General features: G+C 66.4%; 114 protein-coding genes, 2 tRNA genes and 1 pseudogene (2 of these 117 cut by a window edge). 40 read left to right on the plus strand and 77 right to left on the minus strand.

Features of this window, described 5'->3' with window-relative positions:
* Together RQI43_RS01530 and atzF are read left to right on the plus strand one after the other, a co-directional pair.
* Positions 1–61 carry the 3' portion of a 5-oxoprolinase/urea amidolyase family protein gene (locus RQI43_RS01530; RefSeq protein ID WP_056433469.1) on the plus strand. The gene continues 3578 nt to the left of window position 1, outside the view, so only the last 61 of its 3639 coding nucleotides appear in the window; the start codon falls outside the window, past its left edge; its stop codon occupies positions 59–61.
* A gap of 22 nt (positions 62–83) precedes the next feature.
* Entirely contained in the window at positions 84–1883 is a 1800-nt protein-coding gene (gene atzF / locus RQI43_RS01535; RefSeq protein WP_311274101.1) for an allophanate hydrolase, read from the plus strand.
* A 236-nt stretch (positions 1884–2119) separates the two neighbouring features.
* Here atzF and RQI43_RS01540 read toward each other — a convergent pair whose 3' ends face one another.
* Entirely contained in the window at positions 2120–3193 is a 1074-nt protein-coding gene (locus RQI43_RS01540) for a GNAT family N-acetyltransferase (RefSeq protein WP_056433476.1), read from the minus strand.
* 539 nt (positions 3194–3732) lie between these two features.
* Between RQI43_RS01540 and RQI43_RS01545 the strand changes: the two genes are divergently transcribed.
* Complete coding sequence (locus RQI43_RS01545; protein WP_056433479.1) at positions 3733–4275, plus strand: sigma-70 family RNA polymerase sigma factor; 543 nt, start codon at positions 3733–3735, stop codon at positions 4273–4275.
* 232 nt (positions 4276–4507) lie between these two features.
* On the opposite strand, the gene RQI43_RS01550 is transcribed toward RQI43_RS01545, so the two are convergent.
* Positions 4508–4583, minus strand: a tRNA-Ala gene (locus RQI43_RS01550).
* 111 nt (positions 4584–4694) lie between these two features.
* Here RQI43_RS01550 and RQI43_RS01555 point away from each other — a divergent pair.
* On the plus strand, positions 4695–4997 hold the full coding sequence (locus RQI43_RS01555) for a YggT family protein (protein WP_056433481.1): 303 nt from the start codon (positions 4695–4697) through the stop codon (positions 4995–4997).
* Positions 4998–5048: 51 nt separating this feature from the next.
* Positions 5049–6095 (plus strand): MaoC family dehydratase, encoded by a 1047-nt coding sequence (locus tag RQI43_RS01560; RefSeq protein ID WP_056433484.1) that lies wholly within the window; start codon positions 5049–5051, stop codon positions 6093–6095.
* Positions 6096–6103: 8 nt separating this feature from the next.
* Here RQI43_RS01560 and RQI43_RS01565 read toward each other — a convergent pair whose 3' ends face one another.
* Positions 6104–6907, minus strand: a complete 804-nt coding sequence (locus RQI43_RS01565) for a TSUP family transporter (RefSeq protein ID WP_056452796.1) — start codon at positions 6905–6907, stop codon at positions 6104–6106.
* A gap of 61 nt (positions 6908–6968) precedes the next feature.
* Positions 6969–7544 carry a L,D-transpeptidase gene (locus tag RQI43_RS01570; RefSeq protein WP_056433490.1) on the minus strand — a complete coding sequence of 192 codons (576 nt, stop codon included), beginning with the start codon at positions 7542–7544 and terminating at the stop codon, positions 6969–6971.
* A 1029-nt stretch (positions 7545–8573) separates the two neighbouring features.
* Between RQI43_RS01570 and RQI43_RS01575 the strand changes: the two genes are divergently transcribed.
* Positions 8574–9758, plus strand: a complete 1185-nt coding sequence (locus RQI43_RS01575; protein WP_156467932.1) for an efflux RND transporter periplasmic adaptor subunit — start codon at positions 8574–8576, stop codon at positions 9756–9758.
* A gap of 3 nt (positions 9759–9761) precedes the next feature.
* Complete coding sequence (locus RQI43_RS01580) at positions 9762–12923, plus strand: multidrug efflux RND transporter permease subunit (RefSeq protein WP_056433500.1); 3162 nt, start codon at positions 9762–9764, stop codon at positions 12921–12923.
* Between the two features lie 150 nt (positions 12924–13073).
* Here RQI43_RS01580 and RQI43_RS01585 read toward each other — a convergent pair whose 3' ends face one another.
* Entirely contained in the window at positions 13074–14756 is a 1683-nt protein-coding gene (locus RQI43_RS01585) for an acyl-CoA dehydrogenase family protein (RefSeq protein WP_056433503.1), read from the minus strand.
* A 190-nt stretch (positions 14757–14946) separates the two neighbouring features.
* Entirely contained in the window at positions 14947–15846 is a 900-nt protein-coding gene (locus RQI43_RS01590) for a DMT family transporter (protein ID WP_311273982.1), read from the minus strand.
* 167 nt (positions 15847–16013) lie between these two features.
* Here RQI43_RS01590 and RQI43_RS01595 point away from each other — a divergent pair, with 167 nt between their 5' ends.
* On the plus strand, positions 16014–16898 hold the full coding sequence (locus RQI43_RS01595; protein ID WP_056433509.1) for a YihY/virulence factor BrkB family protein: 885 nt from the start codon (positions 16014–16016) through the stop codon (positions 16896–16898).
* Between the two features lie 123 nt (positions 16899–17021).
* Positions 17022–17849: a transglutaminase family protein gene (locus RQI43_RS01600; protein ID WP_311273983.1), complete on the plus strand. Its 828-nt coding sequence runs from the start codon at positions 17022–17024 to the stop codon at positions 17847–17849.
* A 149-nt stretch (positions 17850–17998) separates the two neighbouring features.
* On the opposite strand, the gene RQI43_RS01605 is transcribed toward RQI43_RS01600, so the two are convergent.
* Positions 17999–19780: a glucan ABC transporter ATP-binding protein/ permease gene (locus RQI43_RS01605; RefSeq protein ID WP_311273984.1), complete on the minus strand. Its 1782-nt coding sequence runs from the start codon at positions 19778–19780 to the stop codon at positions 17999–18001.
* Between the two features lie 278 nt (positions 19781–20058).
* Here RQI43_RS01605 and RQI43_RS01610 point away from each other — a divergent pair, with 278 nt between their 5' ends.
* Both RQI43_RS01610 and RQI43_RS01615 read left to right on the plus strand, forming a co-directional pair.
* Entirely contained in the window at positions 20059–20832 is a 774-nt protein-coding gene (locus RQI43_RS01610; RefSeq protein WP_018043049.1) for a motility protein A, read from the plus strand.
* Between the two features lie 20 nt (positions 20833–20852).
* On the plus strand, positions 20853–21683 hold the full coding sequence (locus tag RQI43_RS01615) for a flagellar motor protein MotB (RefSeq protein ID WP_311273985.1): 831 nt from the start codon (positions 20853–20855) through the stop codon (positions 21681–21683).
* A gap of 9 nt (positions 21684–21692) precedes the next feature.
* Here RQI43_RS01615 and RQI43_RS01620 read toward each other — a convergent pair whose 3' ends face one another.
* Both RQI43_RS01620 and RQI43_RS01625 read right to left on the minus strand, forming a co-directional pair.
* On the minus strand, positions 21693–22190 hold the full coding sequence (locus RQI43_RS01620) for a CAP domain-containing protein (RefSeq protein ID WP_311273986.1): 498 nt from the start codon (positions 22188–22190) through the stop codon (positions 21693–21695).
* Positions 22191–22226: 36 nt separating this feature from the next.
* On the minus strand, positions 22227–24926 hold the full coding sequence (locus RQI43_RS01625) for a DUF3772 domain-containing protein (RefSeq protein WP_405030533.1): 2700 nt from the start codon (positions 24924–24926) through the stop codon (positions 22227–22229).
* Between the two features lie 617 nt (positions 24927–25543).
* On the opposite strand from RQI43_RS01625, the gene RQI43_RS01630 reads away from it, so the two are divergent.
* Positions 25544–26092 carry an HNH endonuclease gene (locus tag RQI43_RS01630; RefSeq protein ID WP_018043045.1) on the plus strand — a complete coding sequence of 183 codons (549 nt, stop codon included), beginning with the start codon at positions 25544–25546 and terminating at the stop codon, positions 26090–26092.
* A gap of 6 nt (positions 26093–26098) precedes the next feature.
* Here the strand turns inward: RQI43_RS01630 and RQI43_RS01635 are convergent, their stop codons facing one another.
* The 4 genes from RQI43_RS01635 to RQI43_RS01650 all read right to left on the minus strand — a co-directional run bounded on the left by RQI43_RS01635 (position 26099) and on the right by RQI43_RS01650 (position 29538).
* The gene (locus RQI43_RS01635; RefSeq protein WP_207411402.1) at positions 26099–26392 is read right to left on the minus strand and encodes a hypothetical protein; all 294 of its coding nucleotides are present in this window, start codon (positions 26390–26392) and stop codon (positions 26099–26101) included.
* An 85-nt stretch (positions 26393–26477) separates the two neighbouring features.
* Positions 26478–27389 carry an outer membrane beta-barrel protein gene (locus tag RQI43_RS01640; protein WP_311273987.1) on the minus strand — a complete coding sequence of 304 codons (912 nt, stop codon included), beginning with the start codon at positions 27387–27389 and terminating at the stop codon, positions 26478–26480.
* Between the two features lie 215 nt (positions 27390–27604).
* A complete protein-coding gene (locus RQI43_RS01645) occupies positions 27605–28456 on the minus strand; it encodes an outer membrane beta-barrel protein (RefSeq protein WP_311273988.1) in 852 nt (283 codons plus the stop codon).
* Positions 28457–28686: 230 nt separating this feature from the next.
* Positions 28687–29538 (minus strand): porin family protein, encoded by an 852-nt coding sequence (locus RQI43_RS01650; protein WP_311274103.1) that lies wholly within the window; start codon positions 29536–29538, stop codon positions 28687–28689.
* 229 nt (positions 29539–29767) lie between these two features.
* On the opposite strand from RQI43_RS01650, the gene RQI43_RS01655 reads away from it, so the two are divergent.
* On the plus strand, positions 29768–30091 hold the full coding sequence (locus tag RQI43_RS01655) for an MmcQ/YjbR family DNA-binding protein (RefSeq protein WP_056433528.1): 324 nt from the start codon (positions 29768–29770) through the stop codon (positions 30089–30091).
* Here RQI43_RS01655 and glmM read toward each other — a convergent pair.
* From glmM to RQI43_RS01690, 7 genes are all read right to left on the minus strand, one after another.
* Positions 30088–31428 carry a phosphoglucosamine mutase gene (gene glmM / locus RQI43_RS01660; RefSeq protein WP_056433774.1) on the minus strand — a complete coding sequence of 447 codons (1341 nt, stop codon included), beginning with the start codon at positions 31426–31428 and terminating at the stop codon, positions 30088–30090. The two genes, RQI43_RS01655 and glmM, sit on opposite strands and share 4 nt — an antisense overlap.
* A 117-nt stretch (positions 31429–31545) precedes the next feature.
* Positions 31546–31698 carry a hypothetical protein gene (locus RQI43_RS01665; protein WP_156467929.1) on the minus strand — a complete coding sequence of 51 codons (153 nt, stop codon included), beginning with the start codon at positions 31696–31698 and terminating at the stop codon, positions 31546–31548.
* A 209-nt stretch (positions 31699–31907) separates the two neighbouring features.
* Positions 31908–33827 carry an ATP-dependent zinc metalloprotease FtsH gene (gene ftsH / locus RQI43_RS01670; protein ID WP_027174054.1) on the minus strand — a complete coding sequence of 640 codons (1920 nt, stop codon included), beginning with the start codon at positions 33825–33827 and terminating at the stop codon, positions 31908–31910.
* A gap of 145 nt (positions 33828–33972) precedes the next feature.
* Positions 33973–34980, minus strand: coding sequence for a tRNA lysidine(34) synthetase TilS (gene tilS / locus RQI43_RS01675; RefSeq protein WP_056452793.1), 1008 nt, complete (start codon positions 34978–34980; stop codon positions 33973–33975).
* A complete protein-coding gene (gene ybgF / locus RQI43_RS01680; RefSeq protein WP_056433543.1) occupies positions 34977–35945 on the minus strand; it encodes a tol-pal system protein YbgF in 969 nt (322 codons plus the stop codon). Before ybgF ends, tilS begins: the two co-directional genes overlap by 4 nt.
* A gap of 117 nt (positions 35946–36062) precedes the next feature.
* A complete protein-coding gene (gene pal, locus RQI43_RS01685) occupies positions 36063–36563 on the minus strand; it encodes a peptidoglycan-associated lipoprotein Pal (protein WP_018043035.1) in 501 nt (166 codons plus the stop codon).
* A 325-nt stretch (positions 36564–36888) separates the two neighbouring features.
* A complete protein-coding gene (locus RQI43_RS01690; protein WP_244477961.1) occupies positions 36889–37254 on the minus strand; it encodes an Hpt domain-containing protein in 366 nt (121 codons plus the stop codon).
* A 126-nt stretch (positions 37255–37380) separates the two neighbouring features.
* On the opposite strand from RQI43_RS01690, the pseudogene RQI43_RS01695 reads away from it, so the two are divergent.
* Positions 37381–37788: pseudogene (locus RQI43_RS01695) on the plus strand (response regulator).
* Between the two features lie 5 nt (positions 37789–37793).
* Here RQI43_RS01695 and RQI43_RS01700 read toward each other — a convergent pair.
* The 4 genes from RQI43_RS01700 to RQI43_RS01715 form a co-directional block, all read right to left on the minus strand.
* Positions 37794–38840, minus strand: coding sequence for a diguanylate cyclase domain-containing protein (locus RQI43_RS01700; RefSeq protein ID WP_311273989.1), 1047 nt, complete (start codon positions 38838–38840; stop codon positions 37794–37796).
* 143 nt (positions 38841–38983) lie between these two features.
* Entirely contained in the window at positions 38984–39907 is a 924-nt protein-coding gene (hemC, locus tag RQI43_RS01705; protein ID WP_056433552.1) for a hydroxymethylbilane synthase, read from the minus strand.
* Positions 39908–40258: 351 nt separating this feature from the next.
* Entirely contained in the window at positions 40259–40558 is a 300-nt protein-coding gene (locus RQI43_RS01710; RefSeq protein ID WP_056433555.1) for an antibiotic biosynthesis monooxygenase, read from the minus strand.
* Between the two features lie 38 nt (positions 40559–40596).
* Complete coding sequence (locus tag RQI43_RS01715; RefSeq protein WP_056433558.1) at positions 40597–41463, minus strand: Kdo hydroxylase family protein; 867 nt, start codon at positions 41461–41463, stop codon at positions 40597–40599.
* A 351-nt stretch (positions 41464–41814) separates the two neighbouring features.
* Between RQI43_RS01715 and RQI43_RS01720 the strand changes: the two genes are divergently transcribed.
* Positions 41815–42258 carry a hypothetical protein gene (locus RQI43_RS01720; protein ID WP_056433561.1) on the plus strand — a complete coding sequence of 148 codons (444 nt, stop codon included), beginning with the start codon at positions 41815–41817 and terminating at the stop codon, positions 42256–42258.
* Between the two features lie 115 nt (positions 42259–42373).
* Positions 42374–42652, plus strand: coding sequence for a hypothetical protein (locus tag RQI43_RS01725; RefSeq protein WP_056433780.1), 279 nt, complete (start codon positions 42374–42376; stop codon positions 42650–42652).
* Positions 42653–42708: 56 nt separating this feature from the next.
* Here the strand turns inward: RQI43_RS01725 and RQI43_RS01730 are convergent, their stop codons facing one another.
* Positions 42709–43182 (minus strand): Hsp20 family protein, encoded by a 474-nt coding sequence (locus RQI43_RS01730; protein ID WP_056433564.1) that lies wholly within the window; start codon positions 43180–43182, stop codon positions 42709–42711.
* A gap of 180 nt (positions 43183–43362) precedes the next feature.
* Between RQI43_RS01730 and RQI43_RS01735 the strand changes: the two genes are divergently transcribed.
* Complete coding sequence (locus RQI43_RS01735; protein ID WP_056433567.1) at positions 43363–44370, plus strand: alpha/beta fold hydrolase; 1008 nt, start codon at positions 43363–43365, stop codon at positions 44368–44370.
* A gap of 20 nt (positions 44371–44390) precedes the next feature.
* Here RQI43_RS01735 and hisN read toward each other — a convergent pair whose 3' ends face one another.
* The 4 genes from hisN to RQI43_RS01755 all read right to left on the minus strand — a co-directional run bounded on the left by hisN (position 44391) and on the right by RQI43_RS01755 (position 48508).
* On the minus strand, positions 44391–45179 hold the full coding sequence (gene hisN, locus RQI43_RS01740; RefSeq protein ID WP_056433570.1) for a histidinol-phosphatase: 789 nt from the start codon (positions 45177–45179) through the stop codon (positions 44391–44393).
* A gap of 148 nt (positions 45180–45327) precedes the next feature.
* Positions 45328–47250, minus strand: a complete 1923-nt coding sequence (locus RQI43_RS01745) for an AI-2E family transporter (RefSeq protein WP_311274104.1) — start codon at positions 47248–47250, stop codon at positions 45328–45330.
* 248 nt (positions 47251–47498) lie between these two features.
* Positions 47499–48266, minus strand: a complete 768-nt coding sequence (locus RQI43_RS01750; RefSeq protein ID WP_311273990.1) for a 5-oxoprolinase subunit PxpA — start codon at positions 48264–48266, stop codon at positions 47499–47501.
* Positions 48263–48508 (minus strand): helix-turn-helix domain-containing protein, encoded by a 246-nt coding sequence (locus RQI43_RS01755; protein ID WP_207411386.1) that lies wholly within the window; start codon positions 48506–48508, stop codon positions 48263–48265. Before RQI43_RS01755 ends, RQI43_RS01750 begins: the two co-directional genes overlap by 4 nt.
* 971 nt (positions 48509–49479) lie before the next feature.
* Here RQI43_RS01755 and RQI43_RS01760 point away from each other — a divergent pair.
* Complete coding sequence (locus RQI43_RS01760) at positions 49480–51093, plus strand: TROVE domain-containing protein (RefSeq protein WP_311273991.1); 1614 nt, start codon at positions 49480–49482, stop codon at positions 51091–51093.
* Positions 51094–51159: 66 nt separating this feature from the next.
* On the opposite strand, the gene pncB is transcribed toward RQI43_RS01760, so the two are convergent.
* Complete coding sequence (gene pncB / locus RQI43_RS01765; protein WP_311273992.1) at positions 51160–52452, minus strand: nicotinate phosphoribosyltransferase; 1293 nt, start codon at positions 52450–52452, stop codon at positions 51160–51162.
* A gap of 776 nt (positions 52453–53228) precedes the next feature.
* Positions 53229–53732 (minus strand): pyridoxamine 5'-phosphate oxidase family protein, encoded by a 504-nt coding sequence (locus RQI43_RS01770; protein ID WP_056433585.1) that lies wholly within the window; start codon positions 53730–53732, stop codon positions 53229–53231.
* Positions 53733–53862: 130 nt separating this feature from the next.
* On the opposite strand from RQI43_RS01770, the gene RQI43_RS01775 reads away from it, so the two are divergent.
* From RQI43_RS01775 to mobA, 3 genes are all read left to right on the plus strand, one after another.
* Entirely contained in the window at positions 53863–54183 is a 321-nt protein-coding gene (locus RQI43_RS01775) for a hypothetical protein (RefSeq protein WP_311273993.1), read from the plus strand.
* A 124-nt stretch (positions 54184–54307) separates the two neighbouring features.
* A complete protein-coding gene (locus tag RQI43_RS01780) occupies positions 54308–55444 on the plus strand; it encodes an Mrp/NBP35 family ATP-binding protein (RefSeq protein WP_311273994.1) in 1137 nt (378 codons plus the stop codon).
* A gap of 6 nt (positions 55445–55450) precedes the next feature.
* On the plus strand, positions 55451–56065 hold the full coding sequence (gene mobA, locus RQI43_RS01785; protein ID WP_311273995.1) for a molybdenum cofactor guanylyltransferase MobA: 615 nt from the start codon (positions 55451–55453) through the stop codon (positions 56063–56065).
* A gap of 3 nt (positions 56066–56068) precedes the next feature.
* Here mobA and RQI43_RS01790 read toward each other — a convergent pair whose 3' ends face one another.
* From RQI43_RS01790 to RQI43_RS01820, 7 genes are all read right to left on the minus strand, one after another.
* A complete protein-coding gene (locus RQI43_RS01790) occupies positions 56069–57157 on the minus strand; it encodes a GSU2403 family nucleotidyltransferase fold protein (RefSeq protein WP_311273996.1) in 1089 nt (362 codons plus the stop codon).
* 126 nt (positions 57158–57283) lie between these two features.
* The gene (locus tag RQI43_RS01795) at positions 57284–57742 is read right to left on the minus strand and encodes a peptidylprolyl isomerase (RefSeq protein WP_018043013.1); all 459 of its coding nucleotides are present in this window, start codon (positions 57740–57742) and stop codon (positions 57284–57286) included.
* Positions 57743–57746: 4 nt separating this feature from the next.
* A complete protein-coding gene (locus RQI43_RS01800; RefSeq protein WP_311273997.1) occupies positions 57747–58247 on the minus strand; it encodes a hypothetical protein in 501 nt (166 codons plus the stop codon).
* Entirely contained in the window at positions 58244–58810 is a 567-nt protein-coding gene (locus tag RQI43_RS01805) for a peptidylprolyl isomerase (protein WP_311273998.1), read from the minus strand. The genes RQI43_RS01800 and RQI43_RS01805 overlap by 4 nt, the downstream gene beginning before the upstream one ends.
* Positions 58811–58854: 44 nt before the next feature.
* On the minus strand, positions 58855–59355 hold the full coding sequence (gene coaD, locus RQI43_RS01810) for a pantetheine-phosphate adenylyltransferase (RefSeq protein ID WP_311273999.1): 501 nt from the start codon (positions 59353–59355) through the stop codon (positions 58855–58857).
* 446 nt (positions 59356–59801) lie between these two features.
* Positions 59802–62558, minus strand: a complete 2757-nt coding sequence (gyrA, locus tag RQI43_RS01815) for a DNA gyrase subunit A (RefSeq protein WP_056433600.1) — start codon at positions 62556–62558, stop codon at positions 59802–59804.
* Positions 62559–62918: 360 nt separating this feature from the next.
* Positions 62919–63293: a YciI family protein gene (locus tag RQI43_RS01820; protein ID WP_056433603.1), complete on the minus strand. Its 375-nt coding sequence runs from the start codon at positions 63291–63293 to the stop codon at positions 62919–62921.
* A gap of 127 nt (positions 63294–63420) precedes the next feature.
* Here RQI43_RS01820 and RQI43_RS01825 point away from each other — a divergent pair, with 127 nt between their 5' ends.
* Positions 63421–64113 (plus strand): HAD-IA family hydrolase, encoded by a 693-nt coding sequence (locus RQI43_RS01825; RefSeq protein ID WP_311274000.1) that lies wholly within the window; start codon positions 63421–63423, stop codon positions 64111–64113.
* A gap of 323 nt (positions 64114–64436) precedes the next feature.
* On the opposite strand, the gene ssb is transcribed toward RQI43_RS01825, so the two are convergent.
* Positions 64437–65003: a single-stranded DNA-binding protein gene (gene ssb, locus RQI43_RS01830; RefSeq protein ID WP_056433608.1), complete on the minus strand. Its 567-nt coding sequence runs from the start codon at positions 65001–65003 to the stop codon at positions 64437–64439.
* A gap of 180 nt (positions 65004–65183) precedes the next feature.
* On the minus strand, positions 65184–66200 hold the full coding sequence (locus RQI43_RS01835; protein ID WP_056433610.1) for an NADP-dependent oxidoreductase: 1017 nt from the start codon (positions 66198–66200) through the stop codon (positions 65184–65186).
* A gap of 177 nt (positions 66201–66377) precedes the next feature.
* Between RQI43_RS01835 and RQI43_RS01840 the strand changes: the two genes are divergently transcribed.
* Positions 66378–66782 carry a DUF4174 domain-containing protein gene (locus RQI43_RS01840; RefSeq protein ID WP_311274001.1) on the plus strand — a complete coding sequence of 135 codons (405 nt, stop codon included), beginning with the start codon at positions 66378–66380 and terminating at the stop codon, positions 66780–66782.
* Positions 66783–66866: 84 nt separating this feature from the next.
* Here the strand turns inward: RQI43_RS01840 and RQI43_RS01845 are convergent, their stop codons facing one another.
* Positions 66867–67388 (minus strand): hypothetical protein, encoded by a 522-nt coding sequence (locus RQI43_RS01845; RefSeq protein WP_056433616.1) that lies wholly within the window; start codon positions 67386–67388, stop codon positions 66867–66869.
* 281 nt (positions 67389–67669) lie between these two features.
* On the opposite strand from RQI43_RS01845, the gene RQI43_RS01850 reads away from it, so the two are divergent.
* On the plus strand, positions 67670–68398 hold the full coding sequence (locus RQI43_RS01850; RefSeq protein WP_311274105.1) for a phosphodiester glycosidase family protein: 729 nt from the start codon (positions 67670–67672) through the stop codon (positions 68396–68398).
* Between the two features lie 10 nt (positions 68399–68408).
* Here RQI43_RS01850 and RQI43_RS01855 read toward each other — a convergent pair whose 3' ends face one another.
* The 4 genes from RQI43_RS01855 to RQI43_RS01870 form a co-directional block, all read right to left on the minus strand.
* Positions 68409–68765: a hypothetical protein gene (locus RQI43_RS01855; RefSeq protein WP_056433621.1), complete on the minus strand. Its 357-nt coding sequence runs from the start codon at positions 68763–68765 to the stop codon at positions 68409–68411.
* 20 nt (positions 68766–68785) lie between these two features.
* On the minus strand, positions 68786–69904 hold the full coding sequence (locus RQI43_RS01860; protein ID WP_311274002.1) for an NADH:flavin oxidoreductase/NADH oxidase: 1119 nt from the start codon (positions 69902–69904) through the stop codon (positions 68786–68788).
* Between the two features lie 590 nt (positions 69905–70494).
* Entirely contained in the window at positions 70495–72438 is a 1944-nt protein-coding gene (locus RQI43_RS01865) for a propionyl-CoA synthetase (RefSeq protein ID WP_311274003.1), read from the minus strand.
* Between the two features lie 166 nt (positions 72439–72604).
* Positions 72605–72787, minus strand: a complete 183-nt coding sequence (locus RQI43_RS01870; protein ID WP_056433631.1) for a YdcH family protein — start codon at positions 72785–72787, stop codon at positions 72605–72607.
* Positions 72788–73008: 221 nt separating this feature from the next.
* Here RQI43_RS01870 and RQI43_RS01875 point away from each other — a divergent pair, with 221 nt between their 5' ends.
* The 5 genes from RQI43_RS01875 to RQI43_RS01895 all read left to right on the plus strand — a co-directional run bounded on the left by RQI43_RS01875 (position 73009) and on the right by RQI43_RS01895 (position 76803).
* Positions 73009–73227: a YdcH family protein gene (locus RQI43_RS01875; RefSeq protein WP_056433634.1), complete on the plus strand. Its 219-nt coding sequence runs from the start codon at positions 73009–73011 to the stop codon at positions 73225–73227.
* Positions 73228–73513: 286 nt separating this feature from the next.
* The gene (purE, locus tag RQI43_RS01880) at positions 73514–74011 is read left to right on the plus strand and encodes a 5-(carboxyamino)imidazole ribonucleotide mutase (RefSeq protein ID WP_311274004.1); all 498 of its coding nucleotides are present in this window, start codon (positions 73514–73516) and stop codon (positions 74009–74011) included.
* Positions 74008–75111, plus strand: a complete 1104-nt coding sequence (locus tag RQI43_RS01885) for a 5-(carboxyamino)imidazole ribonucleotide synthase (protein ID WP_405030534.1) — start codon at positions 74008–74010, stop codon at positions 75109–75111. The genes purE and RQI43_RS01885 overlap by 4 nt, the downstream gene beginning before the upstream one ends.
* A gap of 299 nt (positions 75112–75410) precedes the next feature.
* Positions 75411–76283: a tetratricopeptide repeat protein gene (locus RQI43_RS01890; RefSeq protein WP_056433639.1), complete on the plus strand. Its 873-nt coding sequence runs from the start codon at positions 75411–75413 to the stop codon at positions 76281–76283.
* Positions 76284–76293: 10 nt separating this feature from the next.
* On the plus strand, positions 76294–76803 hold the full coding sequence (locus RQI43_RS01895) for a lysozyme inhibitor LprI family protein (protein ID WP_207411370.1): 510 nt from the start codon (positions 76294–76296) through the stop codon (positions 76801–76803).
* A 123-nt stretch (positions 76804–76926) separates the two neighbouring features.
* Here the strand turns inward: RQI43_RS01895 and RQI43_RS01900 are convergent, their stop codons facing one another.
* The 4 genes from RQI43_RS01900 to RQI43_RS01915 all read right to left on the minus strand — a co-directional run bounded on the left by RQI43_RS01900 (position 76927) and on the right by RQI43_RS01915 (position 80661).
* Positions 76927–77382 (minus strand): GNAT family N-acetyltransferase, encoded by a 456-nt coding sequence (locus RQI43_RS01900; RefSeq protein WP_311274107.1) that lies wholly within the window; start codon positions 77380–77382, stop codon positions 76927–76929.
* Positions 77383–77387: 5 nt separating this feature from the next.
* Positions 77388–78383, minus strand: a complete 996-nt coding sequence (gene glpX / locus RQI43_RS01905; protein WP_056433649.1) for a class II fructose-bisphosphatase — start codon at positions 78381–78383, stop codon at positions 77388–77390.
* A gap of 46 nt (positions 78384–78429) precedes the next feature.
* Positions 78430–79752, minus strand: a complete 1323-nt coding sequence (locus RQI43_RS01910; protein ID WP_311274005.1) for a homoserine dehydrogenase — start codon at positions 79750–79752, stop codon at positions 78430–78432.
* Positions 79753–79911: 159 nt separating this feature from the next.
* Positions 79912–80661, minus strand: coding sequence for a ceramidase domain-containing protein (locus RQI43_RS01915; RefSeq protein ID WP_311274006.1), 750 nt, complete (start codon positions 80659–80661; stop codon positions 79912–79914).
* Positions 80662–80747: 86 nt separating this feature from the next.
* Between RQI43_RS01915 and xth the strand changes: the two genes are divergently transcribed.
* The 4 genes from xth (at position 80748) to RQI43_RS01935 (ending at position 84295) form a co-directional block, all read left to right on the plus strand.
* Positions 80748–81542, plus strand: a complete 795-nt coding sequence (xth, locus tag RQI43_RS01920; protein ID WP_311274007.1) for an exodeoxyribonuclease III — start codon at positions 80748–80750, stop codon at positions 81540–81542.
* 161 nt (positions 81543–81703) lie between these two features.
* Positions 81704–82951: a DUF3419 family protein gene (locus RQI43_RS01925; RefSeq protein WP_311274008.1), complete on the plus strand. Its 1248-nt coding sequence runs from the start codon at positions 81704–81706 to the stop codon at positions 82949–82951.
* Positions 82948–83604: a class I SAM-dependent methyltransferase gene (locus tag RQI43_RS01930; protein WP_311274009.1), complete on the plus strand. Its 657-nt coding sequence runs from the start codon at positions 82948–82950 to the stop codon at positions 83602–83604. Before RQI43_RS01925 ends, RQI43_RS01930 begins: the two co-directional genes overlap by 4 nt.
* 67 nt (positions 83605–83671) lie before the next feature.
* Entirely contained in the window at positions 83672–84295 is a 624-nt protein-coding gene (locus RQI43_RS01935) for a glutathione S-transferase family protein (RefSeq protein ID WP_056433674.1), read from the plus strand.
* Positions 84296–84436: 141 nt separating this feature from the next.
* Here the strand turns inward: RQI43_RS01935 and RQI43_RS01940 are convergent, their stop codons facing one another.
* From RQI43_RS01940 to RQI43_RS01975, 8 genes are all read right to left on the minus strand, one after another.
* A complete protein-coding gene (locus RQI43_RS01940) occupies positions 84437–85336 on the minus strand; it encodes a tetratricopeptide repeat protein (RefSeq protein ID WP_056433677.1) in 900 nt (299 codons plus the stop codon).
* Positions 85323–87053, minus strand: coding sequence for a dihydroxy-acid dehydratase (ilvD, locus tag RQI43_RS01945; protein WP_056433680.1), 1731 nt, complete (start codon positions 87051–87053; stop codon positions 85323–85325). Before ilvD ends, RQI43_RS01940 begins: the two co-directional genes overlap by 14 nt.
* Before the next feature lie 590 nt (positions 87054–87643).
* Complete coding sequence (eutC, locus tag RQI43_RS01950; RefSeq protein WP_311274010.1) at positions 87644–88453, minus strand: ethanolamine ammonia-lyase subunit EutC; 810 nt, start codon at positions 88451–88453, stop codon at positions 87644–87646.
* Positions 88450–89850: an ethanolamine ammonia-lyase subunit EutB gene (locus tag RQI43_RS01955; protein WP_311274011.1), complete on the minus strand. Its 1401-nt coding sequence runs from the start codon at positions 89848–89850 to the stop codon at positions 88450–88452. The genes eutC and RQI43_RS01955 overlap by 4 nt, the downstream gene beginning before the upstream one ends.
* Positions 89851–89903: 53 nt before the next feature.
* The gene (locus RQI43_RS01960) at positions 89904–90647 is read right to left on the minus strand and encodes a hypothetical protein (protein ID WP_311274012.1); all 744 of its coding nucleotides are present in this window, start codon (positions 90645–90647) and stop codon (positions 89904–89906) included.
* 242 nt (positions 90648–90889) lie between these two features.
* Positions 90890–91750, minus strand: a complete 861-nt coding sequence (locus RQI43_RS01965) for a transglutaminase family protein (RefSeq protein WP_056433694.1) — start codon at positions 91748–91750, stop codon at positions 90890–90892.
* A 194-nt stretch (positions 91751–91944) separates the two neighbouring features.
* Positions 91945–93705, minus strand: a complete 1761-nt coding sequence (gene poxB, locus RQI43_RS01970; RefSeq protein ID WP_311274013.1) for a ubiquinone-dependent pyruvate dehydrogenase — start codon at positions 93703–93705, stop codon at positions 91945–91947.
* An 80-nt stretch (positions 93706–93785) separates the two neighbouring features.
* Entirely contained in the window at positions 93786–94385 is a 600-nt protein-coding gene (locus tag RQI43_RS01975) for a cysteine hydrolase family protein (protein WP_311274014.1), read from the minus strand.
* Positions 94386–94668: 283 nt separating this feature from the next.
* On the opposite strand from RQI43_RS01975, the gene RQI43_RS01980 reads away from it, so the two are divergent.
* Positions 94669–94965: a GCG_CRPN prefix-to-repeats domain-containing protein gene (locus RQI43_RS01980; RefSeq protein WP_311274015.1), complete on the plus strand. Its 297-nt coding sequence runs from the start codon at positions 94669–94671 to the stop codon at positions 94963–94965.
* Positions 94966–95082: 117 nt separating this feature from the next.
* On the opposite strand, the gene RQI43_RS01985 is transcribed toward RQI43_RS01980, so the two are convergent.
* On the minus strand, positions 95083–95358 hold the full coding sequence (locus RQI43_RS01985) for a hypothetical protein (RefSeq protein ID WP_082470521.1): 276 nt from the start codon (positions 95356–95358) through the stop codon (positions 95083–95085).
* Between the two features lie 381 nt (positions 95359–95739).
* Between RQI43_RS01985 and RQI43_RS01990 the strand changes: the two genes are divergently transcribed.
* Positions 95740–95865 carry a hypothetical protein gene (locus RQI43_RS01990; RefSeq protein WP_280136576.1) on the plus strand — a complete coding sequence of 42 codons (126 nt, stop codon included), beginning with the start codon at positions 95740–95742 and terminating at the stop codon, positions 95863–95865.
* Positions 95866–96214: 349 nt separating this feature from the next.
* Here RQI43_RS01990 and RQI43_RS01995 read toward each other — a convergent pair.
* Positions 96215–96291: transfer RNA gene (locus RQI43_RS01995), tRNA-Arg, on the minus strand.
* Positions 96292–96522: 231 nt separating this feature from the next.
* On the opposite strand from RQI43_RS01995, the gene RQI43_RS02000 reads away from it, so the two are divergent.
* The 3 genes from RQI43_RS02000 to RQI43_RS02010 all read left to right on the plus strand — a co-directional run bounded on the left by RQI43_RS02000 (position 96523) and on the right by RQI43_RS02010 (position 99541).
* Complete coding sequence (locus RQI43_RS02000; protein WP_311274016.1) at positions 96523–98193, plus strand: hypothetical protein; 1671 nt, start codon at positions 96523–96525, stop codon at positions 98191–98193.
* Between the two features lie 236 nt (positions 98194–98429).
* Positions 98430–98696 (plus strand): hypothetical protein, encoded by a 267-nt coding sequence (locus RQI43_RS02005; RefSeq protein ID WP_311274017.1) that lies wholly within the window; start codon positions 98430–98432, stop codon positions 98694–98696.
* A 242-nt stretch (positions 98697–98938) separates the two neighbouring features.
* Positions 98939–99541 (plus strand): metallophosphoesterase, encoded by a 603-nt coding sequence (locus RQI43_RS02010; RefSeq protein WP_311274018.1) that lies wholly within the window; start codon positions 98939–98941, stop codon positions 99539–99541.
* Between the two features lie 34 nt (positions 99542–99575).
* On the opposite strand, the gene RQI43_RS02015 is transcribed toward RQI43_RS02010, so the two are convergent.
* The 13 genes from RQI43_RS02015 to RQI43_RS02075 all read right to left on the minus strand — a co-directional run bounded on the left by RQI43_RS02015 (position 99576) and on the right by RQI43_RS02075 (position 105243).
* The gene (locus tag RQI43_RS02015; RefSeq protein WP_311274019.1) at positions 99576–99830 is read right to left on the minus strand and encodes a hypothetical protein; all 255 of its coding nucleotides are present in this window, start codon (positions 99828–99830) and stop codon (positions 99576–99578) included.
* An 11-nt stretch (positions 99831–99841) separates the two neighbouring features.
* Positions 99842–100123, minus strand: a complete 282-nt coding sequence (locus RQI43_RS02020) for a hypothetical protein (RefSeq protein WP_311274020.1) — start codon at positions 100121–100123, stop codon at positions 99842–99844.
* 49 nt (positions 100124–100172) lie between these two features.
* A complete protein-coding gene (locus tag RQI43_RS02025) occupies positions 100173–100568 on the minus strand; it encodes a hypothetical protein (protein ID WP_311274021.1) in 396 nt (131 codons plus the stop codon).
* A gap of 97 nt (positions 100569–100665) precedes the next feature.
* A complete protein-coding gene (locus RQI43_RS02030; protein ID WP_311274022.1) occupies positions 100666–101238 on the minus strand; it encodes a hypothetical protein in 573 nt (190 codons plus the stop codon).
* 172 nt (positions 101239–101410) lie between these two features.
* Positions 101411–101833 carry a hypothetical protein gene (locus tag RQI43_RS02035; protein ID WP_311274023.1) on the minus strand — a complete coding sequence of 141 codons (423 nt, stop codon included), beginning with the start codon at positions 101831–101833 and terminating at the stop codon, positions 101411–101413.
* Positions 101833–102483: a hypothetical protein gene (locus RQI43_RS02040; protein ID WP_311274024.1), complete on the minus strand. Its 651-nt coding sequence runs from the start codon at positions 102481–102483 to the stop codon at positions 101833–101835. The genes RQI43_RS02035 and RQI43_RS02040 overlap by 1 nt, the downstream gene beginning before the upstream one ends.
* Positions 102461–102643 carry a hypothetical protein gene (locus RQI43_RS02045; RefSeq protein ID WP_311274025.1) on the minus strand — a complete coding sequence of 61 codons (183 nt, stop codon included), beginning with the start codon at positions 102641–102643 and terminating at the stop codon, positions 102461–102463. Before RQI43_RS02045 ends, RQI43_RS02040 begins: the two co-directional genes overlap by 23 nt.
* 70 nt (positions 102644–102713) lie before the next feature.
* On the minus strand, positions 102714–102953 hold the full coding sequence (locus RQI43_RS02050; protein ID WP_311274026.1) for a hypothetical protein: 240 nt from the start codon (positions 102951–102953) through the stop codon (positions 102714–102716).
* Positions 102953–103312, minus strand: a complete 360-nt coding sequence (locus RQI43_RS02055) for a hypothetical protein (RefSeq protein WP_311274027.1) — start codon at positions 103310–103312, stop codon at positions 102953–102955. The genes RQI43_RS02050 and RQI43_RS02055 overlap by 1 nt, the downstream gene beginning before the upstream one ends.
* Positions 103312–103878: a hypothetical protein gene (locus RQI43_RS02060; RefSeq protein ID WP_311274028.1), complete on the minus strand. Its 567-nt coding sequence runs from the start codon at positions 103876–103878 to the stop codon at positions 103312–103314. The genes RQI43_RS02055 and RQI43_RS02060 overlap by 1 nt, the downstream gene beginning before the upstream one ends.
* Before the next feature lie 74 nt (positions 103879–103952).
* The gene (locus RQI43_RS02065; protein ID WP_311274029.1) at positions 103953–104129 is read right to left on the minus strand and encodes a hypothetical protein; all 177 of its coding nucleotides are present in this window, start codon (positions 104127–104129) and stop codon (positions 103953–103955) included.
* 27 nt (positions 104130–104156) lie between these two features.
* Positions 104157–104513 carry a hypothetical protein gene (locus tag RQI43_RS02070; RefSeq protein WP_311274030.1) on the minus strand — a complete coding sequence of 119 codons (357 nt, stop codon included), beginning with the start codon at positions 104511–104513 and terminating at the stop codon, positions 104157–104159.
* Between the two features lie 502 nt (positions 104514–105015).
* Complete coding sequence (locus tag RQI43_RS02075) at positions 105016–105243, minus strand: hypothetical protein (protein ID WP_311274031.1); 228 nt, start codon at positions 105241–105243, stop codon at positions 105016–105018.
* Between the two features lie 273 nt (positions 105244–105516).
* Between RQI43_RS02075 and RQI43_RS02080 the strand changes: the two genes are divergently transcribed.
* Both RQI43_RS02080 and RQI43_RS02085 read left to right on the plus strand, forming a co-directional pair.
* The gene (locus RQI43_RS02080; RefSeq protein ID WP_311274032.1) at positions 105517–106017 is read left to right on the plus strand and encodes a hypothetical protein; all 501 of its coding nucleotides are present in this window, start codon (positions 105517–105519) and stop codon (positions 106015–106017) included.
* A 75-nt stretch (positions 106018–106092) separates the two neighbouring features.
* On the plus strand, positions 106093–106725 hold the full coding sequence (locus RQI43_RS02085) for a hypothetical protein (RefSeq protein ID WP_311274033.1): 633 nt from the start codon (positions 106093–106095) through the stop codon (positions 106723–106725).
* Positions 106726–106899: 174 nt separating this feature from the next.
* On the opposite strand, the gene RQI43_RS02090 is transcribed toward RQI43_RS02085, so the two are convergent.
* The 5 genes from RQI43_RS02090 to RQI43_RS02110 form a co-directional block, all read right to left on the minus strand.
* The gene (locus RQI43_RS02090) at positions 106900–107232 is read right to left on the minus strand and encodes a response regulator receiver protein (protein ID WP_311274034.1); all 333 of its coding nucleotides are present in this window, start codon (positions 107230–107232) and stop codon (positions 106900–106902) included.
* A gap of 227 nt (positions 107233–107459) precedes the next feature.
* Positions 107460–107849 carry a hypothetical protein gene (locus RQI43_RS02095; protein ID WP_311274035.1) on the minus strand — a complete coding sequence of 130 codons (390 nt, stop codon included), beginning with the start codon at positions 107847–107849 and terminating at the stop codon, positions 107460–107462.
* A 100-nt stretch (positions 107850–107949) separates the two neighbouring features.
* Positions 107950–108252: a hypothetical protein gene (locus RQI43_RS02100; protein WP_311274036.1), complete on the minus strand. Its 303-nt coding sequence runs from the start codon at positions 108250–108252 to the stop codon at positions 107950–107952.
* A gap of 244 nt (positions 108253–108496) precedes the next feature.
* Entirely contained in the window at positions 108497–108946 is a 450-nt protein-coding gene (locus tag RQI43_RS02105; RefSeq protein WP_311274037.1) for a hypothetical protein, read from the minus strand.
* A gap of 2 nt (positions 108947–108948) precedes the next feature.
* Positions 108949–109636: the end of a hypothetical protein gene (locus RQI43_RS02110; protein ID WP_311274038.1), read on the minus strand. It continues 1064 nt past the right edge of the window; the window shows 688 of its 1752 coding nt (coding positions 1065–1752); the start codon falls outside the window, past its right edge — the gene reads right to left on this strand; the stop codon is at positions 108949–108951.

The following is a 109636-nucleotide window of genomic DNA, read 5'->3' on the forward strand; positions in this document are numbered from 1 at the left end:
GGTGAAGCCGGGCCGCACCCTGCGCGGCGGCGATCTCGTCGCCATCCTCGAAGAGATCTGAGCAGGTGAGAGAGCCGACCGACATGCTGCCGACCATCCTCGACCTGTCGACCCTGCGCGACCTCTACGCGTCGGGCCGTGCCACCCCCGTGACTGTCGCCGAAGCCGTCGCCGAAAGGATGGAGGCATCGACGGACCCCGCCATCTTCATCACCGCCCTCGACCGGGAGGCATTGGTGAGCGCGGCGCGGGACCTGATGGCGCGCCACCCCGAGCCGAACTCCCTGCCGCTTTGGGGCGTGCCCTTCGCGGTGAAGGACAATATCGACGTCGCCGGCCTGCCGACGACGGCGGCCTGCCCGGCCTTCGCCTACACGGCGGAGGCGGATGCCGAGGTGGTGGCGCGCCTGAAGGCGGCGGGTGCGCTCTGCACGGGCAAGACCAATCTCGACCAGTTCGCCACCGGCCTCAACGGCACCCGCTCGCCCTACGGCGCACCGCGCAGCGTATTCAGCGCCGCCCATGTCTCGGGTGGGTCGAGTTCCGGCTCGGCCGTCGCCGTGGCGGCGGGGCTCGCGAGCTTTTCGCTGGGCACCGACACGGCCGGTTCCGGCCGCGTGCCGGCGATGTTCAACAACCTCGTGGGGATCAAGCCGACGCCGGGCCTGTTCAGCACGACGGGCCTCGTCCCCGCCTGCCGCAGCCTCGACTGTATCAGCATCTTCGCGGCCACCGTGGGCGACGGTCTCGCGATCCGCCGCATCGCGGAAGGGTTCGACGCCGCCGATCCGTTCTCGCGGCGGGCGGTGCCGCATCCCCTCCCCGCCCAGGGCCTGCGCTTCGGCGTGCCGACCCCGGCCGAGCGCGAGTTCTACGGCGATGCCGAGCGCGAGGCGCTCTACGACGCGGCCATCGCCCGCCTCGAAGCGCTGGGCGCCTTGGCGGTGCCGTTCGATTACGCGCCGTTCCGCGAGATCGCGACCCTGCTCTATAACGGGCCGTGGGTGGCCGAGCGCCTGGCCGCCATCGCCGGGTTCTTCGCCGGAAATGCCGACGCCCTCGACCCGAGCGTGAGGAGCATCGTCGAGTCCGCCAAGGGCTACAGCGCCGTCGACGCGTTCGAAGGCCGCTACGCGTTCGAGGCCCTGCGGCGGAGCACCGAGGCGACCTGGGCGGCGGTCGACATCCTGCTCCTCCCGACTTCCCCCACCACCTACACGGTGGAGGAGATGCTGGCCGACCCGATCCGCCTCAACAGCCATTTCGGGCATTACACCAACTTCGCCAATCTCCTCGGCCTCGCCGCGATCGCGGTGCCGGGGGGATTCGGTGCCGATGGATTGCCAGGCGGCGTGACGCTGGTCGGCCCCGGCTTCAGCGACGAGGCTTTGGGCCCCTGGGCCGACGCGCTCCATCGCGCGGCGGCGAGCGGAATGGGAATCGCGCGCGACGCGGTTCTGCCCGAGGCGAGCCGGGTCTCGGCCACTGAGACAGACGAGATCGCCATCGCGGTGGTGGGCGCCCATCTCACGGGCCTGCCCCTCAACCACCAGCTCACCGATCTCGGCGGCAGGAAGGTGCGGGCGGCGCGGACCTCGGGCGCGTACCGCCTCTACGCCCTGCCCGGCACCCACCCGGCCAAGCCCGGTCTGGTCCACGAGCCGGGCTTGGCCGGCGGCGGGTTGGAGGTCGAGATCTGGGCCCTGCCGCCGGCCGGTTTCGGCCGCTTCACCGCCGCGATCCCCGCCCCCCTCGGCATCGGCAAGCTCACCCTGGAGGACGGCTCGGACGTCTCCGGGTTCCTGTGCGAGGCCCATGCGGTGGCGGGCGCCGAGGACATCACAATCCATGGCGGCTGGCGCGCCTACCTCGCCTCCCGCTGAGGCAGGGCAATCGCAGATGCCGATTCACGCGTCCAAAATCCAATCGTAGCACCCCGTCATCCCGGGGCCGCGCAGCGGAGCCCGGGATCCAGAAACACAGGTGCTGCAGGACTTTACACCGTTGGCGGCTCTGGATTGCACGCCTCTGGCGCGGCCCTCCGGGTCCGGGCTCGCCTCTGGCGACCCGGAATGACGGCGTGGTGCCATGTTCAGTCGCCCTGCGCTGACGCGTCCCGTCAGGACGCCGGCGGCGAGACGGTCTCCGGCGAAGCGGGCATGCCCCCCGCCGGCGACCACAGCCTTTCGCAAAAGAAGCGCTCGCGCAGGAGCATCACCAGGGCCGCGCGCTTGTGCGGGAAATCGAAGGTCTTGATCCGCGCGAAGCCCGACCGCTCCAGGTTGCGCAATTGCTGGATATGGTCCGCCTTGGGCTCGCCGACGATCCGCTCCGTGCGCGGGTCGTCGAGGAAGAGCGCGTGCATCAGCGAGGGCAGCCAGGCCGAGATGTAGGCCTTGCCGCGAAACCGGCTCTCGCCGATCAGGACATGCCAGCCGCGATCGTAATCCTGCACGTCGTAGAACGGGGCGAGGCGGTTCTCCTTGGCCCAGTAGATCTCGAAATAGCCAAAGGGTTCGCCGCCGATCGTACCAATCAGCGGGATCATGTGCGGATCGGCGATGAGGCCGGCGAGATAGGCCTCGTGCTTGTCGCGCGCGCCGGCCTCGCCCCAGGCGGCATCGACCACCGGATCGTTGAACCAGCGATGCAGGGTATCGACGTCGTCGATCGTGGCGGCTCGGAACGCCACGGCCTGTCCGAGCCAGGGGATGAAGCGGGAATAGATCACGCCCTTGGGCTTCGGCGACCGTTGCGGATGGCGCTTGCCGTCACTCATGATCTGACGGGCGGGAAAATCGCGCGTCGCGAGGTTGGCGAGCCAGGGTTCGGGGCGCTGCCACAGCATCGTCGGATCGACGGAAAGCGCGTCGCCTTCCCGGACGACGAGGCCACGTTCCGCCATGGAGGCGACGAGACCCGCGAAGCTGGCACCGTCGAGGCCGATCCGTTCGGCATCCGGATGTGTCGCCGAGACCATCTCGAATGCCGCCGTGATGTTCGTCAGGACCTCGCTCGGGTCGGGTCTCACGGGCTCCTCCAGGGACAGATGCGGGCTGCTCCCCTGCTGAAGGCGCAGGCGTAGACCGACCCGGCCCTCCGCCACGACGCTGAGCCGGTCGCCGTCCAGGTAGACCTCGACGGTACGGCCCGTCGCCTCGCCGCATCGAAAAGGAACTGTTGTCGAAAGCATCGCGTCTCGTCGTTGGCTGGTACCGGCATCCGCGACCGGGATGCCCTCTGGGACAGGACGCTCCGGCACTCCGGAAATTTAGGGGCAACCGGGAAACTCGTGGCGCCCACAGCAGCATGACGAGCCGAGCACTCCGCTGCCGCCACGCCTTTCGATCCTGGGCAGCCGGGTCCTGCTCGCGCAAAAACTGTATCTTTTCTTAACGCAACCGTTCACAATCCGAAGATGTGTTCGTTCATGCAGCAGGTGGCCTGTGGCCATGCGACAGAACATTTTGGCCAAATTTCATGTAGCTTCATAGCATAAACCCTTCGAGGAAAGCCTGAATATCGTCTGACCGATTCGATGTAACTGGCGATTCTACATTTAGAATATTTCTAATTCAAACATCTCCCTATAAAATCACTCTTGTATGTCTGTGGAATTTATCTCTTTAGCCTCCATATCCGAGTTGGATCGTGGAAATGACCCGGCGACGTGCGCGGCTGGGCAGTTTCGCGCGTTTTCGTACTGACCTACGCATCCGAAGAAGGTCGTCCATGTCACAGACTCATTCGCCTGGAAGGCGGAGCGACATCGCAGCTCCGCTGCTCGCCGCTCTCATCGCCGAACAGTCGGGCCTCGTGGCCTACGCGACGCAGATCCTGCGTGATCGCTCGGCGGCGGAGGACGTGGTGCAGGAGGTGGTGCTCAAGCTCTGCGAGGAGCCGGCCGCCGATCTGCGTCCTGGCCGCCGCGTCGAGGCTCCGATGCATTACCTGCGGCGGATGGTTCGGAACGCCGCCATCGATTGGGCGCGGCGCACGATCCGCGAGCGCTGCCGCTTCGTGCCGGATGAGCAGGCCGAGGCCATTCCCGCTCCTTGCACCTGTCCTCAGGACCGCCTCGAGCAATGCCAGGCGCTGAAGGCAGCACTGGCCGCGCTGGAAACGACCTCGGAGCGAACCCGCCGGGTGTTTCTCGCCCATCGGATCGACGGCATTCCGCAGACCGTCCTGGCCCGCGAGAACGGCGTCTCGCCGACGCTGGTGAATTTCATGATCCGTGACGGCACGGCCCTGTGCCGGTCGGCCGCGGCCTAGGCATTTCGCGCTCAGGACGCGTCGCGCTCATGTGCCCGTCATGGACGCCGCGCGGCCTTCCTGCGCAGGAGGCCGTCAGCGGGTAACATGTTGCGCTGTCGAGGTGGCCACAAGCGACGAAACACCGTCGGAGCCCAGCACGCTGCCAAGCTGGCTGATCCTGTCTCCCGGCGCCGGAAAAGCTACGCGTTCACGACAAGATCGTTGATTCACCAGGGACTTGAAAGAAACCTGGTGGAGCTGAGCGGGATCGAACCGCTGACCTCCGCAGTGCGATTGCGGCGCTCTCCCATCTGAGCTACAGCCCCGTTCCGAGGTGGCCGCTTTGTAAGCGCGCCTGCCTCGGGCTGTCAATTCAGGAAATCCCGCCGTTGACCCGCGCCGGTGAGGCGGGGCGAACGAGGACATCAGAACCGCGCATGTACGCTCTTCTCTGGCTCTTCGACACCGTCGTCCAGCTCTTCATCTACGTGCTGATCGCCAGCGCCGTGCTGAGCTGGCTCGTGGCCTTCAACGTGGTCAACGTGCGCAACCCGATCGTGTCGCAGATCGGTGAGGTGCTCTACCGGCTGACCGAGCCGGTTCTTCGCCCGATCCGCAGCGTCCTGCCCAATCTCGGTGGGATCGACCTGTCGCCGATCGTCCTGGTGCTGCTGCTTCTCTTCATCAGCCGCCTCCTGCACGAGGTCATTCCGCCCCAGACCGTGGTCTATGGCGGCTGAGGCCGCACTGGACAAAGGGCCAAGAAAATCACGTCGAGGGACGACCAAGAGATGAAGACCAATCCCGGCCGCTTCTTCGAGGATTATCGCCTCGGTGAGACCATCCGCCATGCCACGCCGCGCACGGTGACGAGCGGCGACGTCGCGCTCTACACCTCCCTCTACGGCCCGCGCTTCGCCGTTCAGTCCTCCGATGCCTTCGCCAAGGCCATCGGCTACCCGCAGAGCCCGCTGGACGACCTGCTCACCTTCCACGTGGTCTTCGGCAAGACGGTCCCGGACATCTCCCTGAATGCGCTCGCCAATCTCGGCTATGCCGAGGGCGGTTTCCGCCGGCCGGTCTATCCGGGCGAGACCCTGTCCACGGTCTCCGAAGTGATCGGCCTCAAGGAGAGCTCGAACCGCCAGACTGGCGTGGTCTACGTGCGCTCCACCGGGTCCGACGCCAACGGCGAGACGGTTCTGAGCTATTGCCGCTGGGTGCTGGTGAAGAAGCGCGACCCGGAAGCGAAGATCGAGCAGGAACATGTCCCGACCTTCGCCAAGGTGGTCGACCCGGCCGACCTGGCCGGCGCCCTGCCCCCGCTGAACGTCGGCGCCTACGATCTCGACCTCGCCGGCAGCCCGCACCGGTTCGGCGACTACGTGGTCGGCGAGAAGATCGACCATGTGGACGGGATGACCGTCGAGGAGGCCGAGCACCAGATCGCCACGCGCCTCTACCAGAATACCGCCAAGGTGCATTTCGACGGCTTCGCCGCGAAGGACACACGGTTCGGTCGGCGCCTGATCTATGGCGGTGTCGTCATTTCTCTCGCCCGTGCGCTCAGCTTCAACGGTCTCGGCAACGCCTTCGCGCTCGCCGGCATCAATGCCGGGCGCCACGTGGCGCCGCTCTTTGCCGGTGACACGGTCTATGCCTGGAGCGAAGTGCTCGAAGCCGCCGAGCTTCCCGGCCGCACGGATATCGGCGCTCTTCGCCTGCGCACGGTCGCCACCAAGAACCAGCCCTGCGGCAACCATCCGGACAAGGTCGGTGACGGATACGACCCGGCCGTGATCCTAGACCTGGATTACTGGGCCTTCATGCCGCGCTGACGCCGGGCTTAGTTCCCGGCGAACAGGCCCATCACGGCCTGTCGCAGCGGGTTCTCGGGGTTCGAGAGCAACCGGATCGCCATCGCGCAGGCGATGGTGACGAGAAGCGGCCGGATCAGCTTCGCGCCGAGGCGGATCGCCAGGATCGAGCCGATCTGGGCCCCGATGAAAGCCCCGAAGGCCATGGCGATGCCGATGGTCCAGACCACGTGGCCCGAGGCTGCGAACAGGGCGAGGCTTCCGAGGTTGCTGGCGGCATTGGCGAGCTTGGTATGGGCGGTCGCACGCACCACGCCGAGCCCGAGCAGCGTCACGAACCCGATCATGTAGAAGGCCCCGGCGCCGGGGCCGAACACGCCGTCGTAGAAGCCGACGGCGGGAGCCCAGGTGAGCGCGAACAGGCCGGGGCGCATCCGTGCCGCCGCGTCCTCGCTGCTCATCCGCCGCGCGAAAGCGAAATAGAACGCGATCCCGATCAGCAGGACAGGTACGGCCGCGTCGAGGACGGGGCGCGGCAATAGGCTGACGCAGAGCGCACCACCGATCGAGGCGAGACCGGCGCTGAGGGCGATCTTCCAGGCCGCCGGCCAATGGATGTGACCGCGGCGCGCGAAGGCGATGGTCGATGAGATCGCGCCGGCGCTGCCCTGGAGCTTGTTGGTGGCGATGGCGCTCACCGGATCGAGCCCGGACAGGAGCAGTGCCGGCACCGTGATGAGGCCGCCCCCGCCCGCGATGGCATCGACGCAGCCAGCCGCCACGGCCACGGCGAACAGGCCCGCGACGAGGCTGATGTCGACACCGAAGATCATTCCGCTCTCTCCTCCGTTCGGTCGCGACCGACCGGATGCCGGCGGGAGGCGGATGGGGGCTTCAGTTGCGCACGATCACCTTCGTGCCGACCTTCACCCGGTCGTAGAGGTCGACCACATCCTTGTTGGTCATGCGGATGCAGCCCGACGAAACGGCGGCACCCATGGTTTCCGGCTCGTTGGAGCCGTGGATACGGTAGAGCGAGGAGCCGAGATACATCGCCCGCGCGCCGAGGGGGTTGTCCTGGCCGCCGGCCATGTAGCGCGGCAGGTCGGGCCGCCGCGCCAGCATCTGCGCCGGCGGACGCCAAGCCGGCCATTCCTTCTTCATCGTCACCGACTTCTCGCCCGACCAGGAGAAGCCCTGGCGCCCGACGCCGACGCCGTAGCGGACAGCCGCTCCGCCGCCGAGCACATAGTAGAGCCGGCGCTGGCTCGTGGAGACGACCACGGTTCCGGGTTTCTCTGAGCCCTTCCACGCGACTGTCTCGCGCGGGATCGCCTGTTCCTTGAAGATATTGAGGAAATCCGCGATCGGACCGCTGTCGAACGGGTTGCCGGCGCTGGCACCGACGCTTGTGGCAAGGCCCATGCCCAACGCGAGAGCCGAGGCGGCGAGGAGAGAGCGAATGCCCATTTTAATCGTCTCCGGCCGGATCTGGACAAGCCGGTGCGCAGGCACCCCGTCTCCCATTCCGGCGAGGTCCAGGCTCTGCGAGCCGGACGTCAGATGATTGGACCGGCAGACTTGGCCGGATGGTTAAGGGCGGTCAACCCGCTGCGATGTGAACGGAATATACTGTGGGATTGGCGCAACGGCGGTGATCCCCGCTCTCGGCTACCAGCTTGACAGAATGTCGCAGGTTATTGCGCTGCGGGAACTTTCGCACCACCCTCAGTTTCGTGACTTCAGAGACGACCAGATCTGCCGTTGCCTCCGTCGAGGCAGGATGCCTCGCTTCGAACGCCCCGCAAGCGCATGCGGTCGTTCGTCCCCGCACGGCTCTGTCGACCCTGCTCGTGTTGGTTTCCCTCCTTGTGATGGTTCTGCCGAGCTTCCCGCAGGAGCTGTGGGGCGCCGGTGTCGGTGCGCCCGTCAGCAGCCGGGGGCACGACGGTCTCGCGAGCCAGGGTGAGGTTCCGTCGACCGGTTCCGCCGCGCGTCTGGAGGTCGACGACGCGATGACCCCGCCCTCGCTTTCGGGATCTCGCGTGCTCGGTGCAGCCTCGGCACCGACGTTGCGTGGTCGTTCGGCCTTGTCTCTCGGGATCAGCGCGGACGCACCACTCCACCGCCCCCCCAGGATCGCCACCTGAGAGCTTGGCCGCGGCGTTTTAACCAAACCGCGTCGAAGGCTCTCCTTTTTCCGGCTTGCGTCGCGTGATCGCCAAGATTGTGAACGATTGCTGAAGCCGTGATGTGTGTGGTTGGCCCCGGTCCGGCCGCCACACGCCCAATGACGCCATGGCCGCCCTGCGTGGCCCAGCGATTGCCAAGGTGCTGAAGTCGCTTCGCGGATCTTCGCCCAGGACTTGAGTGTCAGTGCCGCCAATCCCCTGCCGGATTGCGGTCGACCGCGTATCGCATAGGAGCTAAATCATCGTGACGACCACTTCTCACCGCGTCCGACGTGTCTGGCCGGCCTCTCTGGCTGCTGCCTCCGTCATGGTCGCCCTGTCTGCCTGCAACCAGAAGCAACAGGCCGCGGCGCCGGTGCCGACCCAGCCGCCGGAAGTCAGTGTCGTCACCGTCCGCGAACAGCCTATTCCCTATGTGCGCGATCTTCCGGGGCGCGTTGCGCCCCTGCGCATCGCCGAAGTGCGCTCCCGCGTGTCCGGCCTCGTGGTCAAGCGCACGTTCGAGCAGGGCAGCTTGGTCAAGGAAGGCGACATTCTCTACAAGATCGACCCGGCTCCGTTCGAGGCCGAGCTCGCCAGTGCCGAGGCGGCCCTCGCCCGCACCGAGGCCGCCCAGGTCCTGGCCGGCCAGCAAGCCGACCGTCTCGAGCAGCTGCTTTCGCGCCAGACCGCCAGCCAGGCGCAGTACGACAGCGCCTATGCCAGCCTGAAACAGGCCCAGGCGGAGGTGGCCGGCGCCAAGGCCACGCGCGATAGGGCCAAGCTGAACCTCAACTACACCGACGTGCGCGCCCCGATCTCCGGCCGCATCGGTCGTGCGCTTCTCACCGAGGGTACGCTGGTCGAACAGGGCGCGACCGCGATCCTCGCCACGATCCAGCAGCTCGATCCGATCTACGTGGACATCACCCAGTCGGTCGGTGAGCTGAACAAGCTGCGCCGCGATCTGGCCAGCGGTGAGCTTTCGCGCCTTTCCAAGGACACCGCCAACGCGCATCTCATCATGGATGACGGCTCACTCTACGGGTCGGCCGGCAAGGTCCTGTTCTCGGACGTCACCGCCGATCCGAGCACAGGACAGGTCACCCTGCGCGTGCTGTTCCCCAACCCGCATGATGAGCTGTTTCCGGGCATGTATGTCCGCGCCCGCATCAAGCAGGGCATCGACGCTGATGCCATCGCGGTGCCGCAACAGGCGATCCAGCGCACCAATGACGGTAAGGCCGAGGTCTGGATCGTCGGCAAAGACGACAAGGTCATGCTCCAGCCGGTGGAGGTTGGCCCGGTCGTCGATTCGAACTGGATCATCCGCGACGGCCTGAAGACCGGGGATCGCGTCGTGGTCGAGGGAGTCCAGAAGATCTCGGTCGGGTCGGCTGTGAAGACCGTCGAGCTCAAGGTCGCCTCCGCTCACGCCGAACTGAAACCGATCGATACCGACCTCGATGACCGGGCACCCAGCCCGCAGCCCGCCTCGGCGCAGGTGCGCTGAGCCATGGCCCGTTTCTTCATCGATCGCCCGATCTTCGCTTGGGTCGTCGCGCTATTCATCTGCCTGGGCGGAATTCTGTCGATCCCCAGCCTGCCGGTCGCCCAGTATCCGGTCATCGCGCCGCCTTCTATCGCGCTGTCGACGGCCTATCCCGGCGCGTCGGTCGAGAACCTCTATACCGGCACCACCCGCCTCATCGAGGATGAGCTCAACGGTGCGGCCAACATCCTGAGCTTCGAATCCGCCAGCGACGCGTTCGGTGTCGTCGAGATCACGGCCCAGTTCCAGCCGGGCACCGATTCGAGCCTCGCCGGCGTCGAAGTGCAGAACCGCCTCAAGCGCGTCGAAGCCCGTCTCCCGGCCGAAGTGCGCCAGCAGGGGACGCTAGTCGAGGAGGCCTCCGCCGCCACCCTCAACATCATCACGCTGATCTCGCCCGATAAATCGATGGACGAGATCGCGCTCGGCGACTTCCTCATCCGCAACGTCATCAACGAGATTCGTCGTATCCCCGGCGTGGGCCGCGCGACGCTCTATTCGACCGAGCGCAGCCTTCGCATCTGGATCGATTCCGACAAGCTGCGCGGCCTGTCGCTGAACGCGTCCGACGTCTCGAAGGCGATCACCAACCAGAACGTCCAGATCGCATCGGGCGCCGTCGGCGCCATGCCGAGCCCGGCCTCGAACACCGTCAACTTCCCCATTATCGTGAAGGGGCAGATGACGGCGCCGGAAGAGTTCGGAGCCATCGTGCTGCGCGCCAACCCGGACGGCTCGAACGTGCGCCTGCGCGACATCGCCCGGATCGAGCTCGGCGGCGAGGACTACAAGTTCACCACCCGCCTGAACGGCGGTGAGGCGGCAGGCATCTCGGTGACCCTGGCGCCCGACGGCAACGCCCTTGAGACCGCCTCCGCCATTCGCGCGAAGATGGAAGAGCTGTCGCAGTTCTTCCCCTCCAACGTGCAGTGGGACATCCCCTACGACATTACGCCCGCCGTCGAAGCCTCGATCAAGAAGGTGCTGATGACGCTGGTGGAGGCCGTCATCCTGGTCTTCGTAGTGATGTTCCTCTTCCTCCAGAACATCCGCTACACCCTGATCCCCACCATCGTCGTGCCGATCGCCCTCATGGGCACCTGCACGGTGATGCTGCTCGCCGGGTTCTCGGTGAACGTGCTCACCATGTTCGGCATGGTGCTGGCCATCGGCATCCTCGTCGACGACGCCATCGTGGTCGTCGAGAATGTCGAGCGCATCATGAACGAGGAAGGGCTGTCTCCGAAGGAGGCGACCCGCAAGGCGATGAGCCAGATCACCGGCGCCATCATCGGCATCACCCTGGTGCTCATCGCGGTCTTCATCCCGATGGCGTTCTTCCCGGGCTCGGTGGGCATCATCTATCGTCAGTTCTCCATCGCGATGGTGACGTCCATCGGCTTCTCGGCGCTGCTCGCGCTGACGCTGACGCCCGCTCTCTGCGCCACCCTCCTCAAGCCCATCGAGAAGGGACACGGCCATTCCAAGGGCGGCGTGTTCGGCTGGTTCAACCGGGTCGTCGACCGGGAGACCGCGCGCTACGGGCGCGGCGTCGCGGGGATGATCAAGCGGTCCGGCCGGGTGATGATGGTCTATCTCGCCCTCGTCATCGGCCTCGGCTTCGCCTTCGTGCGGATGCCGGAAGGCTTCCTGCCGGTGGAGGACCAGGGCTTCTTCACCGTGGATATCCAGACACCGCCCGGCTCGTCGTTCAACCGCACGCTGAAAGCCGTGAAGGCGGTGGAAGAGCATCTCCTTGCGCAGCCCGGCGTCGCCACGGTGACGATCGTCAACGGCTTCTCGTTCTCCGGCCAGGGCCAGGTGACCAGCCAGGCCTTCGTGACCTTGAAGCCATGGGGTGAGCGCGACGCCGCGAACTCGGCGGCTGCCCTCGTGGAGGGCACCAACAAGGCGCTGTCCAGCTACAAGGACGCGGTGATTCAGGCTCTGGAGCCGCCGCCCATCGACAATCTCGGCAACGCCTCGGGCTTCAGCTTCCGCCTGCAGGACCGTGCGCAGAAAGGCTATTCGGCCTTGATGGCGGCCCAGGAGCAGTTGCTCTCCCTCGCCAAGAAAAGCCCGATCCTGCAGAAGGTCTATGTCGAGGGCCTGCCGCCTGCGCCTCAGGCGGAACTCGTCATCGACCGTGAGAAGGCGGCGGCACTGGGTGTCGATTTCGAGGAGATCAACAACACGATCCAGGTCAATCTCGGTTCGGTCTACACCAACGACTTCCCGAACCGGGGCAAGATGCAGCGCGTCATCGTGCAGGCGGAGGACAGCCAGCGCCTGAAGGCAGCCGATTTGCTGAATTACGGCGTCAAGAACAGCCAGGGCACGATGGTGCCGATGTCGTCCTTCGCCGACCTCAAATGGAGCGTCGGCCCAGCCCAGATCATCGGCTTCAACGGCTATCAGTCGGTGCGCATCACCGGTGAACCGGCACCTGGCTATACGTCCGGCGACACCATCGCCGAGATGGAGCGCCTGATGCAGCAATTGCCGAAGGGCTTCGGCTATGTCTGGACCGGTCAGTCGCTGCAGGAGAAACAGGCGGGAAGCCAGGCGACCCTGCTCCTCGCCCTGTCGATCCTGATCGTGTTCCTGTGCCTCGCGGCGCTTTACGAGAGCTGGTCGATCCCGTTCTCGGTGCTGCTGGTCATCCCGCTCGGCGTCATCGGCTCGGTGGCGGCCGTCTACCTCCGCGGGCTGCCCAACGACGTGTATTTCAAGATCGGCCTCATCACGATCATCGGTCTCTCGGCCAAGAACGCGATCCTGATCGTGGAATTCGCCAAGGATCTCTGGAAGCCGGGTAAATCGCTGGTCGATGCGACCATCGAGGCATCGACGCTCCGCTTCCGACCGATCGTCATGACCTCGCTGGCCTTCATCTTCGGCGTGGTGCCCCTGGCCATCGCCTCGGGCGCAGCGTCGAAGAGCCAGCAGGCCATCGGTACCGGCGTGCTCGGCGGCATGATCTCCGCCACGATCCTGGCGGTTCTGTTCGTGCCGGTCTTCTTCGTCTTCATCATGCGCCTGTTCAAGACGAAACCGGTGGAGCACGAGCCGAAGGCGGCCGAGGCGGGCTCCATGCCATCGAGCCATCACGCACCGGCGGAATAGAAGCAGTTCCTCTTCCTCACCTGTGGGGAAGAGGAACCTTCAAACGAAAAAGGCCTGGAACCGGGGAGAACCCGGTTCCAGGCCTTTTTCGTTTGGATAACCCGCCGCGACCGGGCTGAACGCCCGGCCGCCGTTTTATGGCGAGGAGGCTCAGGCGGTTTCGAGAAGCCGGCGGGCGATGACCTGGGCCTGGATCTCGGCGGCGCCCTCGAAGATCGAGAGGATGCGCGCGTCGCAGAGGACGCGGCTGACTGCGTATTCCAGCGCGAAGCCGTTGCCGCCATGGATCTGCAGGGCGTTGTCGGCCGCCGCCCAGGCGACGCGGGCGCCGAGCAGCTTGGCCATGCCGGCCTCGAGATCGCAGCGCTTGCCCTCGTCCTTCTCGCGGGCGGAGAAGTAGGTGAGCTGGCGGGCGATGTTGATCTCCACCGCCATCATGGCGATCTTGTCGGCGACGCGGGGGAAGTTGATCAGCGCCTTGCCGAACTGCACCCGGTCCTCGGCGTAGCGGAGACCGAGGTCGAGGGCGTTCTGCGCCACGCCGATGGCGCGAGCTGCCGTCTGGATGCGGGCGGATTCGAAGGTCTGCATGAGCTGGGTGAAGCCCTTGCCCTCGACTTCGCCGAGAAGGTTGGCCGCCGGCACTTCGAAATTGTCGAAGGCGAGCTCGTATTCCTTCATGCCGCGATAGCCGAGGACGTGGATCTCGCCGCCGGACAGGCCGGCCACCGGGAAGGGATCCTCATCGGTGCCGCGGGGCTTCTCGGCGACGAGGAGCGACAGGCCCCTGTGACCCTTCTCTTCGGGCTTGGTGCGCACGAGACAGGTCATGATGTCGGCGCGGACCGGGTGCGTGATCCAAGTCTTGTTGCCCGAGATCTTCCAGACGTCGCCGTCCTTCACCGCCTTGGTGCGGAGGGACGCGAGGTCGGAGCCGGTATTCGGCTCGGTGAACACGGCGGTGGGGAGGGTATCGCCCGACGCGATGCCGGGCAGGAAGCGGTGCTTCTGCTCCTCGGTGCCGCCGCACAGGATGAGCTCGGCGGCGATCTCCGAGCGGGTACCGAGCGAGCCGACGCCGATATAGGCGCGGGACAGTTCCTCGGAGACGACGCACATGGAGATCTTGGGCAGGCCCATGCCGCCGTATTCCTCTGGGATCGTCAGGCCGAAGACGCCGAGCTCGGCCATCTTGGTGACGATCTCCATCGGGATGTAGGCGTTCTGGCTGTGCCACTCATGGGCGTGCGGCACGACCTCGGCGAGGCCGAAGCGGCGCATCTCGGAGCGGATCGCCTCCATGTCCTCGTCGAGGCCGGACTTGCCGATGGTGGCCGAGCCACCGTTGTCGCGGATGCGAGCGACCAATGCGGCGCGGTTGGCCGCCGTGTTGCCCTCCGCGATCATGGCCTCGACGGCGTCCGTCCGGAACTTCGCGATCTCGCGGGCGGAGAGACCGAGCGAGCCGGTGACGCGCACGATCTCGCCCTGGCTCATGGGAATGCCAGAGAACATCTGGTCGAGATATTCGCCGATGCCGATCTTCACGAGGAGCGCCTCGGTCTCCCCGAATTCTCCGGCCTCGGTCAGGCGCGCTGCGTAGGCGCCGAGTTCGCGAACACCTTCGGCATAGGTGGCGAGCCAGGCGAGGCCGTGGGCGGCATGCTGCTCGGCCTCAAGCTTCTCAGGCGAGATCTTCCCATCGGCGGAGAGAACCTTCGCGCGAACGCGGCGGGTCGCCTCGGCGACGAGGGCCTTGGCAGCTTCGCCGGCGCCCTGGGCGAGGGTCAGGAGATCCTGCGGTTCGGTGGAGACGGCCGGGGAAGCGGACATGGTTCGAATCTCTCAAATCAGAATGAGGGTTGGCGCTCATTATAGGCAGGTTTGCCAAGTCTGTAGAGGCGTCTCGCCGCAGCGCGGCACTATCCCGCCTGAATTCATTATTTCTTGCCGCGGAAAGCCTGGTTTTGCTCGACAAAACCAGGAGAGCTGAATTTTATTGAGAGATGAATCAAAGAAAAACTCATCTTCGGCTGGCGACCGCGACCCCAATCGTAGCCACGGCCATGCCGGCCATCTGGATCGGGGCCAGTGTCTCGCCGAACAGGAGATAGGCCATCGCCGCCGAGACCGGGGGGACCAGGAAGAGCAAGGAGGCGACGCCGGCCACCTCGCCGCGCCGGATCAGGGCGAGAAGAAGCAGGATGCCCGCCACCGAATTTATGAGGATCGACCAGGCCAGTCCGCCCCAGAGCGGCAGGGACGCGTCGAAACGGCCGGTGCCGAACAGAAGCGCCGCCGGCACGGCGAGGAGCGTCGCCCCGACGAACTGGATCGCCGCATTCGGCAGCAATTCGGCCTGTCCCGCACGACTCTTCTGCCACAGCGTGCCGATCGTCATCGCCACCATGGCACCGAGGCAGGCGAGAAGTGGAAGTGCCGGGATGCCGGATGCGTCCGCAGTACCGATTTTCGGGGCGAGGACGAGAAGTGCCCCGGCAAAGCCCGTGGCGATCCCGATCCAGCGCCGCGGGCTGACGATTTCACCGAGAAATGGACGCGCCATCGCCGCCGTCAGCAGGGGCTGGAGACTGCCGACCAGGGCAGCGATGCCCGATGGCAGGCCGCGCTCCACCGACCAGAATACGCCGATGACGTAGATGCCCTGCATCAGCACGCCGGCAACCAGGGCATCGCGCCATCCTGCCCGGCTGCGCGGCCATCTCGCGCCGAGGCCGATGGTGATGGCGGTCAGGACGATGGCGACGCCGACGAGTCGGATGGCGACGAAGGTGAAGGCCTCCGCATGGGGCGCCACGAAACGCGCGGCGACGAAGCCCGATGCCCAGATCAGGACGAAGACCGACGAGACCACCGAAGCGGGCACGGTACGGGTTGAGGAAGCCGGTGCATCGACTGACATGACGGTGGCGCAGGCAACACACCGAACCGCCGAACACAAGTCGCATTGGTGGCGGGCGGCATTGCATCGATCGGACGATCGCCCTGGACGTTGCGCCATCGCCCGGCCTCGCGTTTAGACAGACGGGTCGACGAGTCCCCCCAGTCACGAGAAGCGCCCCACCCGCCGTGAGCCGTCTCCGCAACAGTGCCAACATCGCCAGCCTCGCCGCCCAGCGCTTCGTTGCCCATGACGGCTGGGCGATCGCGAGCCATATCGCTCTCTCGATCCTGACGTCGCTGTTTCCCTTCCTGATCCTGCTCGCCGCCTTGGCCGGTCTGCTTGGGACCAAGTCGCTGGCCGACGAGGCGGGCGACCTGATTTTCGAGGCTTGGCCGCGCGAGGTGGCGAAACCCATCGCGAGTGAGGTTCACCGTGTGCTCACCGAGCAACGTGGCGGCGTGCTCACCATCGGCGCGCTGCTCGCCCTCTACTTCTCGTCCTCCGGAGTGGAGAGCCTCAGGGTGGGGCTCAATCGCGCCTACGGCCTGCGCGAGATCCGGCCCTGGTGGCTGACCCGCCTCGAATCCATCGGTTACGTCGTCTGCGGGGCCTTCGCCATGCTCGCCTTCGCGCTGCTCGTCGTCCTGGGGCCGTTGATCTGGCGTCGTATCATCAACGTGGCGCCTGGACTCGAACCACTGAGCCTCACCGTGGCTATCGGGCGGATCGCGATCACGGCCTTCCTGCTTGCCACGGTTCTGGTCATTGCCCATAAATTCGTGGCGGCTGGCCGTCGCGCCATCCTGTCGGTCTTGCCCGGCGTTGCCGTGACGCTGGTCCTCTGGTTTCTTGCCGGACTCGGGTTCGGCTTCTACCTCGATCGGTTCTCGGCCGCCTACGCCTCGACCTATGGCGGCTTGGCCACCGCGATGGTGTTCCTGGTCTTCCTCTACTGGCTAGCTGCGATGTTCCTCTTCGGCGGTGAAATCAATGGCACCGTCATTGCAGCACGGCGGCAGCGGCTGCAGGCCCGGATGTTGGCCAAGCAGGCCGAGGCGCGCCGGCAATGAAGCGGAGTGTCGCGACCTGCATGCTGACATCCACCTGTGACCTTCGCGGCCTATGCCGAACGGTCTCGCGCGGGCATGAGGGCGGCAGGGCTGGCGCGACGGTCGGTCGGAGGTTCAACGGTAATGCGCATCAGGTTCGGCTGCGAGATGGGCTACGATTTCGCCTATCCTACTCCGATGATCGCTCGATTGACGGCGCATCCGAGCCGGTTCGCTGGAGCGATGGAGCCGGACAGCCTGGCCATCGGCCCGGAGACGCCGCACGAAGTGTTCATCGACGATTTCGGTAACCGGTGCTGCCGCCTCGTGGCACCGGCGGGGGCGGTGACCCTTTCGGTGGAGGGATGGCTCGACGATGACGGCGATCTCGATCCGGTCGTGCCGCAAGCGATCCAGCATCCCATCGAGGACTTGCCCCTGGAGGCCCTGCCCTTCCTGGTGGCGAGCCGTTACTGCGAATCCGATTTGCTCTCGAACGAAGCGTGGCGCCTGTTCGGCGATGTCCCGCCCGGCTGGACCCGCGCCCAGGCGGTCTGCGATTGGGTCCACGGCCATATCAGCTTCGGCTACGGCTATTCGAATGTGGATCGTACTGCCGCCGATGCCCTTGCCGTCGGGCGAGGAGTCTGTCGCGACTACGCTCACCTGTTCGTGGCGTTCTGCCGTGGCCTGAACATGCCGACGCGTTATTGCACCGGCTATCTCAGTTTCATCGGCGAACCCGAGCCGCATGCGCCCGGGGATTTCGCCGCCTGGACCGAAGTCTATCTCGGCGGTGCCTGGCATGTCTTCGACCCGCGCAACAACGCCCCGCGCCGTGGTCGTATCCTGGTCGCTCGCGGTCGAGATGCGGCGGACGTCCCGCTGACCCATACGTTCGGAACGAATGTCCTGACGAAGTTCAAGGTGTGGGCCGAGGAGGACATGGGCGACGCCCACCCCCGCAGATAGGAGGGTGTCGATGAACCTTCCTCCCGTCCGCGGAAGAAGGGCATACACGCAGTTGGCTCGATGAGGGTCGCGCAACCTCCTGCGAGATCACCCCCGTCTCCGCCTGATCGGTAGTGACCCTCCCCGACGAGGGGGGAGGGTTTTCTCCGTCAGGCCGCCAGGGCGAGTGTGGGCTCGGAGGCGTCGGCACCGGCCATGAACTGCGCCCGGGCGAGGTCGGCGAAGCGGCCGTTCTCCGCGACGAGTTCCTCGAAGGTGCCCGATTCGACGATCCGACCCTCGTGGAAGACGAGGATGCGGTCGGCGTTGCGGATCGTCGCCAGACGGTGGGCGATGACGAAGGTGGTCCGGCCCTCCATCACTGCTTCGAGCGCACCCTGCAGCTTCCGCTCGGTGGTCGCGTCCAAGGCGGACGTGGCCTCGTCGAGGATCAGCACGGGCGGATTCTTAAGCAGCGCCCTGGCGATCGACAGACGCTGGCGCTCGCCGCCGGAAAGCGAGCGGCCACGCTCGCCGATGATCGTGTCGAGACCGTCGAACTGGCGATCCATGAACTCCGTCGCCTGGGCACGGTCGAGGGCGTCGAGCATCTCCGCATCGGTGGCGTCGGGACGGCCGACCTGGAGATTCTCACGGATCGAGCGGGCGAACAGCATCGGCTCCTGGAACACCACGCCGATGTTGTGACGCAGGGAGGCGAGGCCGATATCGCGGATGTCGGTACCGTCGATGCGGATCGCGCCGGTATCCGGGTCGAACGCACGGTGCAGCAGGCCCAGTGTGGTCGACTTGCCTGAGCCTGTGGTGCCGACGAGGGCGATGGTCTGCCCGGCCTGCGCTGTGAAGGAGACGCTCTCCACGGCCTTGCGACGTGGGGTGTAGGAGAAGCCGACCTGATCGAAGGAGACCTCGCCCTCGAAACGGGCCACCTGCATGGCGCCGGGACGATCGTGGACGGCCGGGGTCGTGTCCAGAATCTCGAAATACTCGGCGATCTTGGGCATCTGCTGGAACAGACCGTTGATGCAGGTGGCGACCTGATCGAGGCGGGCGACGAGCATGGTGGCAAGGCTCATGAAGGCCACCACTTCGCCGATCGAGGCCATGCCGTGCTGATGTAGGGCGATACCCGTGATGAAGATGGCCGTCATGGTCAGGGTGGCGGCAGCGCGGGTCGCGACATTGGCGAGCGCCCACCACGACAGGACCGGGATCTGGGCCGCGAGCAGGTTGCGAATGATGCCATGCATGGCCTCCTTCTCCGCCTTGGCGCGGGTGAAGGACTGGATCACGGCGACGTTGCCGAGGGCGTCGGAGGCATGGGCGGCAAGGCCCGACTGGTAGGCCTCGACTCGGCCCTGCAGCATCTCGGTGCGGCGCATGACGAAGGTGGTGAGCACGGTGAACATCGTCACCAGCACGACCAGGATCGAGCCGAGCTGCCAGTTCACGAACAGGGTCATCGGCAGGAGGACGGCGAGGGACACGACGGCGACGAAATGATCGCGGAAGAAGCCGAGCCACAGCCAGAACATGCCGTTCGATCCTTCCAGCATCGCCTTCAGGACGCGGCCGGAATGGTTCGAGGAATGAAAGGCCAGCGGCAGTTCGAGCACATGCTCGAAGTAATTCGCCATGGAAGCGAGACGATTGCGATGGGCCAGCCGGTCCGCATGCAGTGCGATGGTGACGCCGGCCGCGATGGTGAACAGGCCGAAGGCGACCCATGCGCCGATGAGCGGCGCCAGTGTCGAGAAGGCGTTACCGTCGCTCTTCAGATGCGTCAGCTGATCGATGATGCGCCCCATGAGCAGCGGCTCGGCGAAAGCCGCGACGGCGAGGGCCACATTGGCGACAGCGAGGAGGGCTGCCAGGCGCCGATCGGCGCCCAGTAGGCCCATGACGCGCGCATAGAGACGAACCAACGGCATGACGACGTGTGCTCCGATGCCAATCACGGCGCGGTCCCTTTTGCCGGAACCTTCGCCCTCAACCCTTCGCCTTCGGCCCGGCCCCCATTCATCGGAGGTCACAAGCCATTCGGCGTGCTCGGCTTATCGCAATGCCACCCTGAACGGCGAATGACAGGAATGCGCCGGGAGAACCGTTATCCTTTACGGTTCGTTTAGCGCGCCTGCCTAAGGCTGAAGACGTCGCTTTCCGCTCGGATCCTGTTCCGTGCTGCTGGGCAAGCCGACCAGGGTTCACCATGGATCTCGCAACCGGTATCGGGCTTCTCGGCGGCTTCGGTGTCGTCTTCACCCTGATCATGATCGATGGCGGGAACTTCGCCGCCTTTTTCGACAAGCACGCGGTCATCGTCATCTTCGGCGGTTCCACCGCGGCGACGATGATCCGCTTCCCGTTCGCGACCATGATGCACGGCCTGCCGATGGGCATGCGCTACGCCTTCACCATGCGGGCGATCAGACCGCGCGAACTCATCGAGGAAATCACCAAGATCGCCGACGTCGTGCGTAAATCCGGCCCGATGGCCCTGGAGAACATGGAGATCTCCGATCCCTTCCTGGCTCAGGGCGCCCGCTACATCGCCGACGGCTACGACCGCGAGTTCATCCGCGACACGATGGAGCGCGACCGCGACAACTTCCTCATGCATCTCGATGAGGGCTCGAAGATCTACCGCGCCTTCGGGGATTGTGCCCCCGCCTGGGGCATGATCGGCACCATTCTCGGCATGGTGACGATGTTCGCCAACATGTCGGACCCCTCGAAGCTGGGCCCTGCCATGGCGACCGCGCTGCTCGCCACCCTCTATGGCGCGCTGATCTCCAACATGATCGCGCTTCCGCTCGCCGACAAGCTACACGTGAAGCTGGAGGAGGAGGACGTCTCCCGCTCCCTCATCATCGACGGCATCCTGCTTATCCGCGACTCGAAGAGTTCGTCCCTCGTGCGCGAGATGCTGGTCGCCTACCTGCCGCACAACCACCGCGACGACCTCGCGGCGGAAGCGGCCTGACGGGAAGAGGGTAACCGGCCGTGGCCAGGAAGAAGCGCGGAGGCCATGGCGGTCACGGTTGGTTCGTGACTTTCGCCGATCTCATGGCGCTGCTCATGAGCTTCTTCGTGATGATCGCGGCCTATTCCACTCAAGACCAGAAGAAGATGCAGGCTGTAGCCGGCTCCATGCGCGATGCCTTCGGTGTCAACAGGGAATCGCGTTTCTCCGGAATCATCGAAGTGAACGGCCTTCCGACGCCGGGCCATATCAAGAACCGCAGCGATATCGCGCCCGAACAGGCCACCGATCGGCCAAAGCCGCCGGATATCGAATCGGCTGCCCCGGAAGGGATCCAGGATAGCGGCTATCCGGAAGCGTTCGGCCTTGCCGCCGCCAGTCTGCGCCAGGCGATGCAGGACATGCCCGAAATCTCGGAGCTTTCGAAGAATATCATCGTCAATCCGACGCAGAAGGGCGTCGATCTCTCGCTGGTGGATCAGGACGGCAGCACGATGTTCCCGCACGGGTCGAGCCGCCCGAACGATCGGACGAGGCGCCTTCTGGAGAAGCTAGCCCCCGTCATTCGGAAGCTGCCCAACCGCATCACTGTCACAGGCTATACCGCCACGGACAGGCCCGGTACACGCCCCCCTGCCCCGCCCTGGGAGCTCTCGGCAGGTCGCGCCATCAGCGTGCGTGAAATCCTCGCCAGCGCCGGCGTGCCCGACGATCGCTTCGCTTCGGTCTCCGGCAAGGCGGATACCGAGCCGCTGTTCCCGGACAATCCGTACCTGTCATCGAACCGGCGCGTGACGGTGACGCTCATGGGCGAGCAAGCACCGACGCCGCGTTCGATGAAGCTGCCCTGAGGGCGCGACTCACTCGGCGACCAGCAGCGCCCAATAGACCTTGTACTTTGAATTCGGAGCATAGGCCGTAGCGATGCCCATGCGTGTCGCCCGAGGGGCCAGCATGACGGCGTTATGGGCCGGGCTGTCGCGCCATCCCGAGAAGGCCTCCGCCAGGGTGTGATAGCCGGCCGAGAGATTCGCCTGCGCGCCCGCATAGCCGAGGCGCTGAACCGCGACCTTCACCGTCTGGGCCTGGCTCGGCTTGTCGGCGGCCGCCATCGCGGCTGCCTCGGCTTCGGCCAGACGCTGCAGGTCCGGGTCGATCCGTAAGTGTGCACCGCCGCTCCGCGCACGATACGCCGAGATCATATCGCGCGCGGTCGCCGCATCGACCGATGCGCCGGAGGTGGTCATTGGCCAGTACAGGCTCGGGAGCGCGCCGGTGGTCGGTGCTTCCTTGGCGCAACCGGACAGCACGAGGCTGCCCACAAGCGCGAGGCCGAACACCCGGAATCCCATCGTCATCGTTCAAGCCTCGCGTTCGTCGTCGATCGTGTCGGTCTACGACACCTCCGCAGGGCTCCTACGCCGGTTCGGTTCACGGGGCGTTGCCGAGCGCATCGGCTCGGCTTCCTCGTTCGCGGAAGGGCTGACCTGCCGGTCATCGACCTCCTCCGCCTGAGCCGGCCGATCCTGGCTCCGGTTCTGTGCGAACACGCCGGCGATCTGCCCGAGTGCGGTCTGGACCGGCTCCAGGCCCTGGACGGTGACGACGCTCGATCCGGGGCCGAGAGCCGGGATGAACCCTGCGCCGGACAAGGCTTGAAACACGGAAAAGTTCAGGTCGCTCGTGACCTTCAGGCCCATGCTGACATCGACGATCATCGCGATCAGTTCGAATTCGAGGAAAGGATCGCCGATCTTGCGGAACACCACCCGTGGTGCCGGCTCCTTCAGCACATCCGGATGAGCGGCGGCGCAGGCCACCAGCATTTCGGCGGCACGGACCGGATCCTGGTTGCGCAGGACGTTGACCGTGATGGTGACGCGGCCGGTGCGATCGCCGCGAACGCGGTTCTTCACGATACCCGAAATCAGGTTCGAGTTCGGCACGATCACCGCCGAACGGTCGAAGGTCTGGATCTCGGTGGAGCGCACCGAGATGCGCTTCACGATGCCCTCGCTGTCGCCGATGAGCACCTGATCGCCGACGCGGATCGGTCGCTCCCACAGCAGCAGCAGGCCCGAGACGAAGTTGTTGACGATGGATTGGAGGCCGAAACCGATACCGACGGAGAGCGCACCGGCGACGATAGTCAGCTTCTCGAGGCTGAGTCCGAGATAGGAGAAGGCGAGCGCGAGGGCGATCAGGAAGCCGCAATAACCGGTGATGGTGGAGATGGAGTTGCGCAGGCCCGCATCGAGATCGGTGGCCGGGAGGTAGGTCTGTTCCAGCCAGCGCTGGACTGCGCGCGTGATGACCACGCCGATGACGAGAAGTCCCACCGCATACGCGATGGTGGAGAGCGAGATCGTTACGTCTCCGACCTTGAAGCCGAAGAAGGCGCTGCGCACGGAGGTGAAGACGTCGGTGGAATCGAGGCCCCAGGGCGCGAGCGCCAGCAAGGCGGCCACCAGGATCAGAACGACTCGGGCGAGACCGGTCGACAGAACGGCGATCTGGTTGATCGAGCGCTTGCGTAGCCCGGTATTGGCCTGAAGCGCTGTGGCGAAGCGGGTCTCGTCCTTCAGCGTACCGCCGATGAACGTGTCGGCACTCGTGATAAGCAGGTAAAGCAGCGCGATCAGGCACGCCGTCCAGACCAGCTGGTCGATGAGGAAGGCGGCGAAGGCGACATAGCCGACGAGGGGCGCGATGCCGATGACGATGACGGCAGCCCATCCGAGGAGGCGCGCCGGACCGCCGATCGTCGTGGTGGATTCCGGCGCGACGTAGGGACCGAAGCAGGCCTCCTCCTTATCCGCCGTGTCGGCGAAGCGGTGCAACCCGATGGCGAGGATCAGGATGGTGGCGAGGGCGCCGATGCCACGGGTGGCGATGGAGATCGATAGTGCGGCGTAGATGCCGGAATTGAGCGCCTCGATGGATTTGACCACCGTGATTACCGTGGCGATGCCGACGGCGAGCCGCGTCAACCGCGACGCGGTCGAATCGCTGAGCGGAGCAGGACGCCAGGACGGTTTTTCCGGCGACAGCAGTGCGTCGCAAAGCGCCTCTACGAAGGCGATGAAAGCGAGCCCGCCGAGGATGGCGCCGGCCACCGGCATCAGCCGCTGCGGCAGCAGGTCCGTGGAATCCAGGGCGTAATAGACGGCGTAGCTTCCCACCACCGCCGGTACGGTGCCGAGGAGGAAGACGCGCCAGGCCGCCATCAGCTTCATGCGCTGCGTCGGGTCGACGACGCTCTGGCTGCGCCGCCCGAGACGCGGGGCAATGTTTCGGCGTCCGAAATACAGCGCCACGGAGATGCCAAGCGCGACCCCGAGCAGAAGAAGATTCCAGATCGATCCGTTGCGGCCGAACAGGCCAGCGATATCACTGACGGCGGCCTGCAGAGCCCGGATGTCGCGCGGGACATCGTCGGCGATACGCATCCAGAGGTCGGGATTCACCAGTGCCGACGAGCGTTCGAACAGGCCGCGGGTGAAGGCTGCCCTGCGCTTGTTCGTGATCTGGTCGATGATCTGGTCGCTCTGCACGAGAAGCGATTTCGCCAGCCGCTGCGTCTCGTCGATCTCGGCGACCGCATGCTCGCGCTCGCCCCGCTCCTTGGCGACGTCCTCGCCCTCCTCGCCTTCCTTCGGCTTCGGGCCGAGCTGCGTCAGGCGCTCGCGGGCCGCTTCGAGACGCGGCGTGGTGGCATCGATGATCTGACGGATCCGGTCGGCGATGGCGTCGAGGCCTTCGCGTGCCTTGAGCAGGTTCGCGGAATCGACGTTGCGGCCGGCGAGCAGCTTTTCACGCTCATCGAGATTGGCCTTCGCCTCGTCGAGCCGGTCGCGGACATTCTGGATCGCTTCAGAGACTGCCTGTTTCGGCACGGGCGGCTTCGCAGCCGGCGCGGGGGCCGCCGCAGCGGGTGGGACGGTAGCGGGCGCCGGCTTTGCCGGCTCCGTCTGCGCGGGGGCGACGGGCGCCGCCTGCGCCAGAACCGGAATGGGAGTCAGGAAGGAGGCACCCATCCACGCGGCAAGGAGCGCTGCATGTCGCATTCTGCCCTTCATGAATCCCAGTTCCATGTCGTTCCTTTCGTCGGCTTGGGCCGACCGCCCCTCTGGCGTCGGCACGCAGACCCCGGTGCGCGGGCCAATCGCTTCCAGGCCCATCTCCGGCAAGAGCCGTGGCCATGATGGGAGCATCAGCGAAGGCACAACACGCGCCGTAGGTGGCAGCGGGTCAAAAATCAGATTGTCGGATGGCCGATCAATGGGGCGAAAGGGTGCCGCAGACACATCATTCGCCGAGGCAGCCCGAAAGATTGTGGGCCGCGACGTCGCGGATCGACCGGGCAACCTTCACAAGCGTGTCATGCTGATATTAGACTAACGCGCAATGGACAGAGCCTTTTCGTATCGACGCGAGGAGGTGGCGTTGGCCGTCCATGTCGATGTGCCTCGCCACAAACCGGGCGTTCCCGCCCGATGCGACCGCTTTTGGCTAAGCCCAGGCCGGTCCGCCCTCCCCGATCATCTGTTCTCTTCGCATCCTGTGCGGGTCCGGCGACCGAGATGTGTTCGCCGGATGCCAAAGTCGAAGACCGAACTGCCGGGACCACCGATCTTTCATCATCCGGGGACGATGCCGCGCCGTAACGTGCTGCGTCGTCCCTTCGTCGATCCGTCAAGAGAGTAGCGCCATGCTGGATCTCCAAACGCTCGTCCTCAATGCGGATTACCGGCCGCTTTCGTATAATCCGCTGTCCTTATGGTCCTGGAAGGACGCTTTCACCGCCCTCTTCCTCGACAGGGTCACATTGGTGGCCAGCTACGATGTCGAGGCCCGGTCACCGAGCCGCGCCTTGAGGGTCCCCAGCGTCGTTGCCCTCAAGAACTACGTGACCCTGGCGCGCAGTCCGGCCTTCACCCGCTACAACATCTACCTGCGCGACACCTTCTCCTGTCAGTATTGCGGACTTCGGATGCCCTCGGGCGGGCTGACCTTCGACCACGTCATCCCGCGTTCGCGCGGCGGATTATCGAGCTGGGAGAACGTCGTCGCCGCCTGCTCACCCTGCAACCTGCGCAAGGCGAACCGTACTCCGGCGGAAGCCGAGATGCCGCTTCTGCATGAACCCCACCGGCCGACGCGGCACGAGCTCCATCGCCGCCAACCGGAATTCGACCACCGCGAGTACCATCACACCTGGCTGGATTACCTGTATTGGGACAGCGAACTCGAAAGCTGACGTTGGTCAGTCCTGCGAGAAGCGTGGCGGCGGTTCGTTATAGACCGGTGCGTTGGGGTTGTGCGGGGGAACAAGACCCAGGACGACTGGCGGGCCGTAAATGGTTCTCACCAAGCGCGGCGCCGGCAGGTAGCGAGGATCACGATAGGAAATCTGCGGCGGCAACATCGCGCCGTGCCGCTGAACATACGGACCTTGGTACACAGCATCGACGGCAATGTGGCGGCCTCCTGCCTCGGCTCCTGAAATGGATACGAGGCTGAGTATCGCGGCACCGACGGAGAGGTTGGTTCGGTTCATCGTGCGGAGTCCGTTTCAAAATGCTGGCGGACTTTGCAGCGGATGATGCGATGAAGCCCTTAACGCACCAGATTTTGTTTGAGTCTCAGAACTTCACGGCCGCACCGCCGCGGACGGTGTTCAGATTAACTTTGTGGCCATCAAAGTCGTTAAAGAGAACATATTGATATTCCCCACGCAGAATAATGTTCTGCGTCAACGCGTATTCCAAGCCTACGCCCAGTGCGATGCCGCCAACGACCTTTGTTTTACTGCTTCCGTAGGTGATGGGCGCTGCCAGAGTTGATCGACCGGGGTTTTGGGCATTGAAGCTGCCATAACCACTGTGGCTGACGACGGCGGCTTGCCTAGGATCGCTGAGGCCGAGATTGGCACGATACGTGGTTTGGTCGTATTCTGCGGCCTGAACCTTTACTTGATCTGCGATTTGTGCGCGGCCGATGGCCAGTCCGCCCGTTACGAACGGGAGAAAGGCGCCCATTGTGTAACCGGCACGGGCCCGGATCGTGCCGAAATCTTCAATTCGCGTCGAGGACGTGCCTTCGAGGCCGACGGAGCGAAAAAAGCCATCTGTTCCAACCATGAAACGAGAAATGTAATTGTTGCTCGCGCCGGTTCTGCCGAAGCTTGTATAATCCACCTCAATGCCGATGACGGTCTCGTCGAACTGGTAATTCCATCCCGCAAAAGCTCCATAGCTGGCGCCTTCCGTCCGGGTTGAATGCGTTTGGAGCAATCCAGAGGCATGCATCTCGTTCTCGAAGTAAGTCTGGCTGAGCGCGCTTGCGACAATGGGTTGAAACGCATTGTTGAAGCCCAGCGCGGCCGAGCTGTATCCCGCATGCCCGCCGAAATATCCGCCGTTCCAATCGATCTCGGTTGAGGCAGGCTCGTAATCGGAACCACGCAGCACGCCATAGTCCAGATCGGCGGCCCGGGCGGTCGGCAGCCATCCGAGTGTGATGCCGGTCAGGAGAGCAAGGGTGACGGTACGCATCGAGGTCGTCCTCAGGGCTGCAGCCCGACTGTTCTTTCCGAACATAGTATCATTATTGATTGCGTAACCTTAATACTCCGTTGCGTTCGCGCCACATGAGTTACGGCGAGGCCTATGGTCATGGTCGCAGGACGAAAAAGCCCGCGCGGCACGGGCCGGGCGGGCTTTGAGCGTAGGAAGGCGGGCGAAGGTCCTGCCGTGTATCGGGCTATGCCTTATTCGTAGGGATTGCCGCCGCCGTAACCGCCGGTCCCAAAAGCAGCAGCGCCGCCGGCGAAGCTGTAGCGCAGGCCGATGCGAACCTCGTTGGCCGAGATGTCCTTGAGGCGGGTCCCGAAGCCGAAATCGTCGAGGCCGGTCTTGGCGCGGCCGAGATTGACGTAACGGTAGTTCGCATCGATCGCGAAGCCCGCACCGATCTCGTAGGACACGCCGCCTGTCAGTGCCCAGGCCAATGACGTGACCGAACCGTTGCGACGCGCGGCAGCGGGGCGTGGCCCGACCACCGGGCTTCCGTCACAGAGCACGGGAACGGTACAGGTGGTTTGGGTATAGGCGTTACGGAAATCCTTCTGTGCGATACCGATGCCACCGCCGATATAGGGGGTGAGCCCCCACCAGGTGCCGAGATCCGCATAGACGTTCACGAGAGCCGTCAGCACGTCGAGCTTGCCGGCCTCGACGTTGTATCCGTTCGCGAAGTTCGAGCCGGACGAGTAAGTCGTGAAACGGCTGGGAAGGCGCTGGTCGATGGTGGCGTCCATGCGCAGCCAGTTGTTGAAGCGGTAGCCGATGCCGCCACCATAGCCTGGCTGATGACTGAGGCGCAGTCGTACGAGCGGTGGCGTGCCCGGTTCGACCAGCGTCGCATCCTTGGGATGATCGTAGTAGCTCTCGGTGAAATCGGCACGGAGGTACCATCCGCTGCCGATCTGGACCGGGGCGGGTGCCGGCGGAGGTGGTGGCGGCGGAAGAAGGTCCGCTGCAACGGCTGGCACGGCGCCGATTGCCAGTCCGGCGAGGATCGCAGCGAGGGCTGCGGAGCGGTATGGACGAGGCGGAATCATCAGGATCCTCACGGACGCATCGGCCGGAAAGCGCATGTTACGGATGCATGCCGGCGAGGGGGGTGACTGACCAAGATGATGAATTTAAAAGGTTATGATCGCCTTAACCCTAACGGGTCCTGAGCTGGAAAAGACAACGCGCTCCGGCGTTAACCCAGCTGTCGTGCTTGCACAAAAGAAGACGGCGCGGATACCGATCCGCGCCGTCTTTGTAGTGTTCTTGGAAAAAATCAGTATTTACGGACGATCGGTTCTGGCAGCGGCTGATATTCGACCGCTGGTGCAACGGCGCCCCCAAGAATCCAGCGCATGCCGACCTTCACGTCATGCGAGGCAATGTCCTTGAGGTGATAATCCGTCTTGCAGAAGGGCGGTGCCTCGCAGGTGATCGTGCCGGTTTGCGCCGAACCCATGTTGAGATAGCGATAGGCGAGTTCGAGCTTGAGGTTCGGCGTAATGGAATAGCCGAGACCGGCATGGGCCGCCCAAGCGAAGCTGAGCTTCTGCTTTTCCGGGCCCGAGCCAAAGCCGCCCTGATAGAGGCCTTGGCCGTTGTCGGTCACGCCGCCGAACATGTGGTGTGCAAAGCCGACACCTGCGCCGACGAAGGGAGTGACGCCGTAATATGTGCCGAGATCGACGTAGCCGTTGGCCATGCCGACCACCGAGGAGAACTTGCCGGACGTGCGATTGATCCCGCCGCTCGGCCTCTCGGCCGCGTAGAAGATCCATTTCGCTTCCGACCGGTACTCGCCGGTGAAATCGAAGCGGAGCCAGGAATTGGCTTGGTATCCGATACCCGCGCCCACGAAGGCCTGGTTGCCCAGATAATCCTTCAACACGTTGTAATTGTATTGAATCGGAGGGGTCGTCACGTCCTTGGCGACGGTGTGACCTTCCCCGAGAATTCCAGCACCGGCGTCGCCGCGAAGGTACCATGCGCCGCCGATTTCGATCGGCGGGGGGAGCGGCTCGGGAGGCAGGCTCGTAAGCAGGTCGGCGGCCTGCGCGAGGCATGGCGCTCCCACGCTCGCAAGGAGCGTGATCGAGCGCGCCAAGGCAGAAAGCTTGGAGCGGCGCATAATGGATCCTTCAACTCGATCGTTCGGCGGAGGTGTGGGAGCACCAGCCTGGATGACGAGCCCATCATCTGCCGGATGAGTTAAATCGCGCTTAACGTTAAACGTTAGCCTTTCTGAGTTCTTAGAGGGCCGCAAATTTACTGTCGCTCGTAGAAGCTGTCGAGATATCGCGGCACTTGCATTCGCGTGCCGCCTCGGTGGTTTTCGCGAGTAACGAGGCGGAGAGATCATGCGGCCTGAAGATGTACGCGCACTCGCTCTGATGCTGCCGGGGGTGGAGGAAGGCGCCCATATGGGCCAACCCGATTTCCGCATCGGCGGGCGGATCTTCGCAACCCTCTGGGTCGACGAAGAACGCGTTGTGCTGAAGTTCCCCGCCGAGCATCAGGCTTTTGTGGTCGAGGCCGAGCCGGACCTGTTCGATCCTGTCCCCGGCGCTTGGGGACGGCGTGGCTGGACCAGCCTGTCCCTGGATGGGGCCGATGAGGAGACGCTCAGAAGCGCTCTCCTGACGGCATGGCGCTGCCTCGCGCCGGAGGCGTTGCGCGATTAGGCCGCGGCTTTCGCGACGGCATCGACGATGTCGTCCACGACTTCCGTGACGAGGCTTCGATCGTCGCCCTCAGCCATGACGCGAATGACCGGCTCGGTACCCGACGGACGTATGACGACGCGGCCGGTCTCGCCGAGACGCTCGCGGCCATGGGCGATGGCTGTCACGACCGCATCCTGCTGCAGCGGCGTACCAGAGCGGTAGCGCACGTTTTTGAGGATCTGCGGCAGCGGGTCGAAGCAATGGCAGACCTCGCTCACCGGCCGCTCCTGACGCTTGACCACGCTGAGAAGCTGCAGTGCCGCCACCAGACCGTCTCCGGTAGTGGCGTAATCCGACATGATGATGTGACCCGACTGCTCGCCGCCGAGATTGTAGCCATGCTCGCGCATGTGCTCGAGGACGTAGCGATCGCCGACCGCCGTGCGGGCGAGACCAAGGCCGATCCCCCCGAGGAACCGCTCGAGACCGAGATTGGACATGATCGTCGCGACGATGCCGGGCTGTGTCAGGCGGTCGTCGTCCTTCCAGGACCGTGCCACGACAGCCATCAGTTGGTCTCCATCCACCGACTGGCCCTTCTCATCGACGATGAGAACACGGTCTGCGTCGCCGTCGAGGGCGATGCCGATATCCGCCCGCAATTCCCGAACCTTGGCGGCAAGGGCGGCGGGAGCCGTGGATCCGACATCGTGGTTGATGTTGAAGCCATCGGGATCGACGCCGATGGCGATCACTTCCGCTCCGAGTTCCCAAAGGGTCTCCGGCGCAACGCGGTAGGCCGCGCCATTGGCGCAATCGACCACGACCCGTAGGCCGTCGAGGGTGACGTTGCGCGGCAGCGTACGCTTAGCAAATTCGATGTAGCGAGCATGCACGCTTTCGATCCGCTTGGCGCGGCCGAGGTCGCGTGAGCCGGCGAGCTTCTTATGCAACTCCCCGTCGATCAAGGCTTCGATGGCGCGCTCGACATCGTCGTTCAGCTTGAATCCATCGGGACCGAAGAGCTTGATGCCGTTATCCTCGAACGGATTGTGCGACGCGGAGATCATAACCCCTAGATCGGCACGCATCGAGGGGGTGAGCATGGCCACGGCCGGCGTCGGCATGGGGCCGAGCAGCATCACGTCCATGCCCACCGAGGTGAACCCGGCAACGAGAGCCGTCTCGATCATGTAGCCCGACAGGCGGGTGTCCTTGCCGATCACGACCCTGTGGCGGTGATCGCCCCGCTGGAAGACCAATCCTGCCGCTTGCCCCACCTTGAGGGCCAGTTCAGGGGTGATCACCCCGTTGGCACGGCCTCTGATGCCGTCTGTGCCGAAATACTTACGCACGTTCTTCAATCCCGATCGTCACAGCCCACCATAGCGGGTCTCACCTCGCTGAATGGTATCGAAGCATGGCAAACGAATGGTGGCCGGGCGGGAGCCTAGCTCATTCCTCGTCGCGCGTCAGAAGGCCTGTGAAACAGCAATGATCAGCGAGACGAGGACAGCACCCTCGATCTGCTTGCCAACGCTGAAATAGTAAAGCTCGACACACTGCCCGGTCGCCATGTTCACCTGCCAGAACCCGTCCGAACGCTCGTCAAGAGCAGGCTGCACGTCTCGAACGAATAGGCCAGCGGATCGAAAGCCAGGTCGAGTTTAACAATCTTGTCCCTCACCTCCTCGTTGCTCGTCACGCCGGCAAGCGCCTCGCCGTACGGTCGATCTATCCGCGGTGCCGCCCGATTCGGCTTTCGGAAATCAAAAGAAAAGCGGCGAGGTCTCCCTCGCCGCTTTGATATCTCTGAAGAACGGACACCCTGGCATCACGCCTGGGGCTGAGGCTCCAGCCCGCCTTCGTTGTCCCGCGGCCGGCCGCGACCGGCGGACGGGACGGAAGAACCACGGATCGGAGTCGGTCCATCACCGGCATCACGGATGGGCGGCTTGCCTGCGATCAGGTTCTTGATCTCGTCACCCGAGAGGGTTTCGTATTCGAGAAGCCCCTGGGCCAGTGCTTCGAGATCGTCCTTATGCTCGCCGAGGATGCGGCGGGCTTCCTCGAGGCCGGTTTCCACAAGGCGGCGAACCTCTGCGTCGATCTTCTGGGCGGTAGCCTCGGAAACCGTCTGCTGACGGCCCATGGACATGCCGAGGAAGACCTCGTCGTTGTTCTCGCCATAGGCCACGGTGCCGAGCTCAGGCGAGAAGCCCCAGCGGGTCACCATCATACGAGCGAGACGTGTCGCCTGCTCGATGTCTGACTGGGCGCCGGAGGTAACCTTGTCGGCGCCGAACGTCATTTCTTCGGCGATGCGACCTCCCATCATGATGGCGAGACGCGAGGTCATCTGCTCAAAGCTCATAGACAGCTTGTCGCGCTCCGGAAGCTGCATGACCATGCCCAGGGCCCGGCCACGCGGAATGATAGTCGCCTTATGGACGGGATCAGTGGCAGGCACGTTGAAGGCGACAATGGCGTGGCCACCCTCGTGATAGGCGGTGAGCCTCTTCTCGTCCTCGGTCATGACCAAGGTGCGCCGCTCCGCACCCATCATCACCTTGTCCTTGGCGTCCTCGAACTCGTGCATCGTGACGATGCGCTTGCCACGACGTGCGGCGAGCAGGGCCGATTCGTTGACGAGGTTCATCAGGTCGGCGCCGGAGAAACCAGGGGTCCCACGTGCGATGACCTTGAGATCGACATCCGGAGCCAAAGGCACCTTGCGAACGTGAACGCGAAGGATGCGCTCGCGGCCGACGACGTCGGGGTTCGGCACCATGATCTGGCGGTCGAAGCGGCCCGGACGCAGCAGGGCGGGGTCGAGCACGTCGGGACGGTTCGTGGCCGCAATGATGATCACGCCCTCGTTGGCCTCGAACCCGTCCATCTCCACGAGGAGTTGGTTCAATGTCTGCTCACGCTCGTCGTTGCCGCCGCCGAGACCCGCGCCGCGGTGGCGACCGACAGCGTCGATCTCATCGATGAAGATGATGCAGGGCGCATTCTTCTTGGCCTGCTCGAACATGTCACGGACGCGGCTGGCACCGACGCCGACGAACATCTCGACGAAGTCCGAACCCGAGATCGTGAAAAACGGCACATTGGCTTCGCCCGCCACCGCACGGGCAATGAGGGTCTTACCCGTGCCGGGAGGGCCGACGAGGAGCACCCCGCGTGGAATGCGACCGCCGAGACGCTGGAACTTCTGCGGATCACGCAGGAACTCGACGATCTCCTGCAGGTCTTCCTTGGCTTCCTCCACGCCGGCGACGTCGTCGAAGCTCACGCGGCCAGAGGCCTCGGTGAGAAGCTTGGCCTTCGACTTTCCGAAGCCCATGGCGCGCCCGGCACCCGACTGCATCTGGCGGCTCAGGAAAATCCAGGCACCGATGAAAACCAGGATGGGCAGCCAGCTCACGAGAAGCTGGATGAACCAGGGCGTGTTGTCCGAGGGGGGACGTGCGGTGATCTGCACACCCTTGCTCTGCAGCTTCGACACCAAGTTCGGGTCGTTGGGTGCATAGGAGGTGAAGTTGCCACCGCCGACATAGGTACCACTCACATCCTGCCCGGAGATCACCACCGTCTGGATCTTGCCGGAATCGGCATCATTCAGAAGCTGGCTATAGGCGATCTCACTGCCGCCGCCGCGATGTCCCGGATTTTGGAACAGGGTGACGAGGGCAAGCACGAGCAGGAAGATGACGACCCACAAGGCAAAGTTGCGGAAGTTCGGGTTCATCGATCAATCCCTGGGGGCGTCCGGTCCCGCGCTTGGTGGGCGGATCACGCGGATGCATGTCGGCAATGTAGGCAGTGCCGCCTCCCTTGCCAAGTAAATCGGGCCTGCCTGCGGCAAGCCGGTCGGCGGAAAGGTGAGCGCGTCCCTAAGATGGGGACCGTCGCGCCGGTGCCGGAGAGAAGGAGAGGACGCCCTCGGCCCCAAGTTCGACGAGGATGCCCCGAAGCGTGCGTCGCATGGCGGTGCCTGCGGTGAGGGCCGGCCGAAGCTCTTCGAAGACGAGCCGCTCCATGCGTTCCAGGCGCCCTACCCCTCCCCCTCCGGCCTCGTTCAATGCGAGGTCGACGACGCGAATAAGGATCGCATCCGGAAGAGCGGCCAGTAGGCGGCCATCCAGGACAACGGCATCGGCGGTAAGGCGGAGCCTGATAAAGGTGGACTGCGCTGCATCGCGTAACGCGTCCTCGTCGCGAGACATGCGGGCCGCCAGACGGCAGAGCCGTTCGGCGTTGAGACCTTCCGCTGCGAGGTCGGGCATCAGTCGGCGTAAACGTGCACGTGCGAAGCGCTCATCCACATTCGAAGGATCGCTCGCGTATGCCAGCCCATGAGCCGAGCAGTAGGCGATGAGGTCCGCCTTTGGAATATGGAGGAAGGGTCTTGCTAGGCGAAGGCCTGGTGCAAGCTCCCGGTCGCGCCGCATACCCGCGAGACCAGCCGGACCGCTTCCGGCGAGGAGCCGCATCAGCACGGTCTCTGCCTGATCGTCAGCCGTATGGCCCGTCAGTATTGTGTCCGCGCCGATCCCAGTCGCGCATTCCGCCAGGAGGGCGTAGCGCGCCTGGCGTGCGGCGGCTTGAATACCCCGGCTAGGCTTGTCGCCGTCCCAGCTCAGGATGTGGTGCCTCAAACCAAGCGCCCGCGCAGTGATCCCGACGTTCCGGGCCTCGACGCCTCCCTCCGCACGAAGACGATGATCCACCGTCGCGACTTGGATCGGATGCGCCGCCCCGGACCGGGCGGCCGCATGCATCAATGCAGTAGAGTCCGGTCCGCCGGAAACTGCGATGAGCAGGTTGCGAGTTTCGAGATAGGGCTTCAGCGCCGTGACAAGCGTCGCGTCGATCCCGTCACCCGCTGGGGTGGCATTCAAGCGGCGCAGCGGGCGCGTTTCTGCTCGCGAACCACGCTCTGGCGGACACCCTGCGCTGCGGACGGGAACTTCCGCTCCAGCTCGGCGAGAGTGGCGCAGGCCTGTTCCCGTGCGCCGAGTGCATTCAGAGATATTCCAAGCTTCAGCATCGCATCCGGCGCCTGGGGCGAGCGCGCGTAATCCGTGGAGACCTTCAGAAACTGCTCGGCCGCCTCGCGGTTGCGGTTGCGCTGAAGGTAGCTCTCACCGAGCCAGTACGTCGCCGACGGCACCTGCGCGTCGCGCGGATGCGATTGAATGAACTGGCGTAGGCTCATCTCCGCCTGTTCGTAATGGCGTCCGGTGATGTAGCCGTAAGCCGTCTCGTAATCCGCCCGTGCATCGCCTGTCGTGGTGGCGGCCACGCTGGTCATCGGGCGCGACGGGCTCGCGAGAGCGCCCGTCGTAGGAACGCGCGACGGGGGCGTGAGGTCGACGGGGCCACCTAGGCCGGGAGGCGACAGGCCAGGCTCTTCGTCATCGGCATCGACCACGGTGGGCGGCACACTCGGTCCCCGAGACGGTGGTGCGGTCGCGATGGCAGCCGACGGCATAGTCGTGCCGAGCGGCATCGGCCCGCCGGGACGACCCGGATTCTGATCCGGGTTGAAGGCATCGCTGCGCTTTTGCGTCTTGGCTTGACCGGGATTGGTACCTGACGGGGATGCGGCGGGCTTTCCAGCGCCACCCTTGCCTTCTTGCAGGCGATATTCGACGTCCTCTTGGAACTTGCGAAGCTGTTCCTTGAGCTGGCGATTCTCATATTGCAGCGTCTCGATCTGACCAGCCATCTGACGGGACTGGTTCTCGATGCGGTTCAGACGGACGACAAATTCCGACGCATCCTGGGCCGTCGCCGAACCGCCGACGGTCAAGGGAGACAGGAACGTGAGAAACGTGGACGCGATGAGCAGGCGGCGGAGCATGGGAATCGGCACCTGTGGTCGGATCGGACGAGGATGCATCGGCAGCGCCCCGCCGATAGCAGATGTGCCTGGACGCAGCAAAAGTGGGCTGCGCCCGTAATGGCTAACCTTACGTTCTCAGGAGCCGGCGCCCCGATCGAGGACGGTCACGGCGCGGCGGTTCTGTGACCAGCAGGAGATATCGTTGCACACGGCGACCGGGCGCTCTTTACCATAGGAAACCGTCCGCATCCGTCCGGCGGCGAGGCCGCGCGAGGACAAGTAGTCCTTGACGGATTGGGCGCGGCGCTCGCCGAGCGAGAAGTTGTACTCGCGGGTGCCGCGTTCGTCGGCATGGCCTTCGACCAGGAAGGTGTAGCGGGGATAGCGCTGCAGCCACTGGGCCTGTTTGTCGAGGGTGGCGGTGGCGGTCGGCGTCAAATCGGTCGAATCCGATTCGAAGAAGACGCGGTCGCCGATATTGACGACGAAGTCCTGCGCGCTGCCCGGCGTATTGGCGCCTCCTGCGAAGCCCGAAGCGTCGGCAAGATCCTTGTCGTTTGTGCAGGCAGCGACACTGAGCGCGGCGCAAAGGGCCGCCGCGAGCGGAAACACGCGAAAGCGCGCGGTCATCGACATGGTCGTGGTCTCCTCGGGCGGGGTGTCCGGTTCCGGAGCGTCCCAGCGGGGTCGTTTGGTGGTAGGACCTATGTAGGTCGAGCGGGTTAAGCGAAGGTTCCGTCAACCTTGACGGGGTGTTTCAAAGACTGAAATCCAGTCGCGGCGTGTGACGCTGAGCACCTCAATTCAACGAAACGACCTCGTGACCGGCGCGATACCCTGTGTCGCACCTGAAATGCGGCAGCTGCGCGACGAAAAAGCTGCTTGCTCCTCTCCTCCGACGGGTGTGTCTTCGGCGCAACGGAGCATTGCGGTGAGGTGTTCGGAAGACGCGAAAGTGCTGTCACCCGTATGCGCCCAAGACGGCGAGCGCGTCGAGCGCGCGCTTGGCGGCGACCCGGCCTTCCTGCAGCGGGACGTCGATATCACCGCCATTGAGGCAAGCTTGAGCGATCGCCGAACAGCACCGCGAGAGGTCGACGAAGCCGAGAGCCCCACTCGATGCCAGGAGTGCATGGGCGTCCTGCCCGATGGCGATCCGATCGTCGTTCCCTGCTCGAAACCGGATTCGGATCTCGACGATGAGCAGGGACAGAAGCTGCATCAAGTGGTCGCGTCCAAGCAGGACTTCGAGTTCGGCGAGCGTAGCTTCATTGCAGACCGCCCACCTCCCCTTCTCCGCCGTTGGCTCCAACGCTGCCTCGCGCATCGTCACACGGTCTCCAAACGACCCTCCGTCCACGTTGCGAGCGACACCCGAGTCGACGCGACCGTTGATGGAAGCTTAACCATTAATGCAGCCATTTGTTGGTGTAGGATAGGGTCGATGGCCGGAATGAGTGGCACACCGAAAGTTCTGATCGTCGAGGATAATTTCCTTCTGCTGGATATGTTGACGATCCAGTGCGAGCGCGCTGGTCTCGCAGTCGTCGCCGCGTCAAGCGGAGAAGACGCCTTGACGCTTCTCAGGATTCATGGCGTCGATATCGACTGGTAGCTGACCGATATCAATCTCGCGGGGATGATAGACGGATGGACGGTGGCTCTTGCCTTCCGCGAGGTTCGCCCCGACCGCCCGGTGATCTATGCATCGACGAATGCTTATTTTGACCGCAGGCCCCTTCGGGGAAGCCTTTCGGTCCGCAAGCCGTTCCAGATCCGCGAAATCGTTGCGCTTGCCCGAATGATGGCGGCTGAGCGAGGCTTGCCGCCAAGATCCGTTTCTCACCACGGATCAGCGTGAAGCGGTCACAAGTGTTCTGCCGGAGGGGCTAGCCGGAACGTCCCCCGTCCTTCCGCCTTGGCCGCATACAGCGCCATGTCGGCCTCGGCGAAGATGTCTTCCGATTTGTGGCGTGCCATCATGGCGATGCCGATCGACACTCCGATCGTGAAGGTCCCCTGCCCCCAAGCGATGGGCGGCGCCATGGCAGCGATGATACGCTCCGCCAAGACGGCGAGGTCGGGAGGATCGATGGTGGCGTCCACCACGATGCCGAACTCGTCCCCCCCGATACGAGCCACGAACTCGGTGTGACGGCACGTCTCCATAAGACGTCGCCCGACCTCCGTAAGACAAGCATCACCGGCCATATGGCCATATGTGTCGTTGACTTGTTTGAAGCCGTCGAGGTCGAGGAGCAACAAAGCTCCCATTCTGCCCATAGCTGTGAGCCGAGTGTAGAAAACGGTGCGGTTCGGCAGGCCCGTCAGCGTGTCGAACTCTGCGAGATAACGGGTCCGGTCTGCGAGGATCTTCTCCTCGGTGATGTCCTGCTTCATGCCGAAGATACGGACCGGGATTCCGCTGTCGCATTCCACCGTTGCGGTCAGGCGGATCCAGCGGCGGTTGCCTGCGACGGTCATAATTTCGGCGTCGAGGGTAAAGCCGCCGCGTTCGGCGATGGCCTGGCTACGGAGCGCGTCGAGGCGGATGCGCGACGCCGGGCTGTAGCATGCCAGGGTCGTCTCGCGGTCCACCGGCGAGCCCACCGGTAGATCGAACATCCTGTAAACGGCATCGGTCCAGGTCAGTGCCTCATCTTCGAGGCGGCATTCCCAGACTCCGATCTTGGCTACGGCGGAGGCGCGTTCGAAGATTTTCCGGCTATGGGCGAGGGACACTGCCTGTGCGTCGATGAAACGGGCTTGTTCCTCGACACGCGCCTGCAGGCTCGCGATCAGCGCTGCATCGCCATTTTGCTCGATCGTGAACTCTCCGAGACCAGCGGGATCCCCGTCGAGACGGATCAGCACGGTTGAGCAGGGCGATAGGGCGGTGCGGACCTCATGCATCGGTATTCTCAGGCCGAGAAGTGTATGAGACTGTACACAGACAGTACCGGACGAGCGATTAACCGTTCCTCTTCCGTCCGCAAGGCGCGAAGATGCCGCGCCCGACCGGATACCAAGCTCCCGCGACCGATGCGTGCGCCAAGCTATTGCAGATGCTTGGCGTAGGTGTCGCCAGCGGCACGTTTCAGCTCGGCGCCGGCGTCCTGTCCGATTCCGGCCGCATCGGATACCGCGCCAGAGCGGTGGACCGCCCAATGAGCACTGCCGTCGGGCAGGAACAACAGGCCGTTCAGGGTCAGCACCCCGCCGTCGATCCGTGCCAGGGCCGCGATGGGCGTGCGGCACGACCCGTCAAGCTCCGCAAGGAGGCCACGCTCAGCATCGAGTTCAGCCGTGGCCGTCGGGGACCGGAGGGGGGCAAGCAGAGCTCGAACATCGGAATCCACCTCCCGGCATTCGATGCCGAGGGCGCCCTGGGCCACGGCGGGGAGCATCTCCTCCACGGACAGGACGCTTCGTGCCATGTCGGCCATGCCGAGGCGTTCGAGACCGCAGAGGGCCAGAAGCGTCGCCTCGCATGTGCCCTCCTGGAGCTTGCGCATTCTTGTGTTGGCGTTGCCGCGCATGGGGACGATGCGCAGGTCCGGCCGGCGCATGAGAACCTGGGCGGCCCGGCGCAGGGAAGAAGTGCCCACGCGCGCTCCTGGTGCGAGGCCGGCAAAGCCCTCCGCTTGCGCCGAGAGGAATGCATCGCGTGGATCGTCCCGTTCCAGGATGCAAGCGATGACCAGCCCCTCGGGTAGCCAGGTTTCGACATCCTTCATGGAATGCACGGCCACGTCGACCACGTCGGCGAAGAGGGCCTGTTCAAGCTCCTTCGTGAAGAGTCCCTTGCCGCCGATTTCGGACAGGGGGCGGTCGAGGATGCGGTCGGCGACCGTGTTCACCACCACCAGCTCCGTTTCCAGCCCCGGATTTGCGGCCACGATCTTGTCGCGGACCATTCCCGTCTGCGCGAGAGCCATGGGGCTGCCGCGGGTGCCGATGCGGAGGGGGCGCTGAATCATGGGCGATGGACGCCTGTGCAAGGACGCTTCGGATAAGACCGCCTCTGTCGAGGACGGTATCCTTCAGTAAGCAGTCGGCGATCGGCTGTCACGGTGGCGGAGGCTTTGCGCGAGCCGCGCGCCAGGGAGTGAAAGAAATCTATTAACCCACCCCGATCATCGGATCCTGATGATAGGAAGCCGATCGTATTTCGACCTCCAACGAAATGAGAGATGGCTTCGAGCAAGCTCGAACGTTCGCGCGATACGCATTTTCCTTAGGATGATGCGGGACTGCTGCCGGACAGCAGCTTGCTCCTCCTGCCCGTTCCCCTTGGGGCATGATGCCGCCGGTCATGACGGGTCTGGACGTCAGAACGCCTGCAAGGTCAGTTCCGTATGCTCGACGCTCGGCGGTCCCTCGAAGAAAGGGGATACCATGGCGCGGTAATCCTTCCAGGCCTGCGAGCCCGTGAAGAGTTCTGTATGGTCCGCGAGGGTCTCCCACTCGATCAGCAGTCGATAGCGTTGCGGCTTCTCAACGGAACGACGAACAGCGAAGCTCCTGCATCCCTTGGCGACCTTGAAGATTTCGGATGCCTTGGCGATGTTCGCCTCGAAATCAGCTTCCATGCCGGCTTTGATTTCGATCTGTGCGATTTCGAGGATCATGGCGTGGCCCTAAACTCGGTTTCTGTATCGGTGAAATCTCAACGCAGTTTGCGGCCGAGTTTCTTGGCAAGGATCCGCTGTGGGCTGAGTTCCGGATCCGCTTGGCTCGTGACGGGCAGGTAGGCCGTCTGTTCCAGCATGTAGCGGCCGCCCATGGCGCCGTGCATGACGAGGTCCGAGAACGTCACCCAGGTCTGGCCCGGTGCAAATTGCACATCAGCCTGGGGACCTTTCTGCTGGTACTCCATGTCCTGCTTGAGCGCGTCATGGAGATGAAGCATCAGGTGGTCGTATTCGGAGCGGCGCGCCTTGGTGATACGCAGCGTGGCCAACAGCCGCGCGGATAGCGGCGAGTAGCCCGGCAAGCGCGGCAAGAATTTTTCAGCCATCGAGCCGAAATCTTCGCCTACCCGCCACAGGCGCGGTTGGCCGTTGGGGTTGATGTTGCGGAAAATACGCAGGATGCGCTTCTCGCCGATCGGATTCGACGGAAAGGCATCCACATGCAGACGGGTGTCGTCGCGGCGCCAACTGAGCTTGCGTTGATCCACCTCGAACGGACGGTAGGAGGTGCCAGCCAGCGTGACTTTGCCGGTATAGGCCGGCAGATGGCGGTCGATGAGCCCCTGGGCGAAGGCCTTGTAGCGGATGAGAAGCTGACGCAGCGCTTCCTGTTCCTCCGGCGTCCCGGCGGCACCTCTCAGGGCGGCCTCCTTGCCGCGGATGTTCACATTCTTGGCCTTGCCGTCAGCGAAGGGTCGTTCGACGAAGCGCTTCTCGAAATCGCTGAACGGGAAGTCCTCGTCGTGGAAGACCAGGACCGACCCGTTCTCCAAGGCTTCGACGAGGGAGGGAGCGCCGGGCGCTGACCCGTCGCGGGCGACGGAAAGGATCGGGCTGATCATTGGGGAAGCGTCCTCGAAAGCCGCGTGTGTCGCGCGGTTTAGCCGAAGCCCGGGCTTTCCGCCAAGGGTTGGCCGTCAAAGGTAAGACGGAAGGGCCAGTCACTACGGAATGAGTACGAGTCGGTCCCTTCACGGGCGATGACGCGCGCTGGAACAACGACGCTACCGAGAGTGACGTGCGGCGGATTAGTAGTGGATGAAGTCTTCACCCGGTTGTCATCGGCCCTGTACCGGCTCAACCATGCTCAATCGACCGATGGCGTCCGTCGCAACCTTGGCGCATGCCCGATCGTTCTCTCGGTGGCGGGCAGGTCCTAAGGTCCGCCCGCGACGGCAACGAGGAAGCCGACGATGGCGACGTTGAAGGAATTCGAGGAGGCCCTGCGAGAGCAGGGTATGAACATGGCGCTGGCCCTGCTGCAGCGCCTGCGCGAGCGCGATCGAGCGACCCGGACGATCAAGCCGGCGAGACGCCTCACGGGGCAGAAGATGACACCGGAACTGGCTCGGGCCATCCTCGACCTTCACGCTTCCACGGGAATGACCCAGCAGGAGATCGCCTTCAAGGTCGGCGTGAACCAGGGACGGGTCAACGAGGTCATCAAGCGCGGCAAGTGGCTGAACGAGGATCCGCAGGCTCCCGAAGCCGTAGCCCGCGACAAGGCAAAGGCTAGGATGCGCGGCGAGCCGAAAACGCAGCGAACCGCGCCGAAGCCTACGGTCCGTAAGGACCGGCCGATAGCCGCTCGTCCTAGGCAGAGCCCACAGGGACAACTCGCCTTCGGAGACCTGTGAAGCCCCTGTGAAACTTGGCTGATCGGCTTCGAGTTACCCTGGTCGGACGGCGCTTTTGCGTCGTCGAACGCGGGGGCATTGGATTGTGGCGAGGGTCTTCAATTTCATCTGCGGCATGTGTGCCGCGATCGGCGTCGCTTCGCCGGCTATCGCGCAACGGGCATCCACACTCGATATGACGTGCCCAGAGGCCCGATCCGTCGTGTCGCGCAACCGCGGCATCGTTCTTGGGACGGGTGGAGCGACCTATGACCGTTTCGTGCGTGACCGGGGTGCTTGCGAAGTGACCGAGATCACAATCCCCGCCTATGCGCCCACGCGCGACACGCCGGATTGCTTCATTGGCTATCGATGCAGGGAGCCCGGCCGAGGAGACCGGTTCGACGGGTTCTGACACGCAAGAGCGCCCCGACCAGGGGATCGGGGCGCTCTCCATCAGAAGACGATCGATTAGGCCGCTTCTTGCACCTGACCCTCGATCACGGGTGCCTTGGCGGCAGCCGACGTGGCGATCTGGATCTGGCGAGGCTTCTTGGCCTCCGGAATCTCGCGGACGAGATCGATATGGAGCAACCCGTTCTCCAGGGCCGCGCCCGTCACCTGCACGTAATCGGCAAGCTGAAACCGACGCTCGAAGCCACGGGCGGCGATGCCCTGATGCAGAACCTCGACCTTTCGGCTGGCATCCGGCTTGCGCTCACCCTTGAGCGAGAGAGCGTTTTCCTTCACCTCGATGGTAAGGTCTGCTTCGGTGAAGCCTGCTACCGCGACCGTGATGCGGTAAGCGTTCTCGCCTGTGCGCTCGATGTTGTAGGGTGGGTAGGTCGGGACCGCGTCGGCGCTCACGAACTGATCGAGGGCCGAGAACAAACGGTCGAAGCCGACAGTAGAACGATAGAGGGGAGCAAGATCGAACTGGCGCATGACATATTCTCCGTAGGAAGCAACATGTAACGTTATCGTCCGCCCAAAGGGCCGGACTATTGCGCCGCCGTATCGGCCGGCGCTCCTCCAATATCGGAGGCGTGGCGATAGGCTTCAAGAGTTTGGATAACCCCGTTGCATGGAAATTTTGATGCTGCTCCTCTTGTTCGGACCCCGCCCATGCTGAGCCTTGCTTCCACCCCCGGAAATCCAGTTCCCCCGGGGGGAACACTGGTCTCTGTTCAGACGGATGACGGAGTACGGCTGAGGGCGGTTCACTGGCGCCCCACAACGCGCCTCGCCAAAGGGACGGTGTGCCTGCTTCAGGGCCGGGCCGAGTTCATCGAAAAGTACTACGAAACCATCACGGATCTGCGCCGGCGCGGCTTCGCGGTCGTAGCCTTCGATTGGCGTGGTCAGGGTGAATCGCAGCGGCAAGTCACCGATGCGCATTGTGGCCACGTCGCACGGTTCGACGATTATCGCCACGATCTCAAAGCGATAGAGGAAGCGATCCTACGGCCGTTGATGCCGCATCCGCATATGGGCCTCGCCCATTCAATGGGGGGCGCCGTGGCTTTGACCGGTGCGATGGACGGATGGCTCCCCTTCGCCCGACTAGTCACCGTGGCACCGATGTTGTCGATCCGGATGATCCGTTTCCCGGCGGCGTCCTTCTTTCTCGCCCGTCTGCTGCATGCGCTGGGGCTCGGGCGCAGTTATATCCCGTTCGGCAAACCGACCTCGATGGCGACGAAACCGTTTGCGGGAAACCGACTCTCGGGTGATCCCGCCCGCTATGAACGCAATGCCCAGGCGGCCCGGGCGGTGGGCACTGGCGCCGTGGGCGACCCGAGCGTGGCCTGGATCGTCGGTGCGTTCAGGGCGATGGAGAAACTCGCCGATCCGCGAAAGGCCGCCTCGATCCGCATCCCGATCCTCGTGATCGGCGCTGGCGCCGACCCTGTTTGCGATACCGCCATCACGGAACGGTTCGTTGGCCGCCTTTCCTCCGGGTTTCTCCTCGTCCTGCCCGATGCCCGGCATGAGATCCTCTCGGAGCGTGACGCGATCCGGGATGATTTCTGGGCGGCTTTCGATGCCTTCGTACCGGGGACGGTGGTCACGCCGTCGCGAGTGGAGCACGCCGATACGGGGCGGTCAGCCGCTGCCGCGATGCTGCCCTAGAACCCGCGCGGTTCAGGACTTCACGGGTTGAGGTGGCGCAGGGCCGCGGCGTGTAGCCGGACGTCCCCGGCGGCGACGATGCGGCCGCCCTTCGCGGCCGAACTTCCATCCCAGGCGGTGATGACGCCGCCGGCACCCTCGATGATCGGGATCAGCGCGACGATGTCGTGCGGCTTCAAGCCGGCCTCCACCACGAGGTCGATCTGCCCCGCCGCGAGCATGCAATAGGCGTAGCAATCGGTGCCGTAGCGCGACATCCGCACCGCGCCCTCGATGCTTTGGAAGCGATCCTGCTCGTCGCCCGGCGCGAACAGGCGCGGGTCCGTGGTGGCGAGCAGCGCATCGGCGAGGCGCTCGCAGCGGCGGGTCATGAGCTTGCGCGGGCCGCGAATGCCGTGGAACGTGGCACTGGCTCCATCGCCCACGAATCGCTCGCCGAGATAGGGCTGGTTCATCAGCCCGCGCACCGGCACGCCGTCATGGAGCAGGCCGATTAGCGTTCCCCAGGTGGGGAGCCCCGTGATGAAGGCGCGAGTGCCGTCGATCGGGTCGAGGACCCAGACGCATTCGGCATCCGCATGGTCGGAGCCGAACTCCTCGCCGACGATGCCGTGGGTGGGGAAGGTGCTCCTGATCCGGCCGCGCAGGATGGTCTCCGCCGCCCGATCGGCTTCGGTGACCGGATCGAAGGCGCCGGTGCCCCTGCCCTTGTCGTCCATGCCGAACGAAGCGCGGAAGAAGGGCAGGATGGCCTGACCCGACTCGGTGGCGAGATCTTCCATGAACCGTGCGAGATCGACGACGCTCATCGACGGGCCTCCTGTCCGAACCGTGTCCGCCACGGAAGCGACGATGGGCCGGCCGCGTCAAGCCCGATAGGCCCCGAACGACCGCCATGACCCCGGTGGTTCGACCGCCATCGCCCGGCCTTTCGACCGCAACGGAGTGCCTCTTCCGTCAGGTCGCCAGGGCGGCCGTGACGGGGGCCGATGGCGGTGGCTCGGGCGCGGACGAGCCCGCCTTGTCGGCCCCCACAATCGTGCCGGCCTGGGCGAGGACGGCCTGCAATGTGGAATCGAGGGACGAGACGTGCACGTCGCCGCCGATCGCCGCGCGCTGACCTTCGTCGTTGAGGATCTCGTGATCCGCCTGCCACAGGCCGACGACGATGGGCAGGTCCGGCATGCGCCGCTTCAGCCGCCCGACGAGGCGGCGCAGATGCGTCGGCTCCCCGCTGATGGCGAGCGACACGATGCAGATCATCCGGGCCGGGCCGGGATCGAAACTGTCGATCTGGGCTCGCGCCACATCGGAGAAGGGCACGATTCGCGTGCCGATGCCGCGCTTGCTCAGGAGTTGGGCCAGGATCGAGCAGGCCGATTCGTCGACGAAGCTGCGCCCCGTCACGCATAGGACCGCACCGTCCTGCTTCCAGGCCTCGGGGATGTCGTCGGGAATGGCGAAGTCGTCGTCGGGCACCTCGGTCTCCCGTCGGTCGAGCCCGGCGATGAGGACCGCGACCGTGTCCCGGATATCGTTCTTCTGCTCCGGGGTGAGCACGCCGCGGGCCGCGTCGCGGGCAGCGAGCTCGAGGCCTTTCAGCACCACGTCGTCGTAGTAGGAGGAGAGTGAGCACTCCTTCAGGATGAGCTCGGCATGCTCCTCGGCCTCTTCCGGGTCGTCGGCGAGGATGCGTTGGTAGAAATTCTCCACCGGGGTCAGGGCAGGCCGGTCGCCGAACAGCACGTCGAGGAATTCGAGCTTGTCCACATGGCGGCCGAGAACGACGAGGCAGACGGTGAGCGGCGTCGACAGCAGCAGGCCGACGGGTCCCCACAGCCATGTCCAGAACAGGGCCGAGACGAGCACCGCGAAGGGCGACATGCCGGTGGACTGGCCATAAAGCATCGGCTCGATGACATGACCCGTCAGCGGTTCGAGGATGAGGAACAGCGCCAGGGTGGCGATGACCATCGACCAGCCGGGATCGACCGCCGCCGCCAGCGCCAGGGGGAACAGGGCCGCCAGGGCCGCGCCGATATAGGGGACGAACCGCATCAACGCCGAGAAGATGCCCCAGAGGGCCGGGTTGGGCACGCCGATGATATAGAGACAGATCCCGATCACCACGCCGAAGGCGGCGTTGAGCGCGAGCTGCACCAGGAAGTAGCGGCTGAGACGCCGCGCGGCATCGTCCATCGCCACGGTGGTCCGGTGGAGATCGCTCGACCCGACGAGACGGATCATGCGGTCGCGCAGGTCTTCGCGCTGCATCAGCAGGAACAGCAGCACGATGAAGACGATGCCGATGGTGGCCAGCGGATGCAGGATCGGCGACAGAATAGTGTTGGCCAGCGCCAGCGGGTCCGGTGCCCGCTCCTTCATCTCGACGAGGACCGGTTTCTCGGGCGGCGGAGCGTTGGGCTTCCCGGCCTCGGGCTTCGGAGTCTCGGGCTTCGCGCTCTCCTCGCCGCCCTGATGCATGGTCCGGCCGATATTGGCGACGTAATCGGCCATCCGCCCGGCCGGGCTGTCACGCAGGCCCTCGACCTTCTGCTCGATGGTCGCGCGGTAGCGGGGCACATCCTTGGCCAGATCCGCCAGCTGGACGCCGATGAGGGTGGCCAAAGCCGCCGCCACCCCGAGGGCCATGACGACGGAGGTCGCCACCGACAGGAATCGTCCGAAGCGTAGGCGCCGCAACAGGTAGACGATGGGGCCCAGCACGAAGGAGAGCAGGACCGCGATGGCGATGGGAATGAGGACGTCGCGGCCGATATAGAGGCCGGAGACGATCAGCGCGGTGACGATGAGGGGCGAAACCAGCGAGGGCGGGAGCGATTCGGCCGCCGCGATGCGCGTCGCCCGGGGCGGCAGCATCGGATCCCGCAGTGGCGTCGCACGGGAGATGCCGGTTTTGCCACTCGTGGAACTCTTGGTATCCGCGGACCCCGCCTTCGGCGCCTGCGGCGATGCGGCTTCAGCCGGGGTGGGTGTCGCCATGTCGGTTCCGTCTCAACGCTACGCACACGATGTCGCGGCAATCTCGCCAGCGTAATCGCCATGAGGAACGGAGTATCGGCGGGAAACGATCCCTGCTTCCTGGAAGCTTTGCATTCATTCCGGCATCAGGCGGCGTTGAACGCGGCCAGTGCGAAGCCCGCTTCTCCGAGGGCGAGCCTGACCGCGCGCGCCGTCTCGACCGCTCGTGGCGTATCGCCGTGGACGCAGATCGTGTCGATGGACACCGCGATCCGGCGGCCGGACAGGGTGATCACCGCGCCCTCCTCCACCATGCGGCGGACCCGCGCCGCCGCCTCGGCCGCATCGTGGATCACGGCCCCAGCAAGTGAGCGCGCGCAGAGTTGCCCATCGTCGGCATAGGCCCGGTCGGCATAGATCTCCCGCACCACGGCGAGACCGGCATCGAGAGCCGCGCGCTCGGCCGCGAGGCCCGGCATCACCACCAGAGGCAGAGTCCGGTCGACGGCGAGGACCGCCCGCGCCAGAGCCTTCGCCACATCCGAGTCGGAGTTCGACAGGTTGGCGAGGGCTCCGTGCGCCTTCACATGGGTGACGCGATGATGGCCGAGGGCCGCACAGGCCTGGAGCGCGCCGATCTGGTAGGCCACCCCGGCTTCGATCTCCCCCGCGCTCTCGGCGATGACCCGACGGCCGAAGCCGCGCAGATCCTGAAATCCCGGATGGGCGCCGATAGACACGCCGCGCGCCTTGGCCGCCGAGGCGGTGGCGACCATGATCGCGGGATCGCCGCCATGGAAGCCGCAGGCGACGTTGGCCGAGGTGACGAGATCGAGGAGCGCCGCGTCGTCGCCGAGCGTGTAGGGGCCGTAGCCCTCGCCGAGATCGGCGTTGAGGTCGATGCGGCGGCTCATGCGGCCCGTGCCGGCCGCGCCCGCAACATCACCCCGAACCCTTCGTCCTCGTCGCCTATGAAACGGACGCCCTCCCCTTCGAGGGCGTTGCGGATGGCGTCGAGCGTCCGGTTGCGCGGGGCGACTTGGTCGCTCTCGATCATGTTGAGAGTGACGATGGAGAGGGAGGCCCGCGCCGCGAGCGTCCCTTGCGTCCATTTCAGCAGCCCGCGTCCGGCGCGGATCTGAGCGGATGTGATCATGCGAAGGAGATGGACCGAACTGTAAGATTTTTCAAGTTTCGGCTTGACTGGACCGGAGCGCAACTCTAATCACCCCGCCATCGGCCTACCGGGCCGGTGATCGAGGGTTATCGCACCATTTCCGACGTCCGCGGTCGCGAGCCGTGGGGGCCTCGAGGCCCAGTCGTCCTCGATCGTTCATGACCGGCAGACCAGATTGCCTCACCGGCGCGGGCCGGCGGGGGCTCGGTTATCACCTCTCATGTGAAACCGCCCGAGCCCCATTCGACATGTCCGCGTCCCTCGCCATTCGGTCCCTGCCACGGACGGAGCAACGCATGAAGAAAGTCGACCTAAGCGTCGCCGCGTTCGCCTGTCACGGGGGCGAAAGCCGGCGACCGACCCGTCTTTGATCCGGCGCTCCGCGCGGGCCGCTGACGAACGGTTATCTTTGGGATGAAGGGCTTTCGAGCCCTGGGGTTCGACCCCCCGACGGCCTCGCGGCCGATCCGTTCGCCTCGACCATGTCCGCGCGGCCATAGGCCGGGTTCACCGACAATCCCTCATCGTCGACGTTTCCGTCGCCTTCGCGCGGTGCGGGCCTCCTGGCTCGCGTCCGAGCGTCCGCGCCGGAACCCGAGCGGTCCGTGCGGGCCGACAGGGGACGGTTATCGGTAGAGCGCCGCGGGGCTCGCCTCGCTGAGGTTGCGGATTCGAATTCCGCCGGGGCCGTCGCGGTCCCGAAGCTCATGACGCCGTCCCTCGAACACATGCCCGCATGGCCGACCCGGATCGGCGAGCGGATCACCCCATCGGCCGCGCGGGCCGACGCGGCAGGATTATCGACGTCTTGTGTCGCGGGTTCGACTCCCGCCGGGCAGCGATGCCCGTAGCTCAGACGGTAGAGCAAAGACCCCTCCTGCCACTGACCCATGCCCGCGCGGCCCCAACGAACCACCGGGCACGAGGCCCCGTGGAGGAAGGAGCGAGCGATGATGTCCTATGCCAAGCTGTTCTCGCTCCGGCGCAATCCGCAGTCGGAGCCCATTCCCCGTACCGTGCCGAACTCGGCCGGCGGACACGCCTTCCCGGTGAGCGACTGGACGCGGCTCGACCGTTTCCTGGTGCTCGGCTCCGAGGGCGGCTCGTACTATGCCGGCCCCGTCGCCCTGACGCGCGACAATGCCCGGGCCGTGCTGCGGTGCCTCGCGGAAGACGGCCCGCGCGTGGTCGCCGCCATCGTGGCGGTGAGCGAGGCCGGACGGGCTCCGAAGCAGGATCCGGCGATCTTCGCCCTGGCGCTCGCCGCCTCGGCGGAGGGCGAGCATGCCCTCGCCACCCGCCGGGCCGCCCTGGCCGCCCTTCCTCGGGTCTGCCGCACGGGTACGCACCTGTTCCAGTTCGCGTCCGCCGTCGAGGCGATGCGCGGCTGGGGCCGTGGCCTGCGCCGCGCGGTGGCCGATTGGTACGTCGCCCGCCCCGTGGAGGCCCTTGCCTACCAGGCGGTGAAGTATCGTTCGCGCAACGGCTGGTCGCACCGCGATCTGCTGCGGCTGGCTCATCCGGAGACGGGTGAGCCGGATCGCGCCGCCCTGTTCGACTGGATCTGCCGCGGCACCCTGGCCGAGGCGGCACCGGCGCTCGTCCACGCCTTCGCCTCGGTGCAGGCGCCGGGCGTCAACGGGGCTTCGGCCGCGGCGATGATCCGCACGCACGGCCTGCCGTGGGAGGCGTTGCCGACCGAGCTGATGACGAGCCGTGCGGTGAACGAGGCGCTGATCGAGCGCATGCCGGTGGGAGCCCTCGTGCGTCAGCTCGGGCGGCTCACGGCTTCGGGCGTGCTCGCCCCCTTCTCGGAGGGGACCGAGCATGTCCGGGCGGTACTGTCGGACCGGACGCGCATCCTCGATGCGCGCCTCCATCCGATGGCGCTGCTCATGGCGCTCAAGACCTACGCGTCGGGGCGCGGTGAGCGCGGCCGGCTCTCCTGGGAGCCGGTGGCCGCCATCGTCGAGGCGCTGAACGCCGCGTTCTACACGGCGTTCGCGTCGGTGACGCCCACCGGCAAGCGTATCGTCCTGGCCCTCGATGTGTCGGGGTCCATGGCGACGGGAGGCGTGGCCGGGTCTTCGCTCACCCCGCGTGAGGCGGCCGCCGCGATGGCGCTCGTCACCGCGGCGACCGAGGAGCACTGGCAGGTCGTCGGCTTCACGGCCGGTGCCGGCCGGCGCCGGAACGAGGGCACGGCGCTGACCGCGCTGCCGATCGGGCCGTCGATGCGGCTCGACGCGGCGGTGGCGGCCACGGCCGACTTGCCCTTCGGTGGGACGGATTGCTCGCTGCCCATGCGCTGGGCCCTCGAGCGGAACGTCAAGGCCGACGCCTTCGTGGTCTACACCGACTCGGAGACGTGGGCGGGGCCGGTCCACCCGGTGGAGGCCCTGCGCGCGTACCGGCGGAAGACCGGGATCGACGCCAAGCTCGTGGTCGTGGGGCTCGTCTCCAACGGCTTCAGCATCGCCGACCCGGAGGATGCCGGCATGCTCGACGTGGTCGGCTTCGACGCCGCCGCGCCGGCGCTGATCGCGGACTTCCTCCGCGCCTGACAGGGGAGACGGACGGCACGCCGCCCGTCTCCCGCATGCCTGGATGAGGGCCCCTCTCGGCAAACCTCACACGATGACCGGCATCTCCGCCATCTCGCCGATGCCGAAGATGCGCTTGTAGCGGGCGACCTCGTCGGCGGGGCCGATGGCCTTGGACGGGTTGTCGGAGATCTTCACGGTCGGCCGGCCGTTGGCGGCGATGACCTTGCAGACGATGGAGATCGGATCGAGCCCGTGATCGGGCACCAGCCCGCGGAAATCGTTGGTGAGCAGGGTGCCCCAGCCGTAGCCGATGCGCATCCGCCCGTGGAAATGCGCGTGGATCGCCTCGATCGTCTCGATATCCAGCCCATCCGAGAAGATCGCGAGCTTGGAGGCCGGATCGCAGCCGCGCGACGCCCACCAGGCGATGGCCTCCTCGCCGCCCTCGATCGGGTCCTTCGAATCGATGCGGATCCCGGTCCAGGCCGTCATCCATTCGGGCGCATGGGCCAGGAAACCGGTGGTGCCGTAGGTGTCCGGCAGCATCACCAGGAGGTTGCCGGCGTAATCCTGCTGCCAGTCGCGCAGCACGTCGTAGGGCGCTTGGGCCAGGGCCTCGTCGTCCTCGGCGAGGGCCGAGTAGACCATCGGCAGTTCATGGGCGTTGGTGCCCACCGCCTCGACCTCGCGGCGCATGGCGATGAGGCAGTTCGACGTGCCGAGGAAGGCCTCGCCCAGGCCCTCGCGCATCGCCTCGACGCACCAATCCTGCCACAGGAATCCGTGGCGGCGGCGGGTGCCGAAATCGGCGATGGAGAGGCCCGGCAGGCGCTTCAGCCGCTCGATCTTCTCCCAGACCCTCGTCATCGCCCGCGCGTAGAGGATCTGCAGCTCGAACTTGCCGAGCCCGCGCAGAACCCCGCGCGAGCGCAGCTCGTTGAGGATGGCGAGCGCCGGCACTTCCCACATCGTGGTTTCGATCCAGGGACCGTGGAAGGTGAGAACGTATTGTCCGTCGCGCGCCTCGAGTTCGTAGTCCGGCAGGCGGAAGCCTTCGAGCCAATCCATATAGTCGGCTGAGAACATCTGGCGGTTGCCGTAGAAGGTGTTGCCGCGCAGCCAGGTCGATTCCCCCCGGCTCAGGCGAACGGTGCGGGCGTGATCGAGCTGCTCGCGCAATTCCCCCACATCGACGAAATCGGCGATGCGGACGGAGCGGCTGCGGTTCTGGATGCCGAAGGTCACGTCGGCGTCGCGATGGCGGCGAAAGATCGTCTGCGCCATCAGGAGCTTGTAGAAATCGGTATCGAGCAGCGACCGGATGATCGGGTCGATCTTGAAATTGTGGTTGTAAACCCGCGTCGCGAGATCGAGCATGGTCGGGAGGGATCCAGCGCGGGACCCGGGCGCCCGCTCGCCGGCGAAGAGCGCACGGGCCTCGGGCGCGAGTCAATCGGACGGGCGGTGAATGGCGGGGGTCGATCTCATGTCGAAGCGGTATGGCATGACGTTCACTGGCCCATCTCCGTCTTTCCGGGGCCGCGCAGCGGAGCCCGGAATCCAGAGCCGCGCCCTGGGGTGACATGGCAAAGCCTCGGGTTCCGGATGGTATGCCTGGGGCCTAGCCCTTCGGGTCCGGGCTCGCCTTCGGCGGCCCGGCATGACGGCGTGAGAGAAACGCCGCAGGCCAATCGTTAACTGATCCTACGGTTGGCTCGAGCTTAGATCGGTTCCCCTGCCCGGCTTGGCCAAGTCTAGCCTGGGACTCACGCCGACCGCTTTTTCGTGTCCCCGGAGGGCGAGGTAAGCTGCAGGCTCCCTCTTCTTACGAGCAGGGAGATTGCAGATGGCGTCACATCGTCATTCCGGATCGCTGCCGACAAGCCCTGACCCGAGGGCGCGCCAGCGGCGCGCGATTCAGATCCACTGGCGGTGCAAAGTCGTGCACCGATTGTGTTTCTGGATCCCGGGCTCCGCTGCGCGGCCCCGGGATGACGGGGGCGATAAATGGGTTTTCGTCGAGCAAATCGATGTCTGCCACCGACCTGCCTTCCATGAGAAGGCGCCGGTGGCGACTGCTCGATGCCTCCTCACGCAGAAGGGCGGCCACCCAGCTTCGGATGACCGCCCCACTGTCCGTCCCGTCAAAAAAATCAGGCGAGATCGACCTTCTTGGTTTCGGTCTTGGGCGATTCGCCGGTGAGGGCGGCCTTCACGTAGCCGTAGATGTGCAGGGCCGTGGCGTTGGGGCTGTCCCAATACTCGCCCTTCTCCGGGTGGATGCGGATGAGCGCGACTTCCGGGTCGTCCTTGCCGTTAGGGAACCAGGTCTTCATGCTCTCGCTCCACTTCTCGTCGACGAGGGCCTGATCGGTGACGATCTCGGCCTTGCCGGCGATGGAGACGTAGGTCTGGCTCGACGGGTCAGAATAGGCGAGATTGACCTGGTTGTCCTTGCTGATCTCAGCGGTCTTCGGCGAGTGCAGCTTGGTGAAGAACCAGATGTCGCCGTTCTCGTCGGTATCCTGGCTCCACATCGGGCGGCTGTAGAGCTTCCCGTCCTGATCCGCCGTGGTCATCATCGCGACCTTGATGTCCTTGACGAGTTCGAACAGCTTCTTCGCGCCCTCGTGGTCGCGGTGGTTGCCTTGATGCATGAAACGGGTCTCCTGAAGATCTGTCGTCCGTCTCAGGGCACGGATGTCCCGGTCGCGGGCCGGCCCTGAAGGCTGCACTCACAACGGGCCAGGGCTCGCTTGGTTCAGCACCGTTCGGAGAAGAGGAAGAATGTCTTTGCCCGTCCCGATCCAGGGAATCCCAGGCCTGTTCCTCCTCAACCTGCTCCTGGGTGCGGCCTGCGCCCTTCCCCTCCTCACCGCGCCCGTCGCGGCGCAAGTCCGCTTCGGTCCCGGCGTGCGGATCGGCGGCCACGATTTCTCGAACCGGCGCTACGGCAGCGTCCATATCCAGCGGGTGAAGCGTCTCCCCGGCCCGCCCGGATGCCGCCATCTCCGCAATGGGATGTATCGGCGCGGCGACGGGTCGGTGGTCAGGGGCCCGATGGAGCGGTGCAACCTCATGGCCATCCCGCCCGAGCGCCGGCGCTGAAGCCGCCCGCTCCGTGCATATCGGAGGGTAGAGACCGCAACGGGTCTGGCGTTCTGATTGCCGTCGGTTACATGCAAGGTAACGTTCGGGCCGCCCGCCCATTAGTCTTGCCTGGAGAAACATCTTGGCCATCACTCGCGACGACGTGCTCAAGGCGCTGTCCGCCGTCACCGTCGATGCCGGCGGGACCACGCTGCCCGCATCGGGCCGCCTGTCCCAGGTCGTGGTCGACCCCACCAACCGGGTCATGTTCTCGATCCTGATCGACCCCAGCGAGGCTGAGCGTTTCGAGCCAATCCGGCGCAAGGCCGAGGGCACCGTCCTGGCCATGGCGGGCGTCTCCGGCGTCTTCGCGAGCCTGACCTCGGAGCGCGGCCCGAACCAGCCCGCCCCTCCGACCCAGGCCGCGGCACCGCAACCGCCTCAGCCGGGACGACCCGCCCCTCCCCGCACCGGCCCTGCGCTGCCGGGCGTGCGCCACATCGTGGCGGTCGCCTCCGGCAAGGGCGGCGTCGGTAAGTCCACCACCGCCTGCAACCTCGCCCTCGCTCTTTCAGCGCAGGGGCTGAAGGTCGGGCTGCTCGATGCCGATATCTACGGCCCCTCGGTGCCCAAGCTGTTCGGCCTGTCCGGCAAGCCGAAAGTGATCGAGGAGCGTCTGCTCGCGCCCATGGACGGCTACGGCATCAAGGTGATGTCCATCGGCTTCCTCATCGAGCCCGAGACGGCGATGATCTGGCGCGGCCCGATGGTGCAGTCGGCCATCACCCAGATGCTGCGCGAGGTCGCCTGGGGCGAGCTCGACATCCTCGTGGTCGACATGCCGCCGGGCACCGGCGACGCCCAGCTCACCATGGCCCAGGCGACGCCGCTCTCCGGGGCCGTCATCGTCTCGACGCCGCAGGATCTCGCGCTGATCGACGCGCGGCGCGGGGTGACGATGTTCCGCAAGGTCTCGGTGCCGATCCTCGGCGTCATCGAGAACATGGCGACCTTCATCTGCCCGAATTGCGGCCATGCCTCGCACATCTTCGGCCATGGCGGCGCCCGCGACGAGGCCGCGCGGCTCGACGTGCCGTTCCTCGGCGAGGTCCCGCTCGACATGACCATCCGGGAGACCTCCGATTCCGGCCGTCCCGTGGTGGCGGTGGACCCGGACGGGCCGCACGCGAAGGTCTATCGCGGCATCGCCGCGCAGCTCTGGGCCAACCTCACCGGCGGGCCGGCCCCCCGCGCCGCGCCGCGCATCGTCATCGAGTAGCCCGGCGTGGAGCCCGTGCTCGGCGTGATCCTGGCCGGCGGTCTGTCCCGCCGGATGGGCGGCGGCGACAAGCCGCTGAGAATTCTGGCGGGCCGCAGCCTGCTCGACCGGGTGGTTGAGCGGTTCGCGCCGCAATGCGGTCTCGGCATCGTCCTCAACGCCAATGGCGACCCGGCCCGGTTCCCGGAATTCCCCGGCCCGATCGTGCCGGACGGGGTGCCAGACCATCCGGGGCCGCTCGCGGGAATCCTCGCCGCCCTCGACTACGCGGCCGCGCGCCACCCCTCTGCTACCCATGTCGCCAGCGTCACGGGCGACGCGCCGTTCCTGCCCCTCGACCTGGTGGACCGCCTCCGGACCGGACTGTCCGGCTCCCCCATCGCCATGGCCTCATCGGCCGGGCGGGAGCATTTCACCGTGGCGCTCTGGGCCGTGTCCCTGCGCGAGGACCTTCGGACGGCCCTGGTGGAACGCGGCGAGCGGCGCGTCGGCGCGTTCCTCCGCCACCACGGGGCCGTGGCGGTGGACTGGCCGGCGGAACCGCTCGACCCATTCCTGAACATCAACACGCCGGAGGATCTGGCGCTGGCGGAAACGCTGCTTCGTCAGGCCGATCGGTGATCGCTACGCAGGAGATGCGGGAAACCCGACCTGCGTCGGCTCGTAGCCCAGTATTCCGCCATGCGCGCAGACGGCTTGCGTGATGGCGATGCGCCCGGTCTCGTCGAGGCGAGCGACGCCTGTTTCTAGGTGACGGCGCCAGGAGGGACCTCGGCTCCACGCCTCGACCCAGGAGGCTGCCAGAGCAACGGGCTGGTTCCTGGCCAGGGCCGCGATCAGGAAGCCTGCCTGAGTTAGGTCCTTCGCCTGTTTCTCACGCTCGGTCCGCTCGTTCGCCACGATGAGTTTGTGAACGGCGTAGCGCTCTGGAGCTGGCACCGTGACGGAGATCCCGCCGGCATGGAGCAGCGTCGAGCGAACAGGGTCTCTGATGAGGAAATCGAGACAGCGAAGCGGCTGGGCGCTGACACCGCCGAGGGCCGGCACCGGGACGAGCGCGCCGGTCAGATCGTCCGAGCCGCGGTTCGAGACGAGAAACTCCACCCGAAACCCATCGGCGTTCGCGAAAGCGCTCGTGCGGTCCGGCAGCGACAGGTTCGGCACCGGACGGAAGCTCGCATCTACGGCCTGAAGTTCCTCGTGAACGGGAGGCATGCTCTCTCCGATCGCGACCGAGATGCCGTAATCCTGTGCGAGATCGATGTCGCCGGTCCTGAGCGCTCTCATCGGGCGCTCTCCGACGAGGCCCGGATAGGTTTGGAACGCCACCGTGCCGACCAGGACCCCACGCAGCCGAAAGAAGCCTGCCTGCGCCAGACGTTCGACGACCCGGCCCGTCAGGGCGTCCGCGGTCGGAAACCCGGCGCTCCGCAACATGCGAACCGCGTCGATACGGGTGCGGTAATCGACCCGCTGGCGGTCATGGGCCTCGACCCGCCGCGTGGTCTCGGAATCCGCCACCGTGCCGACATAGCGGTTGGACTTCGTGCCGGTGGCGGCATCGTAGCCCTGATAGTACCAGTATTCGCGCGCCTTGATGGTGCGCCTGATGAACTTGCCGTTCTCGGGAAAGTCGCGGTCGAACTCCGCATCGGCGCAGCGCTGATTGAGATCGGCGAAGACCGTCTGCGCGGCGGCATCGATGGACGGCATGGCTCGTACCCGCGTTACAGGAAAATCGCCGTTTTCATGTAACGCGGGGAGCTGGGCCCCACAAACGAGAAAGGGCGTCCGCGCGGGTCACGCGCGGACGCCCTTTTCATCGACGGATCGACCGGCTCAGGCGGTGCCGACCGTGGCCTTGACGATCTTGTCCGGCGAGCGGGGCGGCTCGCCCTTGTTGAGGCTGTCCACCACGTCCATGCCTTCGGTCACCTTGCCCCAGACGGTGTATTGCTTGTCGAGGAAGCGGGCATCGCCGAAGCAGAGGAAGAACTGCGAATTGGCCGAATGCGGGAAGTTGGTGCGGGCCATGGAGCAGGTGCCGCGCACATGCGGCTCGTCGTTGAACTCGGCCTTCAGGTCCGGCAGGTCGGAACCGCCCGAGCCGGTGCCCGTCGGGTCGCCGGTCTGGGCCATGAACCCGTCGATGACGCGGTGGAACGGCACGCCGTCGTAGAATCCCTGTCCCGCCAGCGTCTTGAGACGCTCGACATGGTTGGGGGCGAGATCCGGGCGCAGCCCGATGACGACGCGGCCCTTGGTGGTTTCGAGGATGAGGGTTTCGGTATCGGCCATGGGGTCAGACTCCTTGTCCCTGGGGACCTTGGTAGATGAACCGCAGGGCGATCGGGCGCCCCGCGATGGCGGCGCCGAGCGCCGGCGTGATCGCGACCGGCGTGCAGCGCCGGATCGCGTCGAGGGTCGAGCGGGTCAGGATATCCCTGCCGCGCTGATCGGCATTCTGCATCGAGAAGGTGATGCGAGGCTCGCCGATGACGGACCCGTCGCGGCGGAGCGCGAAACGGGCGGTGATCTCGGTACGCGGGAAGCCGGCGAGGCCCTGCGGTATCTCCCAGCAGGCGGCCAGCCTCGGATAGAGATCCTTCAGCGTGTCGGCCGGATTCACGGCGATGCCACCCTCCGGCACCTGCACGGTGGAGCGCAGAGACTCGGGCAGCGCCAGGGGCAGGCCGGACGCTGCCAGGGCGGCTCCTGCAAAAGCCGCCGCGAACGGGATGGCGACCGCCGACGCGGCGACGGCGAGGCGCGTCGGGCGCCTCACTGTCGCGCCTCCGCTCATTTCGCGCCTTGGGCCATCTGCATCTTCACGATCTTGTCGGGGTTCTGGACCGCGCCGCCCGGAGCGCCCGCGGCGGCCTTCTTGATCTTGTCGACGACATCCATGCCGGAGGAGACGAGCCCGATCACGGTGTACTGGCCGTTCAGGAACGGCGCATCGCCGAGGCAGATGAAGAACTGCGAGTTCGCCGAGTTCGGATCCGACGAGCGGGCCATGCCGAGCGTGCCGCGCCGGAACGGCGATTGCGAGAATTCGGCCGGGATGTTCGGCAGGGACGAACCGCCCGTGCCGTTGCCCTTCGGGTCGCCGGTCTGGGCCATGAACCCGTCCATGACGCGATGGAACTTCAGCCCGTCATAGAAGCCCTTCTTGATGAGGGTCTTGAGCTGGGCCACGTGCTGCGGCGCGAGATCGGGACGCAGCTCGATGGTGACGCGGCCATCCTTGGTGTCGAGATAGACCGTGTTGTCGTCGGCGGCCCGTGCCACGGGCGCGAACCCGATCATGGCGGCGAGGGCCAGGGACAGGAAGGCGGTCCGCCGATGGAGGGTCCGATGAGTCATGAGGGGGCGGTCTCCGGTCCGTTGAAAGAGGTGGATGGAAGGGATCAGGCTTGCGTGAAGCGCGCGGCGAGCCGTTCCGCCACGAGGGGAGGAACGAAGGGCGAGACATCGCCGCCCATGGCCGCGATCTGGCGAACCAAGGTGGCGGTGATCGGCCGGACGCCGGTTGAGGCGGGCAGGAACACGGTCTGCACCTCCGGCGCCATGGCACCGTTCATGCCGGCGAGCTGCATCTCGTAGTCGAGATCCGTGCCGTCGCGCAGGCCGCGGATGAAGATGCTGGCGCCCGAGCGCCGTGCGGCCGACACCGCCAGATCGTCGAAAGTCACGATGTCGAGGCTGGCGCCTTCGGCCTCCGCCAGGGGGGCGCAGGTCGCCTGCAGCAGATCCGCGCGTTCCTCGGGCGAGAACATGGGGGCCTTGCCCGGATGCACGCCGATGGCGATCACCAGGTGCTGCACGAGCCGGCATGCCTGACGGATGACGTCGAGGTGTCCGTTCGTGACCGGATCGAAAGAGCCAGCGTAGAGCGCGGTGCGGATCATCACCGGTGGGCGTAGAGCATTTCGCCTCGAAACGGAACCGCCCGCGACCAGCCCGGCCCGAAAGCGAATCCTCCCCGTAATGGACCGGCGCACGAAAAAGGGCGGATGCCCCGATGGAGCGCCCGCCCGAAGTTTCGGTCTTCGAAGTCTGGTCGACGACGTCCGGCTTATGGATTCGCCAAGCGAAGTGCCGGAACGTCAGAGCCTTTTCGCAACTCCACGCTGCGCCGAACGTCTCGTTCGGTCCGGCGCGGATCGTGGAGCGATATCTCTCTGAGGCTGAACTTATCGATGCATCGCGGCGCCGGATATGACTTGGCTGCAACACCGAAGATCAGTGACCGAAACGAGAATGCCGGCCAAGTCTTGCGACTCGACCGGCATTCCCCGCGACAATGTTCAGACTGGTCTCGAACGATTCCAGACCGGCCTGAACAGGGCCGTCTTCAGGTGGCGTCGCCTGCGGGATCGATTGCCGTCACCTCTCCGGCATCGTCCTCACCTTCGCCTTCACCTTCGATATGCTCGACGGAGACCACGCGCTCGGTCTTCTCGGTGTTGAACACCGTGACACCCTGCGAGGCGCGGCCGACGATGCGGATATCGTCCACCGGCACACGGATGAGTTGTCCGGCATTGGTCACCAGCATGATCTGGTCGGAGGGCTGGACCGGGAAGGAGGCGACGAGGTTGCCGTTGCGCGGGTTGACCCGCATGGCGGTGATGCCTTTGCCGCCGCGACCCGAGATTCGATACTCGAAGGACGAGCTGCGCTTGCCGAAGCCGCGCTCGGAGAGGGTGAGCACGAATTGCTGAGCGGCGCCCATTTCGGCGTAGCGCTCCTGGGAGAGAAGCGGTGCATCGGTGGCGATGTCCTCGGAATCGGCATCGCCGCCCTCGGTGTCGCCGATCACGGCCCGCTGCATCTTCAGGAAGGCGCCCCGCTCCTCGGGCGTCGCATCGAAGCTGTTGAGGATCGTCATCGAGATGACGCGGTCGTCCTGCGCCAGGCTGATGCCGCGCACGCCGGTGGAATCGCGGCCCTTGAAGACGCGGACATCCTCCACCGGGAAGCGGATGCACTGGCCGGCTTGCGTGGTGAGCAGGACGTTCTGGTCGGCGCGGCAGATCTCCACGTGGACGATGTGGTCGCCCTCATCGAGCTTCATGGCGATCTTGCCGGCGCGGTTCACCTGCACGAAGTCCGAGAGCTTGTTGCGCCTCACGCCGCCGCTGGCGGTGGCGAACATGACGTCGAGCGTCTCCCAGGAGGCTTCGTCCTCGGGCAGCGGCATGATCGTGGTGATGCGCTCCGTGCCCGCATCCATGGCGAGGATGTTAACCAGCGCCTTGCCGCGCGCGTTGGGGGCGGCCATCGGCAGGCGCCAGACCTTCTCCTTGTAGACCTGCCCCTGGTTCGAGAAGAACAGGACCGGCGTATGGGTGCTGGCGACGAACAGGCGGGTGACGAAATCCTCGTCTCGGGTGGACATGCCCGAGCGGCCCTTGCCGCCCCTGCGCTGGGCCCGGTAGGTCGAGAGCGGCACGCGCTTGACGTAGCCGGCATGGGACACGGTGACGACCATGTCCTCGCGCTGGATCAGGTCCTCGTCCTCGACGTTCGAATCCCAGTCGAGGATCATGGTCTTGCGCGGCGTGGCGTAGGCCTCGCGCACTTCGCGCAGCTCGTCCTTGACGATGGTCATGATGCGCAGGCGCGAGCGCAGGATGTCGAGGTAGTCGGCGATCTCGTCGGCGAGCTTCTGGAGCTCGTCGCCGATCTCGTCGCGGCCGAGAGCGGTGAGGCGCTGCAGGCGCAGGTCGAGGATGGCGCGGGCCTGGATCTCCGACAGGCGGTAATTGCCGTTCTCGTCCACGCGGTGGCGCGGGTCGTCCACCAGGGCGATGAGCGGCGCGATGTCGAGGGCCGGCCAATGGCGGCCCATCAGCGCCTCGCGGGCGGTGTTCGGATCGGGCGAGGTGCGGATGAGGCGGATGACCTCGTCGATATTGGCCACCGCGATGGCGAGGCCGCACAGGACGTGGGCGCGCTCGCGGGCTTTGCCGAGCAGGAACTTGGTCCTACGGGAGACGACTTCTTCGCGGAAGTCGACGAAGGCCGTGAGCAGGTCCTTCAGGTTCATCAGTTCGGGGCGGCCGCCGTTCAGCGCCACCATGTTGCAGCCGAACGAGGATTGCAGCGGTGTGAAGCGGTAGAGCTGGTTCAGCACCACGTCGGCCATCGAATCGCGCTTGATCTCGATGACGATGCGCATGCCGTCGCGGTCGGATTCGTCGCGCAGGTCGGAGATGCCCTCGACCCGCTTCTCCTTCACCAGCTCGGCGATCTTCTCCATGAGAGTCGCCTTGTTCACCTGATACGGGATCTCGGTGAAGATCAGCGCCTCGCGCTCCTTGCGAAGCTCTTCCACATGGGACTTCGCCCGCATGATGACCGAGCCGCGGCCCGTGGCGTAGGCCTGCCGCACGCCGGCGCGGCCGAGGATCGAGCCGCCGGTGGGGAAGTCGGGGCCGGGGACGTATTCGGTCAGCTGCTCGATCGTCAGGCCCGGCTCGTCGATGAGGGCGATGCAGGCGTCGATGAGCTCGCCGAGATTGTGCGGCGGGATGTTGGTGGCCATGCCCACCGCGATGCCGCCCGCTCCGTTGACGAGGAGGTTGGGGAAGCGCGCGGGCAGAACCTTCGGCTCCTCGCGCGACTCGTCGTAGTTCGGCTGGAAGTCGACGGTGTTCTTGTCGATATCGGCGAGCAACGCGTTGGCGGGCTTGGCCAGACGCGACTCGGTGTAGCGCATGGCCGCCGGCGGATCGCCGTCCACGGAGCCGAAATTGCCCTGGCCGTCGATGAGCATGAGCCGCATCGAGAAGTCCTGGGCCATGCGGACCAAGGCGTCGTAGATCGATTGGTCGCCATGCGGATGGTAGAGACCGATCACGTCGCCGACGATGCGGGCCGACTTGACGTATTTCCGCTCGGGCAGGTGCCCGCTCTCATAGGCCGAGTAGAGGATGCGCCGGTGCACCGGCTTCAGGCCGTCCCGCGCATCGGGCAAAGCCCGGCTCACGATCACGCTCATGGCGTAATCGAGATAGGAGCGGCGCATCTCGTCGGTGATGGAAACGGGCTTGATGTCCGAGGCGGGCGGCGTCGCGCCGGCGCCGGTATCGTCTTTCTCTGCCAAGGTCTTCGATCTCTGCCTGTGACGGTCCCGGCGGGCCGGGTCCGCGTGGAGCGACGGGCGCTACGGAAAGTGGGGGGCGGGGCGTTCCGCGTGGCCTCGAAAAGGCCGGCCGCGTCACGTCCTGGCTCGGACGTCCTTCATACGCCATCCGGTGCCGCTGCGCCACCGCCGGACATGTCGCGACGACATCGACAAACCCCATGCGTCGCAAGCGCTTGCCACGCCGATTTCAGCGCATGAGCGCCGGTTGTTTCCCGGCCTCTTCCCCGAATGGGTTGAGGCGCGGCCGAACCCGATCCGGGGCCCAGGTCGGAGTGTCGCGAGACGGCCTGCAATGGTGGGGTCGGAGCCTCGTGCTCCTCACCCCGCCGCAGCGCCCGCGAAATCGGACATCTCGTAGAGCGGCCGGATCTCGATCTCGCTCGGGCCGGGCATCGGGTTGGGACAGCGCTTCACCCAGTCGAGCGCTTCCTCCATGTCCTTCACCTGCCAGAGCCAGAAGCCGGCGACCAGTTCCCCGGTCGCGGCGAAGGGGCCGTCGCTGACGGTGCGGGAGGCACCATCGAAGGCGACCCGCTTGCCCTTGGCGGAGGGGTGCAGGCCCTCGCCGGCGAGGAGGATGCCCGCCTTGGCGAGTTCCATGTTGAACTCGCCCATGGCGGTGAGCAGGTCGAGGGAGGGCATGATCCCCGCCTCGCTGTCTGTGGTCGCCTTGACCAGAACCATGACGCGCATCGATTCGCCTCCCCTGCTCGATCGTGCCCATGGAAGCACGAAGGCACGGTTCGTGTGAACTCACAGACCGCTGGGCCGGTTACCCGACGCCATCGATCCCGCCGCATCCATCGACAGGGGCAAAGTCATGCTCGTTCGCCCGAAAGCCGTCGCTTTCGATATCATCGGCACCGTGTTCAGCATGGAGCCGATGCGGCCCGCCCTGGTGGCGATGGGCTTGCCGCCCCTCGCCCTGGACTTCCTCTACACCGCCGGCCTGCGGGACATGTTCGCCCTGGCGGCGACAGGCACCTTTGCGCCGTTCCAGTCCGTGCTGTCGGGGTGCCTGGACGAGGTGCTCGCCATGCATGGCCTCTCCGCCTCGCCGGAGGACAAGACGGCTTTGCTCGGCATGATGAAGGCCCTTCCGCCGCACGAGGACGCCAAGGCGGCATTCGAGGTTCTGGCCGATGCCGGCATCCGGGTCTTCGCACTGAGCAACGGCGCAGCCGCGACCACGAGGGGATTGCTCGCTGCGGCCGGCATGGAGGGGCTCGTCGAGCGGGTTTTCTCCATCGAAGAGGTGAAGCTCTCGAAGCCGCGCCCCGAGGTCTACCGCCATGCCGCGCGGGCCGCCGCCCTCGCCCCGAGCGAGATGGCGATGATCGCGACCCACCCTTGGGACCTCCACGGCGCCAGGATCGCCGGCCTCATGACTGGCTATGTCGCTCGTGGCGTGCCGTACTCACCGGACCTCGAGGCACCGGATCTGACCGGGGAAACCCTGCTGGAGGTCGCATCGGCGATGGTGCGGCTCGGGCCGTCGCAACCCGACGCCTGATGCCTGTTCGCTATCGGGGCGCCCGTCCGTCCGCTCCAGTGAGCGTCTTTTGAATTTATCGAGCTGCTCGACGTCTGTTCCCCGGTTCACGAGCGGTCGATATGAGGCGCGACAGCACTCCCTCTCCTGGAAGGAGAGGGCTGGGGTGAGGTGTGGTCCATCTCCGGAAAGGTCACACACCTCACCCTGTCCCTCTCCTTCCAAGAGAGGGGACCCGCGCTGCCCGCGAGATATGTGACTATCTTCGCCGTGAGCGGGCCGGGTGGAGGCCGATACGCCTAGCTTCCCGTCCGTCGGATGCCGTTGACGGGAACGGCAGATCCCTAGAACGGGATATCGTCGTCGAGGTCGTAATTGGGCTTCGAGGTGCTCGCCGCCGGCCGACGCTCGCCGCCCGAGGAACGGCCGCCGCCGTATTCCCCGCCGCGATCGCCACCCCGGTCTCCCCCGCGATCCCCGCCACGGCCGCCGCCGTAATCGCCGCCACGGCTGATCTGGCCGCCGCCCTCGTCGTCGGCGCCCATTTCTCCGCCGCCGCTACGACCGTCGAGGAGCGTGAGTTCACCGCGGAAGCGCTGGAGCACCACCTCGGTGGTGTATTTCTCGACGCCGGACTGGTCCGCCCATTTCCGGGTCTGGAGCTGGCCCTCGATATAGACCTTCGAGCCCTTGCGCAGGTACTGCTCGGCCACGCGGGCGAGGTTCTCGTTGTAGATCACCACCGAGTGCCACTCGGTCTTCTCCTTGCGCTCGCCCGAGGCCTTGTCCTTCCAGGATTCGGACGTGGCGATGCGCAGGTTGACCACGGGATCGCCGGAGGCGAGGCGCCGGGTCTCGGGGTCGCGCCCGAGATTGCCCACCAAAATCACCTTGTTGACGCTGCCGGCCATGCCGCTCTCCTCTCGATCGATCTCACTGACGGAAGGGCCTCACGCGCCGTCCGTCCCGTTCGCCCTTCATGAACGTCGGACAGGCGGCCCGCAATCGGGAGGGCGAATTTGTCCCCACCGATCACAGGTCGATGTTCTATCTTTGTTCGTTTTGGCGCGCAAGGATCGCGCACCTGCTGGTCACGCGATCCGCACCAGCATCTTGCCAAAATTCCGGCCTTTCAGCAGTCCGATGAAGGCCTCCGGCGCCGCCTCCAGTCCTTCGACGATGTCTTCCCGATGCTGGATGCGCCCTTCTCTCAGCCAGGTTCCGACCTCACTCAGGAACTCCTCCTCCTGGTCGGCGAAATCCCACACGATGAAGCCGCGCAGGGTCAGGCGCTTGGTCAGGATGGCGCGCATGATGACGGGGCTGCGGTCCGGCCCCGAAGGCAATTCGGTGAGGTTGTAGCCCGAGACGAGGCCGCAGACCGGGATGCGGGCGAAGTCGTTGAGGAGCGGCAGCACGGCGTCGAACACCGCGCCGCCGACATTCTCGAAATACACGTCGATCCCGTCGGGACAAGCGGCGGCAAGCGCGCCGGGCAGGTCGTCGGTGCGGTGATCGACCGCCGCGTCGAAGCCGAGCACGTCGGTGAGGTAGGCGCATTTCTCAGGACCGCCCGCGATGCCGACGGCGCGCGCGCCCTTCAGCTTGGCGATCTGGCCGACGAGGGAGCCTACCGGCCCGGCAGCGGCGGCGACCACGACGGTCTCGCCCGCCTTCGGCTGCCCGATGGTGAGGAGGCCGGTATAGGCGGTCATGCCCGGCATCCCGAGGACGCCGAGCGCCGTGCTGACCGGCGCCGCTTCTGGATCGAGCTTGCGCAGCCCCTGTCCCTTGGTTACCGCGAAATCCTGCCAGCCCCCGAAGGCGGTCACCACGTCGCCCTCGTGGAAATCCGGATGCCGCGAAACCACCACCTCCGATACGGTGGCCCCGACCATGGGCGCGCCGATGGCGACAGGCTCGGCATAGGATTTCGCCGCGCTCATCCGTCCGCGCATGTAGGGATCGAGGGAGAGGAGGCGGTTGCGGAGCAGCACTTCCCCCTCCCCCGGCGTCGGTGTGCGGCTCTCCTCGAGCCGGAAATGCGCGGCGGTCGGCTCTCCGTGCGGACGGGAGGCGAGGACGATGCTGCGGTTCACGGCGACCATGATCTGACGCTCCGGTTGTGATGACGAATCCGCTGAACGGGCGTGCGGGAATCGAGGGACAACCCGACAAGGCCGATCTGGCTCGGGGTGTTCCCGTCGCAGGGCCGGGGCACCGCCCGCGCCGAGCGGCGTTGACGCCCATGGGCACATGCCCGTCACCCCGATCGGTATACCCGGATGGCCAGCCCGCTTCTCCTCGCCAGTATCGCTGCCATGTCCGGCCTTGCGTCGCAGGCACTCGCCGAAGATCCCCTCGCCGCCCATCGCTGGACATCACGCGTTCTGGTCATCGTCGCTCCGGACGGTGAAGACCCGCGGATCGAGGCGCAGAGACGCGAGGCGCGGGCGCGACGGGCGGATTACGCGGAGCGCGACCTCGTCGTGGTGGAGGCGATCGGGACAGGCGCCGAGGCCAAAAGCATCCGCAACCGCTTCGGGATCGGGGACCGGGACTTCCGTGTCGTGCTGGTGGGCAAGGACGGCGATGCGAAGCTCGTCGAAGCCGCCCCGATCCCGGCTCCCCGCCTGTTTTCCACTATCGATGCCATGCCGATGCGCAAGGACGAGCGAGGCCGGCGATAGCGTATGGGTTGGCCGAGGGGGCAACGAAAAAGGGACCGCCGAGGCGGTCCCTTTCCCATTGAAGTCTTCTCGAACGAGACCGGCTCAGTAGCAGCGCTCGACCAGGACCCGGCGAGGTCCGTACGGAGTCCAGCGGGTACGCGGGACGGTGTAGCATTCGCCACCGTAACCGCCGTATCCGCCATAAGCGGCCGGGGCGTAACCATACCCGTAGGCCGGGTATCCGCCATAGCCACCGTAGCCGCCATAGAGTCCGCCAGCGGCGAGGCCGAGGCCCACACCGAGGCCGAGACCGCCGAGGCCGTAGCCGTAGCCACGGCCGTAACCACCGCGCCAGCCGTAGCCGCGATGCCCACCCCAGCCGCCGCGATAGCCGAAGCCCGCGCTCCGGAAGCCGCCGCGATAGCCGCCGAAGCCGCCGTGACCGAAGCCCCCGCGGCCGAAGCCGCCATGGGCGAATCCACCGCGGCCGAAGCCGCCATGGCCAAACCCGCCACCATGGCCGAATCCGCCGCCATGGCCGCCCCAGCCGCGGGCTTCCGCCGTCGCCGGGATCATCGCCAGAGCGCCGACCATCGCGGTCGCTGCCAGAACAATGCGTTTCATCGTCTTGTCTCCAAAGACAGGTTCTTGTCCCCAGTGGTTGCAGAACGCCCCGGCTCCGCAAAGGGTTCATGGCGCATTTTGTCCCGCACCGGCCGTGCCGATCACAGCTCGGTGAGACGGGCGACCGTCACGCCTTGAAAACGCCTCCGGTTTCGGGCGAGGACACCCCGCGCCACGCCGTCCGCATGGGACGGCGGACGGTTCGTTCGCCCCGGGATTCACCGATGACGTCAACGCGACCCAACCTTGCCCGTGCTGTTGCCCGAGCCTTTGCCGGGGCCATGCTCCTCGCGGGCGTGGCCGGACTCGCTCCCCTACCTGCGCGGGCCGCGCCCGCCACAGCCTCTCCGTGTAAGGCGGTGCAGTCGGAGGGCGAGACCTTCACGATCTGTACGGTGGATCTGCGCCGCGAGCGGGTCCGGGTGTTCTGGCTCGGCGCCGACGGCCTGCCCTATTCGTCGCTGTCGACGCTGGGCGAGAAGATCGGGCCGAAGCTCAGCTTCGCCATGAATGGCGGCATGTACGACAAGGGCCAGGCGCCGGTCGGCCTCTATGTGGAGGAGGGCCGCGAGATGAAGGGCGTCTCCACCGCCAACGGGCCGGGCAACTTTCACCTCAAGCCCAATGGCATCTTCTACGTGAAGGGCGAGCGCGCGGGCGTCGCCGACACGGCGCGCTACCTGCGCCAGAAGATCAAGCCGGATTTCGCCACTCAATCGGGGCCGATGCTGGTGATCGACGGCAAGATCCATCCGAAGATCTCCACCGACGGGCCGAGCCAGAAGATCCGCAACGGCGTCGGCGTCCGCGACGACGGCCGCACCGCCATCTTCGCCATTTCCGAGCGCCCCGTGACCTTCGGTTCCTTCGCCCGCCTGTTCAAGGACACGCTCGGCTGCGCCAACGCGCTGTTCCTCGACGGCAGCGTGTCCAGCCTCTACGCGCCGGGCATCAACCGGTCGGACATCAGCCGGCCGCTGGGGCCGCTGGTGGGGGCGGTGGCGAAATAGGGTGGCCGAATCAGGCCAGCCGCGTCCGCTTGCCGAAGGCGACCCTGAGCCGCGCCTTGGCGAGTTCGGCGATCTCCGTCATCGATTCGATCCGCACCATCGGCATCTCCGCGCCGATGAGGCTCGTCGGCTCGAAGCTGAAGAGCAGGTGGCGCACGCCGATCTCCAAGGCCGTCACCCCGTCGGACTGGGTGAGGTCTTCGCCGAAAATCTCGATGAGCGGCCCGTCGGGGTCGCCCTTCTCGATCTGGATGATGAAGTAGCCGGCCGGCTCCTCCTCGTCATCCGCGCCGGAGATCAGGCTGATGCCGTTCTCCTCGTCGTAGCGGACGCGCTGCACCGTGATCGTCGTGATGTCGTCGTCCATGGTCTTTGCCTGAAATCGGGTCAGCGTTGCCCGAACTGGGTGTCGCGGAACAGGGTCTTGAACTGACGCGGCTGGCAGCGCCAGTACTGCTTGGGCGCACTCACCTGGGCGCCGAGCTCGGCCGCCGCATGCCACGGCCAGCGCGGATCGTACAGCATGGCGCGGGCGAGCGAGACCGCATCGGCCTTGCCCTCGGCCAGGATCGATTCCGCATGGGCCGCCTCGGTGATGAGGCCGACCGCGATCGTGGTGAGCCCGGTCTCGGCCTTCACCCGCTCGGCGAAGGGAACCTGATAGCCGGGCGAGAGCGGGATCTCCTGGCGCGTCGAGAGGCCGCCGGTGGAGACGTGGATCGCCGCCGAACCGCGCCGCTTCAGCGCATGGGCCAGTTCCACGGTCTCGTCGAGAGACCAGCCGCCCTCGACCCAATCGGTGGCCGAGACCCGCATCCAGACCGGCTTACCGGCCGGCACGACCTCGCGCACCGCCTCGAAACATTCCAGCGGAAAGCGCATGCGGTTCGCGAGGCTGCCGCCATAGGCATCCGTACGGCTGTTGGAGAGCGGCGAGAGGAACTGGTGCAGCAGGTAGCCATGGGCGCCGTGGAGTTCGAACCCGTCGATCCCGATGCGCAGGGCGCGCTTCGCCGTCTCCACGAACCCGTCGCGGATGCGCTTCAGGCCCTCCGCGTCGAGGGCGTGGGGCGGCACCTCACCCTCACCATGGGCGATGGCTGACGGCGCCTCCGTGCGCCAGCCGTCCGGCATCTCCGGCTCGATCTGCGAGCCGCCGTCCCAGGGGGCGCGGCTCGAGGCCTTGCGACCGGCATGGTTGATCTGGATCGCGATGGGGATCGGCGCACGGAGCCGCACCGCATCGAGCACCCGGCCCAGCGCCAGCTCGGTCTCGTCCGAGTAGAGGCCGAGATCGGTGGGCGAGATGCGCGCCTCCGGCGAGATCGCGGTGGCTTCCAGCGTCAGTAGGCCCGCGCCCGACATGGCGAGCTGCCCCAGATGCATCAGGTGCCAATCGCCCGCTTGGCCCGCATGGGCCGAATACTGGCACATGGGGGCGACGATGATGCGGTTGGGCAGCGTCAGGCCATCGAGAGACAGAGGCTCGAACAGGCGTGCGGTCATGTGCGGGCTCCGGTTTTGGCTGAAAGCCTAGATGGAGCACCTGTCTCCCCCGCGCCAGGGATGGACGGGCCACATCTGCGTTTCCCGAACGCCCAAAGCGTCTCCGTCTGCGATACTCCCACATCTCGCGGGCCGCTCGGGTCCCCTCTCCTTCCAGGCAGGGTGATCGCATATGACACCACACCGTCATTCCGCGTCGCCACAGGCGAGCCCGGACCCGGAGGGCCGCGCCAGAGGCGTGCAATCCAGAGCCGCTGACAGTGTAAAGTCCTGCACTACTTGTGTTTCTGGATCCCGGGCTCCGCTACGCGGACCCGGGATGACGGGGGGGTGCCAGCGGGTTTCTGACAAGCAAATTGGCATATGCGATCGCCCTGCCTTCTAGGAGAGTGAGCCCGTCGCGCCTCACGTCACCATCTCTTTGAGAGAGGAACAGCCATCGAGCAGATGGGTGAATCCAAAAGCTGTCAGCGCAGGGCGTGCAGCTTCAGCGGCTCCCCTCGTCGCTGGGAGCCTGACGCTGCGCTTCTTCTTCGACTGGCGCCGGAACGGGTTCCGCTGAAGCTTCATCAGTCCAGCCAAGGGAACGCTCAGCTCCCGATCCCCCTCCCCTTCAAGCTCTCGCCGATCTCGTCCAGAACGGCGGCGTCGTCGATGGTGGGTGGGGTGGTCCAGGCTTCGCCGTCGGCGATTTTCTTCATGGTGCCACGCAGGATCTTGCCCGAGCGGGTCTTGGGTAGCCGTGCCACGGTGAGGGCCAGCTTGAACGCCGCTACGGGGCCGATGCGCTCGCGGATGGAAGCGACGAGTTCGCGCTCGATCTCGGCGGTGTCGCGGGAGACGCCGGATTTCAGCACGACGAAGCCGCAGGGCTGTTCGCCTTTCAGCGCGTCGCGGATGCCGATGACGGCGCATTCGGCGACATCGGGATGGGCGGCCAGAACCGCCTCCATCCCGCCGGTGGAGAGCCGGTGCCCGGCGACGTTGATGATGTCGTCGGTGCGCCCGAGCACGGTGACGTAACCGTCCGCGTCGACGATCCCGGCATCCGAGGTGTCGTACCAGCCGGGATAGGTGGTGAGGTAGCTCTGGCGGAAGCGATCGTCCGAGCCCCACAGGGTCGGCAGGCAGCCGGGCGGCAGGGGAAGCCGCAGGGCGATCGTGCCCATCGTGTCGGGCGGCAGCGGCTTGCCGGCTTCGTCGAGGACGGCGAGATCGTAGCCCGGCATCGGCACGCAGGCGCTGCCATGCTTCACCGGCAGCATGCCGATCCCCACCGGATTGCCGGCGATGGCCCAGCCGGTCTCGGTCTGCCACCAATGGTCGATCACCGGCCGGTCGAGGGCCCGCTCGGCCCAGGCGACCGAATCCGGGTCGGCCCGCTCGCCGGCGAGGAACAGGGAGCGGAAGCCGGACAGGTCGTAGGAGGCGACGAGTTCGGCGCGCGGGTCGTCCTTCTTGATCGCTCGTAGGGCCGTCGGTGCCGTGAACAGGCAGGCGACGCCGTATTCCGCCGCGACCCGCCAGAGCGCCCCCGCATCGGGTGTCCCCACCGGCTTGCCTTCGTAGAGGACGGTGGTGCAGCCATGCAGCAGCGGCGCGTAGACGATGTAGGAATGGCCCACCACCCAGCCGATATCGGAGGCGCAGAAATACACCTCGCCGGGCTTCACATCGTAGAGGTTGGGCATCGACCAGGAGAGCGCCACGCAATACCCGCCGGTATCCCGCACCACGCCTTTGGGTTTGCCCGTCGTGCCCGAGGTATAGAGGATGTAGAGCGGGTCGGTCGCCGCGACGGGGACGCAATCGGCGCTGATCCCGGCCGCCTTCGCGCGGGAGACCGTCTCGGCCCAGTCGCGGTCGCGTCCCTCCACCAATCCCGCCTCCGCCTGAGGACGCTGCAGGATGAGACAGGCCGCGGGCTTGTGCGGCGAGGCCGCGATGGCCGCGTCCAGCAGCGGCTTGTAGGGCACGACCCGGCTCGGTTCGATCCCGCAGGAGGCGGCCAGCACCACCTTCGGGGCGGCGTCGGCGATGCGGATCGCGAGTTCGTTGGCGGCGAAACCGCCGAACACCACGGAATGGACCGCGCCGAGACGTGCGCAGGCCAGCATCCCGAACACGGCTTCGGGAATCATCGGCATGTAGATGACGACCCGGTCGCCCTTCTCCACGCCGAGCAGCGAGAGGATGCCGGCGAGGGTCGCCACTTCGTCGCGCAGGGCCGCGTAGCTGATCGTCCGCTTCGTTCCGGTGACGGGGGAATCGTACAGGATCGCCGCCTGCTCGCCCCGTCCCTTGGCCACATGGCGGTCGACGGCGTTGTGGCAGGCATTCAGCGTCGCGTCGGGAAACCAGCGTCCATAGGCACCGGCCTCCGGGTCGAAGGCGCGGGAGGGGGCGGTCTCCCAGTCGAGCGCATCGGCGGCCTTCAGCCAGAAACCTTCGGGATCGGCGAGGGAGGCGGCATGGACCGGGCCGTACGCGTCTGGTGCTTCAGCCGATTCGGGAGGTGTCGCGGCAGCGTCCATGGCGGTTCGTCCCTGGATGGCCGGTCGAAGGATGCCGGCTTGATCGGGGATTGTAGCTCAAGCCGCGCCCAAGGCGACACGGCCGACACCACCACAAACCAAAGCCGCCGCGCTGTGGAGCGCGGCGGCGTCGTTCTGGAAATTACGAAATGGCTTGGAACGGGCGTTAATGCACCGAGTCGGTCGCGGCACGAAGCCGGTTGATCTCGTCCTTGAGGTGAAGTTTGCGTCGCTTCAATTCTGCGATCCGTAGATCGTTCTCAGACGGGCTTTGAATCGCGGAATGAAGTTCCCGCTCGAGGGCTTCGTGCTTGAGGGCGAGTTGGCTCAAATGCGTCTGCAGCGACATGAGTCGTTTCTCCTGTCTCGTTCCGACTCAGGTAGATTGGCATAGTATGAGCCGGCTGTCGAAACCGGATTCGGGTGTTGGGCAACATTAGTTAATCGTGCCCGGCGAAGCCCGCTGCGATGGAAGAAGCATCTTCCAGAGCGAATTGCGGCCACCGCCTTGCCGCAGGGGCGTGTGTGCCGCATGGTTTCAACAAGGGGCGTGTCGGGGCTGCAGGTGCGATGGCGGGTGAGTTCGAGGATGACGGGACGGCGGAGTTCGTCGAAGAGCTGGCGCGGCTCCGCCAGGAGCACCGCGACCTCGACGGGGCCATCGACGCCTTGGAACTGAGCGTCGCCGGCGACCAGTTGCAGATCCAACGCCTGAAGCGGCGTAAACTCGGCCTGCGGGACCGGATCTCCTATCTGGAAGACCAGATCACGCCCGACATCATCGCCTAGAGCTGCGCCCGACCACGTCGGGTCGGGCACATCTTCAGGCCTTCTGTTCTGCCGCGCTCTTTTTCGCCGAGCCTGCATCCACGTCGGCGGAGAGCGCTCTGGAACCGGTTTGCCTTGAGCACAGGATTGGCTCGGGCACCGTCTTGCGGGCGGTCGCCCGCCCGCGTATGCGGCACGGTCCGGGTGCAGGATCGCTTCCCGGGATCGCGCCGCCACGAAGACATGGCCTGAACCCGGCCAAGCACGACCAGGCGGCCGCGATCGTCTCGGGAAGGAAGTGACGACGATGGCGGGAGCGCCCCCGGTCGCGATCATCATGGGAAGCCAGTCCGACTGGGCGACCATGCAGCACGCCGCCGATACCCTCGATGCCCTTCGCGTGCCGCACGAGGCGTTCATCGTCTCCGCCCATCGCACGCCGGACCGCCTCGTCACCTTCGCCAAGGGGGCGAAGCAGGCGGGCTACAAGGTCGTGATCGCCGGCGCTGGCGGGGCCGCGCATCTCCCCGGCATGACCGCCGCCATGACCTCACTGCCGGTCTTCGGCGTGCCGGTGGAATCGAAGGCCCTGTCTGGCCAGGACAGCCTGCTATCGATCGTGCAGATGCCGGCCGGCATTCCCGTGGGCACCCTCGCCATCGGCCGGGCCGGTGCCGTCAACGCGGCCCTCCTCGCTGTCGCCGTCCTGGCCCTGACCGACACCGCCCTCGCCGAGCGCCTCGATGCGTGGCGAGCCGCGCAGACCGCATCCGTGGCCGAGAGGCCGGAGACACAGATTCCGTGACCGACATGTCCCTCACGCCCGGTTCCACCCTCGGCATCATCGGCGGCGGCCAGCTCGGCCGCATGATCGCGCTGGCCGCGGCCAATTACGGCCTGAAGGTCCATGTCTACGCCCCCGATGCGGCGAGCCCGGCCTTCGATGTCGCTGCCGAGACGACCTGCGCGGCCTATGACGATTCAGACGCCCTCGCCCGCTTCGCGGCGAGCGTCGACGTCGTGACCTACGAATTCGAGAACATCCCGCGGGAGACCGCCGACCTGCTGGCGCGCCACGCGCCCCTCCGCCCCAGCGCCGACGCCCTCTCCACGACTCAGGACAGGTTGTCCGAGAAGAGCTTCATCAACGGCCTCGGCATCGCCACCGCGCCGTTCCGGCAGATCGACACGCCGGACGACCTCGCCCGCGCGCTGGAGGCGATAGGCCTTCCCGCCGTGCTGAAGACCTGCCGCTTCGGCTATGACGGCAAAGGCCAGCGCATCATCCGCACCGCCGAAGAGGGCGACCGGAACGCGATTTTCGCCGAGTTCGGCGGCGCGCCGCTCATCCTCGAAGGGTTCGTGCCCTTCGAGCGCGAGGTCTCGGTGGTGGCGGCCCGTTCCCCCGATGGAAGCTTCGCCGCCTTCGACCTGTGCGAGAACGAGCACCGCGACCACATCCTGGCGCTCACACGCGTGCCCGCACCGAACCTGTCGGAGGAGACCGCCCGGAAAGCGGTGGAGATCGCCCGCAGGATTGCCGAGGCCCTGGACTATGTGGGAATCCTCGCCGTTGAGATGTTCCTGGTGCGTGATGAGGCCGGCGAGCATTTGATCGTCAACGAGATCGCGCCGCGGGTGCACAATTCCGGGCATTGGACCATCGAGGGCGCGGTGACGTCGCAATTCGCCCAGCATGTGCGCGCCGTCTGCGGCTGGCCCCTGGGCGATGCCTCGCGCGTCGCCAGGGCCTCCGTCGAGATGCAGAACCTGATCGGCGACGATATCGACGCCTGGCAGGCGCTCCTCGCCGAACCCGGCGCGCATCTGCACCTCTACGGCAAGGGTGACGCCCGGCCGGGCCGCAAGATGGGCCATGTCACGCGGGTGATCCCGGTTGTGTAGACGCCGCGGGTGAGGCGCAAAATTGCGCCTTTTCTGCAACACCGGCCCTCTGCCTCGATCCCGCTCATCGCGTTCTCGACCCTGCCCCGGCGCGAGCCATACCTTCGCCACATCGCGACGCTTGAGCGGGTGCACCGGCGCTCTTTTAAGCGCGTGTTCACCGCGATGCGGGATCGTGCCGGAATTCGCCGGCCCCCGCGTTGCGCAGCCCCTCACGGAGCGCGCCGGCGGCGGGATGGGCGACAGCAGCGGACGGGAGCGTGCCTTGGGGGCATGGCGATCCCGAGGGGAGAGGGGCAATGACGTTTGTAGTGCCGCGCGCGAAGGCGGGTCTGATCGGGGCCGTGGCGATGGCGGCGGCTTTGGCCGGGTGCGAGACCTATGGCGGTGGCGGGGCAGCGGCGACGCGCCAGTTCGCCGTGGTCGAAACCGATTCCACCGGTGCCACCAACGTCAACATCGCCTCCCTCACCGAGGTTATCCAGCGCAATCCCAACGATGCCGGCGCCTATGTCACCCGCGGCGCGGCCTATGCCCGTTCGGGCCAGTTCAACGACGCCATCGGTGACTTCTCGAAAGCCGTCCAGATCGATCCGAATTCGGCCTCGGCCTACAACAACCGTGCCCTAGCCTACCGCCAGACCGGCCGCAACGACGCGGCATTGGCCGATTTCTCGAAGGCGATCTCCGCGGATCCGAGCTACGGGCCGGCCTATATCGGCCGCGCCAACGTGCTGCGCGCCCAGGGCGATCTCGACGGCGCCACCTCCGACCTCAACCAGGCGATCCGCCTGACGCCGGAATCGGCCGAGGCCTACCATGCGCGCGGCCTCGTCCGTCAGCGCCAGGGCCAGAACACCCAGGCCATCGGCGATTTCGACGCCGCCATCGACCGCAATCCCTTCGTCGCCGCGCCCTACGCCGCGCGCGGCCAGAGCCTCATCGCCACGAACCAGTTCGACAAGGCGATCGAGGATTACAACGCGGCCCTCAACGTCAACAACAAGGACGCCACCTCCTGGGCCTATCGCGGTCTCGCTTACGAGAAGTCGAACCGCAAGAAGGAGGCGATGGAGAGCTACCAGCGGGCCGCTCAGCTCGAGCCCGGCAATCCCGTGGCCAAGCAGGGTCTCGGACGTGTGCAGGGCGGCGTAGGCACCCTCTTCAACTGAAGCCCGCACGATGCGCGGAGGATTCTCGAACGGCATCGCCGCCTTGGCGATGCTCACCCTGTCGTCGGGCGGAGTCGCCCTCGCCCAGACGGATACGGGCCGTCAGGCCTCGTCCGACTTGGCGACGATCGAGCGTTGCGTCGGATCCGCCAAGGACGACGGCGCGCGCCTGTCCTGTATCGGGCGTGTCTCCCAACCCTGCATCGATGCGCCGGACGGTTCGGGCTCGTCCACCATGGGCATGAACGGGTGCTACGCCCGCGAGATCGCGGCCTGGGATACGCTCCTCAACCGCACCTACAAGGATTTGGGCGCGGCGATGAGCGAGAGCGCCAACCTCTCCCTGCGCGACGCTCAGCGGGCCTGGATCGCGTTCCGCGACAAGGCCTGCGAATGGCCGTCCCTCGTTTATCCCGGCGGCTCCATCATCGGCCCGCTCAGCGGCGAATGCCTGCAGATCCAGACCGGACGGCGCGCCCTCGACCTCGACCGCATCAAGGCAGCGCTCACCGAGCGATAGGCGTCGGGTGGGGGGCCTGAAGGGACGGATGGAGTCAGCGTGTCGGGGCCGCTTTTGAACGATTTCATTGAGAAATTCGGATGTCTGGGTCACTAACCCCAGGTCCACCATCACGTCGTCCGTTCAGCCCGGCGGCAAGATCCGCCGGTACTGGATGAAGCCCGACCGGTCGGCGAGCGTATCGTACAAGGCGCGGGCCGGTGCGTTGTCTTCCATCGTCAGCCAGTGGACGCGGTCGGCTCTGGCGTGACGGGCCTCGGCCATCACCGCCTCGATCAGGGCGCGGGCGACTCCCTTGCCCCGGGAGGACGGCGCCGTGAACAGGTCCTGCAGGTAGCAGTACGGTCCACGCGTCCAGGCCGAGGCGTGGAAGACGTAATGGACGAGCCCCACCGGGACGCCCTCATCCTCGGCCACCAACGCATGGATGGGCACGAGGGGATCGTGGATCCGCGACCACGTCAGGTCGCGGGTCTCCGCCGGGATCGAGGCGCGGTAGAAGTCGAGATAGCCCGACCACAACCCCTCCCAGGCCTCGCGCTCGTCGGGCCGGACGGCGCGGATCGCGAGGCCCGGCACGGCGGTCACGCTTCGAACCGCTCGGGGCGGCGATGCTCGCCGACGATGCGGCGGACGGTGCCGGTGGACGAACGGTAGACCACCGTCTCCGTCACGATCATGCCGGTCTTGAACCGCACGCCCTGCAGGAGCGCCCCGTCGGTGACGCCGGTCGCGGCCACGATCACGTCGCCGCGCGCCATGTCGGCGAGCTCGTATTTGCGGTTCGGATCGCTGATGCCCATCCGGGCCGCGCGCTCGCGCTTGTCGTGGCTGTCGAGGATCAGACGGCCCTGCATATGCCCGCCGATGCAGCGCAGGACGCCAGCCGCGATGACGCCCTCGGGTGCCGCGCCGATGCCGAGATAGATGTCGGCGCCAGTCTCGTCCGGGCTCGTCGTGTGGATGATGCCCGCGATGTCGCCGTCCGAGATCAGGCGGATGCCGGCACCGGTCTCGCGCACGGCGGCGACCAGGCCCATATGGCGCGGCCTGTCGAGGATGATGGCGGTGATTTCGGAGGGGGCGCAGCCCTTGTGGCGGGCGAGCGCCGCGATGTTGTCGGCCGGGCTGGCATCGAGATCGACGAGGCCCTGGGGATAGCCGGGGCCGATGGCGATCTTCTGCATGTAGACGTCGGGCGCGGCGAGCAGCGACCCGTGCTCGGCGAGCGCCATCACCGCGATGGCGCCGGGCATGTCCTTGGCGCAGAGGGTCGTCCCCTCCAGCGGATCGACGGCGATGTCTACCTTCGGCCCAGCCCCGGTGCCGAGTTGCTCGCCGATATAGAGCATCGGCGCCTCGTCGCGCTCGCCTTCGCCGATGACCACCGTGCCGTTGATCGGCAGGAGGTTGAGCTCGCGCCGCATGGCGTCGACGGCGGCCTGGTCGGCCTCCTTCTCGCGTCCCTGGCCGCGAAGCCGGGCAGCGGCGATGGCGGCGCGCTCGGTCACGCGCGCCAGTTCGAGGCTCAGGGTGCGGGTGACTGGATGTCCCGTCTGCCCAATCGTTTCGTCCGCCATCCTGGTCCCGTCCCTTGTCGTGTCTGGGCCGCGATGGGCGGCCTTCTTATTCGCGTTCGATCCTGATCAATTGCGGCGCTTCGGCAAGGAGTCCATCCGCCGCGATGGCGTCGAGCGCCGCGCGTATGGTGCCTTCCGTGGCCGCGTAGGTGATCAGTACCAGGGGCACCGGCTGGCCGGAGCGGCCATGCGGGTCCTTGGTGGCGGCGCTCTCCGAGCGCCGCTGCAGGATGCTTTCGATAGAGATGTCGCGCTCGGCCATCCGCGTGGCGACACCCGCCGCGACGCCGGGCCGGTCATGCACGGTGAGGCGGATGTAGTAGCCGCCCTCGTGCCGCTGCATCGCCACCCGCTCGGACGGCGCGAGGCTCATGGCGGGGCGTCCGAAGGTCGGCCGCACGACGCCGGCCGCGATGTCGGCGATGTCCGCCACCACCGCGGAAGCGGTCGCCTCGCCGCCAGCTCCTGGGCCGATCAGCGTCAGCTCGCCCACCGCATCCGCATCGATGGTCACGGCGTTGGTGACACCCATCACCTGGGCGATGGCGGAGGATTTCGGCACCATGGTCGGGTGGACGCGCTGCTCGATACCTCCCTCGGCCACCTGTGCGACGCCGAGCAGCTTGATCCGGTAGCCGAGTTCCTCGGCCATGGTGAGATCGAGCGGTTGGATCGCCGAAATGCCTTCCACCGAGACGCCCTCGGCGTCGATCTCCACACCGAAAGCGAGGCTGACGAGAATGGCGAGCTTGTGGGCGGTGTCGAACCCCTCGACGTCGAAGGTCGGGTCGGCCTCGGCATAGCCCAAAGCCTGCGCATCCTTGAGGCAGGCTTCGAAGGTCAGGCCCTCCCGCTCCATCCGGGTGAGGATGTAGTTGCAGGTGCCGTTCATGATTCCGTAGACGCGCGACACGGCATTGCCGGTGAGCCCCTCGCGCAGGGCCTTGATGACGGGGATGCCGCCGGCGACGGAAGCCTCGTAGGCGAGGGTCACGCCCTTGGCCTCGGCGGCTTTCGACAGGGCCGCGCCGTGATGGGCCAGCAGCGCCTTGTTGGCGGTGACCACGTGCTTGCCGGCCGCGATGGCGGCCTCAACCGTCGCCTTGGCCGGGCCTTCCGAGCCGCCGATGAGCTCCACCACGCAATCGACCTCGCCCGAGGAAGCGAGGGCCACCGGATCGTCGAACCAGGTCACGCCGGAGAGATCGAGCCCGCGGTCGCGGGTCTTGTCGCGCGAAGAGACGGCGGTGACGCGCACCGCGCGGCCCGTGGCGGCGGTGATGGCTTCGGCGCGGCGAGCCACCATCCGGACGACGGAAGCGCCGACGGTGCCGAGACCGGCGACGCCGAGGCGGAGGCTCTGTGACATGGACGCGATCCGTATTTGACTTCGCTCGGCCGAGCGCGGGCAACCCGTCGTTCGAGCCTGTGCGTGACACCGCTCCTTCGAACGGCCGGCTCTTCTGCAACGAATCCCTGTGGGGTGCAAGAAAACCCGTGGTTCAGTGCGACGCGGCGTCGAGCGGGCCTATCGGAGAACGACGGAGCCGTCCTCCTCAGGGCGTGAACGCCGATCGTTCACCTTCGCCTCGAAGCGCCACGCCGTGGCGATGAGGCCGTACAGGACGGCGGCGTTGAGACAATGCCAGAGGAAATGGGTGCCCATGGGCAGGCTCGGGCAGAGCGCGGCGTCCAAGGTCCGGAAAGTGAGCGAGAGGGCGAACAGAGCGGCGATGGCGAGGAGCGAGAGGCCGGCGCGGCTCCGTGCCGGGCCGAGGGAGCATGTCTGGGGCATCAGCAAGCCGACGGCGACGCCGGCGAGGGCCAAGATGGCGGGCGCGTAGGCGATAGAGCCGTTGCTCAAGCGGTCGATGGATTGGCCCGTGAGCGCGTCGAGGGCCGGTTCCAGCCCGGCAGCGAAGCCGGCAAAGCCCAGGGTCGCCAGGATCGCCGGAACGAGGGTGAGCCCGAGGAGCCGTCGAAGGGCGAGGAAGAAATAGGCGTAGATGAAGAGGGCGATGGGGATGACGTCGGCGAGCATCGCCCAGCGGACGGCGACGGTGTGGAACAGGAACGACCCGATTCCGACGAGGGCGACGAGCCCGGCCAGCGCCGTCGCCGCCCGGTCTCGTCTCGGGCCGGAGCCGGCAAGGCGAAAGGCCAGGAACGCGGCGACGAGGAAGGCGGCGTTGGAGGCGGCGTTCAGCGGCTCGGCCAAGAAGCCCGCATCCCCGCGCTCGCAATAGGCCCGGATCGGTGCGAACCAGCCGTCGGACATCCTGTTTTCCTCCCCTCCGCATGCCTTGCCAGCCCGACGCGAAGGCCCGATGACGGGCGACCCTCTCCGACCGGATCTCAGAGCCCATGCGGATCGCCACCTGGAACGTCAATTCGATCAAGCAGCGGGTCGGCCATCTCGTCGGCTTCCTCGACGAGGCCAAGCCCGACGTGGTCTGCCTGCAGGAGCTGAAATGCCAGGACGAGGGCTTTCCCCGCGCCGAGATCGAGGCTGCGGGCTACGCCGTCGAGACGCTGGGGCAGAAGGCATATAACGGCGTGGCCCTGCTGGTGCGGGCGCCGCTCACCATGAGCGAGATCCGCCGTGGCCTGCCCGGCGACGAGACCGACGAGCAATCCCGCTACATCGAGGCGCTGATCTCGGGAGAGGATGTGGCCCCCGTCCGGGTGGCCTCGATCTACCTGCCCAACGGAAATCCGACGCCGGGACCGAAATACACCTACAAGCTCGGCTTCATGGAGCGGTTGAGGGTGCATGCGCGTGCGCACCTCGCCGACGAGCGGGCCCTGGTGCTGGCGGGTGATTACAACGTGATTCCCGAGCCCGAGGACGCGGCGGATGCGAGCGCCTGGGTGAACGACGCGCTGTTCCTGCCCGAGACTCGTTCCGCCTTCCGCGCCCTCCTCGCCGAAGGATTCACCGAGGCCCTGCGCGCCTGCGACCCTCGGCCGGGCCTCTACACGTTCTGGGATTACCAGGCCGGCTGCTGGCAGCGGAACCAGGGTATCCGCATCGACCACCTGCTGCTCTCGCCCCAGGCCGCCGACCGTCTGGTCTCGGCTTCCGTGCAGAAGCATCTCCGGGGCCTGGAAAAGCCCTCCGACCACGTGCCCGTGACGATCGAGCTTCGACCGCGCTGATCCGAGGCCCGAGCTAGTGACGTTCCGGGCGCGACCGCCCCGGGTGAAGGAATGATCTCTCATCGGATCCGTTCGGAGACGATCCTCCGTCACCGGGCGGTCATGCACATGCCGTAACGGCCCTGGAATCGATCACGCCAACCAGCGACGTGAGACCGTTCATGACGCGCGCAGCACGGGCCATCCGCCGCGAGACGAATCTGGGTCTCACTCAGGCCGTCCATCGCAACAGGGCCTTCTCGAAGGCGGGAGTGTCGGAACGCCTGTTCACGGCGGCCTTCAGCGGGTTGGTCTACCCACAGATCTGGGAAGACCCGGTGGTGGACATGGCGGCGCTTCGGCTGCGGCCGGAGGACCACGTCGTCACCATCGCCTCGGGAGGCTGCAACGCGCTCTCCTACCTCACGGCCAACCCGGCACGGATCAGCGCCGTCGACCTCAACGGCGCGCATGTGGCCCTGGGGAGGCTGAAACTCGCCGCCCTCCGGCACCTGCCCGACCATGCCGCGTTCTTCGGCTTCTTCGGCCGCCCCGCCCGGCCCGAGAACGTGGCCGCCTATGACGAGATCATCCGGCCGCATCTCGATGCCACGTCCCGGGCCTATTGGGAGACGCGGCGCCTCGATGGCGGGCGTCGTATCTCGGCCTTCGAGCGAGGCTTCTACCGCTACGGCCTGCTCGGGCGTTTCATCGGCGCGGGCCATTGGCTGGCCCGCCGCTACGGCTGCGATCTCAGTGCCGTTCTGAAGGCGCGGGACCTCGCCGAACAGCGGACGATCTTCGAGAAGGAACTGGCCCCGCTCTTCGAGAAGGCCTTCATCCGCTGGCTCATCCGCCAGCCGGCCTCGCTTTACGGCCTCGGCATCCCGCCCGCGCAATACGTGGCTCTGGCGGGCGACGGCCCCGGTGGAATGGCGGCCGTCTTGCGCCATCGCCTGGAGCGGCTCGCCTGCGGCTTCCCGATCCGATCCAACTATTTCGCCTGGCAAGCCTTCGGCCGCGCCTACGACACCGCGCCCGACGCATCGCTGCCGCCCTATCTCCAGGCCGTGAACCACGCGGCTCTACGCGAGCGCGCTGGCCGCCTCAGCTTCCGCCAGCAATCGATGACCGAATTCCTGCGGGAGAGCCCGGCCGCCAGCGTCGATGCCGTCATCCTTCTCGACGCACAGGACTGGATGACGGATGCCGACCTCACCGACCTGTGGACCCAGATCACCCGCGCGGCACGGCCCGGCGCCCGCGTGATCTTCCGGACGGCGGCGGACGAGCGTCGGCTGCCCGGCCGGGTCCCGGATTCCATCCTGGGCGCCTGGGACTATGCCGAGGAGGAGAGCCGTCGCCTCGGCGAGCAGGACCGGTCGTCGATCTACGGGGCGTTCCACCTCTACCGTCTGGCCTCTTCATGAGCGAGGCGGCGCGGCTGATGGACCGGATGTACCGCTACCAGCGGCACATCTACGATGCGAGCCGGAAGTTCTACCTCCTCGGCCGAGACGGCATGGTCGCGGATCTCCGGCTTCCCGCCGGGGGGAGCGTGCTGGAGATCGGGTGCGGCACCGGGCGCAACCTCGTGCGCATCGCGCGAACCTACCCGGATGCCCGATGCTTCGGCCTGGATGTCTCGGCCGAGATGCTCGCGACAGCGGGGCGCGCCACCGCCCGCGCGGGCCTCGCCCACCGCATCCGCCTCGCCCGGGGCGATGCCACGGCCTTCGACCCCGCCGCCCTGTTCGGGGAGGCGGTCTTCGACCGGATCGTGATCTCCTACGCCGTGTCGATGATCCCGCCCTGGCGCGCCGTCCTCGCCGAGGCGGCCGGTCACCTCGCTCCGGACGGCTCCCTGCACATCGTCGATTTCGGGGATCAGGGCGGTCTGCCGCGGCCGGCGAGATGGCTGCTCAACCGATGGCTCGCGGGGTTCCACGTCACCCCGCGACAGGGACTCGCCGACGCCCTCGCCGATGTGGCGCGCCTTTCCCGACGGCGGGCACGCGTGGCGCAGCGTTTCGGCGGCTATGCCGTGCATGGGGTGATCGAACGGGATCCGGGCCCTATCTGAGGTCATCCGAGGCACGGGCCATCGCGGCCCGCCTCACCCTCCCCGATCCAACAGGCCTTCCCTTCGCATGATTCTCTACGGCACGAGCTATTCGCCTTTCGTCCGCAAGATTCTCGTCACCCTCGCCGAGAAGAACATTACTTTCGAGCACGTTCCGGTGTTCTTCCACGCGCCGGACGAGGCGTTCCAGGCCTGCAGCCCTCTCGGTAAGATTCCGGCTTTCGAGGATGACGGCTTTCGGCTGGCCGATTCGTCGGCGATCTCGGCCTATATCGAGGCCAAGTATCCGAGTCCTGTCCTGTGGCCGCAGGCGCCGAAGGAGCGGGCGCGCGCTGTCTGGTTCGACAAGTTCGGCGATACCGAGTTGTTCGCGGTGCTGATCAAGCCCTTCGCCGAGCGTGTCGTGAAGCCTGTCCTGATGGGTAAGCCCGGCGACGAGGCCGTGGCGGTGAAGGCGGTGACGGACGAGTTCCCGAAACTCTACGATTACCTGGAGAGCCAGATCGACGGCCCATACCTTGTAGGTGACGCGTTCAGCATCGCCGACATCTCGGTGGCGACGACCTTCCACAACCTGCGTCTCGCCAAGGAGCCGGTCGATGCCGGCCGCTGGCCGAAGCTCGCCGCCTATATCGACGCGACGCTGTCGCGTCCGTCCTTCGTCACGGCGATCGCGGCGCGGACGAAATGAGCCTGCCGGGAGCCGGCCATTGCGCCCTTCCCGGATCGCCTAGAGCGCTCTCCGCCGAAGTAGGTGCCGGTTCGGCGAAAAAGAGCGCGGCAAAACAAAGGCCTGGTGATGTGCCCCGACCCAACGTGGTCGGGCGCAGATCTAGCGACGGCGCCGGGACGATCCGGTGACCTGCGACTGAGCCTGGAGGGCCTGGGCCTGAGCCTGGGCCTTCTCTTCTTCCGAGGCGGTGGCCCATGCCTTGTCGGACAGGGTGACGATCCAGTCGTCCTTGCGCCCCTGCGCCGATTCCCGCGCCAGCGACAGCCACATCAAGCCACGGGCCCGCTGTGCCGGAACGCCCTGCCCGTTCATCAGAAGGTTGCCCAGCAGGGCCTGGGCCGGAGCATGGCCCTTCTCGGCCGCGAGATTGAACCAGCGCGCGGCCTGACGCGGGTCGGCATCCACGCCGGTCCCCTCGAGGTAGAGGCGTGCGAGATTGTACTGGGCGTTCGGGTCGCCGAAATACGACGCTGCGTAGTTGAACATGTCGTAGGCCCGCTCCGGGTTCGGGCGCACGTAGGTGCCCTTGATCCCGTCGAGGAAATACGTGCCGAGCGCCGTGAAGGCGCTGGCGACCACGCCCGAATTCTGGGTGTCCGGCCCGTCATCGGTGTTGTCGTCGGCGATGCGCGAGAAGAACTCGAAAGCCTTCAGGTCGTCATGGGGCACGCCGTCGCCCTCGGCATACATCCGGCCGAGCTTCCACAAGGCAAGGGCGTGGCCCTGGCCGGCGGCGTATTCGAGGGCGCGGGCGGCCCCTTCCTTGTCGCCCGCATTGTAGTCACGGACGCCCGAGCGCAGGGCTTCGCGCGCCGTGCGGTAACCGCCCGTGGCAGGCACGGGCGTACGCGCGGCGGGATCCAGCGCCAGAGCCGAGGTGGCGCCGGCGAGGAGCAGCGCGAGGGCCGCTCCCATCCGCCTCACCCGACGTGCGGCGCGACCGGGATCGGCCCCTGCCGGCCGCACGGGCCGGCGAAGGTCAGTCCTAGACATCCGCATAGGTTTGAATCTCCTCGGCGCCCCCGGGATGGGTGACGGCGCCGTCCACTGCGGGACCGACGGTCTGCATGTATTTCCAGAGATAGCCGGAGGTCGCGGTGTTGGTCCGCGGTGTCCATTCCGCCCGCCGCTTGGCGAATTCCTCGTCGGTCACGGCCACGTCGAGCGTGCCCTTGATCGCGTCGAGGGTGATCATGTCGCCATCGCGGATTAGGCCGATCGGCCCGCCCACGGCGGCTTCCGGGCCGACATGGCCGACGCAGAAACCGCGCGTCGCGCCGGAGAAGCGTCCGTCGGTGATGAGGGCGACCTTGTCGCCCATGCCCTGGCCGTAGAGCGCGGCGGTGGTCGAGAGCATCTCGCGCATGCCGGGGCCGCCCTTCGGGCCTTCGTAGCGGATGACGAGAACCTCGCCCTCCTTGTAGGTGCGCTTCTGGACCGCCTCGAAACAGGCCTCTTCGCCGTCGAACACGCGGGCCGGGCCGGTGAAGACCTGCTTGTCCTCCGACATGCCGGCGACCTTCACGATGGCGCCCTGCGGCGCGAGGTTGCCGCGCAGGCCGACGACGCCGCCGGTGACGGTGATGGGCGCGTTGGCGGGCCGGACGACGTCCTGATCCGGGTTCCAAGCGACCTTTTCCATGTTCTCGGCGATGGTGCGGCCGGTCACGGTCATGCAGTCGCCGTGGATGAAGCCGTGGTCGAGGAGCGTCTTGATCAGCAGCGGGATGCCGCCGACCTCGAACATGTCCTTGGCGACGTAGCGTCCGCCCGGCTTCAGGTCGGCGATGTAAGGTGTGCGCTTGAAGATCTCGGCGACGTCGAACAGGTCGAACTTGATGCCGCATTCATGCGCGATCGCCGGCAGGTGCAGGGCCGCGTTGGTGGAGCCGCCGGAGGCCGCCACGGCAGCGGCGGCGTTCTCCAGGCTCTTGCGGGTGACGATGTCGCGCGGGCGGATGTTCTTGGCGATGAGCTCCATCACCTTCTCGCCCGCGGTCATGCAGAATCTGTCGCGGATCTCGTAAGGGGCCGGAGCACCGGCCGAATAGGGCAGCGCGAGGCCGATGGCCTCGGAGACCGTGGCCATGGTGTTGGCGGTGAACTGCGCGCCGCAAGCCCCGGCCGAGGGACAGGCGACCTGCTCCAACTCGTCGAGATCGTCGAGGCTCATGTCGCCGACGGCGTGCTTGCCCACCGCCTCGAACAGGTCCTGCACCGTGACGGGCTTGCCGCGGAACGAGCCCGGCAGGATCGAGCCGCCATAGATGAAGATCGACGGCACGTTGAGGCGCACCATGGCCATCATCATGCCCGGCAGGGACTTGTCGCAGCCGGCAAGGCCCACGAGGGCGTCATAGGCATGGCCGCGCATGGTCAGCTCGACCGAGTCGGCGATGACCTCACGCGAAGGCAGCGAGGCGCGCATGCCGGCATGGCCCATGGCGATACCGTCGGTGACGGTGATGGTGCAGAATTCGCGCGGCGTGCCGTTGGCGGCGGAGACGCCCTTCTTCACGGCCTGCGCCTGGCGCATCAGCGAGATGTTGCAAGGCGCCGCTTCGTTCCAGCACGAGGCTACGCCGACCAGCGGCTGGTGAATCTGTTCCTTGGTGAGACCCATCGCGTAGAGATACGACCGGTGCGGAGCCCGCTCGGGACCTTCCGTGACGTGACGGCTCGGAAGCTTCGACTTGTCTGTGGTACGCACGTCCATCGTCTCTCTCGGCCCCGTCTCAGCCGCTACAGGTGAAGCCCGGCTGTCGTTTCTCAACGCGATGACAGGCGACGCCGGCGAAGCGTCGTTCGACACCGTGAAGCGCAGTCTCGGAATTCAGCGGTAAAGCGTTGGGGAAACTGTCGTTTACCGCGGATGTTGAGGTGGTCCCGGTTTATGGCGGGATCGCGGCGAATGAGGGCGTCTCCCAAGGCGAAGTCGGGATGCTTTCGCGGTGTTGCGACCCCGCCACAGCCACGCTTCTTCCCGGGACCGGGTGCAGGCAGCAATGTCCGGTGAGAGCACGCTGATCCGTTCGACCCGAGCGAATAGCTATCGCAGCCGGCGCAGCGTCGAGGTTCGGCCATGCGCGAAGTAAGAGAGGGAGGACAACTGCTCTTTGCCTCGCTCCGGCAGGATATAAGCCGATCGCCATCGGCCGCGCCCACGAGATGTGCTCAGAATCGCGCTTTAGCGGAAGGTTTTTCCATTCGGTCGACTGAAAACGCGTCCGACTGAGACGTGCCCATTCCAGTCACAGTGCTCCACACTTCTCGGCTCGACTACCGTCGACTTCGAACAATGCTCCGTCAGGCGCGGGATGCGGTGTCGCTTCCGTCCCCGATCGCCTGCTGACGCGGCGGCGGCTCCAGGTCCGGCCCGCTGCCATCCTTGAGGTTCACGCCGGTGATTCCGCGCACGAACGCTTCTCGCAGAAGCCAGTCGAGTTTGAACGCCGCTAGCTCATGGGAGAGCCCGGCGGGGCGAACGTTCGAGATGCAGTTGCGCTCGGCATCCGAACGACCGACGCGCGGGTCCAGGGTCAGGTAGATCCCGAGACTGTCGGGCGAGGACAGGCCCGGCCGCTCGCCGACGAGGACGGCGACGGCGCGAGCCTTCAGTGCCGCGCCGATCCCGTCGCCCAGGGCGACGCGCCCCTGCGTCGCCACCACGATGGGAGCCAGCGTCCACCCGGCCTTGTCGATATGCGGCTTGAAGGCGGCGAGGAAACTGGCCGCACCCTCGTGCACCGCCCTTGCCGAGAGACCGTCCGCCACGACGATGGCGAGGTCCACCGCCTCAGAAGGTTTTTCGGCCAGGATCGTCGCACTCTCCTCGCCGAGCGTACGGCCGAGGTCGGGGCGACGCAGATAGGTGGCGCGATCCGGCGCCGCCGAGGCGAGGGTCAGGGTGGGATAGCCGAGTGCCTCGATCCCGGAGGCGACCTCGGCGGCATCCATCGGCGTGTGGACGGCATCCCGCGCCTGTGCATGGGCGAGCCCGAAGCGCAGCACCTCGATGGTGGGCATGCCGGTGCCGGCGCGCCCGAGGCCGATCCGCGCCGGCGTCAGGCGGCTCAGTCTTGCCCAGGGATCCTCGGAGGTGTCCTCGGCGCTCATGCGGCAATCCCCTTCTGGGCGGACAGGCCGGGAGCCGCCGCTATGAGGCGGGCGCTCGGTCCCTCGGGCAGGAGTGCGCCCTCCGCATCGGTCAGGCCGATCTGTTCGAGCCAAGCCTCGAATTCCGGCGCGCGTTTCAGGCCGAGCACCTCGCGCACGTAGAGTGAATCGTGGAACGAGGTGGATTGGTAGTTGAGCATCACGTCGTCGGCACCGGGAATGCCCATGACGAAGGTGCAGCCGGCCGCTCCCAGCAAGGTCAGGAGCGTGTCCATGTCGTTCTGGTCGGCTTCGGCATGGTTGGTGTAGCAAACGTCGCAGCCGAGCGGCAGGCCCATGAGCTTGCCGCAGAAATGGTCCTCCAATCCGGCCCGGATGATCTCCCGGCCGTCATAGAGATATTCCGGCCCGATGAAGCCGACCACCGTGTTGACGAGGAGCGGCCGGAACGGACGCGCGACGGCGTAGGCCCGTGCTTCCAGGGTCTGCTGATCAATGCCGTGATGGGCATTGGCCGAGAGCGCCGAGCCCTGCCCAGTCTCGAAATACATGCAGTTGTCACCCACCGTGCCGCGTTTCAGGGCAAGCGCCGCATCGTGCGCCTCCTTCAGGATGGGAAGCGTGACGCCGAAACTGGCATTGGCCTTCTGCGTGCCCGCGATCGACTGGAACACGAGATCCACCGGCAGGCCCCGGTTCATCGCCTCCAGCGTGGTGGTGACATGGGTGAGGATGCAGCCCTGCGTGGGGATCGCGAGGCGCTGGATCAGGTCGTCGAAGAGGTGGAGCAAGCCGCTCAGGGTGGAGACGGAATCGGAGGCCGGATTGAGGCCGATCACCGCATCGCCGCAGCCATAGGACAGCCCGTCGACGATGGCGGCGGTGATGCCGGCGGCATCGTCGGTGGGGTGATTGGGCTGAAGACGGACGGAGAGCCGGCCGGGCAATCCGATTGTGTTGCGGAACCTCGTCACCACCCGGCATTTGCGCGCCACCAGGATCAGGTCCTGATGACGCATGATCTTCGAGACGGCGGCGGCGATCTCCGGCGTGATGCCGGGCGAGATCCGGGTCAGCGTCTCGGAGGACGCCTTGATCAGGAACTCGCGGAAATCGCCGACGGTGAGATGGGCGATCTCCCTGAAGGCCACCGCATCGTGCGTATCAAGGATGAGGCGAGTGACGTCGTCCTCCTCGTAGGGAATGAGGGGTTTGGCCAGGATCTCCGACAGCGGCACCTCGGACAGGCACCAGCGGGCGGCCATCCCCTCCTCCGCCGATTCCGCCGCGATGCCGGCGAGCCGGTCGCCCGAGCGCAGCGGCGTCGCTTTCGCCATCAGGGCCGCGAGATCGGCGAAGATATGGGTTTTGGGGCCGACGATGTGGCGATAGGTCATTGTTTAACGCTCCTGCATCGTCGTCGCGAAAATCGAGCCACCCGGCAGAATCGTTATTCCACCTCTCGCCTTGAGCTGAAAAGACCGAGCTCCCGAAAGATCTGCGCCTCGAGGACGGCGCGAAGGACGACGCCGATCACGCCGAATAGCAGGACCAGGGTTCCACTGAGGATCACGGGTGGGTCCGTCCGCCCGTTCGTTGAGATGATTAGAGCGCCCAGGATGAGTGCGACCGCCACAAGCGGGATCGCCGCGCGGAATCCGATGTAGAAGATGGTCCAGACCTGACCGACCGTCGCGCGAAACGCGTCCCTGGCCGTGACCTCCAGACCTTCAATCGCGAGGGTCGGGCCCACGGCGAAGAGGCGGCACGTGACCCAGATGCTGACGATAACGATCGCGGGAAGGATCAGAAGTCCGAGTGCCGACTGGAGATAGGCTACGCCCCATGCCCACGGGATGCCGAGCAGATACCAGCCGAGGTGATAGGCGAGGAGATCCTTGCGCCGTATCGCCTCTCCGAGCAGGGCCCACATGCTCTGCGACCGCAGGCCCAAGGCATGGCGATAGATCGCCATCGTGTAGGAAACGATCAGGATGGTGACGCCGATGTCGAGCAGAACGTTCGACAGCGACCCGGTCGCGTTCCCCGAGCCGCCCATGCGATTCGAGAGGAGCAACTGGACGATCAGGACAAAGGTTACAAAAGCCGTCTCGCGCCAGAGTGATCCGAATGCCCGGAACGCTGCGCGGTAGGCCGCGGATGTGGAGCCGCGCACCTGTAGAGGAGCTGCCATCGTGCCTCGTTCCGTGATGCCGTCTGCATCGCAAGAGGCGAGCTATAGCTGGCCAGACCAGCTTTGGATTGAAAAAGCGAAGGTGATCCCCTTCATTTTGAGATCAGTCATGGAGGATGTGCAATCCGAGAACCGGCGGGGCGGTTCGGGCCTACCCCATCACCGTGGACGACGGGTACGAAACCGCGCCAGCATCGGTCGGACCCGGATCACAGGATACCGTCATCCTGTGATCCTTTCGTTCAGGCCGCTCCCGCATGCGGCGCGGGCAATTCCGTCGAGATCGCGTCGACCGTGCGCTGGGGCGGGCTGCCGAGGCCGTCGGAGCGCGCGATACGGATTTGCTGGTTGACCGGCTGCATGTTGCCGTAGGGCGTCGAGAAGGCGATCTCGGCCGCATCCCGGCCGACGCCGATGCGGACGAGACCGTCAAGATCGGCTTGGCGCGTGGCGTCGAACAGCCACCAGCGGCCGTCGAGATAGGCCTCGAACACAGCGTGGAAATCGCTCGGCACGAGCCCGTGGGCGTAGCAGCTCACAAAACGGGCGGGGATGCCCAATGCCCGGCAGAAGGCCGTCCCGATATGCGCGAAATCGCGGCACACGCCGGCGCGCTTGAGCAGGCTCTCGTCGGCGGTCGTCTCGCCGTCGCTGGTGCCGGGCTGGTAGGTGAGATGATCGTGAATCCAGTTGCAGATCGCGTTGACACGCTGGTGCCCCTTGGGCATCGCCCCGAACTCCGCCTGCGCGAAGGGCGTCAGCCGGTCGGACGAGACGAAGCGGCTGGGCAGCAGGAACGGCAGGATGTCGAGGGGAAGCTGCGAGATCGGCGTTTCGTTGATCGTGGCCGGATCGGCCCGATGGACGGTGAGCTCGACCTCGGCGTTGTATTCCAGCGAGAACTGGCCGGCGGGGACGTTCACCCCGAGATAGCGGTTCTGCAGATCGGGCGAGATGTAGATTTCCCGCTTCAGGTCGGGCTTGAGAATCAGCGTCTCACTGAGAATCTCAAGGCTCTTCAGTCGAGCGACCTCGATATTGAAGATAAACGTCGTGTCCGACAGTATGTTATAAGACAGACTGCAGCCGAGCATGTAGCGCATGGAAGCTCCTTCCTCCGTTTCGGAAGACCGTGCAAGGATTACGCCCGCCGCAGCTGCAAGGATCCTGTTGCTAAGGCCGGCTTGCGCTTCCCGGCCCCGCTGCAAAACCAATCTTTTGTCCGAGGATGCGGCCACCGTTCAGCCTGGAGGCCGCATCACGGCTCGGTCTGGATACCTTCGAAGCAGTGCTTCAGCTACCGGATGATGTTCGTCTTGGCGAGATCGAGAACCGAATCCCCGCGGCCGCTCATCACCGCACGCAGCACGTAAAGGCTGAAGCCCTTCACCTGCTGTCCGTCGATCTTCGGTGGGATCGAGAGTTCCTGGCGGTTGACCACCACGTCGAGTACGGCCGGCCCGTCATGGGCGAGCACGTCCTGAATCGCGCCCTCCAGTTCGGCCGGATCTTCTACCCGCACCGCATGGAGACCCACCGCCCGGGCCATCGCGGCGAAATCGGGGTTCTCGAGCGCGACGCCGGTTTCGAGATAGCCTGCGGCCTTCATCTCCATTTCGACGAAGCCGAGGGAGCCGTTGTTGTAGATCACGATCTTCAGCGGCAGCTTCTCCTGCCGCAGTGTCAGGAGATCGCCCATCAGCATCGAGAAACCGCCATCGCCCGACAAGGAAACGACCTGCCGGCCAGGAGAGGCCGCCTGTGCGCCGATGCCCTGCGCCATGGCGTTGGCCATGGAGCCATGCACCCACGATCCGAGAAGCCGGCGCTTGCCATTCATCTTCAGATAGCGCGCCGCCCAGATCGTCGGCGTACCGACATCGGCCGTGAAGATCGTGTCATCCGCCGCCGCTTCGCTTACGAGCTTGGTCAGATATTGCGGATGGATCGGGGCTTTGGCCGATTTCAGGCCGAACCAGCCCTTGGTCGGCGCGCCGGTGGCGAGATCGTCGAGGTCCTCGCGCGCCTTGGCGTAGTGTTTCAGGCTGGCATCGAGCCAGGTGCGGTCGGACTTGACGCCGAGCTTCGGCAGGAGCGCCGTGATCGTATCCCGTACGTCGCCGACGAGACCGAGATCGAGCTTCGTCCGCCGGCCGAGCTGGTTCGACCGTAGATCGACCTGCGCCACCTTGGCATTCGCGGGATAGAATTGCTTGTAGGGAAAGTCGGTGCCCAGCATCAGCAGCGTGTCGCAGTCGCGCATCGCCGCATAGCCGGACGAGAACCCGATGAGGCCGGTCATTCCGACATCGTAGGGATTGTCGTATTCCACGAATTCCTTGCCACCGAGGGCATGGACGATGGGGCTCTTGAGAGCTTCGGCGAGCTGCAGCAATTCGGCATGGGCGCCGGCGCATCCCCGGCCGCAGAGCAGTGTGATCTTTGACGAGCCGTCGAGGAGATCGGCCAGTGCGTTGAGCTCGGCTTCGGCGGGACGGATCGTCGGCTTCGCCGGCAGGAGGCCGGCATTGGGGGCAATGGCGCGGGCCGGCGCATCCTTCAACGCGACGTCGCCGGGAATGATCACCACGGCGACACCACGCTCGCCCACCGCGGCACGGATGGCATTCTCCAGGACGAACGGGAGCTGGGACGGATCGGAGACGAGCTCGCAATAGTGGCTGCACTGGGCGAACAAGGCCTTCGGGTCTGTCTCCTGGAAGTAGCCGGATCCGATCTCTGCCGAGGGGATATGTGCGGCGATGGCCAGGACGGGAGTCCGGGTTCGATGGCAATCGAACAGGCCGTTGATGAGATGGACATGGCCTGGCCCGCAGGAGCCCGCACAGACCGCCAACTCCCCGGTGATCTGACTTTCCGCGCCGGCCGCGAAGGCGCCGACCTCTTCGTGGCGCATATGCACCCAGTCGATGACGCCCCTCGCCCGGATCGACTCGGTCATGGCGTTGAGGCTGTCGCCGACGACACCGTAGATCCGTCGTACCCCCACCTGCTGGAGGGTTTCGACGACGAGATCCGCGACGGTATCGATCTTCATGGTTCGCGCTCCTGCTTCAGAACCCGAACGATGCTGCGCCGCACACGTTCCCGAGGTCCATTGAGTGTCACTCACGCGTGTCATTCCGCGATATCGCTGACCCGAGGCGCGATCACGGCGAAGAGATCCCCGAGGGTCGCGAGGCTCGCGGCCTGAAGCGAATTCGCGGGCACCACCTGACCGTCGGGGCCGGGCAAGGCGCGGGTCGCGGTGGTGGAAGCCACGACCGTCGGGCTGAATCCCAGGTTGAAAGCGCCGCGCGCCGTGGAGTTGATGCACATATGCGTCATGAAACCGGCGAGCAGAACCGATTTCATACCCGTCGCTTCGAGGTGCTTCTGCAGATCCGTACCGACGAAGGAATTAGGATAGTTCTTGACGATGACCCTCTCGCCGTCTCGTGGCGAGACCTCGTCACTGATCCTGCCGATCGGGGCGGAGATATCGTAGGGCGAGCCGGGCCCGGCATCGTGCTGGATGTGAAAGATCGGGATGCCGGCCTCCCGGGCGCGATCGAGGAGTTCGCCTGCCGCGCGGATGGCGGGCTCCACCTCTTCCAGGCGCATGATGCCTTCGCGATAGGTGTTCTGCAGATCGATCATCACCAGGGCGGAGGATCGAAGCCGGGCCGGCACCGGGCTCAGGCCGGAGACGTCGCGCAGGGTCTTGAGGTCTGTCATGGCTGGCTTCCGGTCTGCAATCGCAACGGCGGGGTTTGGGGTGAGGAGACCTCATTCGGGGACCGCGTCAATCCCGTCCTTGGCTAGCAGGAACGGTACGCCCTCGCGAAAGCTCCCCGGTCACCCTTTCTCAATCACGAAATCGCGCGCGCAAGGTCCCTCGTACGGTAGGGAGGTGCAGGCGGCGAAAATGTCAGAATTTGTTCAGCGATCGGGTGTCTTGATGCAGCACGCCCCGCGGTGAAGCTTTAATCCCGAGGGGACGCGATCCGGAGTTTGTGTCATGAAGCATGTCAAGACTTATGGCCTCCTTGCCGCCGTCATTGGTGGCCTGACGATGTCTGCCGCCACAACTACCACAGCCGAGGCTGCCGGCGGGTGCGGTTACGGCTATTACCCCTCCGCGTTCGGGTGCAAGGCCACATCCCGCGCGTTCGGCTACTACGCGCCCCGCCCCGTGCCGGTTTATGGCTATGGTTACGGATATCGCCCGTATTACCGGCCCTATTACCGTCCTTACGCCTATGCTCCTCGGCCCTACGCTTACGCACCCCGCCCCTACGTGCGGTTCGGCTTCTGAGAATGACGAAGGGTGCTCCCGGCCGACCCGGAAGCACCCCCTCGTTCGATGGTAGCGAGGCGGGCGACGATAGGCCTGGATCGCATGAGACCCAGGCCTGATCCGCCCTCAGTGACGTCAGCGGGTCGGCGCGCTGGTACCTTTGCCCGATGCTCCCGGAGACGACCCCGAACCGGCATCATTGGCGCCCGTGCTGTTCGACGTGCCTGAGCGGCTCTTGTCTCCCGTGGAGGGGCCGCTCCCGGCGGCTCCCGGCGATGAACCGGCTCCCGCATCGTTCGGCCCGGTGTTGTTCATCGTGCCGGACTTCGTGGTTCCGGAGCCACCTTCCGCAGCGAGGGCGGGCGATCCGAGGAGCAATGCCCCGGCGAGGGCAAGCGTCAAAGCTTTCATGCGTTTCTCCCTGAGTCTGGCGCGGTGCACGCCGAAGGAAACGCAAAATTCAGCTGTGACGTTCCGGCACAGGCGGCAATGACGATCCGGCAGGCCGAGCCTGTCGTCGAGGGCATCGGGTGAGACGATCTGGATCGATGTCTGTGCCGAGAGTCCTTCGAGGTCTGCTTAGCTTGTCGACTGGCGGAGTTCAGACCGACCCTGACGCCTTCCATCCCGCAACGTAGGCGATTGCCTCATCTCTTTACTCCGCTCTACTATCGCTGTGCCGGCCATGCGGTGATGCGATTTGAGTCGGCGATGAGGTCGCCGATGTTCGTGGACGAGGGTTGGAAGCCGCCGCGAGAACCGGCTTGGGAGCCGCCTTCACGCAAGCCCCCGATGACCAAGGCACAAGAGCGGGCGGTCGTCTGGATCGTCGGACTGAATGTGGTGCTGCTCTTCGTTGCACCAGTGGGCGGGGCGAGCGTGATCCACGCCCTGATCGCGCTGTTCGGGCGGTCTTAGCCTCAAGGATGAGACGACCAGGATCCCGATCGTTGCTGCCCTGGCGTCACTGTCTACCGTGATCTTCCGAGGGTCTCGCGGATGTGATCCGAACTCCTGCCCCGACTGTTTGTGGCGACCTGTCGTGCTGGATCGCTGATGCTCTTCAGCCCACAGCCACGCAGCGCGGCAAACTTTATTGCTCGCTCACCCCGAACGCGGTCATTCAGTCCTGACCAATGCAACAGAATGCCAGCGTCGCGGTCACCGTCACACGAGACTGGCTGCACCGTACGACATGTTTCACGGAATGGCGTTCAAGGCCCGATCTGGCGGAGCTTACTCTGGCCCTCGCGTGATGGCGGAGAGATGGCGACCCCGGTTGGGCTCGAACCAACGACCTGCCGCTTAGAAGGCGGCTGCTCTATCCAGCTGAGCTACGGAGTCAGGGGTGCCAGACCCGGTAAAAGCCACGGGTCCAGGCCCGGGTCAAGTCTTTCCGCCACCACGCGCTTTCCCCCTTCGAAAGAGCGCTGAAACGCCAAACCGTTGACGCCGAAACGGCATTTTCGGTGGATCCCCGATCCCTCCTCCGTTCCAAGCGAGCGAAACCCCTGGCCGTCCGAATACCGTCCGAGTTACGCCTCGGAGGACAATCGTGAACTCGGACGGTCTGACATGGGCGGCAAGCGGAAGGCGGGACCCCGGACGCCCGGGGTGACCTACTCGGACGTGGCCTGGCAGGTGGACGTCGCGCCTCTCCCGGAGCCGAAGAACCGCAAGGAGGAGATCTCGGTCGGGCTGATCGAGGTTCTGGTGGCGACATGGCGGGACGCCGGGCTCAAGGCGACCTACGAGATCTCCGACACCGTGACCCGCGGCCTGCGCCTGCGCGTCCAGCCGCGGGGGCCGACCTACTTCTGCCGCGTCCAGTACCAGGGCGCCGAGCACCGGGTCCGGATCGGGCGGATCGACGCCTGGGGCCTGGCGCACGCCCGGACCGCGTGCGCCGCCATCGTCAGGCACATTTCGACCGGCAACGGCGTTCCCTCCGACGAGTGGATCGAGCTCCAGCGCCAGGCCCTCGTCGCGGCCGACGCCCGGAAGAAGGGTAAGACCGACGCCGCCCTTCCCCACGTGCCCGAGATCATGCCGCGGCAGGCCGTCGCCACGACGTGGACCTACGCCGAGGCTCGGACGGCCTACGTCGACTGGCTGAAGGCGGAGATGGCCGAGGGGCACCTCGCCCCGGCGACGGTCAAGAACTACGGCAAGGTCCTTGTCTGTCCCGCCGTGCTGCCCTTCGACCCGAAGCACGTCGCCCACCTCGGCGCCTCCGACCTGGCCGAGGCGGTCGAGGGGCTCGTGAAGGAGGGCAAGCGCAACCAGGCCAACGACGTCAGCCGGAATCTGAAGCGCCTGTTCCGGTGGCTCGCCGAGCCCGCGCAGGAACGGCGCTCCGGGGTGCGCGCGGGCGTCATGGACCGCGTCCGGGCCCCCAAGATCAAGGGCACGAAGGGCAGGCAGCATTTCCCTCCGCTTGAGGAGTGCGGCCTGATCCTGGCAACCGCCAGGGCCTCGGGAGTCCTCAACCCCGCCGTCGGCGCCGCGGTCCACCTCTCCGTCTGGACGGCCCAGCGTCGGCTCTCCATCGTCACCGCCCAGGTCGCCGAGTTCGAGGCGTGGGACGGCGAACCGGGCTGGGGCCTGTGGCGCTGCAGGCACCGGAAGACGCCGCGGGCGAAGGCGACGGGCAAGCCCCACGTCCTCCCCCTGCCCCCGGCCTGCTGGCAGGTCGTCTCGGCCTACCTTGCGTGGCACCGGCTGGAATACGGGGATTCGACGCCATGGGCGTTCCCCCAACAGCGGCAGGCCAAGGCCGGATCCCCGCCGGCGTTGACCCACATCGCCACGGACACGCTGAGCCACACGCTGAAGGCCATCCCCGGTTCCGAGAGCTCGCCCCACGACATGCGCCGCGGCCTGTCGTCGGCGGTGCAGGACCGGGCCGGCGTCCATGCGGCGCTCGTGGGGCACGTCCTGGACCATGCCGACACCGACGAGGGCGTCCGCCAGGCAAACGGGATGACCAGGCGCTACACCGAGGCGGAGATGCTGGGCTTCAAGCGGCCCGTCATGGAGGCTTGGGCTCGATTGCTCGAACCGGTCGCCTCGGCCGCGGTGCTCCTGCCCCGGGACGAGCTCAAGGAGGAACTCGTCCGGCGCCGGGCCGAGCAGCGGGGCGTGGACCGCGATGCCGAGAAGGTTCGGCTCAAGGTCGTTAACGCAAAGCGGTACGCCGCGGGGATGACGCCGAAGCAGCGCGCCCGGGCAGCGCGGGCTGCCTGAAGCGGTCGCGTCCCAGGGCCCGCGCCACGTCCGCTGGCCGGTCGGCCCGCACAAATCCGGACACACCGCGGCCACGGGCGGAGGCCTCCGCTATGTCCTCGGCGAAGGCGCGCATCATGGCGTCCCGCTCATCGCCGGCCGTCGCATTCCTGAGATCCTCGAAGCTGAGCATTGACCCCTCCGTTCTTGAGAACAGATAGGGAACGTTTGAGGCGGGGAAAGGGTGCAAGGATCGGATGAGCGAACCTCGGACGCTCGGCGAGCTCCCCTACCGGCGGGTGCGGGTGACCTGTCGTTGGTGCCCTCACCGGCGGGGCGATTACGACACCGAGCGGATGCAGGCCCGCCTCGGGCCCGGCGTCTCCCTCGACCACGTCATTCGTCTCATCACCGCGGGCTGCCCGAGGCCGAAGGCATGGGGGAAGCTCGGGCCCTCGCAGTATCTTCCCTGGTGCCGGGCCGTGTTCGACGACCTGCATCACGGGCGGCCGCCGGACAGGTGAAACCTCCCCAGGCCGTCCAGGTCGGCCGAGGATCTGCATGTCGGTTAAGCCTTCCTTCATCACGCCCGCATGCACCGCCCAGGGTCGCCTTGACCGCGGGAATCTTGAGCTGCGATCGTGACGACTCACCCGGCCCGAGAGGCACCGATGAAACGCCGAATAGCGCCCCCCAACGACGTGATCCCATCCCCGGGGGCGTGACGCCGTGCGCGCGCAGCCCCCCTCTCCAGGAGGCTGCCCAGATGAAGCTCAATCGGACCCACCACATCAATCTGACGCCCCCCAAGGGTACCGTCTGGCTGACCGGCGACACCCATTTCGGGCATGCCGGGAGCATCGCTCAGTCGAAGCGCCCCTTCCGCGACGTCGCCGAGATGGATCGCCTCCTCATCGAGGCCTGGAACTCCTGCGTCCGCGCGAACGACACCGTGATCCATGCCGGAGACTTCGAGTGGGGGCACACCCCCGAGAGGGCGGCGCAGATCTTCCAGGCGCTCAAGGGCCGCAAGCACCTGATCGTGGGCAATCATGACCGCGCGCGCGTCACCGACCTGCCATGGGAGAGCGTGCAGGAAAGGTTGACCGTCCACGCCGGCGGTCGCCGCATCGTCTGCGACCACTACCCGATGCGTGCCTGGCCGGGCGCGTTCCGTGGCGTCCTCCACGTCCACGGGCACACGCACGGCTCCCTGCCCGGGACGTCCCAATCCTGCGACGTGGGCGTCGATTGCTGGGGCTATGCCCCGGCCCGCGTCGAGGACGTCATCGCGCGGATGGAGGCGACCCCGAACTTGCCGGAGGAGCGCCTGCGGGCGGCGGACCGGGAGGCCGAGGACGACGCATAGAGAAAGGGCCCCGGATCGCTCCGGGGCCCTCTTACTAACCGCCCTCGATGTCCCGGGCGATCCCGGCGGCGTCGGCGGCCCGCTCCCGGAGGAGCCGGGCCAACACGGGACCGACCCAATCGGGAATTTCCCTCTGCCCGGAGGCCCACCGTGCGACGCGCCTGGGGTCGACGGATTCGCGAGGGCCTTCGGGATGGTGCTCCCCGAGGAGGCGCCCCATCGCATGACGCCACTCCTCGTCGCCGAAGAGGGTCTCGCCGGCGCGGCGCAAGAGATCGGGCGTCAGCATGGCGGGCTCTTTCAGAACTGGAAGGCGAGGATGGCGTGGGGGTCGACGTCGCCCTCGCAGAGGAGGGCCTCGTCGGCCCGGTCGCGCTCGTGCTCTAGCCACTCGCCGATCCACGTCAGGGCGATCCGGGCGGCCTTCGCGGCGGCGGCGCGGGCGGCGGAGACGGCCTCGGCATCGGTACCCGGGGCGAGGTCGAGGACGGCCTGGGCGGCCGCCTTTGCATCGGCGACGGCGACCTCGGCTTGGAAGCGGCGGGCGGTCAGGGCGGCGGTGGTGGTGCTGGTCATGGACATCGAGGTTTCCCTTTCGTGCGGGCGGCGGAACCGGCCCGGAGTGGCGTGATCAGAGGGCGGGGGCAGGAGCGGCGTCGTACTGATCCTCGAATCGCAGGGCGTCGAGATCGACCACGACACGGAAGGCTCCCAGGGCGGCGGGCTCGAAAACCTTCGAGTTGTGCTTGAGCTTGACCTTGGCGGCGATGGCCTTCGGGCTCGGCATCTGGACGACGGACAGCGTGACCTTGCCCTCCACCTTTCCCTTGAGCATCCACCGCTCCCAGGCGTGACGCGCCTCCTTGGCGGTGTGGGCCGAGACGACGAGGTCGAAGTCGTCGTTCCCGTGGGCGTCCGAGAGGTAGTAGAGCGAGGGCTCGATGCCCCTCGTCGACCACATCCGGTCGGCGATGTCCTCGCGCTCGATTCGGCTGAGGCGGCGGGTGGGGTGGGAGATCTTGGTCATGGCGAAGGTTTCCCTGTGGCTGAGCGGCGGAACCGGCTCAACTGCGATGATACCTCTCGGCCGGCATACGACAAGCACGCCGACCGAGATTCCTGAATCAGCTTAGGCCAAGCTGTTCCCGGAGACTTTTGAAGCGGTCGGGCTGCGGCCCATGATGCATCTCGGTCCCGATCAGCGTCACCATCTTGCGCGCCTGCCGCACGGCACCGCGACCCATGCGCCGGATCGCATCCTTCCGAAGATCCTGCCTCTCTAGGCGGCCTCCGTACGCGATCAGCAACAACTCCGCCCACTTCCGGGTTGGCATGTTGAAGACACCCGCCTGGGAAAGAATTTCGCGCCAGTTGCAAGACTGACTGTAGGCGTCCAGTCCCTTCACCCACACGAAGGACAGCCGCTGCTCCGACGGTACGACCGCGAGCACGTAGGGCGTCTGCTTGACGGACACCGTCATCGCCGCGACCTGCTCCTGCACCGTCGGGAGCGCCCGCTGCCTGTCGAGGACCCTCAGCGAGGAATCCCACAGCTCCTTGGCGATCTTGGGGAGGACCGGCTGCCCGAAATCCGGGTACTGCCGGTCAGTGTCCCTGCGGGTTTCGCGGAGCCCGTCGTAGAAATCTTGGTCGGGCGAGTAGAACCCGGAATTCGGCTTGGTCATCGTCATCGCCATGGCGGCGTTCCTCCTGCGGGGCGGCACGTCAGCCGCATGCGCACGAGGAAGCCTGGGAAGAGGCGAGATGTGGACTCGAAAAGGGCTCCATTACTAACGAGAATTAACCATTTTTCCTGCGTCCCCGCTCTGTAGAGCCGAAACGCGATCTTACCGTTTACTTGACGAATGCTTAACCGGATGCTCGCTTTCGCAAGCACTCCATCAGCCCCGGGGCCTCCGCCTCGACGCCCGCCGCCAGGGCCCGCGCCTGTTCCAGGAGGACCTCGCGCAGCGTGCGGTCCCCGGCCGGCGGGCCCGCCTCAGGGAGGGGCGCCACGGCATGGACGCCGCGGCAGGCCCCGAGGACGACGGGCGGTAGGCGGCGGGGGATGAGGGGATGACCATCGGGCTGCGTCCGTTCAGGGGCCCGGGCCAGGGCCTGGGCAATAGGTGAGATGTGATGGAGGCTCGCCCAGCGCGTCAGCGGGCGAGCCGTGTTTCCGCCGGGGTACGCCCGGGCGCGCCAGGCGGCCCGGGCGGAATCCAGGCTCGCGTGCCGGGAGACGATGACGCGCGTCGCCCCGCACACGATGGCGTGGGTCGCCGTCGCCATCAGGCGGCCTCGGACAGGTCCGGGGCCGCAAGGTTGTGCATGAGGAGGTCCACAGCCTCGGGGCCGAGGACTTCCACTGCCTCGGCGAGGAGACGATTCGCCCGGATGACGCGGCTGATCGCCTGTGCGCGCTGATCGGCGATTTCGTCGGCTACGGCGTCGAGGGGCTCATCGAAGGACCGCTCGATCTCCCTCTCCAGGGCGTCGCTCCCGACCGTGACAGCGGCCTGCGTAAGGGGCACGCCGGCGACGAAGTCCTTGATCGCCGCCTCCGCCTTGGGCGTCAGGCCGTAGAGACCCGGGCCACCGATGGAGATCACCGGGGAAGCCTTCTCGGCGGCCTCACCCTTCGCGATCAGGTCGAGGACACGCTGCACGGCATCTGCCTCGCCGGTGACCGTCCACAAGTCGCTGTCCTCGTCGAAGGTCATGTGCTCGGTGCGGCGCTCGATCTCCTCATTCAGGGGCGCAACGATGTTCCGGAGGGCGCGGACCTCGCGAGCGATCTGCTCGATCTCGAAATCGCCCTTCGACCAATATCCGAGAGCCTCGACCACCGAGTGGAAACCCACCTTCCAACGGTCGCCGTCCTTGACGACATCCTTTCGGACGATCCGGTATCCAGCCTCATCGAGCGAGCCGACGGACATATTCCGCCCTCGCCTCGTAACAGGACATCTGTCCCTTCACCTCTTTCCACCCCGTCGCGATGATGCGCTCGATGTGCGACTTCTCGACCTGGGCCCGCGCCCGGTCCGAGAGGGTGATCTGGGTGATGGTGCCGGTGTTGGTTTCGCTGGTCTGGCGCACGGGGCGCTCCTTTCATGATGGGGGGGGCCTCGGGATGCGCCCCTGCCGCCGGGCGCGCCGACGGGGATGGTTACTGGTCGGCCTGCCCCGGTGCGGGCACTGGGGAATCCCCGTCGGCGACGCCGGTGGCGGCCCCGATCATCGCGAGGACGGCGAAGGCGAAGGCGCCAGCGAAGATCAGGGCGAACCACGATGCCCGGACGAGATCCCATCCGTGCCCGGCGAGGACGAACACGATGACCACGATGGCGGCCGCGGTGGTGGCGACGCGCCCGGGGCCACCGGCGACGAGGCTGAGGAGGGCCCGCATCAGCGGAGCTCCCCCGCGTAGCTGTACGTGTCCACGAACAGGTCGCGGAACTCGCACGGGAGCATGCGGGGCAGGAACGAGCGGATCGTCTGCCGGGCGGTGATCTGCGGGCCCTTGGCATCGTACGGAGCGTCGGCCTGCTCCATCATGCCGACGTTCCATTCGATGACCGCCGCGGCGAGGCGCAGGGCGTCCTCAGCGGGCGTCATGTGGGGCAAGGGGATGGTGTACTCGTTTGCCGCCACGACGTGGACGACACGGACGTAGTCGTCGCCCAGCTTCGCGATGCCGGTCGTCATGTCCGGATCGAGGGGCCCGAGGGCGAGGGTCTCGTCGAGGTTGAGGTTGATCTCGCGCATCAGGCATCCTCCCCGGTAATGTCCGAGGGGCGGTTCCGAGGGTTCTCGGAGTCGTAGATGTCCGGGCGTTGGAACGAGAGCGCCGCCAGCCGCCGGTACAGGTCCTCGACGGACTGCAGCATCACGGTGACGGCCCCCGGATCGTCGCTGTCGCCCTGCAGGGCCCGGAAGGCCCCCGGGTTCTGGGTGCTCCGGAGCAGGTCGCGCAGCCAGGACAGGTCGGAGAGTTGAGGGTCCTCCATGCCGTCGACACCATGGATGGCGGCCTGAACCACCTCCGCGTTAGCTCCCTCTGGGGCCAGGGGCGCCTCACGCCACGCGATGAGATCCCGCTCGGAGACCGCATCCCAGTTGCCGGTGCGGACGGCTTCGCGGACGGCCTCGGCGTTTCCGGAAGGCTTCGGCACGATGACCAGATCGGCCTTCACCAACGCCTTCATGATGCGGACGGTGCGCTCGTCCGGCGAACGGAAGGTGGCCACGTCGGCGAGAACCGCCGCCTGGATGACGGCCTGCGCCCCGGTGACGGTGAACTTGGTCCTGAAGTCTGCGGTCCTGCGCTCCATGGCGCTCTCCTTACGTATGGGGGGATGCGTGATCGGGTTGAGCGCCCCTGCCGCCGGGCGCGTCGACGGGGATCTCAGGGGCGGTCGAGGGCGGCCTTTACGAGGCGCATGCCGGTCTCGATGGCGGCCGCGCCCTCGGCCTTGAGGATGACCATCTGGAATCCGGCGCCGTCCTGATCGGCGTCGATGGCGACCACACGCAGACGGGACGGTGCGATCGGCTTCTGGGTTTTGGTGATCCGCTTCGTCATGGCTTCCTCGCGATGATCGGGATGGGTTCAGCACCCGGGTGGGGTCTCGTCGCGCAGTGCCGCCACGACCAGACGGGACACCTCCGGCCTGGTCGGGCTGTCGCTATCGAGGGCCGCCACGACCGCGGCGAACGCCTCGTCCATCGTCTCGGGTCGGGCGGCGACGGCCCGGGCCTCGGCGAGGGCGGCGTCGATCCGTCCGACGGCCCAATGCGCGGCCGCCAGAAGTCCGGATTCGACTTCGCGGATCGCTTCGGCCACGTCGGCGCCGCCCCGACCGACGGTCTTGGTGCGGGCCTCGACCAGGGCTTCCTTCAGGCGCTGGCGGGTTTGGGCGGCATCGAGGGCGACGAGGCCGTCCACGAACGAGCCGGGGGCGACCATCAGGCGAGATCCCGAAGCTGGACGGCGAGCGACGTCACTTCGGCGGTGACGTAAGCGACGTCCCGGTAGACGCCCTCGTAGGAGGCGGCATCGCTCCGGGCGCGCCACGACCAGGAGGACCGAAGCCGTGCCTCGAAGCCGGGGACGAGGTCGCGGAAATGCCCGCAATCGAATCCGAGCCACCAGACCCGGTCGGGCTCGTCCGGCTCGACGAGGTGACAGATGCCGCTCTCCTCGGCGTCCTCCTCTCAGAACCCGTCGAATGTCAGGCCGCCGTGGACCGAGATGGCGTACCGCTCATGGGCGTCGCCGTAATCGACTTCGAAGAGCGGGTGCCCCTCCGGAACGCCGACGTACCCGCACAGCGCCCCAAGGGGGCTCCGGACGATCAGGCAGGGCAGGCCCGTCGCTGGGTCGGACCACTGTTTCTTGTCGGGCTCGTCCTGTCAGGAACCGTCGCCCCATTCCGCCTTGGCGCGGGTGCGGCACTCGATGGTGCGCATCAGGAAGCCTTTGCGACGAGGACGGTGGTGATGCCGAGGGCCGCGAGGATCGCGCGTCCCGCCGCACGCCGGCCCGACAGGACGGACGACACGTCGGACGGGGAGACGCCGACGCTTTCCGCCCACAGGCGCTGCCCGCCTGTCTGAGCGACGGCCTCCCGCAGTAGAGCGACGACGTCCTCTCGCGTGACGACAGTGACCGGCGCGGCGATAGCCTGCTGCGGCATGAAGGATGCTCTCTTGATCGGTAGTTAAGAAGTCGAACGAAAACGTACGACTGGATCGAATTCGTTGTGGAGACAAAAATTAGGCCCTGGTCCGATTCGTTGCAAGCTGGAAAACTCGCAAAGTCGGAACCTTTTAAAGTGACAGCTTTTCTTGTACATATTTAATCTGGTGAACGAACCGATGAAGGACCGCATATCCTTAGGCTTTCGAAGGATTAGTCATCAAATTACTGCCTGGGCGCTCCCCTCGGGCGCACGCACGGAAGGACTGACATGCCTATCTTCACGGTGCCCAACGACGTCCTGATTTTCCCGGTCGCGCTCCGGAATGGCCGCCTCGACGTCGAGCCTCCCTTTCCGACGCTGGAGATCACGCGGACGGAGACGGAGGACCGGATCTTTCTGCGGCGTGTGATCGACGTCTCCGCCCCAGACGGCGCATTCGTGTTCAAGCGCGACCGGCTGCACGGGGGCTCACACCATCGCCTCGTAGGCGGCGAGCTCGTACGAACGACGTACCTGGACGCACTCGACATCCTCGATCCCGAGGGCGCGCCCCGGCGCCGCTACGAGGCGCGCCTCGGGAGCCTGCCGCGTAAGCCGCGCCGATTCGTCCTGTCCGAGGGAAGCGATGACGAGTGGGTTGTCGGGGACACGTATCCCGACGTCACGTGGGAGGGGGCGTACGTCGTCTGCACGCAGCGCGCCGGCCGCCAGGTCTGGTTCCGCGCCGCCTCATACGAGGAAGTCTACGCCCTCGGGATTCGACCCTGACCGTACGTACGCCCTGGTGAAATTCATGCTCACCCGGAGAATGGAAACGTCGCCCCCCAGAAGGAAGCCCGTCCCATGTTCAAAGTCGCCCGCGCCGTCCTCGTCGCCATGGCCCTGGCCCTGGCCACCACCCTCCAATACGTCCTCGAAGCCGGAAAATGGGTCCTCCGGTCCGTGCGGAATCAGTTCTCTCCCCCCGTCGGGGCCGGCGCGGGCATCGAGGCCGCCCTGGAGGATGGGTCCGACGTCGGCACCCAGATCGCCACCGCGGCGAAGTCCCCCGCCCCGGCGGCCGCCAATGACGACGCGGGATTCCTGATGACGCCTCTGCCCGAGGCCCCCTACGACGCGGCCACCGATTTCGGCGAGATCGCCCGGTCCTACATCCAGGCCCGCGTGACCGCCCGCCCCGAGCCGGATCTGTCCGCCCTCGACGAGACGACCGAGGCCTGGCTCCGGGGGCTCACGCTCGCCGAGTGCCAGCGCCTTGCCACGACGCCTCCCCGCAGGCTCTCGGCGCACATCTTCGGGAATCATTTGTTCCGCAACTTGGCCCCATGCCACGTCCGCGATCCTCAGATGCCGGCCATCCTCCTGGCCGACACGGATGCCCCCGACGACCGCCACAGGGAGATCTTCGACGACCTCGCCGACGACCCTGACCTCGTTCCGGGCTATCAGGCGCCCTGGGCATCCCGGGCCGCCTAAGACGCCCCATCACTCCGAAACGACGAAGGCCCGCCCCTCACGGAGCGGGCCTTTTTCATGCCCGGAGACCCTAGTGTGGTCGGTTGTCGCGCCCCCAAGAAAGTTGTTGCGCCTTTCCCTGTGCGCACACCGTGTGCGCACGTCAGCACGCGGAATGCCGACGTGCGCACGCCTTCATGCCGCGCGGAGGCGGCCCTCCTTGGCGGCCCGGGTCAGGCGGCCCTCGGCCTCCAGGGCGCGCGACCGCATCCGGGCGAGGTCTGCCTTCAGGGCGGCGTTGGTCTGCTCCAGGGCGGTGTTCTCGGCGCGGAACGCCAGCACGAGGCGCCCGAGGACGCCCATAACGTTGAGGGTGCGCTGGACGGCGTTAACGTTGCGCTCGGCCTGCACCGCGTCGGCCTGTGCCTGAAGGGCGATGCGGTCCTGGCGCGCCCTGAAGAGCACGCCGGCGAGACCCTGGCCGCCCATGTCGAAGGGGGCAACGATGCTGTGGGGGGTGAGCGACATCGGGGCATCTCCTCTGGGCTGGCGAGGTGACGATCTCAGCTCGCGATTCCGGCGTCCAGCTGCGATTCCCGCCAAGGTAAAGAAGTCCCTGGGCGGACTACGCAAACCCTGAACTTTTGAGAGGCCCTGCAGGTGTCGTGTTCGTACGTGGTATAGCGCCCCGTTACTTCATGGGTCTGTAACGGGAGATCAGCGTTTCGTAACGGGAGATCCGGGTTGTGCGTACGCTAGAAGATCGCGATGAACCCGATCAGGTCGGCTAAGGCGGCATCCGGCGTCGCCGGCGCCGTCAGGGTGAGGACGTCGCCGATCTGGACCGGGATTGCCTGGCCGGAAGTTGTGGTGAACGTGGCGGCTTTGCTCCCGATGGCGAACGCGACGGTCCCCACGGCGCCCCCGTTGACGGCGAGCGTCAGGGTCACCGCGGCTGCCGGGGCCGTCCCGGCCTTGACGTTCGAACCGTTGAAATCAGTGCTCCCGCGTTGGTTGGAGCCGATGTAGCCCGTACGTACGACCATCGAACGGATCAGCACCGCCGAGGCGGCCGGCTTCCCGACGGTGGCGAACCGGAACGGCGTCACCGCCTCGACCGTGAGCTGCCCCCAGGGGAAGACCAATCGCCCGTCCCGGATCACACCCAGGACGACCTCCGATTCTACGCCACCGCCGCCTGAGGCGCCCCGGCCTCCTGGCCCCAGGGCCCGCCCCCGTCCCAAATCAGGGACGCGCCGAACCGGCCAGCGCCGCCCGTCGCTGCGCGATCCTCGGATGCGTCCCGATCCCCCAGCCTTCCCAGGGGGCGTTCGCCAGGGCGGCCTGGATCTCCCCGTCGATCGGGTGGAGGCGCACCCGCAGGTCGTCCCGCACGCTCTCCATCCCCCGGCGCGCAGCCGAATGGATGAGGGGATGCACGTCAGCCGGGGCCGTCACGGGATGGCCTTCGATGGAGTGGTTGACCGAGGCCAGCGTCCGTTCGACGACGCCGCGCTGGCGCGTGAGGATGCGGTGCTCCGCCGTCATGCCCGATCCCCCTGGATGCCCGAGGCTGCCCCGTTCCGTCCCTGATTAAGGATGCGTGGGGCCTGCCGCGTCGAGTCGTGCGGCGCCCCATCCGACCCGGGGCAGGCCTGCCGGATAGTCGAGGCTTTCCCTTGGCGTGGCCAGCGACGCTCCCAGAACATCTCCATCGTCGTCCCCTCCACCGGGCATGCTGCCCATGGTGGAAGCCTACCGCAGAAGGGACGATTCGAGACCGTCCCCGACCTCAGTGGTCGTTCTTGGCGATGTCCCACGGCTCCACGGGAAGCTGGCCGATCTGGGCGATGGCCCGGTCGATGTGCCGGGGCTGTGTCATGGCCACCATCGTCACGTAGACGTCCGCGCGTTCCTGGCCGTCGACGCCGGGATCGGCCAGCGCCAGCCCGGCGGCCACGATGGCGCGGCGGGTCGGACCCCCATCGGCATCGTCGGCGGCGGACAGGGCGGCGTAGGTCGTGCGCCATTCCCGGAGGACGCGCCGGAGATAAGCCCGCCCCTCGTCGTGGCCGGGCGGCGCCGGGCGGGGCTCCTGGTGCATGGTCAGGTGCCGGACACGCCCGTATGTGGAGTAGGCGCGACGGCCATGGGGGGAGACCCGGGGCCGGCCCCCGTACCAGCCCTCCTGGATGGCCAGGCGCTGGCGCTGGATCAAGCGGTTCTTTTCCATCGTCGGCATGGTCACGCCTCCACCAGACGCGAAGACGCCCGCCGGGCCGGATGGCGCGCAGCGGGCGTCTGTCTCTGAGGTAGGTAGGTGCCAACCGTCGGGACACCGAGATCATATGTCCTGCTGATGCGCGCCACAACCACGCCGTCACCGGTCGCCGAATTCTCCCTAGTACCCCGTAACACTTCGTGTGCGCGCGAGGCCTCCTCGGGCTCGGCGTCGACGGTCACGGATTCGACGACGGGCTCGGGCGCCGGGACCGGCTTCGGGGCGCGCTTCGCCTTGGGCTTCGGGGTGACGGCGCCGATGGAGGGCACGGCCCGCGCGTCCCGGAGGCAGGTGTCGAGGTAGCGCTGGGTCGGGAGGTCGAAGACATGCGCGATCTCGGCGTTCGTCAGGCCGAGATCGCGCATGTCGATGGCGGCCTTGCCGACGGCGAGCCGGGTGGCCTGCTGGACGTCCCGGCCGGTGACGCCGGCAAGGCGGCGGGCGGTGATGACCCGACCGACGGCGTTGGCCTTCCTCCTGGTGGAATCGACGAGCATGCGCAAATCCGCCTTTTGCATCTCCAGCGTGGTGATGGCGAGATCCTCGCAGAACGTCTTGGGCGCCGGGCGGTAGCGGGGGTCGACCTTCCGCCCCTGGTAGATGACGCGGATGCCCTCGGCGGCGTCCTTGGCCCGCCTCCGGATCGTCACC

The organism is Methylobacterium sp. WCS2018Hpa-22, assembly GCF_031843785.1.
In the GTDB taxonomy this organism is placed as follows: domain Bacteria; phylum Pseudomonadota; class Alphaproteobacteria; order Rhizobiales; family Beijerinckiaceae; genus Methylobacterium.

Excerpts from the sequence above, each read along its gene's own strand:
- atzF (WP_311274101.1), top strand. The coding sequence starts at position 84 with ATGCTGCCGACCATCCTCGACCTGTCGACCCTGCGCGACCTCTACGCG.
- RQI43_RS01540 (WP_056433476.1), bottom strand. The coding sequence starts at position 3,193 with ATGCTTTCGACAACAGTTCCTTTTCGATGCGGCGAGGCGACGGGCCGT.
- RQI43_RS01545 (WP_056433479.1), top strand. The coding sequence starts at position 3,733 with ATGTCACAGACTCATTCGCCTGGAAGGCGGAGCGACATCGCAGCTCCG.
- RQI43_RS01555 (WP_056433481.1), top strand. The coding sequence starts at position 4,695 with ATGTACGCTCTTCTCTGGCTCTTCGACACCGTCGTCCAGCTCTTCATC.
- RQI43_RS01560 (WP_056433484.1), top strand. The coding sequence starts at position 5,049 with ATGAAGACCAATCCCGGCCGCTTCTTCGAGGATTATCGCCTCGGTGAG.
- RQI43_RS01565 (WP_056452796.1), bottom strand. The coding sequence starts at position 6,907 with ATGATCTTCGGTGTCGACATCAGCCTCGTCGCGGGCCTGTTCGCCGTG.
- RQI43_RS01570 (WP_056433490.1), bottom strand. The coding sequence starts at position 7,544 with ATGGGCATTCGCTCTCTCCTCGCCGCCTCGGCTCTCGCGTTGGGCATG.
- RQI43_RS01575 (WP_156467932.1), top strand. The coding sequence starts at position 8,574 with ATGGTCGCCCTGTCTGCCTGCAACCAGAAGCAACAGGCCGCGGCGCCG.
- RQI43_RS01580 (WP_056433500.1), top strand. The coding sequence starts at position 9,762 with ATGGCCCGTTTCTTCATCGATCGCCCGATCTTCGCTTGGGTCGTCGCG.
- RQI43_RS01585 (WP_056433503.1), bottom strand. The coding sequence starts at position 14,756 with ATGTCCGCTTCCCCGGCCGTCTCCACCGAACCGCAGGATCTCCTGACC.
- RQI43_RS01590 (WP_311273982.1), bottom strand. The coding sequence starts at position 15,846 with ATGTCAGTCGATGCACCGGCTTCCTCAACCCGTACCGTGCCCGCTTCG.
- RQI43_RS01600 (WP_311273983.1), top strand. The coding sequence starts at position 17,022 with ATGCGCATCAGGTTCGGCTGCGAGATGGGCTACGATTTCGCCTATCCT.
- RQI43_RS01605 (WP_311273984.1), bottom strand. The coding sequence starts at position 19,780 with ATGCCGTTGGTTCGTCTCTATGCGCGCGTCATGGGCCTACTGGGCGCC.
- RQI43_RS01610 (WP_018043049.1), top strand. The coding sequence starts at position 20,059 with ATGGATCTCGCAACCGGTATCGGGCTTCTCGGCGGCTTCGGTGTCGTC.
- RQI43_RS01620 (WP_311273986.1), bottom strand. The coding sequence starts at position 22,190 with ATGACGATGGGATTCCGGGTGTTCGGCCTCGCGCTTGTGGGCAGCCTC.
- RQI43_RS01625 (WP_405030533.1), bottom strand. The coding sequence starts at position 24,926 with ATGGAACTGGGATTCATGAAGGGCAGAATGCGACATGCAGCGCTCCTT.
- RQI43_RS01630 (WP_018043045.1), top strand. The coding sequence starts at position 25,544 with ATGCTGGATCTCCAAACGCTCGTCCTCAATGCGGATTACCGGCCGCTT.
- RQI43_RS01635 (WP_207411402.1), bottom strand. The coding sequence starts at position 26,392 with ATGAACCGAACCAACCTCTCCGTCGGTGCCGCGATACTCAGCCTCGTA.
- RQI43_RS01640 (WP_311273987.1), bottom strand. The coding sequence starts at position 27,389 with ATGCGTACCGTCACCCTTGCTCTCCTGACCGGCATCACACTCGGATGG.
- RQI43_RS01645 (WP_311273988.1), bottom strand. The coding sequence starts at position 28,456 with ATGATTCCGCCTCGTCCATACCGCTCCGCAGCCCTCGCTGCGATCCTC.
- RQI43_RS01650 (WP_311274103.1), bottom strand. The coding sequence starts at position 29,538 with ATGCGCCGCTCCAAGCTTTCTGCCTTGGCGCGCTCGATCACGCTCCTT.
- RQI43_RS01655 (WP_056433528.1), top strand. The coding sequence starts at position 29,768 with ATGCGGCCTGAAGATGTACGCGCACTCGCTCTGATGCTGCCGGGGGTG.
- ftsH (WP_027174054.1), bottom strand. The coding sequence starts at position 33,827 with ATGAACCCGAACTTCCGCAACTTTGCCTTGTGGGTCGTCATCTTCCTG.
- ybgF (WP_056433543.1), bottom strand. The coding sequence starts at position 35,945 with ATGCTCCGCCGCCTGCTCATCGCGTCCACGTTTCTCACGTTCCTGTCT.
- pal (WP_018043035.1), bottom strand. The coding sequence starts at position 36,563 with ATGTCGATGACCGCGCGCTTTCGCGTGTTTCCGCTCGCGGCGGCCCTT.
- RQI43_RS01690 (WP_244477961.1), bottom strand. The coding sequence starts at position 37,254 with ATGCGCGAGGCAGCGTTGGAGCCAACGGCGGAGAAGGGGAGGTGGGCG.
- RQI43_RS01700 (WP_311273989.1), bottom strand. The coding sequence starts at position 38,840 with ATGCATGAGGTCCGCACCGCCCTATCGCCCTGCTCAACCGTGCTGATC.
- hemC (WP_056433552.1), bottom strand. The coding sequence starts at position 39,907 with ATGATTCAGCGCCCCCTCCGCATCGGCACCCGCGGCAGCCCCATGGCT.
- RQI43_RS01710 (WP_056433555.1), bottom strand. The coding sequence starts at position 40,558 with ATGATCCTCGAAATCGCACAGATCGAAATCAAAGCCGGCATGGAAGCT.
- RQI43_RS01715 (WP_056433558.1), bottom strand. The coding sequence starts at position 41,463 with ATGATCAGCCCGATCCTTTCCGTCGCCCGCGACGGGTCAGCGCCCGGC.
- RQI43_RS01720 (WP_056433561.1), top strand. The coding sequence starts at position 41,815 with ATGGCGACGTTGAAGGAATTCGAGGAGGCCCTGCGAGAGCAGGGTATG.
- RQI43_RS01725 (WP_056433780.1), top strand. The coding sequence starts at position 42,374 with ATGTGTGCCGCGATCGGCGTCGCTTCGCCGGCTATCGCGCAACGGGCA.
- RQI43_RS01730 (WP_056433564.1), bottom strand. The coding sequence starts at position 43,182 with ATGCGCCAGTTCGATCTTGCTCCCCTCTATCGTTCTACTGTCGGCTTC.
- RQI43_RS01735 (WP_056433567.1), top strand. The coding sequence starts at position 43,363 with ATGCTGAGCCTTGCTTCCACCCCCGGAAATCCAGTTCCCCCGGGGGGA.
- hisN (WP_056433570.1), bottom strand. The coding sequence starts at position 45,179 with ATGAGCGTCGTCGATCTCGCACGGTTCATGGAAGATCTCGCCACCGAG.
- RQI43_RS01745 (WP_311274104.1), bottom strand. The coding sequence starts at position 47,250 with ATGCTGCCGCCCCGGGCGACGCGCATCGCGGCGGCCGAATCGCTCCCG.
- RQI43_RS01750 (WP_311273990.1), bottom strand. The coding sequence starts at position 48,266 with ATGAGCCGCCGCATCGACCTCAACGCCGATCTCGGCGAGGGCTACGGC.
- RQI43_RS01755 (WP_207411386.1), bottom strand. The coding sequence starts at position 48,508 with ATGATCACATCCGCTCAGATCCGCGCCGGACGCGGGCTGCTGAAATGG.
- RQI43_RS01760 (WP_311273991.1), top strand. The coding sequence starts at position 49,480 with ATGATGTCCTATGCCAAGCTGTTCTCGCTCCGGCGCAATCCGCAGTCG.
- pncB (WP_311273992.1), bottom strand. The coding sequence starts at position 52,452 with ATGCTCGATCTCGCGACGCGGGTTTACAACCACAATTTCAAGATCGAC.
- RQI43_RS01770 (WP_056433585.1), bottom strand. The coding sequence starts at position 53,732 with ATGCATCAAGGCAACCACCGCGACCACGAGGGCGCGAAGAAGCTGTTC.
- RQI43_RS01775 (WP_311273993.1), top strand. The coding sequence starts at position 53,863 with ATGTCTTTGCCCGTCCCGATCCAGGGAATCCCAGGCCTGTTCCTCCTC.
- RQI43_RS01790 (WP_311273996.1), bottom strand. The coding sequence starts at position 57,157 with ATGCCGTCCATCGATGCCGCCGCGCAGACGGTCTTCGCCGATCTCAAT.
- RQI43_RS01795 (WP_018043013.1), bottom strand. The coding sequence starts at position 57,742 with ATGGCCGATACCGAAACCCTCATCCTCGAAACCACCAAGGGCCGCGTC.
- RQI43_RS01800 (WP_311273997.1), bottom strand. The coding sequence starts at position 58,247 with ATGAGCGGAGGCGCGACAGTGAGGCGCCCGACGCGCCTCGCCGTCGCC.
- RQI43_RS01805 (WP_311273998.1), bottom strand. The coding sequence starts at position 58,810 with ATGACTCATCGGACCCTCCATCGGCGGACCGCCTTCCTGTCCCTGGCC.
- coaD (WP_311273999.1), bottom strand. The coding sequence starts at position 59,355 with ATGATCCGCACCGCGCTCTACGCTGGCTCTTTCGATCCGGTCACGAAC.
- RQI43_RS01820 (WP_056433603.1), bottom strand. The coding sequence starts at position 63,293 with ATGCGCGTCATGGTTCTGGTCAAGGCGACCACAGACAGCGAGGCGGGG.
- RQI43_RS01825 (WP_311274000.1), top strand. The coding sequence starts at position 63,421 with ATGCTCGTTCGCCCGAAAGCCGTCGCTTTCGATATCATCGGCACCGTG.
- ssb (WP_056433608.1), bottom strand. The coding sequence starts at position 65,003 with ATGGCCGGCAGCGTCAACAAGGTGATTTTGGTGGGCAATCTCGGGCGC.
- RQI43_RS01835 (WP_056433610.1), bottom strand. The coding sequence starts at position 66,200 with ATGGTCGCCGTGAACCGCAGCATCGTCCTCGCCTCCCGTCCGCACGGA.
- RQI43_RS01840 (WP_311274001.1), top strand. The coding sequence starts at position 66,378 with ATGGCCAGCCCGCTTCTCCTCGCCAGTATCGCTGCCATGTCCGGCCTT.
- RQI43_RS01845 (WP_056433616.1), bottom strand. The coding sequence starts at position 67,388 with ATGAAACGCATTGTTCTGGCAGCGACCGCGATGGTCGGCGCTCTGGCG.
- RQI43_RS01850 (WP_311274105.1), top strand. The coding sequence starts at position 67,670 with ATGCTCCTCGCGGGCGTGGCCGGACTCGCTCCCCTACCTGCGCGGGCC.
- RQI43_RS01855 (WP_056433621.1), bottom strand. The coding sequence starts at position 68,765 with ATGGACGACGACATCACGACGATCACGGTGCAGCGCGTCCGCTACGAC.
- RQI43_RS01860 (WP_311274002.1), bottom strand. The coding sequence starts at position 69,904 with ATGACCGCACGCCTGTTCGAGCCTCTGTCTCTCGATGGCCTGACGCTG.
- RQI43_RS01865 (WP_311274003.1), bottom strand. The coding sequence starts at position 72,438 with ATGGACGCTGCCGCGACACCTCCCGAATCGGCTGAAGCACCAGACGCG.
- RQI43_RS01870 (WP_056433631.1), bottom strand. The coding sequence starts at position 72,787 with ATGTCGCTGCAGACGCATTTGAGCCAACTCGCCCTCAAGCACGAAGCC.
- RQI43_RS01875 (WP_056433634.1), top strand. The coding sequence starts at position 73,009 with ATGGCGGGTGAGTTCGAGGATGACGGGACGGCGGAGTTCGTCGAAGAG.
- purE (WP_311274004.1), top strand. The coding sequence starts at position 73,514 with ATGGCGGGAGCGCCCCCGGTCGCGATCATCATGGGAAGCCAGTCCGAC.
- RQI43_RS01890 (WP_056433639.1), top strand. The coding sequence starts at position 75,411 with ATGACGTTTGTAGTGCCGCGCGCGAAGGCGGGTCTGATCGGGGCCGTG.
- RQI43_RS01895 (WP_207411370.1), top strand. The coding sequence starts at position 76,294 with ATGCGCGGAGGATTCTCGAACGGCATCGCCGCCTTGGCGATGCTCACC.
- glpX (WP_056433649.1), bottom strand. The coding sequence starts at position 78,383 with ATGGCGGACGAAACGATTGGGCAGACGGGACATCCAGTCACCCGCACC.
- RQI43_RS01910 (WP_311274005.1), bottom strand. The coding sequence starts at position 79,752 with ATGTCACAGAGCCTCCGCCTCGGCGTCGCCGGTCTCGGCACCGTCGGC.
- RQI43_RS01915 (WP_311274006.1), bottom strand. The coding sequence starts at position 80,661 with ATGTCCGACGGCTGGTTCGCACCGATCCGGGCCTATTGCGAGCGCGGG.
- xth (WP_311274007.1), top strand. The coding sequence starts at position 80,748 with ATGCGGATCGCCACCTGGAACGTCAATTCGATCAAGCAGCGGGTCGGC.
- RQI43_RS01925 (WP_311274008.1), top strand. The coding sequence starts at position 81,704 with ATGACGCGCGCAGCACGGGCCATCCGCCGCGAGACGAATCTGGGTCTC.
- RQI43_RS01930 (WP_311274009.1), top strand. The coding sequence starts at position 82,948 with ATGAGCGAGGCGGCGCGGCTGATGGACCGGATGTACCGCTACCAGCGG.
- RQI43_RS01935 (WP_056433674.1), top strand. The coding sequence starts at position 83,672 with ATGATTCTCTACGGCACGAGCTATTCGCCTTTCGTCCGCAAGATTCTC.
- RQI43_RS01940 (WP_056433677.1), bottom strand. The coding sequence starts at position 85,336 with ATGCGGATGTCTAGGACTGACCTTCGCCGGCCCGTGCGGCCGGCAGGG.
- ilvD (WP_056433680.1), bottom strand. The coding sequence starts at position 87,053 with ATGGACGTGCGTACCACAGACAAGTCGAAGCTTCCGAGCCGTCACGTC.
- eutC (WP_311274010.1), bottom strand. The coding sequence starts at position 88,453 with ATGAGCGCCGAGGACACCTCCGAGGATCCCTGGGCAAGACTGAGCCGC.
- RQI43_RS01955 (WP_311274011.1), bottom strand. The coding sequence starts at position 89,850 with ATGACCTATCGCCACATCGTCGGCCCCAAAACCCATATCTTCGCCGAT.
- RQI43_RS01960 (WP_311274012.1), bottom strand. The coding sequence starts at position 90,647 with ATGGCAGCTCCTCTACAGGTGCGCGGCTCCACATCCGCGGCCTACCGC.
- RQI43_RS01965 (WP_056433694.1), bottom strand. The coding sequence starts at position 91,750 with ATGCGCTACATGCTCGGCTGCAGTCTGTCTTATAACATACTGTCGGAC.
- poxB (WP_311274013.1), bottom strand. The coding sequence starts at position 93,705 with ATGAAGATCGATACCGTCGCGGATCTCGTCGTCGAAACCCTCCAGCAG.
- RQI43_RS01975 (WP_311274014.1), bottom strand. The coding sequence starts at position 94,385 with ATGACAGACCTCAAGACCCTGCGCGACGTCTCCGGCCTGAGCCCGGTG.
- RQI43_RS01980 (WP_311274015.1), top strand. The coding sequence starts at position 94,669 with ATGAAGCATGTCAAGACTTATGGCCTCCTTGCCGCCGTCATTGGTGGC.
- RQI43_RS01985 (WP_082470521.1), bottom strand. The coding sequence starts at position 95,358 with ATGAAAGCTTTGACGCTTGCCCTCGCCGGGGCATTGCTCCTCGGATCG.
- RQI43_RS01990 (WP_280136576.1), top strand. The coding sequence starts at position 95,740 with ATGACCAAGGCACAAGAGCGGGCGGTCGTCTGGATCGTCGGACTGAAT.
- RQI43_RS02000 (WP_311274016.1), top strand. The coding sequence starts at position 96,523 with ATGGGCGGCAAGCGGAAGGCGGGACCCCGGACGCCCGGGGTGACCTAC.
- RQI43_RS02005 (WP_311274017.1), top strand. The coding sequence starts at position 98,430 with ATGAGCGAACCTCGGACGCTCGGCGAGCTCCCCTACCGGCGGGTGCGG.
- RQI43_RS02010 (WP_311274018.1), top strand. The coding sequence starts at position 98,939 with ATGAAGCTCAATCGGACCCACCACATCAATCTGACGCCCCCCAAGGGT.
- RQI43_RS02015 (WP_311274019.1), bottom strand. The coding sequence starts at position 99,830 with ATGCTGACGCCCGATCTCTTGCGCCGCGCCGGCGAGACCCTCTTCGGC.
- RQI43_RS02020 (WP_311274020.1), bottom strand. The coding sequence starts at position 100,123 with ATGTCCATGACCAGCACCACCACCGCCGCCCTGACCGCCCGCCGCTTC.
- RQI43_RS02025 (WP_311274021.1), bottom strand. The coding sequence starts at position 100,568 with ATGACCAAGATCTCCCACCCCACCCGCCGCCTCAGCCGAATCGAGCGC.
- RQI43_RS02030 (WP_311274022.1), bottom strand. The coding sequence starts at position 101,238 with ATGGCGATGACGATGACCAAGCCGAATTCCGGGTTCTACTCGCCCGAC.
- RQI43_RS02035 (WP_311274023.1), bottom strand. The coding sequence starts at position 101,833 with ATGGCGACGGCGACCCACGCCATCGTGTGCGGGGCGACGCGCGTCATC.
- RQI43_RS02040 (WP_311274024.1), bottom strand. The coding sequence starts at position 102,483 with ATGTCCGTCGGCTCGCTCGATGAGGCTGGATACCGGATCGTCCGAAAG.
- RQI43_RS02050 (WP_311274026.1), bottom strand. The coding sequence starts at position 102,953 with ATGCGGGCCCTCCTCAGCCTCGTCGCCGGTGGCCCCGGGCGCGTCGCC.
- RQI43_RS02055 (WP_311274027.1), bottom strand. The coding sequence starts at position 103,312 with ATGCGCGAGATCAACCTCAACCTCGACGAGACCCTCGCCCTCGGGCCC.
- RQI43_RS02060 (WP_311274028.1), bottom strand. The coding sequence starts at position 103,878 with ATGGAGCGCAGGACCGCAGACTTCAGGACCAAGTTCACCGTCACCGGG.
- RQI43_RS02065 (WP_311274029.1), bottom strand. The coding sequence starts at position 104,129 with ATGACGAAGCGGATCACCAAAACCCAGAAGCCGATCGCACCGTCCCGT.
- RQI43_RS02070 (WP_311274030.1), bottom strand. The coding sequence starts at position 104,513 with ATGGTCGCCCCCGGCTCGTTCGTGGACGGCCTCGTCGCCCTCGATGCC.
- RQI43_RS02075 (WP_311274031.1), bottom strand. The coding sequence starts at position 105,243 with ATGCCGCAGCAGGCTATCGCCGCGCCGGTCACTGTCGTCACGCGAGAG.
- RQI43_RS02080 (WP_311274032.1), top strand. The coding sequence starts at position 105,517 with ATGCCTATCTTCACGGTGCCCAACGACGTCCTGATTTTCCCGGTCGCG.
- RQI43_RS02085 (WP_311274033.1), top strand. The coding sequence starts at position 106,093 with ATGTTCAAAGTCGCCCGCGCCGTCCTCGTCGCCATGGCCCTGGCCCTG.
- RQI43_RS02090 (WP_311274034.1), bottom strand. The coding sequence starts at position 107,232 with ATGTCGCTCACCCCCCACAGCATCGTTGCCCCCTTCGACATGGGCGGC.
- RQI43_RS02100 (WP_311274036.1), bottom strand. The coding sequence starts at position 108,252 with ATGACGGCGGAGCACCGCATCCTCACGCGCCAGCGCGGCGTCGTCGAA.
- RQI43_RS02105 (WP_311274037.1), bottom strand. The coding sequence starts at position 108,946 with ATGCCGACGATGGAAAAGAACCGCTTGATCCAGCGCCAGCGCCTGGCC.